This window comes from Variovorax sp. GW821-FHT09A10 (assembly GCF_059418385.1).
This window is the reverse complement of sequence record NZ_JBWKPT010000001.1, coordinates 1,327,506-1,414,933: the sequence shown is the minus strand read 5'-3', so window position 1 is coordinate 1,414,933 and position 87,428 is coordinate 1,327,506. Positions and strand designations below refer to the sequence as shown.

Sequence of the window (87,428 nt, the reverse complement as noted above, 5' to 3'; positions counted from 1 at the left end):
AGGGTAGGGTTTTACGTGGGTCAGTCTTAGACGGAAATTACTGCGTTAGCTGGGTCAATTTTCGGCGGCAATCAACAGGAAACGCTCGCAGATGCAGCAGAACGGTTGCAGGCAGCACCGCACTCATGTTCTTGGCGATGAATTGAACGGCATTGCCGATGCGCGTGAGTAGTTCGTGAAAACCTTTGATCACCAGATTCTGGTATTTGGAAAAGTCCAGTGCCTTGAGCCAAGCAACGGGGTCGCCGTGGCCCATCTTGCGTACGAAGGCCACGATTTCCTGTGCGAGCTTGACCAGGCTCTCTGACTTCTCGGCGGCTCGAATGAGAAGTTTCCCCACGCCTTTGAGAAGTCCGCCCAGAACGGGTATCACCGCCAGAAGACACAGCAGCAGCGAAATCCATTCCCACTTGTTGTCGCGTGCCTTGGAGTCATCGCACAGCCGCAAGGTGATCGCAATGGAATCGCGTGCGGCGGTGATTTCGCCCGCGATGGGGAACATGCTGATGACGGCGTCGGTAATGATCTGTCCGATGGTTCGCTTCTGAGTGAACTCTCCGCCCAGCATTCCGAAATTCCACTTCATGGCTTGCCAGTTGAGATCGGCAGTCGACTTGAGGGAGGACTTGGCGTGCTGCCAAACAAGATCGCCGACCTCCAGTACCGCTTTCTTGGCTTCCGCGGCGGTCATTGGCTGTCTCCGCGTGCTCTGGCCATGGAGGCGTGCATATTGACATCAGTCCAGCCATCCTTGTAAGCCGGACTACTGAGCCCTTCGCGGTCTGATGGCCGCACGGGCCCCAGCGTAGGCAGGCCAAGAAAAAGAGGAATCGCGAGAGATTGAACCGACAGCGTGCGCGAAGCATTCGACATGGGGCGACCTGTGTGACGACAAAAAGTCGCCGCAGTCTTGACGCAATGCCCTGCCAACACTGCAAACAATGGTCATCCCGCACCGAGGGAGCTAAAAAACTATCGAAAAGCGTGAAAAAACGGCACCGCCCGTTCAGCTCATGTCCAGCTTGCGTCCATACACGCTCATGCTCGCCGTCTTCAGCGCCTTCATCATCACCTTCGCGGCCGGCGACAGCAGCCGGTCGGTGCGCGTGATGATGCCGAAGGCGTCCATGTGGCAGGGCATGTCCAGCGGCAGCAGCGATACGATGCCGTGCGCCGCGTAGTAGCGCGCCACGTCGGTCGCCAGCACCGCGACCATGTCGCTTTGCTGCAGCATGCGCGTGATGAACAGCAGCGCCGGGCTCTCGATGATGTTGCCCGGCGGCGCCAGGCCTTCTTCCTGGAACATCAGCTCGAAGCGGTGGCGCAGCACGCTGCCCGCGGGCGGCACGATCCAGCCGGCGCCCACCACGTCGCGCAGCGTGAGCCCGCTCACGCCCAGCAGCGGATGGCCGGGGCGCACCAGCGCGCACACGGGCTCTTCGGTGAGTGCTTCGTAGCGCAGCTGCGACTTGTCGTGCTCGGCGAACAGCCGCGCCACGAGGATGTCGAGCTTGCCCTGCTCGAGCCGCTCGAGCAGCACCGGGCTGGTTTCGATCTCCAGTGACACGCGCAGGTCGGGCTGCTCGCGCTTGACCATCGCCACGGCCGGCGGCATCAGCGTGAGGCCCGGCGCGGTGATGGCGCCCACGTTCACCTGGCCGAGGCGCCCGGCCTTCAGCGCGGTGAGCTCGTCGTGCGCCTGGTTCAGGCTGGCCAGCGCCACGCGGGCGTGGCGGATCATGGTCTCGCCGTACCAGGTCGGGCGCATGCCGCGCGGCAGGCGCTCGAACAGCGGCACCTCGAGCACGTCTTCCAGGTCCTTCAGCAATTTCGACGCGGCGGGCTGCGTCATGTTGAGCACCTGCGCCGCGCGGTGGATGTTGCCTTCCTCGGCCAGCGCCACCAGCAACAGCAGTTGCCGGGTCTTGAGGCGGGCGCGGATGAACCAGTGGTTGTAGGTGTTCATGAAGAGGGTGCGAACGAAGGTCTGACGGGGTTTTCCAGAATCCACCGATTGATATGCATTTTGTCTAAAAAACGATTGGATCGATATCGAAATCGTTTCTAGACTCCCGCCCCAGTCCCATCACAACAGAGACAAGGCAACGCCACGGTGATCCACGGCGAGCTTCGGCAGAGCGTGCGCCAGTACATCAACGGCCGCTGGGAAACCAGCGCGACCACCGGTGTCAGCGTCAATCCATCGGACACCAGCGAAGTGGTGGCCGAGTACGCACGTGCCGACCGGCGCCAGGTCGAATTGGCGATCCGCGCGGCCAGCGAGGCCTTCGTGCACTGGAGCCACAGCACGCCGCAGCGGCGCGCCGACGTGCTCGACCGCATCGGCGCCGAGCTGCTCGCCCGCAAGGACGAGCTGGGCCTGCTGCTGGCGCGCGAGGTCGGCAAGACGCTGCCCGAGGCCGTGGCCGAGGTGGCGCGCGCGGGCCAGATCTTCAAGTTCTTCGCGGGCGAAGCCCTGCGCGGCGGCGGCGGCGAGAACGTGGCCTCGGTGCGCGCCGGCGTGCAGGTCGACGTGACGCGCGAGCCGGTCGGCGTGGTGGGCCTCATCACGCCGTGGAACACGCCCTTCGCGGTGCCGGCCTCCAAGATTGCCGCGGCGCTGGCGCACGGCAACAGCGTGGTCTTCAAGCCGGCCGAGCTGGTGCCGGCCTGCGGCTGGGCGCTCGCCGACATCATCGGCCGCGCCACACTGCCGGCCGGCGTGTTCAACCTCGTGATGGGCAGCGGGCGCGAAGCGGGCCAGGCGCTGGTCGACAGCCCGCTGGTCGATGCGCTGAGCTTCACCGGCTCGGCCGCCAACGGCGAACGCGTGCTGCAGGCCGCCACCACACGGCGCGCCAAGGTGCAGCTGGAGATGGGCGGCAAGAACGCGCTGGTGGTGCTGGCCGACGCCGACCTGGACCGCGCCGTCGACTGCGCGGTGCAGGGCGCCTACTTTTCCAACGGCCAGCGCTGCACGGCGTCGAGCCGCCTCATCGTCGAAGCCGCCGTGCACGACGCCTTCGTGGCGCAGCTGCGCCAGCGCCTGAAGACGCTGAAGATCGGCCACGCGCTGGAGCGCGGCATCGACATCGGCCCCGTGGCCGACGAAGAGCGGCTGGCGCAGAACCTCGCGTGGATCGACATCGCGCGCGAAGAGGGCGCGGAGCACGTGTGGGGCGGCGAGGCACTGCAGCGCGCCACCGCCGGCCACTACATGAGCCCCGCGCTCTTCCTGGCCCAACCCGAACACCGCATCGCGCGCGAAGAGATCTTCGGGCCGCTGGCCTGCGTGCTGCGCGCCGGCGATTACGACGAAGCGCTCGCGCTGTGCAACGACACGCCCTTCGGCCTGTGCGCGGGCCTCTGCACCAACTCGCTGAAGCACGCGATGCACTTCAGGCGCCATGCCGTGGTCGGCATGACGATGGTCAATCTGCCGACCGCGGGGGTGGACTTTCATGTGCCCTTCGGCGGCCGCAAGGGGTCGGGCTACGGGCCGCGCGAACAAGGGCGCCACGCCGCGGAGTTCTACACGACGGTGAAGACCGGCTACATGCTGGCCTGAACTGCAAGCCAACGGTTCTCGAACGGTTTCTTAAAAGCAAGTCAACAGAAGGAGACATCCCATGACCATGAATCGCCGCACCCTCAACACCGCGCTCGCCGCCGCAGCCCTGGGCAGCATGCTGCCCGTGTCCGCCTTCGCGCAGAAGAAACTCGTGCTCGGCTTCGCGCAGGTGGGCGCCGAGAGCGAATGGCGCACGGCCAACACCGAGTCGATCAAGTCCTCGGCCAAGGAGGCGGGCATCGAGCTCAAGTTCTCCGACGCGCAGCAGAAGCAGGAAAACCAGATCAAGGCCATCCGCTCGTACATCGCGCAGAAGGTCGATGTGATCGCGTTCTCGCCCGTGGTCGAGTCGGGCTGGGAAACCGTGCTGCGCGAAGCCAAGGCCGCGAAGATCCCGGTGGTGCTGACCGACCGCTCCGTGAACACCAAGGACGACTCGCTCTACGTGACCTTCATGGGCTCCGACTTCACCGAGGAAGGCCGCAAGGCCGGCCGCTGGCTGGTCGAGAAGATGAAGGACCAGAAGGGCGAGGTGAACATCGTCGAGCTGCAGGGCACCGTGGGCTCGGCCCCGGCCATCGACCGCAAGAAGGGCTTCGAGGAAATCATCAAGGCCGACCCGAAGTTCAAGATCACCCGCTCGCAGACCGGCGACTTCACGCGCGCCAAGGGCAAGGAGGTGATGGAAGCCTTCCTCAAGGCCGAGGGCAAGAAGATCAACGTGCTCTACGCGCACAACGACGACATGGCCATCGGCGCGATCCAGGCGATCGAAGAGGCCGGCATGAAGCCCGCGAAGGACATCACCATCATCTCGATCGACGGGGTGAAAGGCGCCTTCGAAGCCATGATCGCCGGCAAGCTCAACGTGTCGGTCGAATGCAGCCCGCTGCTCGGGCCGCAGCTCATGAGCGCGGTGAAGGACATCAAGGCCGGCAAGACGCTGCCCAAGCGCATCGTCACGGAAGAAGGCATCTTCCCGATGGAAGTCGCGGCCAAAGAGTTTCCCAACCGCAAGTACTGAGGACCGACCGACATGAAACGCAACTTCCTCAAGGCCTCGCTCGCGGGCCTGGCCTTCGCCGTCGTCGGCTTCACGCCGCTGGCCCACGCGCAGGACAAGGGCCTGATCGCCATCTCGATGCCCACCAAGTCGTCGGCGCGCTGGATCGCCGATGGCGCCAACATGGTCAAGTACTTCAAGGACAAGGGCTACAAGACCGACCTGCAGTACGCCGACGACGACATTCCGAACCAGCTCGCGCAGATCGAGAACATGGTGACCAAGGGCTCGAAGGTGCTCGTCATCGCGGCCATCGACGGCACCACGCTGTCCGATGTGCTGCAGAAGGCGGCCGACAAGGACGTGAAGGTCATCGCGTACGACCGGCTCATCAAGGGCTCGAAGAACGTCGACTACTACGCCACCTTCGACAACTTCCAGGTCGGCGTGCTGCAGGCGCAGTCGATCGAGACGGCGCTGGGCCTGAAGAGCGGCAAGGGCCCGTTCAACATCGAGCTGTTCGGCGGCTCGCCCGACGACAACAACGCCTTCTTCTTCTACAACGGCGCGATGTCGGTGTTCGATCCGTACATCAAGAGCGGCAAGCTGGTGGTGCGCAGCAAGCAGATGGGCATGGACAAGGTCGGCACGCTGCGCTGGGACGGCGCGGTGGCGCAGGCGCGCATGGACAACCTGCTGTCGGCCTACTACACCAAGGACCGCGTGGATGCGGTGCTGTCGCCTTACGACGGCCTGTCCATCGGCATCCTGTCGTCGCTCAAGGGCGTGGGTTACGGCTCGGCCTCGCAGCCCATGCCTATCGTGTCGGGGCAAGACGCCGAGGTGCCGTCGGTCAAGTCGATCCTGCGCAAGGAGCAGACCTCCACCGTGTTCAAGGACACGCGCGAGCTGGCCAAGGTGACGGTGGCGATGGTCGACGCCATGCTCTCGGGCAAGACGCCCGAGGTGAACGACACCAAGACCTACAACAACGGCATCAAGGTCGTGCCCTCCTACCTGCTCAAGCCGGTGAGCGTGGACGCCTCGAACTGGAAGGTGGTGCTGATCGACAGCGGCTACTACAAGGAAAGCCAGGTCAAGTGAGCGTGGAAGGCGAACGCACCATCCTCGAGATGCGGGGCATCACCAAGACGTTTCCCGGCGTGAAGGCGCTGAGCAACGTCAACCTGGCGGTGCGTGCCGGGGAGATCCACGCGGTGGTGGGCGAGAACGGCGCGGGCAAGTCGACGCTCATGAAGGTGCTGAGCGGCGTCTACCCGTGCGACTCGTACACCGGCGAGATCCATTTCGAGGGCGAGGTGCGGCGCTTCAAGGGCATCGCCGACAGCGAGAAGCTCGGCATCATCATCATTCACCAGGAGCTGGCGCTGGTGCCGCTGCTGTCGATTGCAGAGAACCTGTTTCTGGGCAACGAGATCGCCAGCGGCGGTGTGATCGACTGGTTCGCCGCGTATGCGAAGACGCGCGAACTGCTTGCCAAGGTGGGGCTGAAGGAATTGCCCACCACGCTGGTGACCGACCTCGGCGTGGGCAAGCAGCAACTGGTCGAAATCGCCAAGGCGCTGGCCAAAGAGGTCAAGCTGCTGATCCTCGACGAGCCCACCGCCAGCCTCAACGAGAACGACAGCGACGCATTGCTGATGCTGCTGCTCGAACTCAAGCGCCAGGGCATCGCGTCGATCCTCATCTCGCACAAGCTCAACGAGATCGCCAAGGTGGCCGACTCGGTCACCGTGCTGCGCGACGGTGCCGCGGTCGAGACCATGGACTGCCGCACGCAGCCGATCAGCGAAGACCGCATCATCCGCGGCATGGTCGGGCGCGACATGGAGCACCGCTACCCGCAGCGCTCGCCGAAGATCGGCGAGACCGTGCTGGAGGTGCGCGACTGGCGCGTGCACCACGCGCTGCATGCCGACCGCGAGCAGATCAAGGGCGTGAACCTGCAGGTGCGCCAGGGCGAGATCGTCGGCATCGCGGGCCTCATGGGCGCGGGGCGCACCGAGCTGGCGATGAGCGTGTTCGGCAAGTCGTACGGCCAGCGCATCAGCGGCTCGGTGCTGATGCACGGTAAGCCGGTGGACGTGAGCACCGTGCGCAAGGCCATCGACCACGGCATCGCCTACGTCACCGAAGACCGCAAGGGCCTCGGGCTGGTGCTGGAGGAAGGCATCCGCAAGAACATCAGCCTCGCGAACCTCGATGCGATTGCCGAACGCTCGGTGATCGACGACGGCCGCGAGTTCAAGGTGGCCAACGACTTCAGGAAGGCATTGAACATCCGCTGTTCGGGCGTCGAGCAGCTGGTGGTCAACCTGTCGGGCGGCAACCAGCAGAAGGTGGTGTTGAGCAAGTGGCTCTTCACCAAGCCGGAACTGCTGATATTGGACGAACCCACGCGCGGCATCGACGTGGGCGCCAAGTACGAGATCTACACCATCATCGACCAGCTCGCGAGCGAGGGCAAAGGCATTCTCATGATTTCTTCCGAACTGCCCGAGCTGCTGGGCATGTGCGACCGCATCTACGTGATGAACGAGGGCCGCTTCGTGGCCGAGTTCACCGCGGCCGAGGCGTCGCAGGAGCGCATCATGCATGCCATCGTGAGCGCAGGGAGTTCCGTTCATGTCCCTGCCTGAAGCCAACGCGGTGCAGGGCGCCGCACCCGTCACCCCGAAGCTCCACGTGGGCTTCCTGAAGAACAACCTGCGCGAATACGGCATGCTGATCTCGCTGGTCGCGATCATGGTGCTGTTCCAGGTGCTGACCGACGGCACGCTGCTGCGGCCGCTGAATCTCACCAACCTGCTGCTGCAGAACAGCTACGTCGTCATCATGGCGCTGGGCATGCTGCTGGTGATCGTGGCGGGGCACATCGACCTGTCGGTGGGTTCGGTCTGCGGCTTCATCGGCGCGCTCGCGGCGGTGCTGATGGTGGAGTACGAATGGCACTTCGTGCCGACCGCCATCGTCAGCATCGCGGCCGGCGCGGTGATTGGCGCGGCGCAGGGCTGGTTCGTCGCGTTCCGCAAGATCCCCTCGTTCATCGTCACGCTCGCGGGCATGCTGGTGTTCAAGGGGCTCACGCTGGCGCTGCTGGCGGGACAGTCGGTGGGGCCGTTTCCGGTCGAGTTCCAGCGCCTGAGTTCGGGCTTCATTCCCGATCCGCTCGGCGGCGACACCTTGCGCACCACCTCGCTGATCGTGGGCGCGCTGGCGGCGGCGGCGCTGGTGTTCTTCAAGCTGCGCGGGCGTGCCAAGCTCAAGGCGCATGGCATGGAGCAGGAGCCCTACGCCTTCTTCCTCGTGAAGAACCTGTTCTTCGCGGCGATCATTCTGTTCTTCAGCTACCTGCTCTCGACTTACAAAGGCCTGCCCAACGTGCTGGTGGTGATGGCGGTGCTGATCGTGGTGTACGACTTCGTCACGAATCGCACGACCATCGGCCGGCGCATCTATGCGCTGGGCGGCAACGAGAAGGCTGCGCGGCTGTCGGGCGTGAAGACGCAGCGGCTCGCGTTCCTCACCTTCGTGAACATGGGTGCGCTGGCGGCGTTGGCGGGCCTGGTGTTCGCGGCGCGCCTGAACACCGCCACGCCCAAGGCGGGCCTGGGCTTCGAGCTCGACGTGATCGCGGCCTGCTTCATCGGCGGCGCCTCGGCCTCGGGCGGCGTGGGCCGCGTGATGGGCGCGGTGATCGGCGCCTTCATCATGGGCGTGATGAACAACGGCATGTCGATCCTGGGCATCGGCATCGACTACCAGCAGGTCATCAAGGGGCTGGTGCTGCTGGCGGCGGTGTTCATCGACGTCTACAACAAGAACAAGTGAACGCATGACCGACCGCGGCGTCACCCCCGTGCTGGAGTTGCGGGGCATCCACAAGCAGTTCGCCGGCATCCCGGTGCTGAACGGCGTGCAGCTCAAGCTCTACCCGGGCGAGATCCACGCGCTGATGGGGCAGAACGGCGCGGGCAAGTCGACGCTCATCAAGGTGCTCACGGGCGTTCTGCCATCGAGCGGCGGCGAGATGTTCCTCGATGGCCAGGCCATCCGGCCCGGCTCGCCGCTGGAGGCGCAGAAGCTCGGCATCAGCACGGTCTACCAGGAGGTGAACCTGTGCCCGAACCTCTCGGTGGCGGAGAACGTGTTCGCCGGGCGCTATCCGCGCTGCGGAGCGATGCAGGGTTTTCGCATCGACTGGGCCGCGGTGAACCGTCGAGCAGAAGAACTGCTGGCGCGCATCGGGCTCGACATCGACGTGACGCGGCTGCTGTCGAGCTATTCGGTCGCGGTGCAGCAGATGGTGGCGATCGCACGGGCGCTCGGCGTGTCGTCGAAGGTGCTGATCCTCGACGAGCCGACGTCGAGCCTCGATGACGATGAAGTCGAGAAGCTGTTCGAGGTGCTGCGTCGGCTGCGCGGCGAGGGCCTTGCCATCGTCTTCGTGACGCACTTCCTGAACCAGATGTACGCGGTGTCCGACCGCATCACCGTGCTGCGCAACGGCAACTGGGTGGGCGAGTGGAAAGCGGCGGACCTCGGCCCGCAAGCCTTGATCGCGGCGATGCTGGGTCGCGAGTTGGCTGCGCAATCGGCACGACCTGCCGCGTTGCCCGCATTCGACGAGGCCGCGCCGGCACTGCTGCAATCCGAAGGACTGGGGCAGGCGGGGCAGTTGCAGGCGACCGATCTGCGCGTGCGTGCCGGCGAGGTCGTCGGCATCGCCGGCCTGCTCGGCGCGGGCCGCACCGAACTCGCGCGCCTGCTGTTCGGACTCGAATCGCCCGACCGTGGCGTGCTGAAGATCGACGGCCGCTCCGTCAGTTTTTCGAATCCGGCCGATGCGATCCGCGAAGGCCTCGCGCTGTGCCCCGAGGAGCGCAAGACGGACGGCATCGTGGCCGAGCTGTCGGTGCGCGAGAACATCGCGCTGGCGCTGCAGGCCCGGCTCGGCACGCGGAAATTTCTCTCGCACGCCGAGCAGACCGCGATGGCAGAGCGCTTTGTCGCTTCGCTGGGCATCAAGACGGCGAGCGTCGAAACCCCCATCGGCCTGCTCTCGGGCGGCAACCAGCAGAAGGCCATGATCGCGCGCTGGCTCGCCACCGAGCCGCGCCTGCTGATCCTGGACGAGCCCACGCGCGGCATCGACGTGGCGGCCAAGCAGGAAATCATGGAAGAGATCCTGCGGCTCGCGCGTGCGGGCATGGCGGTGATCTTCATCTCGTCGGAGATGAGCGAGGTGGTGCGCGTGGCGCATCGCATCGTGGTGCTGCGCGACCGACAGAAGGTGGGTGAGCTACCCGGTGGTTCGACCGAGGACGAGGTCTACGAAATGATTGCCGCCGCATGACGCGCCACGATCTCTCCTCGTGTTTCTCCCTCCCCTTCCGGGGGAGGGTCGGGGTGGGGGCTCGCGGCCTTCACCGCCGCGCAGCATCAGAGGCCGCGTGCCCCCATCCCAGCCTTCCCCCGGAAGGGGAAGGAGCAAGGCAGAAGACATGACGCGCCTTTCATCCCTCATGCAGCATCGGCTCGCCTGGCCGGTCATCACGCTGCTGCTCCTGCTCGCCATCAACACCGCGTTCAACGCGAGCTTCCTGCACCTCGAATGGCGCGATGGGCATCTCTACGGCAGCCTCATCGACATCCTGAACCGCGCGGCGCCGCTGGTGCTGGTCTCGCTCGGCATGACGCTGGTGATCGCCACGCGCGGCATCGACATCTCGGTGGGCGCGGTGGTGGCCATCGCGGCGGCGGTCGCGGCCTGGATGATCGGCGGCTCGGTGTCCAGCGACGTGAGCCACTTCCCGATGCCGCTCGCGATCCTCGCGGCGCTGGCCGTCGCGCTGCTGTGCGGCCTGTGGAACGGCCTCCTGGTCGCCAAGGTCGGCATGCAGCCGATCATCGCGACGCTGATCCTCATGGTGGCGGGGCGCGGCATCGCGCAGCTCATTGCGGACGGGCAGATCATCACGATCTACTACAAGCCCTTCTTCTTCCTCGGCAGCGGCTACCTGCTGGGGCTGCCGTTCTCGCTGTTCATCGTGGCGGCGGTGTTCGCGCTGCTGTACCTGGCGATCACGCGCACGGCGCTCGGCCTGTTCATCCAGGCGGTGGGCATCAACCCGACGGCCGCGCGCGTGGCGGGCATCCAGGCGCGGCGGCTGGTCGTCGGCGCGTATGCGTTCTGCGGCGTGTGCGCGGGCGTGGCGGGCCTGTTGATCAGCTCGAACGTGAAGAGCGCGGACGGCAACAACGCCGGCCAGCTGCTGGAGCTCGATGCGATCCTCGCGGTCACGCTCGGCGGCACGGCGCTCACGGGTGGGCGCTTCAGCCTCGTGGGCAGCGTGATCGGCGCGCTCATCATCCAGACGCTGACCTACGCGATCTATTCGCTGGGCGTGCCGCCGGAGATCAACCTCGTGGTGAAGGCGGTGGTGGTGTTCGTGGTGATGCTGATGCAGTCGCCGGAGTTCCGGGCGGAGGTTCGCACGTTGGTGCAGCGGCCGGTGCATGACGGGGGCAGGGCATGAGTGCGGTGATCGACGCCAACGCGGCATCCTCACCCCAACCCGCTCCCGCAAGCGGGAGAGGGGGCAAGAAGGGGCTCAATCCGAAGTACCTGCCGCTCACCGCGACCATCTCGCTGTTCGTGCTGATGGCGACGCTGGGCTCGGTGTTCTACGACGGCTTCTTCTCGGCGCAGGTGTTCCTCAACCTGCTGATCGACAACGCCTTCCTCATCGTCGTCGCGGTCGGCATGACCTTCGTGATCCTCTCAGGCGGCATCGACCTGTCGGTGGGTTCAGTGATCGCGCTCACCACGATGGTGTCGGCCTCGCTGATCGAGAAGCACGGCTGGAGTCCGGCCGTCGTGATTCCGCTGGTGCTGGCGATGGGCACGGCCTTCGGCGCGTTCATGGGGCTGCTCATCGAGCGCTTCCGGCTGCAGCCCTTCATCGTCACGCTGGCGGGCATGTTCCTCGCGCGGGGGCTGTGCTACCTCATCAGCATCGACTCGATCAGCATCACCAACGCGTTCTATTCGGAGGTCTCGCAGATCCGCATTCCCATTTGGGGCGAGGCCTCGGTCTCGGTCAGCGCGGTGATCGCCATCGCCGTGCTGCTGGCCGCGGTGTTCATCGCGCACTGCACGCCGTTCGGCCGCGCGGTGTACGCCATCGGCGGCAGCGAGCATTCGGCGATGCTCATGGGCCTGCCGGTGCGCCGCACGCTCGTGGGCGTGTACACGCTCTCGGGTTTCTGCTCGGCGCTGGCCGGCGTGATCTTCACCTTCTACATGCTCTCGGGCTACGGCCTGCATGCGCTCGGGCTGGAGCTCGACGCCATCGCGGCGGTGGTGATCGGCGGCACGCTGCTCACGGGCGGCGTGGGCTACGTGGCGGGCACGCTCTTCGGCGTGCTGATGCTCGGGATCATCCAGACGCTGATTTCCTTCGACGGCACGCTGAGCTCGTGGTGGACGCGCATCGTGGTCGGCGCGCTGCTCTTCGTGTTCTGCCTGCTCCAACGCTTCTTCACCTCGCGCGCTCCGCGCCGCTGACCATTTCCCCATGACAAAGAAACTGCGCTCGACCGAATGGTTCGGTTCCGCCGACAAGAACGGCTTCATGTACCGCAGCTGGATGAAGAACCAGGGCATCCCGGACCACGAGTTCGACGGCCGCCCCATCGTCGGCATCTGCAACACCTGGTCGGAACTCACGCCCTGCAACGCGCACTTCCGCAAGATCGCCGAGCACGTCAAGCGCGGCATCTCGGAGGCGGGCGGGTTCCCGGTCGAGTTCCCGGTGTTCTCGAACGGCGAATCGAACCTGCGGCCCACCGCGATGCTCACGCGCAACCTCGCGAGCATGGACGTGGAAGAGGCCATTCGCGGCAACCCGGTCGATGCGGTGGTGTTGCTCACGGGCTGCGACAAGACCACGCCCGCGCTGCTGATGGGCGCGGCCAGCTGCGACATCCCAGCCATCGTGGTCACGGGCGGGCCGATGCTCAACGGCAAGCTCGACGGCAAGGACATCGGCTCGGGCACGGCCGTGTGGCAGCTGCACGAATCGCTGAAGGCGGGCGAGATCAACCTGCACCAGTTCCTCTCGGCCGAGGGCGGCATGTCGCGTTCGGCGGGCACCTGCAACACGATGGGCACGGCCTCCACCATGGCCTGCATGGCCGAGGCGCTGGGCACCTCGCTGCCGCACAACGCGGCGATTCCGGCGGTCGATGCGCGGCGCTATGTGCTCGCGCAGATGTCGGGCGCGCGCGCGGTGCAGATGGCCAAGGACGGGCTCACGCTGTCGAAGATCCTCACGCGCGAAGCCTTCGAGAACGCGATCCGCGTGAACGCGGCCATCGGCGGATCGACCAATGCGGTGATCCACCTGAAGGCGATCGCGGGGCGCATCGGCGTCGATCTCGAACTGGAAGACTGGACGCGCATCGGCAGCCACACGCCGACCATCGTCGACCTCATGCCTTCGGGGCGATTCCTTATGGAAGAGTTCTATTACGCGGGTGGCCTGCCCGCCGTGCTGCGCCGCCTCGGCGAGAACGGGCTGCTGCCGCACCCCGGCGCGCTCACCGTGAACGGCCAGTCGCTCTGGGACAACGTGCGCGAGGCGCCGAGCCTGAACGACGAAGTGATCCGCCCGCTCGACAACCCGCTGATCGCCGACGGCGGCATCCGCATCCTGCGCGGCAACCTGTCGCCCCGCGGCGCGGTGCTCAAGCCCTCGGCCGCCACGCCCGAGCTGCTGAAGCACCGGGGCCGCGCCGTGGTGTTCGAGAACCTGGAGCACTACAAGGCGCGCATCGTCGATGAAGACCTGGACATCGACGCGAGCTGCGTGATGGTGCTGAAGAACTGCGGCCCCAAGGGCTACCCCGGCATGGCCGAGGTCGGCAACATGGGCCTGCCGCCGAAGCTGCTGCGCCAGGGCGTGAAGGACATGGTGCGCATCTCCGACGCGCGCATGAGCGGCACGGCGTACGGCACGGTGGTGCTGCACGTCGCGCCTGAAGCGGCCGACGGCGGGCCGCTCGCGGCGGTGCGCGACGGCGACTGGATCGAGCTCGATTGCGATGCGGGGCGGTTGCACCTGGACGTCAGCGACGAGGAACTGGCGTCGCGCCTCGCGTCGTTGTCTGCATCCGATGCGCAGCCGATGAGCACGCGCGGTGGTGGCTACCAGAAGCTCTACGTCAACCACGTGCTGCAGGCCGACGAAGGCTGCGACTTCGATTTCCTGGTCGGCTGCAGAGGCTCGGCCGTGCCCCGTCACTCCCACTGATCACACGTCATGACCCCCCGATACCGCGGCATCTTCCCGGTGGTGCCCACCACCTTCACCGAACAGGGCGCGCTCGATCTGGAGAGCCAGAAGCGCTGCGTCGATTTCATGATCGACGCGGGCTCCGACGGGCTGTGCATCCTGGCGAATTTCTCCGAGCAGTTCGTGCTGTCCGACGAGGAGCGCGAGGTGCTCACGCGCACCATCCTCGAGCACGTGAAGGGCCGCGTGCCCGTGATCGTGACCACCACGCACTACAGCACCCAGGTCTGCGCCGAGCGCAGCCGCCGCGCGCAGGCGATGGGCGCGGCGATGCTGATGGTGATGCCGCCGTACCACGGCGCGACCTTCCGCGTGCCCGAGCCGCAGATCCACGAGTTCTACGCGCGCCTCTCGGATGCGGTGACGATTCCGATCATGATTCAGGACGCACCCGCCAGCGGCACGGTGCTGTCGGCGCCGTTCCTCGCGCGCATGGCGCAGGAGATCGAGCAGGTCGCGTACTTCAAGATCGAGACGGCCGGCGCCGCGTCGAAGCTGCGCGAGCTGATCCGCCTGGGCGGCGACGCCATCGAAGGACCGTGGGACGGCGAAGAGGCCATCACGCTGATGTCCGACCTCGATGCCGGCGCGACCGGTTCGATGACCGGCGGCGGCTACCCGGACGGCATCCGTCCGATCATCGAAGCGCACCGTGCGGGCGACCGCGACAAGGCTTTCGCGCTGTACCAGCAGTGGCTGCCGCTCATCAACTATGAGAACCGGCAGGCGGGCCTGCTGGCCTGCAAGTCGCTCATGAAGGAGGGCGGCGTGATCGCTTGCGAGGCGCCGCGGCATCCGCTGCCGGCGATGCACCCCGCGACGCGCGCGGGCCTGATCGAGACGGCGAAGCGGCTCGATCCGCTGGTGCTGCGCTGGGGACGATAGCGAGTTTGCTGTCCTCCACGAAATACGGTGTGAGGATCTCCGTCAGCCAGTTCATCACGGCGAGCACGCGCGGCGCGAGCTGGCGCCGGTTGACGTACACCAGCGACACCGGCATCGGGCGCGCGCTGAACGCCGGCATCACCTGCACGAGCGAGCCGGCCGCAAAGCCGCGCAGCAGGCCGGCGATCGGCGCCTGGATCAGCCCGAGGCCCGCGACCGCCGCGGCGTTGTAGGCGTCGGTGCCGTTCACCGTGACGGTGGCGCGCACCGGCTGCATCCGGTAGCGGCCCTGGGCCGCGTCGAAGTACTCCCAGCCCGCGTCGTTCGGCGAAAGGGTCTGCGCGAAATGCACGATGCGGTGCTGCGCGAGGTCGGCGAGCGTCTGCGGCGTGCCGTGCGCCTGCAGGTAGGCGGGACTCGCGGCGTTGGCCATGCGCATGAACCCGAGCGGTCGGGCGACGAGTTCGGAGTCGCCCAGCATCCCCACGCGCAGCACGCAGTCGAAGCCCTCGTTCACGAGGTCGACGCGGCGGTCGGTGGTGCTGATGCCGATCTCCAGCGCGGGATGCCGCGCGAGGAATTCGGGCAGGCGCGGAATGACGAGGTCGCGCGCCACGGTGGCCGGCAGATCGATGCACAGGCGCCCCGTGAGGCCGCCGGTGTTCGCGCGGAACATGGTGGCCAGTTGCTCGCCTTCGGCCAGGTGGTCCTTGCAGCGCTCGAGAAAGCGCGTGCCGTCTTCCGTGAGGCGCACGCTGCGCGTGGTGCGCTGCAGCAGCCGTGTGCCCAGGCGCTCTTCCAGTTGCTGCACGGCCACCGAGACGCGGGCACGGGTCAGGCCGAGCTGGTCGGCGGCGCGGCTGAAGCTCGCGAGTTCGGCCACCCTCGCGAAGATGCGCAGTTCGTCGGTGCTCATGGCGGCGGATTGTTTCGTTTCTGGATAACAGTGTGCGTAGTCTGGCGGAATTTATCTTTCTGCCGGTAATTTTTAAAGTCCTCCCATCGATTCACCGATCAACCACCGAGGACTTTGAAATGACCGCTTCCAGCACCCCCAACGCATCGCGCATCGCACTCATCACCGGCGGCAGCCGTGGCCTGGGCCGCAGCGCCGCGCTGGCGCTCGCCGCCGACGGCGTCGATGTGATCCTGACCTACGTGTCGAACGAAGCCGCCGCACAGGCGGTGGTGTCGCAGATCGAGGCGAAGGGGCGCCGCGCCGTCGCGCTGCAACTCGACGTCGGCGACAGCCAGGCCTTTGCTGCGTTCGCGGAATCAGTGAAGACGGCGCTGGCTGCCACGTGGCGGCGCGAGCGCTTCGACTTCCTGGTGAACAACGCCGGCGTGGGCCTGCATGTGAACTTCGAGGACATGACCGAAGCGCAGTTCGACACGCTCTACAACATCCACTTCAAGGGCACGTACTTCCTCACGCAGAAGCTGCTGCCGCTGATCAACGACGGCGGGCGCATCGTCAACGTGTCGTCGGGGCTGACGCGCTTCGCCATGGAAGGCGCGTCGGCCTATGCCGCGATGAAGGGCGCCGTGGAAGTGCTGACGCGCTACCTCGCCAAGGAACTCGGCAAGCGCGGCATCGCGGCGAACACGATCGCACCGGGTGCGATCGAGACCGACTTCAGCGGGGGCAGGGTGCGCGACAACGCACAGGTGAACGCGATGGTCGCGAGCTTCACCGCGCTCGGACGTGCGGGCCAGCCCGACGACATCGGCGGTGCGATCGCGGGCTTGCTGGGGGAGGGGAGCCGCTGGGTGAATGCCCAGCGCATCGAGGTGTCGGGCGGGATGTTCGCCTGAGCACCGCGTGCCCGGCGAGGGTCAGCTCTTCTCGAGCTCGGTGACTTGCAGCGACAGATCGAACAGCTTGGACTTGCTGGCGTAGTAGCGGTCCAGGCGCCACTCCTTCAGGATGTCCATCGCAAGCTGGAAGCTCTTGTAGTCGAGGCTGTAGAGCGTGATCAACTCGAAGCTGCGTTCGGCTTCGAGCGCCAGCACGAGTTGGGCAAGGATCTTGGCCGATTCGTTGGCCGGGTCCGTTTCGATGAATCGGCGAGCGACCTTGATGGCATTCATGGGAAAGTGTTCCTCGGTTGGCAGGGACCGGGAACTATAGCTAGCACATGCCTGTATTTTGTGACGATTTGATGACAAATGAGGGCATCGCCCGTGAACGCGGCGTCGGTGTTATCACCAACACGCGCTTGCGGGCGAGGCGCTCATCGGCACGTCATTGCATCGGCGCGTTGCGCGGCACCGGCATCGGCATCGGCATGGGGTCGGGCATCCGCGGCGGCAGCGTCGCGGCCGGCACGGGCACCATGACGGTGGAGACCGACTCGCGGATCACGCCGCCGCCCATCACGCTGCCGTCGACATTGCTGCGGATGTTGCCCGCGCTGCCCAGCACGCGGGCCTCGCAGTCGGCGCGCTCGGCCGGCGGCTGCAGGCTGCAGCGGGCCACGGCGTTGGCGCGGTAGTCGGGCGCGGAGGTGAGGCCGCCGCGGGCCGCAGCCTGGCGCGCGGCGCCGGCTTCGCGGATGCAGGCGGCACGGTCCTGCTGGTTGTGGCCGCAGACGGCCACTTCCTGCTGGTAGATGCCGCCGCCACCGTCTCCGCGGGCGGCCGCGGCGATGGTGGAGGTGGCCAGCCCGCTGATCGCGAGCAGGGCGAAGATCATCGAACGCACGTTGTTTGGCATGGTGTGCTCCTTGTGGCGTATCGGGACGAAAGACCGCAAGGGTTGGACCGGCCATGCGCGGTCGAGTTCATGGCCGGGTGCGGTCAGCGCACAGGCTGCGGCGGCAGCGGGGTGACGGTTTCGCGGATCACGCCGCCGCCCATCACGCTGCCTTCGGTGGTGGTGCGCGCACCGCCGCGCATGCGCGCTTCGCAGTCCGCGCGGTCGGCCACGGGTTGTTCGCTGCAGCGTGCCATCGCGTTGGCGTCTTCTCGCGCGGCACCGGGGGTGGTCAGGCCGTTGCGCCCGGCTTCCTGGCGCGCGGCGCCGGCTTCGCGCAGGCAGGCCGCGCGGTCCTGTTGCACGCCGTCACACGTGGCACGTTCTTTTTGCATCCGCGCGTCGCTGCCCGGCGCCTGGGCCGAGGCCAGCGGCGCGCCGGCCATGAAGAAGCCGCCGACCGCCACGAGGGCGGCCGTCGAGAGCGTGGAACGGAAGGTGTGGATCGTCATCGGGGCTCCTGAAGCGGCGCGCCCTGCGAACGAACAAGAAGAGGAAAACAAAAGAACGCAGGGCGCGACCGGTGCCCCAGTGTGGGCCGGCCGGTGGCGCCGGGCTGTGGGACAAGCCGCGCGCCGTGGAGCGGGCCGGACGCGCCCCTGCGTGTGGGACACGTCCGTCAGCGCCAGGAGGGCGGGCCTCCTGCGCTGCGGGGCGGGCGGATCAGCCCTGCGCGATGCGCTGCGCGAGGTGGGCCAGCGCCTCTTCGACCTGGTCGACGAGGATGAGCGACAGGTCACCCGGCTGCAGCCGTGCCAGCGCGGTGTCGATGGCGACGAACTCGCCGCGGATCTCGTCAATCTGGCGCGTGCGCGAGGCGCCCTGCAGGCCCTGGCGCAGCAGCGCCATGACTTCGCCGTCGGCCCGCCCGCGCTGCGCCGCGTCCTGGTACAGGATCACGTCGTCGAAGGCCTGGCCGAGGATCGCGGTCTGGTCGCGGATGTCGGAGTCGCGCCGGTCGCCCGCGCCGCTGATGACCACCGAGCGCTTGTTGGCGGGCATGGTGTCCACGGCCGACACCAGCGCCTTCATGGCGTCGGTGTTGTGGCCGTAGTCGGCGATCACCGTGGCGCCGCGGTAGTCCATGACGTTGAAGCGCCCGGGCACGCCGGCCGCGTCGTTCATGAAGCTCGACAGGCCGCTGCGGATGGTGTCCCAATCGAGGCCCACGGCCCACGCGGCGGCCACCGAGGCCATCACGTTGTCGACCTGGAAGCCGATGGTGCCGCCGCGCGTGATCGGCACGTCGCGCAGCGCGATGCGTTCGCGCCACGAGCCTTCGGCGGCCACCAGCGTGTCCTGGTCGACGTACACGGTGCGCTTGCCTTGCGCGCGGTGCGTGGCCATCACCGGGTGCATGCGGTCGGCGGTGAAGAAGATCACGTTGCCGGGGCAGCCGGCCGCCATGGCGGCGACGTTCACGTCGGCCGCGTTGAGCACCGCGTAGCCGTCGGGCGCCACGTTGCGCACGATCACGCGCTTGAGCACCGCCAGGTCTTCGACCGTGGTGATGTAGTTCAGGCCCAGGTGGTCGCCGCTGCCGATGTTGGTGACCACGGCTACCTCGCAGCGGTCGAAGCCCAGGCCCTCGCGCAGCACGCCGCCGCGGGCCACTTCGAACACGGCCGCATCGACGTCGGGGTGCATCAGTACGTTGCGCGCGCTCTTGGGGCCGCTGCAGTCGCCGCTGTCGGTCTGGCGGCCGTTGACGTACACGCCGTCGGTGTTCGTCATGCCGGTGCGCAGGCCGCTCGAGGCAATGATGTGGTTGATCAGGCGCGCGGTGGTGGTCTTGCCGTTGGTGCCGGTGACGGCCACCACGGGAATGCGGCCGTCGTCGCCGGGGGCGAAGAGCGTGTCCATCACCGCCTCGCCGACCGCGCGGCCACGGCCGAACGAGGGCGAGATGTGCATGCGCAGGCCGGGCGCGGCGTTCACTTCGACCACGCCGCCGTGCTGTTCTTCGAGCGGGCGCAGCACGTTCTCGCAGACCATGTCGACGCCGCAGATGTGCAGGCCGACCATCTGCGCCGCATCGACCGCGCGCGCGGCCACTTCGGGGTGCACGGTGTCGGTCACGTCGGTGGCGGTGCCGCCGGTCGAGAGGTTGGCGTTGTTGCGCAGCACCACGCGCTGGCCCAGCTCGGGCACGCTCTCGGGCGTGAGGCCCTGCGACTCGAGCCGGCCGATGGCGATGTCGTCCAGGCGGATCTTGGTGAGCGAGGTGGCGTGGCCCTCGCCGCGGCGCGGGTCGAGGTTCACGGTGTCGACCAGCTGGCGCACGGTGGAACTGCCGTCGCCGATGACCTGCGGCGGGTCGCGGCGCGCGGCGGCCACGAGGCGGTCGCCCACCACCAGCAGGCGGAAGTCGAAACCGGGCAAAAATTTCTCGACCATCACCTCGCCGTACACGGCGGCCGAATCGTAGGCCGAGTTCAGCTGCTCGCGCGTGGTGATGTTCACTGTCACGCCCTTGCCCTGGTTGCCGTCCTGCGGCTTGACCACGACCGGCAGGCCGATTTCTTCCGCGGCGGCCCAGCCGTCGTCGGCGCTGCTCACGGGGCGGCCCAGCGGCACCGGCACGCCGGCGGCGTTGAGCAGCTGCTTGGTGAGTTCCTTGTCCTGCGCGATCGATTCGGCCACGCCGCTGGTGCTGTCGATCTCGGCGGCCTGGATGCGGCGCTGCTTGGAGCCCCAGCCGAACTGCACCAGGCTGCCGCTGGTGAGGCGGCGGTACGGAATGCCGCGCGCCACGGCGGCGTCGACGATGGAGCCGGTGCTCGGGCCCAGGCGCTCCGACTCGTCGAGGTCGCGCAGCTCGGTGATGGCGGCGTCGGCGTCGAAAGCGGTGTCGGCCAGCGCGGCCTGGATCAGTTCCTCGGCCAGCGCGAGGGCGCGGCGGCCCACGTCTTCCTCGGTGTACTGCACGGTGACCTGGTAGACGCCTTCGTCCGTCGTGGGCGCGGTGTTGCCGAAGTTGACGGCGCAGCCGGCCTGGGCCTGCAGCGCCACGGCGGCGTTCTCGAGCACGTGGGCCAGCGCCAGCGGCTGGCCGAGCACCATCGGGTGCAGCTCGCCGATGGTCGGGAAGCGGGCGCGCAGGCGGGCTTCGAACCCGTCGAGCTTGCCGACGGCGTTCTCGTCGCCTTCGCAGGCCACGACGGCCTCGATGGTGGTGTGGCGGCTCCAGAGATTGGGGCCGCGCAGGGCGCGGATGCGGGTGACTTTCATGGGGCTACGGCACGGGGCGCGCGGTTGCGGTGATCTTGCGGTGTGACCGGGGCGCCGGCCCCGCAGGTGGCGGGGCGGCGCATCGTGTCATGCCAATTGTTGTTGCGGGGAGAGCGGCGAGGCCTGCGACAGCTGCAGCGAGGCCAGGGCCGCCTGCAGGTCGGCTTCGAAGGCCTCGACGCCGGCGCCGATCAGGTTGAGCGGAATGCCCATGGCCCAGCCGGCGGCCACGGCGGCCAGCAGGCTTTCGAGGCTCACGCCGACGTGGGTCGCGCGCCAGATGGTCAGGCGGCCCAGGCCGGGCAGGAACGATTCGCTCGTGCCGTTGGCCAGCACCACGCGGTCCTGGCGCACCAGCACGGCCTTGCCGCCGGCGGCCTGGTGCGCGGACAGCGCGGCGGCTTGCGGGTCGGCCGCATAGAGGATGACCGAGCCGTCGCACAGCGGCGCCAGCGCGGCGATGCGCGGCTCGTCGGCGTTCAGCACGGCCGTGCCTTCGCCCAGCACCACGTCGACCTGGGTGCGCAGCACCTTGACCATCTGGTCGCTCTCGGTGATGTCGTAGTCGGCCAGGGCTTCGCAGCCTTCGAGGTCGGTCACGATGCCGACTTCGCAGCGGTCGTAGGCCAGGCCGTCGCGCAGGATGGTCTCGGCGCCGTTCTCGATCACCACGGCCTCGACGGCGCGGTTCACGAGCAGGCGGTGGCCGGCGTCCCAGTTGGCGCTGTCGCGTGCATCGACGCGGCGGCGTTCGAGGAACAGGCCGTCGCGGCAGGCCAGGCCGGTGTGGCGCCCGCCGAGGTTGATGAGCCAGGCCACCAGCCGTGCGAGCACGGCGGTGTCGCGCGAACCGGCCACGCCCACCACGGGGATGCGGCCGGGCGCGTCGTTCGGGAACAGGTGGTCGCAGATGGCGCGGCCCACGGGGCGCGGCGAGCCGATGGCCGGCTTCAGGTGCATCAGCAGGCCGGGGCCGGCGTTGACCTCGACGATCGCGCCGCCCTGCGGGCCCAGCGGCTTGGAAATATCTTGCGCGACCATGTCGATGCCCGCGATGTCCAGGCCGACCACGCGGGCGGCGAGCACGGCGGCGTGCGCCACCTCGGGGTGCACGAGGTCGGTGCAGTCGTAGGCCATGTTGCCGTTGCGCTGGATCGTGACCACGCGCCCGGCGGCGGGCACCGAGGTGCCGTCCAGGTCCTGGCGCTTGAGCTCCAGCTGGAGCTTGGCGTCGGTGGCCAGCACGATCACGTCGAGCGGGAATTCTTCTTCGGCGCCGCGGCGCGGGTCGCTGTTGAGCTGCTTGTCGATCAGCCCGGCCACGGTGCTGGTGCCGTCGCCGGTCACGGTGATGATCTCGCCGCGCGCGGCCGCCACTACCTCGCCGCCCACCACCAGCAGGCGGTGTTCGTGGCCGCGGATGAAGCGCTCGACCATCACGTCGCTGCCTTCGGGCTCGGCGACCGCGAAGGCGGCCATGACTTCCTCGCGCGTGGTCAGTTCGAGCGACACGCCGCGGCCGTGGTTGGCGTCCGACGGCTTCACGACCACGGGCAGGCCGATGTCCTCGGCGGCTTCCCAGGCTTCTTCGGGCGACTCGACCACCTGGCCGTGCGGCACGGGCACGCCGCAGCTGGCGAGCAGCGACTTGGTCAGTTCCTTGTCGCTGGCGATCGATTCGCCGATGGCGCTGGTGTAGTCGGTTTCTGCGGTCCAGATGCGCTGCTGGTTGGCGCCGTAGCCCAGCTGCACCAGGTTGCCGCTGTTCAGGCGCATGTGCGGAATGCCGCGGTCGGTGGCGGCGGACACGATGGCCGCGGTGCTCGGGCCGAGGTAGCAGTCTTCGACCTTGGCCTTGACGGCCTCGACGGCGGTCTGCACGTCGGCGGCGGTGAACGGGTCGTTGTTGATGGCCGCCATCAGCAGGCGGTGGCCTTCGGCCAGCGCCACCCGGGCGACCTGCTCGTCACGGGCGCGGAACACCATGCGGTACACGCCGTGCTCCGAGGTGCTGCGGGTTTGCCCGAAGCCGGTCGGCATGCCGGCCAGGTTCAGCAGTTCGATCACGACGTGTTCCAGCACGTGGCCCGACCAGGTGCCTTCGGTCAGGCGCTGGATGAAGCCACCGCGCTCGCCCACGCCGCAGTGGTGCTCGATGAGCGCCGGCAGCAGGGTGGTCAGCCGGTCGGTGAAACCGTCGATCTTGTTGGAGGGGAAGTCCTCGAGCTTGCCCAGGTCGAGCCAGACTTCGAGCACCGGACGGTAGGTCCAGAGGTTGGGACCGCGCAAATAGTTGATGCGCAGCAATTGGATGTCGTCGAAACGGGTCATGCAAACGTTCGATGTGCTTTGGCCGAGCACCACGGCGCCTTCAAGCGCTCCCATGGCGATCGGTCAGAATCGGCGCCCGACCAAGGGCGCCATGACGCGGTCCCTGCGGCCCGCGACGGGCAAGAGTCAAATAAACACAATGCAACATCACGATCCAGTCGGCGCCCAGGCGGGCGAAACGGAGGCGGTCTCAGGCGTGCTGAAAAGCCGACTCGCAGGCACTGAAAACGTTTCGGTAACACTTGCGGTTGACCTCGACGACCAACTTCGCTTCGCCACGGGCCTCGTCGCCCTGACCGACCAGCGCCTCATCGCCCTGGAACCCGGTGGTGAGTGGCGTGAGTGGCCACTCACAGAGCAGGCCCTGGAAATGCGTCTTTCCGACCACGCAGGCGTCGGAACCCTCGACCTCATCGGCCCCGCCGGACAGCTCGCCCGCTGGCGCTACACCCTGGCCGGCCAGCCGGCGGCGCTGAAGCTGCTCAAGTTGTTCGGCCAGCGCGCCGCGCCGGCTGTCACGAAGGCGACAGAAGAGGTGCCCGAAGGCCTCGAGGCCGAAGGCACCGACACCGAGCTCCAGACCCCGCCTTCGACCTGGGTGCTGCTGCGCCTGGGCCGCTTCGCCGGGCCGTACCGCAAGCAGCTGATCCTCGGGTTTGTTCTGACCCTCATTTCCACCGCCGCCACGCTGGTGCCGCCGTACCTGACCATCCCGCTGATGGACGACATCCTGATTCCGTTCCAGAACGGGCAGAAGATCGACTCCGGCCGGGTCGGCCTGTACCTGGGCGGCCTGCTGATCGCGGCGCTGGTCGGCTGGGGGCTCGGCTGGGCGCGCACCTACCTGCTGGCGCTGGTGTCCGAGCGCATCGGCGCCGACCTGCGCACCACCACCTATGAGCACCTGCTGACCCTGCCGCTGGACTACTTCGGCGGCAAGCGCACCGGCGACCTCATGGCGCGCATCGGCTCGGAAACCGACCGCATCAACGTCTTTCTGTCGCTGCATGCGCTCGATTTCGCGAACGACGTGCTGATGATCGTCATGACGGCGGTCATCCTGTTCTCGATCAACCCGCTGCTGGCCGTGGTCACGCTGGTGCCGCTGCCCTTCATCGCCTGGATGATCCACGTCGTGCGCGACCGCCTGCGCACCGGCTTCGAGAAGATCGACCGCGTCTGGTCCGAAGTGACCAACGTGCTGGCCGACACCATTCCCGGCATCCGCGTGGTCAAGGCCTTTGCGCAGGAGCGCCGCGAAGCCGAGCGCTTCCGCGTGGCCAACGCCTACAACCTGCAGGTCAACGACAAGCTCAACCGCACGTGGTCGCTGTTCACGCCGACCGTGTCGCTGCTCACCGAAATCGGCCTGCTCGTGGTCTGGGCCTTCGGTATCTGGCAGGTGGCGCGCGGCCACATCACGGTGGGTGTGCTCACCGCGTTCATTGCCTACATCGGCCGCTTCTACACGCGCCTGGATTCGATGAGCCGCATCGTCTCGGTCACGCAGAAGGCCGCCGCCGGCGCCAAGCGCATCTTCGACATCCTGGACCACGTGAGCAACGTGCCCGAGCCGGCGAACCCGGTGAAGGTGGAGCGCGTGCAGGGCCGCATCGAGATGAGCGGGCTGGGCTTTCGCTACGGCTCGCGCGCCGTCATTCACGACCTCGACCTGACCATCGAGCCCGGCGAGATGATCGGCCTCGTGGGCCACAGCGGCTCGGGCAAGAGCACGCTGGTCAACTTGATCTGCCGCTTCTACGACGTGACCGACGGCGCCATCAAGGTCGACGGCACCGACATCCGCCGCTTCGCCGTGGCCGACTACCGCCGCCACGTCGGGCTGGTGCTGCAGGAGCCCTTCCTGTTCTTCGGCACGATCGCGCAGAACATCGCCTACGGCAAGCCCGACGCCACGCGCGAAGAAGTCGTCGCCGCAGCCCGCGCGGCCCACGCGCACGACTTCATCCTGCGCCTGCCGCACGGCTACGACTCGCTGGTGGGCGAGCGCGGCCAGGGCCTGTCGGGCGGCGAGCGCCAGCGCATCAGCATTGCGCGCGCCCTGCTCATCGACCCGCGCATCCTGATCCTCGACGAGGCCACCTCGGCCGTCGACACCGAGACCGAAAAGGAAATCCAGAAGGCGCTCGACAACCTCGTGCAGGGTCGCACCACCATCGCCATCGCCCACCGCCTGTCCACGCTGCGCAAGGCGGACCGCCTCGTGGTCATGGACCGCGGCGAGGTGGTCGAGGTCGGGCCGCACGACGCGCTCATGGCCAAGCAGGGCGCCTACTGGCGCCTGTACCAGGCGCAGCTGCGCCAGGGCGATGAAGACGATGTGAGCGAGGGCGCCGCCGACGAGCGCGCCAACGCCCAGGTGCCGCTGGCCGTGAGCCACGCGGCCCATCCGGCAGGGGACGTGTGATGAGCAGCAGCAACAACAACTTCGAATTGGCCCGCGACACCTTCGGCCGCCTCGTGCTGACCGACGCACAGGGCGAGCGCCACGTGGGCGTGACGCCCGTGCGCGCCTTTCCGCTCAGCGCGCCCAACGAGGGCGTGTCGCTCGTCGGCAGCGAAGGCCGGGAACTCGTGTGGGTCGACCGCGTCGACCAGCTGCCCGCCCCCACGCAGGCGCTGCTGACCGAAGAACTCGCGGTGCGCGACTTTGCGCCGACGCTGCTGAAGCTGCACCGCGTGTCGAGCTTCGGCGTGCCCAGCACCTGGACCGTGAGCACCGACCGCGGCGACACCAGCTTCGTGCTCAAGGCCGAGGAAGACATCCGCCGCCTCGAGGGCGGTGCGCTGCTCATCGCGAGCGCGCACGGCGTGCAGTTCCGCATTCCCGATGCGAAGGTGCTCGACCGCGCCTCGCGCAAGCTGCTCGAGCGCTTCCTTTAGCGCTTCCTTTAACAGCGGTGGGTCAGTCCAGCAGGTCCGAGTAGTCGCCGCGCGCGTAGCTTTCGACCTGCTGCCACGGCAGCACCTTCGGTGCGGCGATGGCCGAGGCGGTCATCACGTTGAGCGAGGTGCCGTGCGCGTCGCGCTGCTCGATCTTGCGCGCATAGCGGCCCGCCACATCCCAGTCGACGCGCAGCGTGCGTTCGCCTTGCGGCAGCTCGTAGCGCTGCACGCCACCGCGCGCCGTGCCGAGCGCCTTCATGCGCGGCAGGCTGGCCGGGTCGATCAGCCAGTAGGCGTTGGCCCACGAGCCGCTGTAGCCGACGTTGCCGTAGTTGGCCGCGTCCACCTCGATCACCTTGCGCTGTTGGCGCAGCACCATGTTCACCTGCACCGTGCCGGCCGCATCGCGGCGCAGCCACAGCGGCGCGGCCGTGTTGTCGGCGTGCGCGTGGCCGATGTGCACCTTGCCTTCGCTGGCCTCGTGGTCGTGGCCGGCGCGCAGCGCGGGCGGCAGCTCGCGCTCGATCCACACCGTGCCGGCGCGGCGCACCATGCGGTCGGCGTAGCGGCTTTCGCGCTGCACGCCGTCCTTGCCGATCGACATCACGTGGTGCGTGATGCGCAGGGTCTGGTCGGGCGCGGCGGCATCATCGCCTGCCGCGCCGGCCACCAGCGGAAGGGCCGCGAGGGCCGCCGCCGCCAGCAGCGTCTTGAACGTCACGGCAGCGTTCACAGGCCCGCCGCTTCCTTGACCTTGTTGAACACCTTGATGTTCTCCACGGTGCCCTTGAAGAGCTTCGCGCCCGCGCCGCCCGCGAACAGCATCACGTCGCCGCCGCCGTGCGTTTCCGAACCCGGCGTGCCCAGGTTGATGCCGACTTCCTGCAGGAAGTTGTCGTCCGTGGTGTCCATCGCGGTCTGGTCGTCGCGCGAGGCGCCGCGCGCCGGCGCGATCCACGGCTTGTTGCTGTCTTCCGGGTTGACCTGGCTGGCGGCCGTCGCGTTGGGCCGTCCGCCATTGCCGAACACCAGCGTGGTGTAGGGCTTGCCGTCTGCCGCCTTCGAGGGCTTGCCGTCGGCGTAGCCGTTGACCTTGCCCAGGATCGGGTTGCCGATCTTCGGGTAGCCGTTGAAGGCGATCGCGTGGTCGTGGTCGGCCGTGACCACCACCAGCGTGTTCTTCAGGCCCGGGTCTTTCTTGTTCATGTAGTCCAGCGCGGTCTGGATGGCCGTGTCGAAGGCCAGCGTGTCTTCCAGCGCGCGCTTGGCGTTGGTGCCGTGCAGCGCGTGGTCGATGCGACCGCCTTCCACCATGAGGAAGAAGCCCTTGTCGTTCTTGCTGAGCACGCCCAGGGCCTTCTCGGTCATTTCCGACAGGCTGGGCTGGTCGAGGTTCTGCTTCACGCGGTCGAGTTCGTAGGCCATTTCGCTCGGCGTGAACAGGCCCAGCAGCTTGCCCGTGGCGCCCGCGTCGACGGCGCGCAGCTTGGTGCCGGTGTCGACGTAGGTGTAGCCCTTGGCCTGCATCGCCGTCACCAGGTTGACGCCGTCGGTGCGCTTGCTGCCTGCCAGGACCGTGGTCGGCAGGTAGTTGCGCTGGCCGCCGCCCAGCAGCACGTCCACGCCGTCGAGCAGCTTGGGGTTGTAGTTGGCGTGGCCCGGCACGCTCTGCTCGGCGATGGTGTTGTAGCCGTTGCGGTTGCAGATGTGCGCGTAGGTGGTGGCCGGCGTGGCATGGCCGACGCGCGTGGTCGACACCGCGCCGACCGCGCGGCCCTTGGCCTTGGCGAGCTCGAGCAGCGTGTCGGCGGCCTGGCCGTTGGTCGGCGGGCAGGTGGTGTTCTCGCCGTTGATGTACTGCTTGCCGGTGCTGTCGACGGCGACCGTGTCGCTGGACATCGAGATCACCTCGTTGCGCATCTTCACGCCGGTCATGTAGGCGGCCATCGAGGGCGCGCTGTCGGTGGTCTGGCCGTCGAGCGAGAAGGTCTTCACGCGCGCCGCATACGGCAGCGACTGCATCGTGAGGTTCGCGCGCTCGGGGCTCACCAGCGAGCCGGGCTTGGCGGCCAGCTGCTTCTCGCCCTTGTAGATGCGCGCGGCGGTCACGGTGACGGGGCCCATGCCGTCGCCGAGGAAGAAGATCACGTTCTTGGCTTCGCCGGCGGCGTGGGCGCCGGTGGCGAGCATGCCGGCGGCGGCGCAGACGAGCGCGGCGGCCAGGCGGGGGGTGCGGAGGGTGCGGTTCATGGTCGTGTGCATGGTTGTGTTCGTCCGTGAGTGGCAGCCGCCCTTCACAGGCCGACCGCCTTCCTGATCAGGCCGAACACGTCGGTGTTGGTGATCACGCCCGAGAAGTTGTCGGCGCCCAGGCCCTGCGCGCCCAGGAACACGTCGGCGCCGCCGTGGGTTTCGGAATCGCTCGCGGGGTCCATCGGCACCACGGCTTCCTGGCGGTAGTCGGGCAGCTCCAGGTCGGCCTCGCTGATGGCGATGTCGCGTGCCGTGCGGTGCGGGCCGTTGCCGAAACCGATGATGGTGTAGGGCATGCCGTTCACGTCCTTGCTGGTCTTGCTGGTGTCGACGTAGTCCTTCACCAGGCCGAGCACGCCGGGCTTGCCCGATTCGGTCTTGCCGGTGCGTGCGGCGTAGCCGTTGAGCTGCAGCGTGTGGTCGTGGTCGGCCGTGACCACCACCAGCGTGTTCTTCAGGCCCGGGTCGATGGCCTGCATCTTCTGCAGCGCCAGCTTGATGGCGTCGTCGAAGGCGCCGGTGTCCTGCAGCGCACGGCGCGCGTTGGTGGCGTGCAGGGCGTGGTCGATGCGCCCGCCTTCCACCATCAGGAAGAAGCCCTTCTTGCGCGCGGCCAGCGCGTCGATGGCCTTGCCCGTCATCTCGGCCAGGCTGGGTTCCTTGGTCGGGTTGCGGTCCAGGTCGTAGGCCATGTGGCTCTTGGTGAAGAGGCCGGCGATCTTGGTGGCGCCGTCGGCCGGCAGCTTGTCGAACTCGGCCCGGCTGGCGGCGAAGCTGTACTTGGCCGTCTTCAGCTCGGCGATCAGGTCGCGCTTGTCGTTGCGCTTGCCGCCGGCTTCCTTGGCCGTGAAGTAGTCGGTGCCGCCGCCGAAGAACACGTCGACGCCGTCGCCCAGCTTGCCGTTGTAGCCGGCGCCGCCCGGCACCAGCGCGGCAGCGATGGTGTTTTCGGCGTCGCGGTGGCACACGTGCGAATACGTGGCGGCGGGCGTGGCGTGCGTGATGCGCGTGGTGGTGACCACGCCGGTGGCGTAGCCCTTGGCCTTGCTCTGCTCGAGCAGCGTGTCGACGGCCTGGCCGTTGCCCGAGGGGCAGGTGCTGTCGAAGTTGAGGTGGTAGGCCTTGCCCGAGGCGTCGGTGGCGCGGGTTTCGGCACTCATCGAGATGACCTCGTTGTTCATCTTCACGCCGGTCATGTAGGCCGACATCGAGGGCGCGCTGTCGGTCACCTGCGCGTCGTTCGAATAGGTGTGGACGAAGGCGGTCTCGGGCAGCGTGTCGATCGTCAGGTCGCCGTCCTCACCGACCTTGTAGATGCGCGCAGCGGTCAGCGTGGTGATGCCCATGCCGTCGCCCAGGAAGAAGAGGATGTTCTTCTGTGCCTGCGCGGCCGGCGGCGTGGTGGGCGGCGGAAGGAACGGCAGCGACGGGCTGTTGTTGTTGCTGCCGCCGCAGGCGGACAGCATCAGTGAAGCGCCCAGCAGCGCCGGGGCGATCAAACGGTGATTCATGCAACGGACTCCCTCGAAGGTCGTGACGTTCGGCGCGCGTGCTGCGCACCGACTCAGGGAGTGCAATCTAGAGACCTCCGGTGACTCGGCCGTGACGATGCGGGCCGGCCGCGAAAGTTCAGTCTTTGTTTGCGCGTGACTGTCTTGCGCGTGTCACGTTGCTGCGCAGGGCCAGCGCGCCCGCACCGGCGGCCACGCCGCTCACGAGCGTGCCCCAGGCCATGTCGATGAACGACAGCGCCAGCGGCCAGTCGCGGATCGTCGCGAGGTTCGTCAGGTCGTAGGTGCCGTAGCAGAAGAGGCCGAACAGGCTGCCGAGCAGTGCGGCGCGCAGCAGGCCCTGCGCTTGCAGGCCTGGCACGATGGCGAAGACCAGCAGGCCGATCGGATAGAGCAGGTAGAACGCCGTCGCCACGCCCAGCCGCGGGTCGGGCGACATCAGCGTGCCCATCGCGTGCTGGTACATGTCCTTGGCGACGACGCCGAGCCAGAGCATGTCCAGGGCCAGAAGGACCGCGAAGGTGGCGGCCCATGCGGCAAGGGATCTGGTGTTCATGCGCGGCATCGTATCCGGGTGTCAGCGCGCTGAATAAAATCAGCCCGCCATGGTCAATCTCTACCTCGTCTCCAGTGCCCTCAACACGAAGATCGGGGTGTTCGACAGCGACCAGCGCCTGGCGCAGACGCTGTACACCCTGGCCAGCATCCGCCTGCAGGACCCGGGCGCCCGCATCTACCTGGTCGAGATGGGCGCCGTGCCTTACAACGAACTCCAGCGCGTCGTGCTGGCGCGGGCGGTCGACCGGGTGCTCGACTTCTCGGGCGACGGCGAGGTGCAGCGGATCGCCGCGGGTTACGACCTCAGCATCGTCAAGAACCTGACCGAGACCCTCTGCCTGGAGGTCATGTTCGGTTTCCTGCGTTCCGAAGGCCTGCTGGCCGACGTGTCGCGCGTCTTCAAGGTCAGCGGTCGCTACCAGCTCACCGAGCGCGCCGACATCGGCCGCTATGCCGACGCCCGTTTCGCGGGCAAGGTGGTGTTCGCCCAGCGGCGCCCGCCGGGCACCGTCACCGCGGTCGTCGGCATTCCGGGGCAGTACATGAGCCGCCTGTGGAGCTTCGACGCCGTGCTGATCGACCACGTCGTGACCGTCTACCAGCAGATCCTGGCGCACATGCTGGCCGTGGTCCATGCCGGGGAGTACATCGACATCGAGCATTGCCTGTGCAAGTTCTTCCCGGCGGAGCAGATCGCCGAGGTCGAGGCCGTCGGCGTGCGCGGCCCCTCCGGCGGCAGCGGCATCCTGCTCGAAGATTGACCGGGCGCGCCGGCCGCTTTCCTTTTTTTCCTATTTCCCGGAGGCTCCATGCCCCTGCACACCACCGCCCTCGTTCTCTTCTCCGGCGGCCAGGACTCGGCCACCTGCCTGGCCGAGGCCCTGTCCAAGTACCAACGTGTCGAAACGCTGGGCTTCGACTACGGTCAGCGCCACCGCGTCGAGCTCGACGTGCGCGGCACCGTGCTCGCGAAGATGCGCGAGCGCTTTCCCGAATGGGCGCCGCGCCTGGGCGAAGACCACGTGCTCACGCTGGCCGCGCTGGCCCAGCTCGGCGGCTCGTCGCTCACCGAGGAAGTCGCCTTTGCCATGCAGGCCGACGGCCTGCCCAACACCTTCGTGCCGGGGCGCAACCTGCTGTTCCTCACGCTCGCGGGCGCGCTGGCCTACCGGCGCGGGCTGCAGGTGATCGTCACCGGCGTCTGCGAAACCGACTTCTCGGGCTACCCCGACTGCCGCGACGACACCATGAAGGCCATGCAGCTCGCGCTGTCGCTCGGCCTGGAGCGCCGCCTCGTGATCGAGACGCCGCTCATGTGGATCGACAAGGCCGAGACCTGGGCGCTGGCCCACCGCCTGGGCGGCCAGCCGCTGGTCGACCTGATCGTCGAAGAAACCCACACCTGCTACCTCGGCGACCGCGAACACCGCCAGGCCTGGGGCTACGGCTGTGGCGAATGCCCGGCCTGCGACCTGCGCAAGAAGGGCTGGGAGCGCTACGCCGCAGCGGGCTGAGCGGCCGTGTTCAAGCGGTAGCGCGCACCACCGTCTCCCGCCGTGCCACCGGTTCGCGGCACCAGCGTCCACCGCTGGTTGTGGAAATCGCCCACGGCCGCGCGGTGCGCAATCGACACCATCGCCCCGCCCGCGGCCTGCACCGTGGCGGCGAGGCGCTTGTACAGCACGCTTTCGGCCTCGGCATCGAGCGCGCTCGTGATCTCGTCGGCGAACAGCCATGCCGGCTTTCTCAGCAGCACGCGGGCTATGGCCAGTCGCTGTTGTTCGCCGCCCGAGAGCTTCTGGCTCCACGCGTCGCTGTCGTCGAGGCGGCTGGCAAGGTCCGGCAGCAGGGCATCGGCGAGCGCCTGGCGCAACTGGTCGTCGCTGTAGTTCGAGGCCGGATTCGGATACGTCAGCGCATCGCGCAGCTTGCCGTCGGGCACGTAGGGGCGCTGCGGCATGAACATCGCGTCGCCGGGCACTTGCACATGCCCGCGCGAGAACGGCCAGATGCCCGCGAAGGAGCGGAACAGCGTCGACTTGCCGCTGCCCGAAGGTCCCTGCAACAGCACGCTGTCGCCGGGCGCCACGGACAGGGCGGCACCGGCAAGCAGCGCCGTGCCGTTGGGCAGGGCCACCCCGAGGTCGTCGGTGTGCAGGACGGCCGCCGTGTCGCGCTGCAGTTCGTTGTCGCGCGTCGCGTGGGCCTTCATGGCGTCGTCGAAGCTGGTCAGGCGATCGGTGGTGGCGCGCCACACGGCCACGCTGTCGTAGTTGTCGACGAACCAGCTCAGCGACTCCTGCACCTTGCCGAAGGCCGAGACGATCTGCATCAGGTGGCCGAGCTGGATCGAGCCGCCGAAATACTGCTGAGCCCCGACGATGAACGGAAAGATCACCGCCGCCTGGCCGAAGAACGAGGTGAAGGTCACCAGGTTCTTCTGCTGCTTGATCAGCAGCAGGTAGTTGCGCAGCACGTCGCCGAAGCGCAGGTTGAGCTGGCCGCTCTCGACCTTCTCGCCATGGTCGAGCGCAATGGCTTCGCTGTACTCGCGCACGCGCACCAGGTGATGGCGGAAGTCGGCCTCGAAGCGCTGTTGCCGGAAGTTCAGCCCGATCAGCGGGCGGCCGATGAAGTGCGTGACCACGGTGCCCACGATCGAATACCCCAGCGCCAGCCAGACCATCGCGCCGACGATCTGGTATGTGGTGCCGCCGGCCGTGAACGAGAAATTGCCCGACAGCGTCCAGAGCAGGCCGATGAAGCTCAGCAGCGTGACCACGGCGTTCAGCAGGCCCATCGAGAGCGACATCGTGGCGCTGGTGAACATCTGCATGTCTTCCTGGATACGCTGGTCGGGGTTGTCCGGCGCGGTGCCGTCCTTGCCGGCGTAGCGCGCCAGTTCCAGGTGATAGAAGGTGCGGTCCGCCATCCAGCGCGACAGGTAGCTGCGCGTCATCCAGGTGCGCCAGCGCAGTTGCAGCAACTGCGTCACATAGAACTTGAGCACCTGCACCGCGATGTTGAAGAAGGCGATCCAGCCGAACACCCGCACCTCGCGCCAGAAGGCGACCACGTCCTTGTTCTGCAGTGCGTCGTAGAAGCGCCCGTACCACTGGTTGCCGAGCACCGCCACATAGACGTAGAAAAGGTTCAGGGCAATGATCCCCAGCAGCATGGCACGTGCCCGCCATTTCTCCTCGGACCGGAAGTAGGGCGCCGCGAGCGTGAAGACGCGGCGCAGGACCTGGATGAACGAGCTGGCGCGCGCCGTGACGGATAAAGACATTCGGGTTTCCTCGCAGGCGCGGGTGCGCCGGTCATCGTGAGGAACCCATCGTAGACAAATGTTTCTTAAACGGAACTGAAATTCCGCCAGAGGTGCCCGATGCACCTGAAATGCCAGAACTGCCCCGGGGCGCAGGTACGCCCGCTCAGCGCAGCATGATCCGCGCAGCGGTCGCCAGGAAGTGCGCCAGCGCCGGCGTCTTGAGCCCTTCGACCTTCGCTTCTTCGTCCCACAGCCGCAGCCGCACCGCGTCGCCCGACCACGGCAGGCCGGCGAAGCGCTGCGCCGCGTCGGCGTCCATCACGCCGCCCTGCAGCGCCAGGCTGCGCACCGAATCGGGCGAGAGCTTCGAGACATAGTCCGGCCGCGTCGCGCACAGGTAGCGCTTGGCGTCCACATGCAGGCGGATCGGCTCGCGCACCGCCACGTCGAAGGCGCCGCGCAGCAGCGGCAGCGCGATGTACTGGTGGCGGTCGTCAATGCCCAGTTCGGTGGGCGAGTGCGACAGCGTCTGGTGCTCGGCGATCAGCAGGTGCCCCAGGTCGTGCAGCAATGCAGCCGTCACGAGCGTGTCGCCGGCGCCGGCCTGTTCGGCCAGCCAGGCGCATTGCAACGCGTGTTCGAGCTGCGACACCGGCTCGCCCGCGTACGCCAGCCCGCCGCGTTCGGCGAACAGGCGGGCGATCTCGGCGAGGTCGAGTGTCATGGGATTGCAAAAGAACGGGTGCGACAGCCTGTACAGGCTCGCGCCGCTCGATGACAGCCGTGTGACGAAAGTGCAAACGCCGCGGCGCGGGTACTGCCATGTGACAAACCTTTGTCACATACCGCTGCGAGCATCGCTGCGTTCACGGCCCCGGCCGTGTTTTCTTTTTGCGTACATCGCCTGTTCTTACCTCGAGGGAATCTCCCATGCTGCATCGTCGTCTGATGTGGGCCGCCGTGCCCGCCGCCTTGTTCTCGCTGGCTTTCGCCGCATCGGCCCAGGGCCGCACCGAGCTGCTGGTCTACACCGCGCTCGAAGCCGACCAGGTGCAGGCCTACAAGGCCGCCTTCGAAAAAGGGAACCCGGCCATCGAACTGAAGTTCGTGCGCGACTCCACCGGCATCGTCACCGCCAAGCTGCTGGCCGAAAAGGCCAACCCGCAGGCCGACGTGGTGTGGGGCCTGGCCGCCACCTCGCTGATGCTGCTGGACAAGGAAGGCATGCTCCAGCCCTACGCCCCCAAGGGCCTGGACGCCATCAAGCCCACCATGCGCGACACGGCCAACCCGCCCAAGTGGGTCGGCATGGACGTGTGGTCGTCGGCGATCTGCTTCAACACCGCCGAAGCCACGAAGAAGAACCTGCCCAAGCCCACCAGCTGGGCCGACCTGACCAACCCGGTCTACAAGGGCCAGATCACCATGCCCAACCCCGCGGCCTCGGGCACCGGCTACCTCATGGTGTCGGGCTGGATCCAGATGATGGGCGAAGACAAGGCCTGGAAGTACATGGACGCTCTGCACCAGAACATCGGCGTGTACAGCCTGTCGGGCAGCAAGCCCTGCCGCCAGGCCGGCGCCGGCGAGTTCGCGCTGGGCATGTCGTTCGAATACCGCGCCAACAAGACCAAGCGCGACGGCGCCCCCATCGACATCGTGCTGCCCAAGGAAGGCCTGGGCTGGGACATGGAAGCCACCGGCATCATGAAGACCAGCAAGAAGCAGGACGCCGCCAAGGCCCTGGCCGACTGGGCCGTGACGAAGCAGGCCAACGAGCTGTACGCGAAGAACTTCGCCGTGCTCGCGCTGCCGGGCATCCAGGAAAAGCTGGAGTTCGTGCCGGGCGACGTCGAGAAGCTGCTGGCCAAGAACGACTTCAACTGGGCCGCTGCGAACCGCGACCGCATCCTGACGGAATGGTCGAAGCGCTACGACGCCAAGGCCGAAAAGAAACCCATGTAATGGGCTCTCCCCCAGTCTTCGCGCACTTCGTGTCGCTACGTCAACCCCCTCACCGGGGGCAACACCAGCGGCCCGGCAAAGCCGGTTCCGCGGTGTTTCTCGACTGGGGCCACTGAACATGACCAGCTTTCTCTCCCTTCGCGGCATCGGCAAGTCCTTTGGCGCCACGCGCGTGCTCGACGGCATCGACCTGGACATCGAGCCCGGCGAGTTCGTCTGCCTGCTCGGTCCTTCGGGCTGCGGCAAGACCACGCTGCTGCGCATCGTGTGCGGCATCGAGCGCGCCGACAGCGGGCAGATCCTGCTCGGCGGCCAGGACATCGCGGGCCTGCCGCCCGCGGCGCGCGGCTTCGGCGTGGTGTTCCAGTCGTATGCGCTGTTCCCCAACCTCACGGCGGCGCAGAACATCGCCTACGGCCTGCACCCCACGGGCGCCCTGGCGCGCGAGATGGCCAAGCGATCGCGCGAGATGCTCGACCTCGTCGGGCTCACCGCGCATGCCGACAAGTACCCCGTGCAGCTCTCGGGCGGCCAGCAGCAGCGCATCGCGCTGGCGCGCGCGCTGGCGCCCAACCCGCGTCTGCTGCTGCTCGACGAGCCGCTCTCCGCGCTCGACGCGCAGGTGCGCGCCACGCTGCGCAGCGAAATCCGCGCGCTGCAAAAGCGCCTGGGCATCGTCACTATCATGGTCACGCACGACCAGGAAGAAGCCCTCTCGATGGCCGACCGTGTGGTGCTGATGCACAACGGCCGCATCGAGCAGGCCGGCACGCCCGACGAGCTGTACCGCAAGCCGCGCACCCGCTTCGTGGCGGGTTTCGTGGGCCGCATGAACATGCTGCCCGCCACCGTGCTGGCCGACGGCAAGGTGCGTGTGCGCGACAGCGAACTGTTCTGCGCACCGGGCAACCTCAGCGTCGGTTCGCAAGCCACCGTGGGCATCCGGCCCGAGCATGTGGTGGTGAAGCGCTTCGGTTCCGAACTCGGCACCAACAGCTTCGCCGCACGCCTGCTCGACACCGAGTTCTTCGGCAACCGCACCTCGGCGCGCCTGGCCTGCGAGCCGCTGGGCATCGAGATCGAGGCCGAGCTGCCCGCCGATGCGCGCAGCGGTGGCGAAGAGCCGCTGGTGCCCAGCAGCATGGTGCACATCCAGCTGCCTTTGAACGCGCTGTCGGTCCTGGCGCAATGAAATGACATCGGGCTCGTCGGTGCCTTGTCGTTGGCAGCGCAGTCCTTCTTCAGGGCGCGCTCCCGCCGACGGGGCACCTTGCTCCGCGAATGTCCCCCGCCCTTCGGGCTCCTCCTTGATTTCGCTGCGCAAGGCACCCCATCGACGTGAGCGTTGCCAGCAGCGGTCGTTGATCGGCTGCGAACGCAGAGCGTGCCCTGGTGCGCAGGGCACTGGGTGCTCCCCGCAGCGAAATCAAGGAGGAGGCCGCAGGCCGGGGGACATTCGCGGAGGGGAGTACCCGGTGTCCTGTGCACACGCCCCGAACAACGACATCAAAAGAACAACAACATGAGCACCCCTTCCGAAGCCCTCGCCCCGATCGCGAGACCGCGCACGATGCACTTCGACCGCGAGCGTTGGCTCACCGGCGCCGCCGTCCTTCTGGTCGTTCTGCTGCTCGTCGTGATCGTCGCGCTCCCCGTCGGCGCGCTGGTCGGCCAGAGCTTCTACGACCGCGCCGGCAGCTTCGTCGGCCTGACCAACTTCGCGCGCTACCTCGAGAGCCCCGCGCTCGTGCAGTCGGCCTTCAACAGCGTGCTGCTCGCGGTGATCAGCGCCGTGCTGTGCACCGCCATCGCCTACGTGTACGCCTACGGCCTCACGCTCTCGTGCATGCCCGCCAAGGGCCTGCTGCGCGCCGTGGCGCTCATGCCGCTGCTGGCGCCCTCGCTGCTGCCGGCCATCAGCCTGATCTACCTGTTCGGCAACCAGGGCCTGTTCAAGGGGCTGCTGGGCGACCTGTCGATCTACGGGCCGCTGGGCATCGTGCTCGGCTCGGTGTTCTGGACGCTGCCGCATGCGCTGCTGATCCTCACCACCGCCATGGCCACCTCGGACGGTCGCCTGTACGAAGCCGCCCAGACCCTGGGCGCCTCGCGCTGGCGCATCTTCCGCACCGTCACGTTGCCCTCGTCGCGCTACGGCCTCATCGTGGCCGCGATGGTCGTGTTCGTGCTCGTCATCACCGACTTCGGCGTGCCCAAGGTCGTGGGTGGCCAGACCGGCGTGCTCGCGACCGACATCTACAAGCAGGTGGTCGGGCAGCAGAACTTCCAGATGGGCGCGGTGGTCGGCCTCGTGCTGCTGATTCCGGCCGTGTTGTCGTTCCTCGTCGAGCGGCGCGTGCGCCGCAAGCAGGCAGCCGCGCTGTCGGCGCGCGCCACGCCGTACCAACCCGAGCCCGTGAAATCACGCGACCGTGCACTGCTCGTGTTCTGCACGCTCACCGCCATCGCCATCGTCGTGATGATCGGCATGGCCGTGTTCGCCTCGCTCGCCAGCTACTGGCCCTACAAGCTCACGCCCTCGCTGAAGAACTACGACTTCAGCAACATGGACGGCGGCGGCTGGGGCAGCTACGGCAACTCGCTGCGCCTGGCGCTGTGCGCGGCCGTGGCGGGCGCGCTCGCCACCTTCGTGTCGGCCTACTTCGTGGAGAAGCCGCGCCACTTCGGCCTGCTGCGCGAGCTGCTGAACCTGCTGGCCAACCTGCCGCTGGCGGTGCCGGGGCTCGTGCTCGGCGTGGGCTACATCTTCTTCTTCAACTCGGCCGCGAACCCGCTGCACGGCCTGTACGGCGGCATGGCGATCCTCGTGATCTGCACCGTGGCGCACTTCTTCTCGGTGGCGCACCTCACCTCGCTCACCGCGCTGCGCCAGCTCGACCGCGAGTACGAGCTGGTGTCCGAATCGATGGGCGTGCCGTTCTGGCGCACGCTGTGGCGCGTGCACCTGCCGGTGGCGCTGCCCACCGTGCTCAACGTGGCCGGCTACTTCTTCGTCAATGCGATGACCACCGTGTCGGCCGTCGTGTTCCTCTATTCGCCGCAGACCACGCTGGCCGCCATCGCCGTGCTCAACATGGACGATGCCGGCGACGTGGCACCCGCCGCCGCCATGGCCTCGCTCATCATGCTCACGGCCGCCGTCGGCCGCGGCCTGTTCGCGCTGGCCGGGCACTGGGCGCTGAAGCGCACGCAAGCCTGGAGACAACGTTGATGAACCCCAGCATGTCCGTCGACAGCTTCGACGTGATCGTGGTCGGCGCCGGCATCGTCGGCCTGGCCCATGCCTACACCGCCGCGCAACGCGGCCTGCGCGTGTGCGTGGTCGAGCGCGATGCGGCGTGCCTGGGCGCCTCGATCCGCAACTTCGGCTTCATCACCGTCACCGGCCAGGCGCCGGGCGACATGTGGCGCCGCGCCATGCATTCGCGCGACGTGTGGCAGGCCATCGCGCCGCAGGCCGGCATCGACATCGTGCACCGCCACCTCTGGCTCGCGGCCTACCGCCCCGAGGCGCATGCCGTGCTCGAAGCCTTCCTGCGCACGCCGATGGCCGAGGCCTGCGCGCTCATCGACGCCGTGGACGCGCAGGAGCGCGCGCCCGGCCTCAACCTCGCGCAGGCGCGCTCGGTGCTGTTCAGCCCGCACGAGCTGCGCGTCGAATCGCGCACCGCCGTCGGCCTGCTCGCGCGCTGGCTGGCCGAGGTGCACGGCGTGGTGTTCCGCTTCGGCGAGACGGTGCACGAGGTCGAAACCCCGCGCGTGCGCACCTCGCGCGGCACCCTGCGCGGCGAGCGCGTGGTGGTCTGCACCAACACCGAATTGCACGGCCTGTTCGCCGGCCGCATCGCCACGCACGACCTCACGCTGTGCCGCCTGCAGATGCTGCGCGTGCAGCCCGAGGCGGGCTTTCGGCTGCCGGGCGCGGTCATGACCGACCTGAGCCTGGTCCGCTACGAGGGCTACAGCAGCTTGCCCGAAGCGGCGGCGCTGCGCGAGCGGCTGATGCAGGAAGAGCGCGCCTCGCTCGACCACGGCATCCACCTTATCGTCGTGCAGAGCGCCGACGGCTCGCTGGTGGTCGGCGATTCGCACCACTACGGCGACGCGCCCGAACCCTTCGCCATCGAGGCGGTCGACCAGCTCATCCTGCGCCACCTGCGCAGCACGCTCAACCTCGAGACCGCGCAGGTCACCGAGCGCTGGACCGGCGTGTACCCGTCGTCCAAGACCACGCCCTGCGTGATCGACGCGCCCGACGACGCCACGCGCGTGGTGCTGGTCACCAGCGGCAGCGGCGCGAGCACGGGCTTCGGCATTGCCGCCGACGTGTTCGACGCGTGGTGAGCGCCGCCACCTTCCTGACCTTTCCTCCCTTTTCGCCATGAACGCCCATCACCATTCCAAGCTGCAAGCCGTCGTCTTCGACTGGGCCGGCACCATCCTCGACTTCGGTTCCTGCGCGCCGATGGGCGCCTTCGTGAAGCTGTTCGCGCAGTTCGGCATCGACATCACCATCGACGAGGCACGCGCCCCGATGGGCATGGCCAAGTGGGACCACATCAAGGCCCTGGGCACGCAGCCGCGCATCGCCGCGCAGTGGGAAGCCAGGCACGGGCATGCCTTCAGCGACGCCGACGTCGACCGCCTGTACGAGGTGTTCACACCGATGAATGCGGCCAGCGTGCGCGACCACACCGACTTCATTCCGGGCGCCCTCGAGGCCGTCCACGCAGCCCGCGAGCGCGGCCTGAAGATCGGCTCCACCACCGGCTACAACCGCCCGATCATGGACGTCGTCACGCCGCTCGCCGCAGCCGGCGGCTACGAGCCCGACAACCTCGTGTGCGCCGGCGACCTCGCGGCGGGGCGCCCGTCGCCGCTCATGATGTACCGCTGCTTCGCCGACCTCGGCGTGTGGCCGCCGCACACCGTCGTCAAGGTCGACGACACCGGCGTGGGCCTGCAGGAAGGCCTCAACGCCGGCACCTGGGCCGTCGGTGTGTCGGTCAGCGGCAACGTCAACGGCCTGACGCTGGCCGAGTGGCAGGCGCTCGACGCCGACAGCCAGCAGGCCCGCCGCGCCCGTGCCACCGCCGAGCTGGAAGCCGCCGGCGCGCACTACGTGATCGACAGCGTGGCCGACCTGCCGAACGTGCTGGAAGACATCGAACGCCGCCTGCAGGCCGGCGAGCGGCCGGAAGTCCTCTTGCGCTGAAGCAGAAAGCTCGTTTTACCGACGGTGGCTGGCGCTGCCGTCCGACTTGACGCGCCACTTCGCGGGCTTAGCATGCGCCGCATGCGAAGCACAGCCTTTGTTCTTCTGCTCTGTCTCGGCCTGCTGACCGCGGCCTGCGACGGCAAGCGCAAGCCCGGCACTCCGATGCCGAAGGCCTTCTTGTCGTCAAGTGTCGTGGTGATGATGGCGCCTGCGCCGTGCGTGGGCTGAGGCTGCCGGGGCGTTCAGCGCACCGGCCGCGGCGAACGTCTCAGGACGGGACGTACGCCAGCACTTCATCGCCCGCTGCATCGAATTCGCCCGTGGGCTTCCAGCCCAGGTGCCGGTAGAACCCGTGCGAGCGCACCTGCGGGTCGGGCGAGCAGCCCAGGAAGAGCCGCTGGAAGCCCAGCCCTTTGAACTCCTCGACCATCAGCGCGAGCAGCGCCTTGCCGATGCCCTGGCCTTCGTACGCAGGCAGCAGCGCCAGCACGCCGATCTCGCCGGTGTCCCGCTCGCCGAAGCAGTAACCGGCCAGCACGCCATCGACGAGGGCCACGTAGCCGGGCAGGGAGCCGTCGGCGATGCCGGCTTGCCAGCTCTCCAAGGTGATGCCGAGCGCCTTCAACTCGTCGACGGAGAACGCGTTCTCTCGCGTGCGGCCGCGCAGGTCGAGGCACGCGGGCGTGTCTTCGGGAATGGCTTGTCTGTAGGTAATTGGCATGCGTCGGGTGCTCGAGGGCGCACGCAGCAGGCGGCGCGGCCTTCCGCGAGAATGCCACACGACGTGCGCCACCCGATGCACGCGTGGAGACAAGAAGAATGAAGACGACCCAAGCGACAACCATCGTCCACCAGCCCGACTCGCGCTACGCCATGGTGCGCCTGGCGCTCACGCTGCTGGTCATGACGGTCGGCAGCAGCGGCATGTACGTGGTGTCGGTCATGCTGCCCGCCGTGCAGGCCGAGTTCGGCGTGGCGCGCGCCGATGCCTCCATGCCCTACACGCTGCTGATGCTGGGCTTCGGTTTCGGCGGCGTGCTCATGGGCAAGCTGGCCGATCGCATCGGCGTGATGAAGCCGCTGCTGATGGGCTCGGTCTTCCTGGCCGCCGGCTACATCGCCACGGGTCTGTCGCAAGGCATCGTGTCCTTCACCGTCGCGCAGGCGCTGCTGGTCGGCCTGCTCGGCAGTTCGGTGGCCTTTGCGCCGCTGGTGGCCGACACCTCGCTGTGGTTCGTCAAGCGGCGCGGCATCGCGGTGGCGGTGTGCGCCAGCGGCAACTACCTCGCGGGCGCGGTGTGGCCGCCCATCGCGCAGCACTTCGTCGAGCAGGTGGGCTGGCGCCAGACCTACATCGGCATGGGCATCTTCTGCGGCGTGACGATGGCGCTGCTCGCGCTGTTCTTCCGCGCACGGCCGCCGGCACTGGCCGAGGTGGCGCCGGTGTCGCACGCCTCGGGCGGCAGCACCCTGGTGCGCGACATGACGCGGCCCTTCGGCCTGAGCATGGGCACGGCGCAGGGCCTGCTGTGCGTGGCGGGCGTGGCCTGCTGCGTGGCCATGGCGATGCCGCAGGTGCACATCGTGGCCTACTGCGGCGACCTGGGCTACGGCCCGGCGCAGGGCGCGATGATGCTGTCGCTGATGCTGGGCTTCGGTATCGTGAGCCGGCTGGTGTCGGGCGCCATCTGCGACCGCATCGGCGGGCTGCGCACGCTGATGCTGGGCGGCGTGTTGCAGTGCGTGGCGCTGCTGCTGTTCCTGCCCTTCGACGGGCTGGTGCCGCTGTACGTGATCTCGGCGCTGTTCGGCCTGTTCCAGGGCGGCATCGTGCCCTCGTACGCGATCATCGTGCGCGAGCACTTCCCGCCGAAGGAAGCCGGTGCGCGCGTGGGCACGGTGCTGATGTTCACGCTGTTCGGCATGGCGCTGGGCGGCTGGATGTCGGGCAAGGTGTTCGACCTGACGGGCAGCTACCACGCGGCCTTTTTGAACGGCATCGGCTGGAACCTGGTGAACGTGAGCATCGCGGCGTTCCTGCTGTTCAGGGTGCGCCGGATGCGGCGGGGTGGGGTGGCGGTGGCGGCCTGAGGCCGCGAAAGATCGCGCCGCCTAGCTTTCGCACCATGTGACCCCTTCGGGCCGCGCGCCGTTGTGGTCGCGGAAATCAACGAGGGCCTGGAGGCACCGTGCGACATCGATGCACCACGCGCGCGGGTACTCGTCGACCTGTCCGTTGCCCAGCGTGAAGGCTTCCACGCCCGGCCGGTGCGTGTCGCCCACCGACCTGAAGCCGCTGTCGCCCGGCTCCCGCAGGTACATGAGCCATGCGCTCTCGCCATTGCGCAGCATGCACATCGAAGGGCCGTCCGGCTGGCAGACCCACAACTCGAACCGGGACGTCGACCGGACCAGGTCGAGTGCCAAGGCCCATGCGCCCGGCGACGCGAGGTCGAGGGAGCGGTCGTCGAGGGTCATCTGAATCACGTGCGTCATCTCGCGGGGGCTTCTCGGGGGCGCCTCGGGGCAGGCGCTTCATCGGTGTGCTGCCTCGCTGCGGGAGGCGGCCCCGCGCATTGTGACCCGCCCGCGCGCACCACTCGCCCACCCGGTACGTAGTTCCCCTCGCGCCCGCGTCAGATTCCGATCAGCTTGCGAAAAGAGCATCGATCCGTCCGGAACTTCCCTCCGGGCGGAGACACGCCCGCGCCCGTTCCACCGGTCGCGGGCGCATTCGAATCACAACATTACGTGAGCGTATGAATGAAAAATAGAAACCTTGTCAGAGGTCTGTTCCTCATGGCGATCGCGCTGGGCTTCGGCCTGACCGCGCTGAGCTATCCCATCGGCGACTTCAGCCGGGCGGGGCCGGGCCTGTTCCCCGTGATGGTGAGCAGCCTGCTGCTGCTGATCGGCGTGGCCACCGTGGTCCGGTCGTTCGTGGTGGCGCCGGTGGCGCTGAACCTGAACTTCAAGAACATCGGCCTCATCCTGTCGAGCCTGTGCGGGTTCGCGCTGATCTCGATGTACGTGAACATGATCGCGGGCATCGTCTTCATGGTGTTCTGTTCGGCCTTCGCGGGCAGCTCCAACTCGTGGGTGCGCAACGTGAAGATCTCGGCGGGCCTGATCGCCATGGCGCTGGCGCTGCAGAAGCTGCTCGGCCTGAACCTGCCGCTTTTCTGAGGTCACGACCATGACGGAAGTTTTGAACAACCTGGCGTTCGGTTTCTCGCACGCCCTGACACTCCACAACCTGATGTACTGCGCCATCGGCTGCACGGTCGGCACGCTGGTCGGCCTGCTGCCGGGCCTGGGCCCGCTGGCCACCATCAGCCTGCTGCTGCCGCTGACGTACTCGATTCCCACCACCGGCGCGCTGATCATGCTGGCCGGCATCTACTACGGTGCGCAGTACGGCGACAGCGTGAGCGCGATCACGATGAAGATCCCGCACGCCAGCAGCATCGTGGCCTGCATCGACGGCTACGCGATGACGCTCAAGGGCCAGACAGGGCTGGCGCTGTTCACGGCCGGCTTCTCCAGCTTCATCGGCGGCACGGTCGCGATCCTGGTGCTGTCGTTCCTGGCGCCGACGCTGGGCGAGGTGGCCTTCCTGTTCGGCCCGGCGGACTACGTCGCGATGATGCTGGTGGGCTTCGTGTGCGTGAGCTTCGTGACCACGGGCAGCCTGCTGAACGGGCTGGCGATGTGCATGATCGGCGTGCTGCTGGGCACCATCGGCACCGACGTGAACAGCGGCATGGCGCGCTTCACGATGGACATGCCGTTCCTGACCGACGGCGTGGGCATCGTGAGCATTGCGCTGGGCTGCTTCGGCATCGCCGAGATCACGAAGAACCTCGACTCGCGCGAGGAGCGCTCGCCCTTCAACGGCAAGATCAACCTCATTCCGACCTGGGCGGAGTTCAAGCGGATCATTCCGAGCGCCTTGCGCGGCAGCGTGGTCGGCTCCATCCTGGGCATCCTGCCCGGCGGCGGCCCGACCATTGCGCAGTTCGCGGCGTATGCGCTGGACAAGAAGGTCAGCAAGTACAAGCACGAGATCGGCACCGGCTGCATCGAAGGCGTGGCCGGCCAGGCCGCAGCCGACGAAGCGGCGGCGCGCACGAGCTTCATTCCGCTCATGAGCATCGGCATTCCCGAGAACGCGGTCATGGCGCTGATGCTGGCGGCCTTCATCATCAAGGGCATCCAGCCGGGCCCGAACATGATCGCCAGCCACCCCGAGCTGTTCTGGGGCCTGGTGGCCAGCATGTGGATCGGCAACGTGTTCCTGCTGGTGCTGAACGTGCCGCTGGTGCGCTACTGGCTCTCGGTGTTCAAGATCCCGTACAGCGTGCTGTTCCCGTCGATTTTGTTCTTCTGCTGCATCGGCACCTACAGCGTGAACAACAACCTGCAGGACGTGTTCATCACCGCCGCGTTCGGCTTCATGGGCTACATGTTCATGCGGCTGGAGCTCGACGCCGCGCCGCTCATGCTGGGCTTCATCCTCGGGCCGATGCTCGAGGAGAACTTCCGCCGCGCGATGCTGCTGAGTCGCGGCAGCTTCGGCACCTTCGTGTCGCGGCCCATCAGCGGCACGCTGCTGGGGCTGATCGCGGTCTTCGTGCTGTGGCAGCTGGTGGCGTTCGTGCTGCAGGCGCGCAAGAAGAACGGGGCGCCGGCACCGGTGGCGCTGGAACCGCAAGAGTAGGTCGACATGCCCGCACAACGCCCGCCCCTTCGGCGGGCGTTGTCGTTTCAGCTCGCTTCTTCTGCCACCAGCCGCCCCAGCGTCTGCAGGGCCTGTTCGCTGTGCGCGTCCCACGCGTGGCCGTAGTTCAGCCGCAAGCAGTTCGAGAACGCACGCGTGGCCGAGAAGATCGGCCCGGGTGCCACGCTGATGCCGCGCTCCAGCGCCAGGCGATGGATCTCCAGCGCATCCACCTGCGCTGGCAATTCCACCCACAGGAAATACCCGCCCAGCGGCCGCGTGGCGCGCGTGCCGGCCGGAAAGTAATGGCCCACGGCCTGCGTGAAGCTGGCCTGCTGCATCGCCAGCGTCTGGCGCAGCTTGCGCAGGTGCTTGTCGAAGCCGCCCTTCTCGAGGTAGTCGGCCAGCGCCAGCTGCGCGGGCACCGAGGTGCTGAGCGTGGTCGTGAGCTTCTGGCGCGCCACCTTGCGCGCGAAGCGCCCGGCCGAGGCCCAGCCGATGCGGTAGCCGGGCGCGAGGCTCTTGGAGAACGACGAGCAGTGCAGCACCAGCCCCTGCGTGTCGAAGGCCTTGGCCGGCGGCGGTCGGCGCTCGCCGAAGTAGAGCTCGGCGTACACGTCGTCCTCGATCAGCGGCAGTTCGTGGCGCGCGAGCAGTTCGACCAGCGCCTTCTTCTTCGCGTCGGGCATCAGGCTGCCCAGCGGGTTCTGGAAGGTGGTCATGAGCCAGCAGGCGGTCGGCTTGTGCGCGGCGATGGCCTGCGCCAGCGCGTCGAGGTCGATGCCTTCGCCGGGGTGCGTCGGCACCTCGATGGCGCGCAGGCCCATGCGCTCGAGCGCCTGCAGCGCGGCATAGAAGGTGGGCGACTCGACGATCACCGCGTCGCCCGGCCGCGTCACGGCCGAGAGGCACAGGTTGAGCGCCTCGAGCGCGCCGTTGGTGACCACGATCTCCTCGGCCGGCACCGGCAGGCCGTCGGCCAGGTAGCGCAGCGCGATCTGCCGGCGCAGGGCGGCGCTGCCGGGCGTGAGGTCGTCCACGGTGCGCCAGGGGTCGAGCGACTTGGCGCTGGCCGCCATGAACTGGCCCAGCCGTGCCAGCGGAAACAGCAGCGGGCTCGGGAAGGCCGAGCCGAAGGGCACGACCTGGCGCGACATGCTGGCTTCGAGGATGTCGAACACCTGGTCGCTCACCTCGAGCGCGCGCGGGCCTTCGGCGGGGCGCGAGGTCAGGGTGGTCTCGGGCGGCGCGTCGCGCAGGCCGCCGCCGGCCACGTAGTAGCCCGAGCGGTCGCGCGCGCGCACCAGCCCGCGCGCCTCCAGCAGGTAGTAGGCTTGGAACACGGTGGAGGCGCTCACGCCGCGGCTGCTGCCCGTGTGGCGCACGGAGGGCAGGCGGTCGCCGGTCTTGAGGGTGCCGTTGCGGATCGAGGCCTCGATGTCCGAGGCCAGGGCTTCGTAGCGTTTCATCGGGGCTTCATCGGTGGGCCGTTGTCATTCGCGGGGACTCTAATCTGATATGGTGAATCGAGCTGGATCTGCATCTGTTTTTTTTGACCCGTTTGCGCGACAGTGGACCCATGTTCAATCTGATGCGCGCGGTGCGCGCCGTACTCTGGAGCTTCATCGGGCTGGGCGGCCGCCGGGCCGACGCCGACAAGCGGACCGCCCAGCTGGGCATCCTGCCGCTGATCGGCGTGGGGCTGTGCATGGCCCTGCTGCTGATCGCGGGCCTGCTGGCCCTGGCGCATTTCGCGGCAGGCACGTGATGAAGGCGTTGCTCCACCGGGCAGCGCTGGCCCTGGCGCTGCTGTTGCCGCTCGCGCCCATCGCCGCGCAAGCTGCCACCACCACCGTGCCCGACACCATCGAGCAGCGCGTGGCCGCCTGCATCGCCTGCCACGGGCGCGAGGGCGCCACCACCAACGCCGGTTTCTTCCCGCGCCTGGCCGGCAAGCCGGCGGGCTACCTGTTCAACCAGCTCGTGAGTTTTCGCGACGGGCGCCGCTTCAACAGCGACATGACCTACATGGTCCAGCACCTGTCGGACGACTACCTGCGCGAGATGGCCGACTACTTCGCCAACCTGTCGCTGCCGTACGCGGCGGTCTCGCCGCAGAGCGACGCCTCGCCCGAGCAGCTGCGGCGCGGCCGGCAGCTGGCGCTCGAAGGCGACGCCGCGCGCCAGATCCCGGCCTGCGTGCAGTGCCACGGCGCCGCGCTCACGGGCGTGCAGCCGGCCATTCCGGGCCTGCTGGGCCTGCCGCGGCTGTATGTGTCGTCGCAGCTGGGCGCCTGGCTCACCAAGGAGCGCCATGCGCCCGCGCCCGACTGCATGGCGCAGATCGGCCAGCGCATGACCACCGCCGACATCAACGCCGTGGCCAGCTGGCTGGCCGTGCAGCCGATGCCGGCCGACACCCGCCCGGTGGCCTCGCTGCCCGCACCGCTGCCCGTGACCTGCGGCGGCATGCCGACCGCAGCGAAACCCTGAGAACCCGATGACCGCGCGATTGAGACATTTCGGCTGGGCCCTGCTGGGCCTGGTCACCCTGGCGGCCGTGTTGGCCGGCGTCGTGCTGGCGCTGAACCTGCGCGGCGAAGACCCGCTGCCCGAACGTGCCGAAGCCTTCGAGGCCACGCCGCAACTCGTCGAGCGCGGGCGCTACCTCGCGCTGGCGGGCAACTGCGCCGGCTGCCACACCACGCGCGGCGGCCAGCCCTATGCGGGCGGCGTGCCGCTCGAAACGCCCTTCGGCACCATCTACGCGACCAACCTCACGCCCGATGCGACGCACGGCATCGGCGGCTGGAGCAGCGCGCATTTCTGGCGTGCCATGCACAACGGCCGCAGCAAGGATGGGCGCCTGCTGTACCCGGCCTTCCCGTACCCGAACTTCACGCAGGTCACGCGCGAAGACTCCGACGCCCTCTACGCCTACCTGCGCAGCGTGGCGCCGGCCGCCACGGAAAACCAGGCGCACCGGCTGCGCTTCCCGTACGACACACAGGCCGCGCTCGCGGTGTGGCGCGCGCTCTCGTTCAAGCCGCAGCCCTTCGTGGCCAACGCGAACAAGCCGGCCGAATGGAACCGCGGCGCCTACCTCGTGGGCGGGCTGGGCCACTGCATCGCCTGCCACGGCAGCCGCAACTCGCTGGGCGCCACAGAAACCAAGCTGGGGCTCTCGGGCGGCCTGATCGCGGTGGAGAACTGGTACGCGCCCTCGCTGGCCGATCCGCACGAAGCCGGCGTGGCCGACTGGCCCGCGGCCGATGTCGTGGCGCTGCTCAAGTCCGGCACCGCCCCGCGCGGCTCGGTGATGGGCCCGATGGCCGACGTCGTGTTCCGCAGCACGCAGTACCTGAGCGACGCCGACCTGGGCGCCATGGCGATCTACCTCAAGGACCTGCCCGAGGCCGTGAAGCAGGACGCCCCCGAAGCAACCAAGGCCCCCGCCGCGCCGGTGCGGCGCGACGCCGGCGCGATGGTGCGCGGCGCGAAGATCTACGACCAGCGCTGCGCCTACTGCCACGGCGACCAGGGCCAGGGCGCGGCCGGCGCCTACCCGCCGCTCGCGGGCAACCGCGCGGTGACGATGGCGCGGCCCACCAACCTGATCCAGGTGGTCGCGCACGGCGGCTTCCTGCCCGCGACGGCCGGCAACCCGCGCCCCTACGGCATGCCGCCGTTCGGGCACGCGCTCGACGCCACCGAGGTGGCCGAGGTGCTCACCTACATCCGCGGGTCGTGGGGCAACAACGCCGCGCCGGTCACGCAGCTGGACACGATGCGGCGCTGAGCAGCGCTCGCTTCAGATGTTCGTGCTCGAAGGAATGCGGCTCGGCAGCAGGTGCTCGTAGGGCCGCGCACGCGCAGTGTTGCGCTGGCGGATGGTGGCTTCGATGCCGACCAGCGCGGTGCGAAAGCGCTCCAGCGGCCCGCCGGGCCCGCCAATCGCCGGGTCGAGCAGCACCGGCAGGTGCGGGAAGACGTTGTCCTTGTACTCGCCCAGGGGCCGGTAGTACACGCCGCCCAGGATGTGGAACAGCAGGATCTGCTCCTGCGCCGCCAGCCGTGACGGCAGCATCTGCGACCAGCTCGCTTCGCTCTGCCCCGCGCTGCCCGTCGGCGCCGGCACGCTGCCCGCGCCCGCGCTGAAGGGCGCATAGGTCATCACCGAATACTGCGGGAAGTTCACGGCCGCATGCTGCGCGCTGGCGTTGAAGATGATCGCGGTCAGCACGTCGGCCAGCTGCGCGCGCGTGGTGATCGGCCGGAAGCCGTGCACCTTGCCGCTGGTTGCGAGCTCGGTGGCCCAGGCCTTGAGCTCGTAATCGCCGGTCACGTCGGCGTCGCTCAGGTAGTAGGTGCCGACGTAGTCGCTCACCCACTGCGCGATGGCGTTCCACACCAGCAGCGCATCGTCGCGGTACGGGTAGTCGGGCAGTGCCGCCGCGTCGTCCACGCCGCGCGTGCGCAGGTCGTTGGGCAGCATCATGCGGTCGTAGAAGTCGTAGGCCAGCCGGTCGCGCCCGCACTGCTGCTGCAGCGTCTCGATGGGCGCGGCCAGGATCACGTCGCCCGTGGTCAGCGGCGCCATGATGATCAGCGTCGCGAACTCGTTGATGAACATCGCGCCCTCCAGGTGCGGCGACAGCAGCCGGCTCAGCGGGTGCGCGGTCGCGAGCTGGCGCTGCGTGGCCATCGCGAAGGCCTCCGACATCAGGTGCGTGCGGCCCAGGTGCACGAACATCTCGTGGTAATTGAAGTCGGCCACCTGCACGGTGGTCTTGGCCGATTGCCAGGCCCAGTAGGCCCCGGCGTCGGTCGTGTCGTCCACGCGCAGAAAGATCGGGTTCAGCGTCGGGTCCTGCCCGCACTGGATGGCCACCGGCACCAGCGAGCGGCCGGTCTTGGGCCGCGCGAACAGCGCGATGGGTGCGTGGATGTAGGCCGTGCCCGTGAGCGGCTTGCTCACCGGGCCCGCCGGCGCCATGTCGCCCAGGCCTTCGTAGTCCAGCAGGTAGAGCCGGCCCGAGGCGGCGGCGTCGGCCAGGCTGTCGCCGGCGCCCATCACCTGGCGGTACTGCGCGTCGCCCAGCGGGAACTTCGTCGGCAGCGCGGTCGCGCGCTGGAGCAGCATCGGGTTGGGCCCGGCCACGCGCATCGCCGCGAACAGGTCGTTGTCGTGCAGCAGCTGCGCGATGGCGGGCTTCTCGATGGTGACGAACAGCGCGTCGTACTGCGCCACCGTCTTCGGCCCGTTCAGCGCGCCCAGCGGGCCTTGCGACAGCAGGTCGTGGTGGATCTGCCTGAGCTGCGTGGCGATGTCGCCCGCCGTGCCCGTGAGCGTGCCCAGCAGGTTCAGCACCGCGGCCGGCAGCGTCGCCAGCCCGCCGTTGGCGGCCAGCAGCTGCTCGAAGCTGGCCTGCAGACCGGCCAGGCGCGTGCGCAGGGTGTCGAGCGACTGCAGGCTGCCCGAGGCCAGCGCGCTGGTGGCGAACGAGGCCGCGAAGTTGGTGACGGCCTCCAGCGCCTTGGCGATGGTCTTGAGCTGGTGCTCCAGCGCCGGCAGTTCGGTCGGTGGCACCACCGCGCCCATCGGCACGCCGGCCAGGTTGATGTGCGATTCGGTCCAGAGGTAGGCCGACTGCCGCCCCAGCAGTTCGAGCCGCCGCAAGGTGGCGCTGATCGGGTCGATCTTCTGCGGCAACGTGGGCCTGGGCACAGGCAGGGCCGCCGAGGCGGTGGAGGTCTTGCCGGCCAGCAGGCCCAGGCCGCCCGCCGAGGCGGACCATTTGAGGATGTCTCTGCGCTTCATCGGAAATTTCCCTGTCGTTATGCATCTGGGGAAGGCCGACGGGGGTGTCCCGCCACGAAATAGAACGCTCGTTCTATTTGGTGGGCGGATTCTGCGGAGGGGCTCTGGCGTTGGCAATGAGGGTTGCTGCCTACCTCGAAGGTGCACATCCGGCGGGGCCGGAATGGGGTCAGGTCGTGGTCAGGCTGTGTGCGGATGGCGCGCCGATTCGTACAGCGTGCGCGCCAGGTCGCGGTGCGTGGCCAGCAGCGGCGCCAGCTCGAAGCCCGTGAAGCGCCCGTCGCGGATGCGGACCACGCCGTCGATCACGCTCAGCGCCGCCGCCACCGGCGTGCAGAACACCAGCGCCGCCACCGGGTCGTGCCAGGCGCCCGCGTGGTCCACGCCGCGCATGTCGAAGGCCACGAGGTCGGCCGACATGCCCGGCGCCAGCGCGCCGATGTCGTCGCGCCCGAGCACGCGGGCGCCGCCGACCGTGGCGATCTCCAGCGCCTCGCGCGCCGTCATGGCGGCGGGGCCGTAGCCCACGCGCTGCAGCAGCAGGGCCTGGCGTGCCTCGCCCAGCATGTGCGCGCCGTCGTTCGATGCGCTGCCGTCCACGCCCAGGCCCACGGACACGCCCGCGCGCCGCATCGCGCCGATGGGCGCGATGCCCGAGGCCAGCCGCATGTTCGAGCACGGGCAGTGCGCCACGCCGGTGCCGGTGCGCCCGAAGAGCGCGATGCCGGCGTCGTCCAGCTTCACGCAGTGCGCGTGCCACACGTCGTGGCCCACCCAGCCCAGGTCTTCGGCGTACTCGGCCGGCGTCATGTCGAACTTCTCGCGCGAGTAGGCGACGTCGTTGTCGTTCTCGGCCAGGTGCGTGTGCAGCGACACGCCGCGTTCGCGCGCCAGCTCGGCCGACAGCCGCATCAGGTCGCGCGACACCGAGAACGGCGAGCAGGGCGCCAGCACGATGCGGCGCATCGAATGGCGCGCGGGGTTGTGCCAGCGGTCGATGAGGCGCTCGCTGTCGCGCAGGATCGCGGCCTCGGTCTCCACCACCTCGTCGGGCGGCAGGCCGCCGGCGCTTCGGCCCACGCTCATGCTGCCGCGCGCCGCGTGAAAGCGCATGCCCATGGCGTCGGCGGCCTCGATCGAGTCGTCGAGCCGCGACCCGTTCGGAAACAGGTAGAGGTGGTCGCTGGTGGTGGTGCAGCCCGAGCGCATCAGCTCGGCCATCGCGGTCTGCGTCGACACGCGGATCATCTCGGGCGTGAGCCGCGCCCACAGCAGGTACAGGTTCGTGAGCCAGCCGAAGAGCTCCGCGTCCTGCGCCTCGGGCACGGCGCGCGTGAGGCTCTGGTACATGTGGTGGTGCGTGTTGACCAGCCCGGGCATCACGACATGGCCGTGCATGTCGATGGCCTCGGCCTGGCCGCTGCGCAGCGCGTCGAGGTACGCCGCCGGCAGCTCGGCCGTGGCGCCCACCCAGGCGACGGCGGGGCCGTCCATCACCACGGCGCCGTCGGCGATCTCGCGCCGGGCGGCGTCCATGGTGACGAGCACGTCGGCGTGGCGCACGATCAGCAGCGGCGGGCGCTGCGGTGAAGAGGACGAAGGGTTCTGGAAAGTCATTCGGTACCGTGCGAAGTGCGCGCCGCCATCGCGAAGGAGCGTTCCTTCGACAGCACGCCGTTGTAGAAAAGATTGAGCAGCACCGCGGCCAGCGTGCCCAGCACGATGCCGCTGTGCGTCAGCGGATGGGTCCAGGCCGGGAAGTGCTGGAAGAAGTTGGGCGACAGCGTGGGAATCAATCCGAGCCCGATGGAAATCGCGATCACATACAGCGCGTGGCGGTTGTGTGCATAGTCGATCGCGCCCAGGATGCGCACGCCCGTGGCCGCCACCATGCCGAACATCACGATGCCCGCGCCGCCGAGCACGAACTGCGGCACCGAGGCCACGATGTGCGCGATCTTCGGAAAGAGCGCCAGCGCGATCAGCATCAGGCCACCGCCCGCCGCCACGTAGCGCGAGCGCACGCCCGTCACCGTGACCAGCCCCACGTTCTGCGAGAACGAGGTGTAGGGGAAGGTGTTGAACACGCCGCCGATGACCGTGCCCAGCCCGTCGGCGCGCAGCCCGCGCGTGAGCGCGTCGGTCGTCACCTTGCGGCCGGTGATCTCGCCCAGCGCGAGGAACATGCCGGTCGATTCGACCAGCGTGATGAGCATCACGATGCACATCGAGGCGATGGCCGTGAACTCGAAGCGCGGCAGGCCGAAGTGGAAGGGTGTGGTCACGGCCATCCAGCTGGCTTCCTCGAGCCCGTCGAAATGCATGCGCCCGAGCGCCAGCGACAGGCCCACGCCGAACACGATGCCCAGCAGCACCGCGATGTTGGCGATGAGGCCCTTGCCGAAGCGCGTGATCGCGATGATCACCGCCAGCACGGCAGCGGCAATCGCCAGGCTCACCGGCTCGCCGTAGGCCGGGTTGGCCACCGCGTGCGCCACGCCGTCGACCATGCGGGTCGCGGTGGGCTGGCCGCCGGCCGCCCAGTTGATGGCCACGCCCATGAGCGACACGCCGATCAGCGTGATGACCGTGCCCGTGACCAGCGGCGGAAACACGCCCAGAACGCGCCCCATGAGCGGCGCGACCAGCATGCCGAACACACCGGCCACGATGGTTGCGCCGTAGATCGCGGGCAGCCCGAGCGAGGGGTCCATGCCGATGGCGATCATCGGCCCGACGGCGGCGAAGGTCACGCCCATCATCACCGGCATGCGGATGCCGAAACGCCAGAAGCCGATGGCCTGCACCAGCGTGGCGATGCCGGCGGCGAACAGGTCGGCGTTGATGAGGAAGGCGATGTCGGCCTTCGAGAGGCCGAGCGCGCCGCCCACGATGAGCGGCACGGCCACCGTGCCCGCGTACATCACGAGCACGTGCTGCAGGCTCAGTGCGCCGCAGCGGGCGAGCGGAAGCTTCTGGTCGACCCCTTCGCCGTCTCCTGCGGGGGTCTTTTTATCGTTCGAGAACATGGGAACCTTTCCTGCCGATGAACCGGCGCGGCAGTCTAGGAGCGATGTCTTTGCCCATGCAAAGTCAATAAATGACGCGCCCTGTGCACAAAAAGTGGACGGTCATCGAAGGGCGAATTTCAGGGCGCCAGCAGGTCGTCCAGGCAGGCCACGACATGGTTCGCAAACAGCTCGGCCGCCGCGCTCGGCGCCTGCGCGGCGCGGGTCTCGAGCGTGAGCGTCTGCGCGCGCAGCGTGGTGTCGCGCAGCGGCACGAAGACCAGGCTGCCGTCGTTGCGCTCCTCGTCGACGTCCAGGCGATTGAGCAGCGTGATGCCGCCGCCGTCGCGCACCAGCCGGCGCATCAGCGCGGTGGAGGTGGTCTCGACCACCGGCGACACGCGGATGGCCGAGCGCTCGAACGCGGCATCGAGGATCGGGCGGATCGACAGCGAAGGCGCGGGCAGGATCAGCGGGTAGCCCACGCACTCCGCCAGCACCGCGGTCGCATGCGCCGTGAGCGGATGGCCCGGCGGCACCACCGCGCCGATCGGCCATTCGCTGCTGAACAGCGTGCGAAAGCCGGCCGTGCCGGGCACGTCGTAGGCCAGCGCCAGGTCGGCATCGCCCTCGGCCACGCTGCGCAGCACGGCCGCGATGGGCAGGCCCAGCAGCTTCAGCTGGATGCCCGGGTGCGCCGCGCGAAAGCGCTGCACCACGGCGGGCAGGAAGGCGTCGGCCAGGCCGGCCGTGGTGGCCAGCGTGACCTCGCCCTGGCGCAGGCCGCGCACGTCCTCGATGCGCTGGCGCACGAGGTCGAACTCGCGCAGCGTGCCGCGCGCATGCGCCAGCACGATCTCGCCCACGGGCGTGAGCTTGAGCGTGTTGTGGATGCGCTCGAACAGCGGCGCGCCCAGCTCTTCCTCGAGGTTGAGGATCTGGCGGTTGACGGCCGTGGGCACCACGTGCAACTGCTCGGCCGCCTTGCGGATCGAGCCCGCGCGAACCACTTCGACGAAGTACCGGATGACCTTGGCGTGCATGAATTCCCCCGCGCCGCTGGCGGGCGCGGGGGGATCATGCCTACGTCTTCAGAGGTCGGGCAAGCCCATCGCCGGATCGCTGACCGTGTGCTTGCCGGTTTCCACGCGGCCGGCGAAGCGGCGGTAGAAGGCCGGGTCGCTGTCGCAGGTGACGGCGAAGTCGTACCACTGGCCGCTGGCGGCGAGCTCCCAGTGCTGTTCGGCCTGGGCGCCGCCGTTCACCGTCGCGTTCCACGGGCCGTCGTCGCGGTAGGCCTTGGCGCGCACCGTGAACTTGCAGGCGGCCTTGCCGTCGTTGCGCATCTGCAGGTAGACGTTGCCGTTGGCGATGTCGTAGCAGACACGCACCTCGGGCGCGGCCACGCCGCCGGCGCGCAGGCGGTTGAGGTCGCCCTTGAAGTGGCGGTGGTAGCCGTTGGGGCCGAGCACCCAGAGGTCGTAGAAGCCGCTGTTGTCGGTGGCCGCGGCCCAGCTGTCGTCGAGCGTCTTGCCGGGCTCGACCATGTAGCGGCGCGGCAGGCGGTCGAGGTTGAGCTTGTCGTACACATGGAACACGGCGGCGGCCTTGCCGGTGTTCGAGAAGACCAGCTTCACGGTGCCGGCGAGGGTGTCGGCCCTGGCGCTCGTGTGCAGCTCGTAGGGCAGGGCGCGCGACGGGCGCGTGCCGGTGGCCTGGCGCGGCAGCTGCGGATCGGTCGGCCGCGGTACCAGCGGCAGCGCCTGCTGGTCGTTGCGCACCTTGTCGGCATCGGTTCGGCTCAACTTGCCTGCGAGTTGGGGCGGGGCCTCGGTGTTCGGCGTGGCGAAGTTGAAGGCGCTCGTGAGGTCGCCGCACACCGCGCGGCGGAACGGCGAGATGTTGGGCTCCTTCACGCCGAAGCGCGTTTCCAGGAATTGCAGCACCGAGGTGTGGTCGAAGGCCTGCGAGCTGACCCAGCCGCCGCGGCTCCAGGGCGAGATCACGTACAGCGGCACGCGCGGGCCGGGGCCGAACACGCGGTTGTCGGGCTTCGGCTGCGAGGTGCTGCCGTCGGGTGCCGGCTGCGTGAAGTACTCGGCCTTCAGGTCGTCGGCGGCGAGCGTGGTCTTGCCGGCCGGCGTCTTGTCGGGATTGAGCGAAGGCGCCGAGGGCGAGGGCATGTGGTCGAAGTAGCCGTCGTTCTCGTCGAAGTTCACCAGCAGCACGGTCTTGCTCCACACCTCGGGCACGGCGGTGAGCGCATCGAGGATTTCCTGGAGGAACCACGCGCCCTGCACCGGGCTGGACGGCCCCGGGTGCTCGCAATAGGCGGAGGGCGCGTTGATCCAGCTCACCTGCGGCAGGCGGCCGGCCTTGATGTCGCGCCGGAACGCGTCCAGGTAGTCCTCGGGCTTGTCGCCGGGCAGCGTGTTGGCGATGCCCTTGTACAGCGGGTTGCCCGGGTTGTCGCTGGCGGCGTCGTAGGCGTGGAAGGGGAGCGTCTGGCCGGTGTTGGAAAACGGCGCCTTGTAGTAGCCGCTGGTCACCGGGTAGGGCGACGCGCGGTTGGCGCGGCGGAACTGGCGGAACGCGCCCAGCATGTTGTCGCCCCATTCGTCGGGCATGTTCTGGTAGCAGATCCAGCTCACGCCGGCGTCTTCGAGGCGCTCGGCGTAGGTCTTCCACGTGTAGCCGGTGTCGACCTTGCTGGGGGTGGCGTCCAGCCAGTCCCACTCGTTGCTGACGAAGGCCACGTTCTGCGCGGTCGGGCCGTTGGTGCCGGTGATGTGGAACGAGCGGTTCGCGTCGGTGCCGGTGTGCATCGCGCAGTGGTACGCGTCGCACAGCGTGAAGGCATCGGCCAGCGCGAACTGGAACGGGATCTCGGCCTGCTTGTGGTAGCCCATGGCCTTGGGCGTCTTGTAGCGCGCCCATTCGTTCATGCGACCGCCGCCCCAGGCCTGCTGGCTGTCGTTCCAGTCGTGCGGCGTGCCGCCGTCGCGCTGCGCGTTGCCCTTGCGGCTGTCGAAGTGGTACGGCAGCACCACGTTGCCGTTGGCATCGCTTTGCTGCCAGACGTTGAGGCCCTTGGGCAGCGGAATGGGGAAGCGGTCGCCGAAGCCACGCACGCCGGCCAGCGTGCCGAAGTAGTGATCGAACGAACGGTTCTCCTGCATCAGGATCACGACGTGCTCGACGTCCTTGATCGTGCCGGTCTTGTTGTTGGCCGGGATGGCCAGTGCGCGCCGGATGCTCGGCGGAAAGGCCGAGAGCGCGAGCGCGGCGGCACCGGTGGTGGCGGTGCCGGTGAGGAAGTGGCGGCGGGAGGTCATGGTGTCACCCTGGCCTCAGGCGGCGGCCGTGCCCATGGCCGGGTCGCTCACCGAATGCCGGCCGGTTTCCACGCGGCCCGCGAAGCGCCGGTAGTAGCTGGTGTCGGCGTCGCAGGTCACTTCGAAGTCGTACCAGGCGCCGCTGGCGGCCAGGTCCCAGTGCTGCTCGGCCGAGGTGCCGCCGGCCACGGTTGCGGTCCACGGGCCGTCGGTGCGGTAGGCCCGGGGGCGCACGGTGAACTTGCAGGCGTTGCGTCCGCCGTTGAGCATCTGCAGGTAGACATTGCCGTTGGCGATGTCGTAGCACACGCGCACTTCGGGGTTGGGCGCATCGCCGGCGCGCAGGCTGTTCAGGTCGCCGCGGAAATGGCGGTGGAAGCCGTTGGGGCCGAGCACCCACAGGTCGTAGAAGCCCGTGTTGTCGAGCATCGCGTTCCAGGTGTCGTCCAGCGTCTTGCCGGCCTCGACCATGTAGCGGCGCGGCAGGCGTTCCAGGTTGAGCTTGTCGTACACATGGAACACGGCGGCGGCCTTGCCGGTGTTGGCGAACAGCAGCCGCACCTTGCCGCTGGTGGCGTCGTTGCGTGCGCTCACGTGCAGCTCGTAGGGCAGGGCGCGCGAAGGGCGCGTGCCGGTGGCCTGGCGCGGCAGCTGGGGCGTGGCGGGCATGGGCACCTGCGCCTGGGCTTCCTGCGCCGCGCGCTTGTCGTTCGCCTGCGTGCGACTCGTGCGGCCGGCCAGCGTCGGCAGCACTTCGTTGTTGGGCGTGGCGAAGTTGAAGGCGCTCGTCAGGTCGCCGCACACCGCGCGACGGAACGGCGAGATGTTCGGCTCCTTCACGCCGAAGCGCGCCTCGATGAAGCGGATCACCGAGGTGTGGTCGAAGGCCTGCGAGTTCACCCAGCCGCCGCGGCTCCAGGGCGAGATCACGTACATCGGCACGCGCACGCCGGGGCCGTAGACGCGGCCGTCGGGCGTGGGTTGCCTGGTGGTGCCCGGCGGCTTGGGGTGCGTGAAGCGTTCGAAGGCAATGTCGGCTTCGGGCAGCGTGGTCTTGCCCGCGGCCGAGCCGTCGGGGTTGAGCGAAGGCGCGGCCGGCGACGGGTAGTGGTCGAAGTAGCCGTCGTTCTCATCGAAGTTGATGATCAGCACGGTCTTGCTCCACACCTCGGGCACGGCGGTGAGGGCATCGAGCGTTTCCTGGATGTACCAGCCGCCTTCCACCGGGCTCGACGGTCCGGGGTGCTCCGAGTAGGTGGCGGGCGCGATGATCCACGACACCTGCGGCAGCTTGCCGTTCTTCACGTCGTTGCGGAAGGCGTTCAGGTACTCGTCCACGTTGGCGCCGGGCATGGTGTTGGCGATGCCCTTGTACAGCGGGTTGCCGACGTCGTCGCTGGCCGGGTCGTAGGCCGGCACCGGGCCGGTGTTCTTGATCGGCTTGCCCGAGGCCTCGCTGGCCTGGCGGTACTGCTTGAAGCCGACCAGCGGGTTGTCGCCGAAGTTGTCGCGCATGTTTTCATACACGATCCAGCTGACGCCGGCGGCCTGCAGGCGCTCGGGGAAGGTCTTCCACTCGTAGCCGGTGGTCGAGGGCGGCGTGTAGCTGTCGTCCCACTCGTTGGTGACCGAGGCCACGTTCGCACCCGTGGGGCCGTTGGTGCCGGTCCAGTGGAACATGCGGTTCGAGTTGGTGCCCGTGTGCATGCTGCAGTGGTAGCCGTCGCACAGCGTGAAGGCGTTGGCCAGCGCGAACTGGTACGGCAGCTCGGCCTGCTCGAGGTAGCCCATGGCCTGGGTGTACGGCGCGGTGCCGGTCTTCTTGTATTTGACCCACTGGTAGGCGCGGCCGCCGTCCCAGGCGTTCTGGCCGTCGTTCCAGTCGTGCGGCGTGCCGGCGACGCGCTGTGCGTTGCCCTTGGTCTGGTCCAGGTGGTAGGGCAGCACGGGCGTGCCCGTCTCGTCGGCCTGCTGCCACACGTTGCGCCCGCCCGGCAGCGGAATGGTGAAGCGATCGCCGAAACCGCGCACGCCCATGAGCGTGCCGAAGTAGTGGTCGAACGAGCGGTTCTCCTGCATCAGGATGACGATGTGCTCGACGTCCTTGATGGTGCCGGTCTTGTTGTTGGCCGGAATGGCCAGCGCGCGGCGGATGCTCGGCGGGAAGGCCGAGAGGGCGAGGGCGGCGGCGCCGGTGGTGGCGGTGCCCGTGAGGAATTTGCGGCGTGAATTCATGGTCTTGTCGGGGGAGGTCATGACGTCGCGTGTCACGGTGCGCAGCGCATTTCGGGCTTCACGCCGGGCTCGGGCTGGGGCTGGGGCTGCGGTTGCGGCGTGATGACGGGCGGAAAGCCGCCGCCGTTGTCGCTGCCGCCGCAGGCGGACAGCGTGCAGGCCAGGAGGAAGGCGGCCAGCAGGCGCGCGGGGAGGGAAGCTTGAAGCAGCATGGGGTGATCCTCTCTTGGTGATGTCGTGGAGATCGGGGTGATCGGAGTAATCAGGGCGCCAGTGCCGACAGCGGCTGGCCCGAGGTGTAGATGGCCGTGAGCTCTTCGGCGGTGAGCGCGCGGTTCCAGATCGCGAAGTCGTTGAAGTCCATCGCGCCGCGCGGCGAGGCCGACCAGCGCTGGTAGTACAGGCCGGTGGCGTCTTCGTTGAGGGCGATGCCCTTGCCCAGGCCACCGAGTGCGGCGACCAGCGCATTCGAGAGCGCGACGCTGCCGGTCTGCGTGCCCTTCACGGGGTCGAACACATAGCCGCTCATGTTCTTGCCGGCCTTGTCGACGACCATCGCCACGTAGGCCCAGCGGCCCGCGCTCAGGAAGTGCTTGCCCTTGATCTCGCCGCGGCCACTGCCGGTGCCGGTGTTGAAGCGCAGCTCGCAGTTGCTGAACAGGCCGAGCGCGAGGCCTGCGTTGTCGCCGGTGTCGTAGTTCTTGTTGGCGATGACCGAGGCGCCGTTGCTCACGCCCTGGCTGCAGGTGGCGTCGGTGCGCAGCCAGAAGCCGAAGGTGAAGGCGGCCACGGCGGGTGCCGTGGTCACGTCGCGCGTCTGCAGCAGCTTGTAGCCGGCCATGCCGCTCGCGTTCTTGATGCGGCTGTCCACGCGCAGCGCCTGCACGCGGTAGGGCGGCAGGAAGTTGTCGTCGGCCACGAGCGAGCCGCCGTCGGCATCCGCGGCCATGGGCACGAGCGTGGCGGTGGCGTTGAGGTCCAGCGCGGGCAGTGCGTCGAGCGGGAACAGATTGACCAGGCCCACCTTCACGTAGGCGATCTGCGCGGAAACCGAGACGTTGGCGCCGCCGGCGGCGACCGTGTACTGGAACGCGTAGAGGCCGTCGGCCGCGGCCTTGACCGGGTCGGTGTAGCGCGTGGCGCCGGCCGGCAGCGTGGCGATCGGCTTGCCGTCGCGCAGCACCTGCACCGGGCCGCCGAGGTCGCCCGCGAGCGTCCACGAGAGTTCGATGCTGCTGCGGTCGGCGCTGGTGCGGGCCGCGAGCTGCTGCACGGCGGTGGTGGCCTGCAGGGTCTGGCCGTTGAGGTTGTAGGCCGCGGTCGCGGGCAGCGCGCCGAGGTGGCGCAGCACCGTGGGCGCGATGTCGGTCGCGGCGGCCGACTGGCGCAGCGCGGTGTCGTCGGCCGGCGAGGCGGCGCCGACGGCGGGCAACGCGGGCAAGGTCTTGTTGCTGGCGATGAAGACGGTCTTGTTGTCGACGTCCTTCAGGCTGGTGACGCCGCCGAAGGCATCGAGGCCGTGGCCGGTCGTGAGGATCACGAGCCAGTCTTCCTTCGCGTCGTTGGCCGTGCGTTGCGCGATGCGCGCGAGCAGCTGGCCGACGGCCGTTGCGGTGTCGGAGACGGCGCGCTGGTAGCTCTCGCTGCGCAGGCCGTTGGCGGCGGCTGCGGCAGGTGCGCTGTACTGCGCCACCAGCAGGTCGTAGCCTGCGCCGATGAGGCGCGTGGTGTTGGCGGTCACGCAGGCGTCGGCGCCGGCGCAGTCGACGGCGGTGTCGAGCGTGCCGGTTTCCGCGAGCAGCAGGTTCGGATACAGCGTGTTGGCGGTGACCGATGCGGTGAGATAGCCCGCGTCTTTCTTTTGCTTCGCGAAGGCGAAGACCGAGGGCGCGAGCTTGGCGTCGATGCGTTGGTCCGCGGTGTCGGCGCGCACTGCGTGGCGGGGCACCCAGGTGCCGGTCAGCAGCGTGGCCCAGCCGGGGCCGTCGGTGGTGGGCTGCTCGCTGAGCGCGCCGTCGGTGCCGCCGGTCCATGCGGGAGCGAGCTGCAGCGATTGCAGCGCGGCCGGAACCTTCTTCTGTGCGATGGCGTCGCGCAATGCTGCATGCGTGAGGCCGTCGATCTCGACGATCAGCGCCTTGGGGCCGCTCTTGCCTTCGTTGGGCGTGCTGCTCGGGGGCGGCGTGGGAGTGCCGCTGATGGGAGGAAAGGCAACGCCTCCGCCGCCTCCACCGCCGCAGGCCGCGAGCGCGGCGGAAATCGCAAGGGGCAACAGCCAGCGCGTGAGGGGCGCGGCGTGCGTAGAAGGAGTCGGACGCATCGGAAAAGCCGTTCGGTTCTTGTTGTCTGTCGAAGGAGGTGAAAGGCCGGCGCGAAAAAAAAGTGCCACGAAGGCACTGCGCACCGGACAGGCGACAAGACTAGGGAGAACCCGTTACTCGGCAGTGAACGAGCGATGACAGTGGGACGAAACGCGTGTGACAACGCGCTGGTCTTTGAGGTTGCGAGTGACGGACGGTGGTGCGTGCACAGGACACCGGGTACTCCCCTGTGCGAATGTCCCCCGGGGCTTCGCCCCTCCTCCTTGATTTCGCTGCGGGGAGCACCCGGTGCCCTGCGCACGAGGGCACGTTGCTGGTGTGCGGCCGGTCAACGACCGCACGGCCCATCGACGTGATCGCGCCCTGAACAACGCGCTAGAAAGCGCTCAGGACTCGTTGCTGATGCCGCTCGACACATGCCCCGCAGGCACATGCCGCGAGGCCGCGTCGACGTGACCGGTCTGGTCGTCGAAGAAGAAGTCGGGCTCGAACTCGCGCAGGAACTCGCCCTTGGGCAGGCCGCCGAGGAACATCGCTTCGTCGACGCGGATGTTCCACTTCATGAGCGTGCGGATCGCGCGCTCGTGCGCCGGTGCGCTGCGCGCCGTGACCAGCGCGGTGCGGATGCGCATCTGTGCATTACCCGCCATCTGCAGACGGTGCAAGGCCATCAGCAGCGGCTTGAACGGGCCTTCGGGCAGGGGCAGGTCGGCCTTGCTGAGTTCGTGCGCCTGGAAGGCGTCGAGGCCCTCGGCCTGGAACACGCGCTCGGCTTCGTCGCTGAACAGCACGGCGTCGCCGTCGAAAGCGATGCGCACTTCGTTCGGCCAGGCATCGCTGGCTTTCACCGATTCGACCAGCACGCGCGCGGCGGGAAAGCCCGCGGCGAGTGCCTCGCGCACGTCTTGTGCGTTGACCGACAGGAACAGGTGCGCGCGCAGCGGGCGCAAATAGCCGAAAGGCGGGCGGCCTTGCGTGAACACGCCGCGCTGCAGTTTGATGTCGGCCGCGGCGCTCGACTTGAAGATGCGCATGCCCGACACCGGGTCGTTGCGCGAGAGGATGACCACCTCGACGCGCTGCACGCCGTCTTCGTTGAAACGCAGCAGCTTGCGGATCAGCGACGACGCGATGCCGGGGGCGGCCGGTTCATCGATGCGATCGAGCTGCAGCTTCATGTAGCCCTCGTTGTCGCCGGCCTCGAAGATCTTGTTTTCTTCTTCGAGGTTGAACAGGGCCCGCGAGGAGATCGCGACCACGAGTTTGTCTTCGAGCGTTACGGGCATGTGAGGGGCTCCCCGTCCGTCGTCACTTGACGAACTGGTTCAGCTGAATGATGGGCAGCATGACGGCCAGCACGATGAGCATCACCACGCCGCCCATGGCGACGATGAGCAGCGGCTCCAGGATGGTGGCCAGGTGCATCGCGCGGCGCTGCACTTCGGCGCCCAGCTGGTTGGCGGCGCGTTGCAGCATCACGGGCAGCGTGCCGGTCTGCTCGCCCAGTCGCGCGAACATCGACACCAGCCCGGGAAAGCGTTTTTTCTGCGCCAGTGCGGACGCCAGCGGCGCGCCTTCGCGCACCAACACCAGCGCGTCGAGCGCGTCGGCGCGCATGGCGCGGTTGCCCAGCGTTTCGGAGGCGGCCTGCAGCGCGCGCAGGATCGGCACGCCGGCCGTGGCCAGCATGGCGAGCGTGCTGGCGAAGCGCGCCGCGTTGTAGCCGCGCGCGAGCTTGCCGACCAGCGGCAGCTTGAGCCAGGCGGCATCGAACTTGAGGCGGAAGGCTTCCTGCGCCAGCGCGACACGCACACCGATGGCCGCGAGCACGATGGCGCCCAGCATCCACCAACCGTAGTTGCGAACGGCCGCGCTCAGCGACAGCATCACGGTGGTGAGGAAGGGCAGCGAGCGCTTGGTGCCCGCGAACACCTGCGCCACCTGCGGCACCACATAGCTCACGAGGAAGATCACGATCACGATCGCCACCAGCGTGACGATGGCCGGGTACAGCGCGGCGCCGATCAGCTTCTGCTGCAGCACCTGGCGCTCTTCAAGGTCGTCGGCCAGGCGTTCGAGCACCAGCCCGAGGTTGCCGCTTTGCTCGCCGGCGCCGATCACGGCGGTGTAGATGGGCGAGAACTCGCGCGGGTGCGCCGACAGCGCGCGCGCAAAGGGCGAGCCCGCGTTGACCTCGGCGCGCAGCGAGGCGACGAGGTTGCGCTGCGGTTCCGATTCGGCTTCGTCGGTGAGGGCCGTGAGCGCGCGTTCCAGCGGCAGGCCGGCGGAGATGAGGCCGGCGAGCTGGCGCGTCCACACGGCGAGGTTCGTCGAGTTGAAGACGCGCTTGCCGCCGCCGAGCCAGCGCGTGAGCGCGTTGCTTCCGGCGCCGCCGCCACCGGCCGCATCGCCGCTGCCGACCGGCTTGACCGACAGCGGAATGAGTGCCTGTGCCCGCAGCAGGCCGCGTGCGGCGCGAGCGGTGTCGGCCTCGAGCACGCCTTCGCGCGACTGGCCGCTGGCATCGATGGCTTCGAAGGAATAGGCGGGCATCGCGGGACGTTACTCGCGGGTGACGCGCAAGAGTTCGGCGCGCGAGGTGATGCCGGCCTGCACCAGCCGTTCGCCGTCTTCGCGCATGGAGCGCAGGCCGCCGCGTGCGCCGGCTTCGAACAGCGCGCTCTCGGCCGCCTTGCCGTGGATGAGTGCCTGCACTTCGTCGTCGGCCACGAGCAGCTCGAAGATGCCGGTGCGGCCCTGGTAGCCGGTCTGGCCGCAGGCCTCGCAGCCCGCGCCGCCGCAGGCCGTGCAGACCTTGCGCACGAGGCGCTGCGCCAGCACGCCGAGCAGCGACGAGCTCAAGAGGAAGGGCTCCACGCCCATGTCGGTGAGGCGCGTGACGGCGCTCACCGAGTCGTTGGTGTGCAGCGTGGCCAGCACGAGGTGGCCGGTGAGCGAGGCCTGGATGGCGATCTGCGCGGTTTCGAAGTCGCGAATTTCGCCGATCATGATCACGTCGGGGTCTTGCCGCAGGATGGCGCGCAGGGCCTTGGCGAAGGTGAGTTCGATCTTCGCGTTGATCTGCGTCTGGCCCACGCCCGGCAGCTCGTACTCGATGGGGTCTTCGACCGTCATGATGTTGCTGCGGCTCGCGTCGAGGCGGGCCAGCGCGGCGTACAGCGTGGTGGTCTTGCCCGAGCCGGTGGGGCCGGTCACGAGGATGATGCCGTGCGGCTGCGCAATGAGCTTTTCGAAGCGCGCCAGCGAATCGCCCTGCATGCCGACCGATTCGAGCGTGAGCTTCGATTCGCTCTTGTCCAGCAGGCGCAGCACGGCGCGTTCGCCGTGTGCGCTGGGCAGCGTCGACACCCGCACGTCGACCGCGCGCGTGCCGATGCGCAGGCTGATGCGTCCGTCCTGCGGCAGCCGCTTCTCGGAGATGTCGAGGTCGGCCATGATCTTCAGGCGCGAGATCAGCGCGGCGTGCAGTGCGCGGTTGGGCTGCACCACTTCGCGCAAGGTGCCGTCGATGCGAAAGCGCACGGACGACGTGCGCTCGTAGGGCTCGATGTGGATGTCGCTGGCGCCGTCGCGCGCGGCCTGCGTGAGCAGCGCGTTGAGCATGCGGATGATGGGCGCGTCGCCGGCGCTGGCCAGCAGGTCTTCGACGGCCGGCAGCTCCTGCATCATGCGCGAGAGGTCGGCGTCGTTCTGCACTTCGCTGACCACCGCGGCGGCGCTCGATTCGCCCTGGGCGTAGGCGGCGCTGATGCGCTGGGCGAGCGGGCCGTCGTCGAGCACCTCGAAGGCCTGCACGCCGTACTTGCGGGTCACTTCACCGACCGCGCTGCGCGCCGGATGGGAAGACATCCACAGCGTGTGGCGGCCGTCGTCCGTGGCTTCGAGCAGCAGTTGCTGGCTGCGTGCGAATGCGTAGGGCAGGGGATAGCGCATGGGTGGCTGGCGTGTGCGGGACGGGGTTCAGGGCGACTCGCGCGAGCTGGTCGGGTCGGAGGTGGGCGGCAGCGCGCCGCGCAGCGGGCTGGGGGCGAGCCGGCGGTTGTCGGTGGCGGGGCGCGGCGGCGGGATCAGCTGCGTGCCTTCCATGCGGGTCTCGCTGGTCCTGCTGCTGTCGTTGCCGTTGAGGCGGTTGATGCGCACCAGCGGCGCCTCGGGCAGCACGGGCGCCGAGTCGACACCGCGCAGCATGATGTTGTCGGTGTTGGGCTGCGTGCGCTGCTGCATGCCGCGGATCTCGTCGTAGCGGTCGTAGGCGAAGGCTTCGGTCGAAGCGCCGTCGCGCATCACGGCGGGGCGCAGGAACATCATGAGGTTGCTCTTGTCGCGCGTGCGCACCTCGTTCTTGAACAGGTTGCCGAGCACGGGGATGTCGCCGGCCACGGGCACCTTTTCGACGGTGTTGCCGTAGTTGTCCGACAGCAGGCCGCCGAGCATCACGAGGCCGCCGTCTTCGACCAGCACGCTCGACTCGATGGAGCGCTTGTTGGTGGTCGGACCGTTGGGGTCCTTCACGGTGTTCTGGTCGACCGTGGAGGTCTCCTGGAAGATGGTCATCTTCACGGTGCCGTTCTCGTTGATGGTCGGGCGCACGCGCAGGGTGAGGCCCACGTCCTTGCGCTCCACCGTGGTGAACGGGTTGATGCCGACCGAGCCCGAGGTGCTGGCGTACTGGCCGGTCACGAAGGGCACGTTCTGGCCGATGACGATCTTGGCTTCTTCGTTGTCCAGCGTCAGCAGGTTGGGCGTGGACAGCACGTTGGCGTCGCCGTCGCTGTTGAAGAAGTTGGCGATGGCGCCCAGGATGTACTGGCCGCCGATCTTGCCGGCAATGCCCAGGTTCAGGCCGGTGGAGGGGCGGATGCCGGCCACGTCGCGCGTGGCCAGTGCTTGCGTCAGCGCCAGGATGTTGGCGCTGGCCAGGCTGGAGTTGGTGCCGATGACGGCGTTGTTGCCCAGCGCGCTTTGCCACTGCACGCCGAAGTTGGCAGCCTTCTTGGCGCTGACTTCGACGATGAGCGCCTCGATCATCACCTGCGCGCGGCGGCCGTCGAGCTTGTCGATCACGGCGCGCATCTGGCGGTACTGCGGCTCGGGCGCGGTGATGATGAGCGAGTTGGTGCTCGGGTCGGCCTGGATCTGGCCGCCGGTGGACGGTTGGTTGGCGTTGTTCAGCGGCGCGTTGGCCGCGGCCGAACCGCCGCCCTGGGTGTTGTTGCCGCCGAAGCCGGCCTGCGTCATCGGCATGCTGGCCGGCGGCACCGACGAGCCGGCGCTGCCCGCGGCCCCGGGCGCACCCGGCACCTGCGACTGCTGCTGGCTTGCGGCCATGGCGGCGCGCAGCGTGGCGGCCAGGCGCACCGCGTCGGCGTTCTTCAGGTAGACCACGTAGATGTTGCCGGCCGCGCCGTTGCTGCTTTCGGCCGGCGCACGGTCGAGCTTCTCGACCAGCGTGCGCACGAGCTGCGCGCGCGCGGGGTTGGCGGCGCGAAGGATCAGCGAGTTGCTGCGCGGGTCGGCCATCAGCGTGGTGCGGAACGAGGCATCGGCCCCGCCCGGTGCGGCGGCGCCCGGCGCACCCGCGCCGCCGCCTTCGACCAGGCGCGTGACCAGCGGCACCATGTCGGTGGCGACCGAATGCTTGAGCTGGATGACCTCGATGTCGGACGCGTTGGGCACGTCGAGCGACGCGATGATGCGCGCCAGCCGGCGCATGTTGTCGGCGTAGTCGGTGATCACGAGCGAGTTGTTGCCCGGGTTCACGTTGATGGTGTTGTTCGGCGGGATCAGCGGGCGCAGCACCGGCAGCAGGCTGTTGGCCGACTCGTAGTTCAGGCGAAAGATCTGCGTGACGATCTGGTTGCCCGCGGCCGAGCTGGCGCCGCTGATGGTGGTGTTGACGGTGCTGGTCTGCAGCTTGGCGTCGGCCTCGGGCACCACCTTGTACAGGCCGTCGGCTTCCACCACCGCGAAGCCCTGCAGGCGCAGCGCGGCGGCAAACTGGTTGAACGCAGCGGCCGGCGCCAACGGGCGGTCGGTGACCAGGTTCATGGTGCCCTTCACGCGCGGATCGACCACCACGTCGCGCCCGGTGACCACGGCCATGGTGCGGGCCACGGCCTCGATGTCGGCGGCGGCAAAGTTCAGCGTGATCGGTTCGCCGCGCCGCGGGGCGTCGCCGGTCTGTGCGTAGGCGGCCGGCAAGACCGGCACGAGAGACGCCGCGATCAGCAGGCGTACCGCGAGCGCGACGAGGCCGGGGCGGGCGCCGGACGAGGACAGAGGCTTCTTCATGGTCGGATCAACCCAGGGTGATGATCGAGCGCGCACCGTCGCGCCGCCCGATGATGTTCAACAAATTGGAAAGTGCGTCTTCGCGGCCCGGTGCCGCGCTGGCTTCGCCGTTGAAGCGCAACGCGGTGCCGCTCCAGCTGCCGCTGCCGTTCAGTTCAAGGCTGCCTTCGCGCGTGCTCAGCAGCAGCGTGGGACGCGTGCCGCCTTCGAGCGAGAGGCGGTAGCTGCCCATCGGCCGCAGGGTCGACAGGGCGGAGGACACATCGGTGGCGTCGAGCGTGGCCTGGCCTTCGATGCGCAAGGCGGGGCCGTCCCACTGCATGGCGAAGGCGCGGGTGTTGAGGTCGAGGGCGCCTTCGAGCTTGAGCGTGTTCCAGGGCGCGCCCAGGCCGGTGAGCAGCGTGGCGGGCCAGCGCGAGCGGGCGTCCTGCCAGGTGAGCTGCAGGCCGTCGGCGCGCGGGCTGGCTTGCAGGCCCAGCGGTTGCGCCGCGCAGCAGGACAGATCGAGGCGTGCCGAGAGGCCGCGCCAGTTCGGCCACATGCGCCAGTTCAAGAGGCCCGGCAGCGAGACGGCCTGCGCGCCGCCGGCGCCGCTGGCGAACACGACGGCGGCGGTGCCGTTCCAGACCGTGCCGCGCGGGTTGACCAGCAGCAGGCGGCCTTGCGTCCAGCCTGAGAGTGCCGATGCCAGCCAGCGCGCCGGTGCGAACAGCACGACCGCGACCAGCACGCCGGTGACGGCGCCGAGCACGGCCCAGCGCCAGCTGCCGCGGCGCGGCTGGAGGTCGGGGACCGGGGGACGTCTCGCCATGCCGTGCGTGCGTGGGGCTGCTTCAGCGCGGGGCGGGCAGCGCCATCACGAGCGTGCCGTCCCAGCGGGGTTGCGGAGGTTGGTCGGGCGTGGCGGGCGCAGGCTTGGCGCCCGGCGGCGGCGGTGCGACGGGCGCGCGCGTCAGGTGCACTTCGCGCGGCACGGCGTGGGCGTTGCCGCGCGCCTGTGCGAGCCATTGCGCCAGGCCCTGGGCCGGCGCACCGCGCAGCGTGACGGTGGCGCCGCCGTCACCACCGGCCGTCATGAGCTGCGCGTTCGTGACGCCGAGGCCGTCGCGCACCGAGCTTTCGAGCGCGCGCAGGGCGTCGTCGCGCGCCAGGCGCGGTTGCGACTGCAGCGCTTTCGCGCGGTTCTGCAAGGTGGCCATCTGCTGGAGCTGGGCGTCGAGCCGTGCGTGTTCGGCCGGTGCCGCGGCCAGCGTGCGCAGCGCGGGGGCGAGCGCGATCCACCAGAGCAAGGCCAGTGCCACCAGCGCGACGGCGCCGATGACGAGGCGGCGCTCGCGCATCCCGAGGACGGCCCAGCGGGCCTTGAGTTGTTCGCTGAAGTTCATCGGTTGGCCTCGGCCTGCACCAGCAGCAGGTCGCCTTCGGTGCGCACCTGGTAGCCGCGTGGCGACAGCGCGGTGGTGATCTGCGTGACCTCCTGCGGCTGCAGCCCGAGGCCGCGCAGGCGCAGCTGGCCGGCGCTGAAGTCGATGGCGCTCGGGGAGCGGCCGGGCGGCAGGGCGGTGGCGATGGCGCCGACCATGGGTTCGAAATCGCTCGGTGCCACATCGCCCACGGCCTGCTGCAGCGCGGCGACTTCGCGGCCCATCTGCAGCGGCGCGTCGACCACGATCTTCACCGAGGGAAAGGTCTGCGTCAGGATGGCGCGCGTGGCCTGGCGCTTGGACTCGAGCGCGTTGCGCTCCTTCCAGGCCCAGGCGTTCAGGCCGATGAGCTGGGTCAGCAGCAGCACCACGATGCCCCAGCGCGCAGCGCGCCATTCGGGCGCGAAACGCAGGGTCTGCAGCACCGAGGCGAACTTCTTGCCGGCGCGCGCGCGGCCCGTCACGGCCAGGTCGAACTGCGCGAGTTCCCAGGGCGTGCGCGTGGCGTGCAGCCAGCGCTGCGGCGCCTGCACGATCGGCACGCGGCGCTGCAGCAGGTGCTCGGCCGCTTCGGCCACGGCGGGCTCGGTGGTGATGACGGCGGTGTCCAGCGGCAGGCCGTTCGACAGGGCCAGGCCCGCGCCGGCCAGCGGCAGCGAGACCACGCCGTCGCCGTCGCAGACCGTGAGCTGCGGCGCCTCGGGCTCGCCCGTGACCTGCAGCAGCGGCGGCGCGTCGGCCGGCTGCGGCGTGAATTCGGGAACGATGCGCACGACGCGCCGGCCGGCGGCTTCGAGCCCCTGCACGACGCTGCGCAACCAGATGCGGTTGCAGGCCGCGACCCACACCGGTTCGCCGGCCTTGGCGTCGGGCGCGAGCGCGAAGTGCAGGGCTTCCGGGTCGTCGAGCAGGTGCTCTTCGAGCAGGCCGTCGAGCACGGCGCGCAGCTTCGAGGTGCTGCCCATGCTGCCCTTGGGCAAGGTGACACGGTGCCACGAGAGCGCCGCGGACGGAATGCCGAGCGTGACCTCGGGGCCCGACGGCAGCAGTGCCAGCAGCGCACGGCCCTGGTCGCGCAGGGCGATGCCGTCCTCACCGGCCTGGGCCCAGTCGTACTCACCCGCGGCATCGGCCGGAGGGAGGGGGGCAAGGAGCAGCAGCGGGGTCATGTGGGGGGTGTCGGAAAAGCCGGTGATTGTAGGAGGGTGGCTTACAAGTTGTTGCTATTGTTTGAATAGCATACCTTGCAGAGACTACGTGCGTTTGACGGTGTTTTGATCAGAGAAAAGGAAAGCGGCGTCAGGGTTTTGCCGGGGGCAGGGTGGCGCCCGCGCCACGGGTGCGCCAGACGGTGGTCACAGCCAGGCCTTTGCGAAAGAGCAGCGAGTGCTCTTCCACCCAGGTGCGGTCCAGCCGCAGCCGGCCGTACACCTCGAAATACTGCGTGCCCACGCCGTGCTGGGCCGCGTTGAAGCGCGAGCCGCCGCTGGGCAGGCCGGCGTTGGCTTCCTCGATGTTCTTGAAGAAGGAGCGGGTGCGCCGCTCCACCAGCTGGCGCGCGCTGGCGATGCCCAGCGATTCGACGCTCGCGCTGATGGCTTCGGCGCTGGCCGTGTTGAGGTTGAGCGTGGTGCGCTCCGGCAGGATCGTCACGTAGGGCTCGAGCGCGGCGGCGGTGGCGGGCGAGAGGCCGAGCCACACCAGCTGCGCGACTTCCTGCGGCATCAGGGGGGCGGCGCCGGTGTCGGCGCTGGCTTCGCTGCTGCCGCCACCGCCGCTACCGCCTGAGGCGGCGTCGGTGCTGCCGGTGTGCAGCGCGCTCGCGAGCCGCGCGGTCATCTGGGTCAGCTCGCCGGCCGGCAGGCCCAGCAGGTTGAAGAGGCGCGTGAAGGCGGCGACGCTGGCCGGCACCGGCTTGCCGGCGTCCACCAGCGACAGCACGTTCAGCTTGGACTGCGCGTCGACGATGCGGCCCGACAGGAAGGCGTCGGGCAGGCCTTCGAGGTTGTCGCTCGCCACGTTCTTCTCGGCCGACAGGAAGCTGGTGAGGCGAGCCTCTTCGAGCGGCACGGCCCACGGCTCGCCGAGGTGGTCGGGGCCGCCGGCGCGGCCGTCTTCGCCGAGGATCAGGCGCGACCAGTCGAGCGCGCCGATCAGCACCCAGGCCGCCTGCACGCGCGCGCGCTCGGCGCCTTCGACTTCGGCCGAGCGCCACTGCTGCCAGAGCGCGGCGGCGGAGAAGGTGGCGACCAGCATCACGGTCAGCATGGCGGCGAGCAGCGCGGCGCCGCGCTGGCGGCGTGCGCTGGCCACGCGATGGCGTTGCGGTGCGGTCATGAGCGCGGTCCCCCGAGCGTCGGGCGCACCCAGTCGCGCGTGAGCGTGCCCGAGAGCCCGTCGCCGGGCGGCAGGGTCAGGACGAGCCGCACGCCGTCGGGCATCGCGATGAGCGCGCCGGCCGGGTTGGAGGGGTTCGCCGCCGCCACGGGCAGCGGCTCCGCCGGCACCCAGGCGTTGTTGCGGAAGTACGCGAGCTGCCAGCTGTTGACCGGCATCAACGCGACATCCGTGGCGCCGCCGGTGGGTGCGGCGCCGTCCTGTGCCCAGGCGGCTGCGAGGTTCCAGGCCTGCACCCATTCGCCGCGCGTGGCGAAGGGCGCCGACTGCCAGCGCCGCCAGCGCGTGCCGTCGGCGCCTGGGCGCAGTGTCCAGGCGACGACCTGCACGGTCGGCGTGCTGGTGTCGCTGCCGCGGCGCGTCATGCGCAGCACGCGGCCGTCCCAGTCGATCGGGCGGGTCTGCGCGAGCAGGGTGATGGCGTCGAGGTCAGCGCTCCACTGCGCGAGCGTGGCCTGCAGCGTGAGCACCGCGTCGGCGCGCTGCTGGTTCTGCGTGGTGGCGCGCGACATGCTGTCCAGGCCGCGCCAGCTCACGAGCGCGAGCAGCGCCATCACCGCGATGGCGACCAGCAGCTCGATCAGTGTGAAGCCGCGCGCGCGCGAAGGCTTCGTCATCAGACGCGCCCCACCACGGTCGACACGCGCAGCAGCGGTGCGCTGCCTTCGTCGCGCACCTGCACGTCGACGCGCCGGAAATTCGGGTTGAGCGTGGGCACGGTCGTGGTCGTCACCAGGAAGGTGAGACCGGCCTGCAGGCAGATCGAGCCCGAGTCGCCGACGGCCGGCATCTGCCGCGACAGGCGCGCCTTGGCGAGTTCGTTTTCGGCGCACAGGCCGGCCAGCACGAGGTCGGACTGGCGCTGCGCATTGCGCGTGAGCGACATCGTGGCCTGCGAGCCCGCCGCGAGCGCGAGCGCGACGATGCCGAGTGCGATCAGCACCTCGATCAGCGTGAAGCCGCGGTGGCGTGCGGTGCGCCGCAGCCGTTGTCTCATGGCACGGCGAACACGGTGAAGGGCCGCAGCCCGTCGGTGGCAACGCGCAGCATGCGCGCGGGCGGGCCTTCGCTGTGCAGCATGACCTGCTGCGCCGGAATGATGGGGTCGGGCCCGAGCTGCAGCGCCGCCACCGGCGTGCCGCCGCCCAGCAGGGGCTGGGCCGTGATGCCGGCGTGGGTCCAGCCGGTGGGGAGGGCGTCGGCCGGCAGGCCGTCGAACACGAAGCCGCCGCCTTCGACGAGGCGCCAGCGCACCATGACGCCGCTGGCACGCGACTGGGCGCGGGCCGATTCGAGCAGGGCGGCGAGGCGGTCGGCCTCGCGGTCGAGCGCGGCGGCGTTGCTGTCGCGCATTGCGAAGCTGACGCCGGCGGTTGCGATGGCGATGATCGCGATCACCACGATCAGCTCCAGCAATGTGAAGCCGCGCGCCGCGCGAGGCATTGGCAGCACCACGCGGCCGGGGGTGATGCGCTTACTGCCAGCTGCCGATGTCGGCATTCTTGCCCTCGCCGCCGCTCTGTCCGTCGGCGCCGAAGGAGAGCACGTCGATTTCGCCCTTGATGCCGGGGTTCATGTACTGGTACGGATGGCCCCAGGGGTCGTTGGGCAGCTTCTCGACGTAGGGCTTCCAGTTGGGTGCGGCCGGGCCGGCGGTGGGGCGGGTCAGCAGCGCCTGCAGGCCCTGCTCGGCGGTCGGGTAGCGCTGGTTGTCGAGGCGGTAGAGCTTGAGTGCCTGCATCAGGTTGTTGATGTCGGTGCGGGCGGCGGTGACGCGGGCGTCGTCGGCGCGCTCGATCACGTTCGGCACGATCAGCGCAGCGAGCACGCCGATGATGACAAGCACCACCATGAGTTCGATCAGCGTGAAGCCGCGTTGTGCGGTGCGGGAGACGGAACGAAGGAGTTTGTTCATAGCTTGCGGGGACATGAGGCGGTAAGCGCGCTGCATGATAATCCGCGGCCATGACAAGTCCTTACTCCGCAGCCCGCTGGCATGCCCCACTTGCAACGACGGGGCTTTGGGCGTTGGCCGCGGGCGCCGCGGTGTTCTGGGCGCTGCGGCTGGCCTCGCCGGCCGACGCCGTGGCCGCCGCTGCCACGATGCCGCGCGCACCGGTCGCGGCCGATGCCGAGGCGGTGGCCCGGTTGCTGGGCGTGGTCACGGTGACGTCGAACGCGCCCGTGGCGCCGGAGGCTGCGAGCCGCTTCGCGCTGTCGGGCGTGGTGGCGGACCCGTCGAACCAGGGCGCGGCGCTGATCTCGATCGACGGCAAGCCGCCGCGGCCGTTCCGCGTCGGCTCGAAGGTCGGTGAGAGCTATGTGCTGCAGTCGGTGGGTGTGCGCGCGGCGACGCTCGGTGCCCAGCGCGACGGGCCGGCGGCGTTCACGCTGCAGCTGCCGGTGCGTGCGCCGCTGAGCATGGGGCTTCCGACGCCGCCTGGCGGTCTGCCCACGATGCAGTCACCTGCGCCAGCCGGGCCGTTGCCGGCCACGATGCCGGCGGTGGTGATGCCGCCTCAGCAGCCCCCGGCACTGGCGGGCGCCGCGATGGAGCCGCCGCCGCAGGCGCAGACCCCTGCGCAGTAAGCGCAGCGGTCTCTTTCTCTTTTCTTCAGGCCTGGAGGAACAGGCGGTAGGCCGGGTTGGCCGTTTCCTCGACGCAGGGATAGCCCAGCGTTTCGAGGAAGCTGTCGAAGGCCGCCGACTCTTCGGCCGGCACCTGCAGGCCCACGAGGATGCGTCCGTAGTCGGCGCCCTGGTTGCGGTAATGGAACAGGCTGATGTTCCAGTTCGGCCGCATCAGGCTCAGGAACTTGAGCAGCGCACCCGGACGCTCGGGGAACACGAAGCGCAGCAGGCGCTCGTCGTGCGCCAGCCCCGTGCGGCCGCCGACCAGGTGGCGCAGGTGCTCCTTGGCGAGCTCGTCGTGCGTGAGGTCGAGCGCGTCGAAGCCGTGTTCGATGAAGACCTTCGCGATGGTGGCCGACTCGCCGCGTGCCGAGGTCGTGAGGCCGACGAACACGTGGGCCTTGGCGGCATCGCTGATGCGGTAGTTGAACTCGGTCACGTTGCGCGGCGCAACGCCGGCCGGCAACTCGCTGATGAGTTCGCAGAAACGGCGGAAGCTGCCGCGCTCTTCGGGGATGGTCACGGCGAACAGCGCCTCGCGCTCCTCGCCGACCTCGGCCCGCTCGGCCACGAAGCGCAGCCGGTCGAAGTTCATGTTCGCGCCGCACAGGATCGCCGCGTAGGTCTCGCCTTGGCGGCCATGCTCGGCGGCGTACTGCTTGATGGCCGCCACGGCCAGCGCACCGGCCGGCTCGACGATGCTGCGCGTGTCGACGAAGACGTCCTTGATGGCGGCGCACACCGCATCGGTGTCGACCGAGATGTAGCTGTCGACCAGGTTCTGCGCGATGCGGAAGGTTTCCTCGCCGACCAGCTTGACGGCCGTGCCGTCGGAGAACAGGCCCACGTCGGGCAGGTTCACGCGCTGGTGCGCGGCGACCGATTGCATCATCGCGTCGGAGTCGTTCATCTGGACGCCGATCACCTTGATCTCGGGCCGCACGGCCTTGATGTAGTTGGCCACGCCGGAGATCAAACCACCGCCGCCGATCGCCACGAACACCGCGTCGAGCGGGCCCTGGTGCTGGCGCAGGATCTCCATCGCAATGGTGCCCTGGCCTGCGATGACATCGGGATCGTCGAACGGGTGGACGAAGGTCAGGTTCTGTTGCGCCTGCAATTCGAGCGCGTGCAGGTAGGCGTCGGAATAGCTGTCGCCGTGCAACACGATCTCGCCGCCGAAACCACGCACCGCATCGATCTTCAATTGCGGCGTGGTCACGGGCATCACGATCACTGCGCGCGTGCCGAGCTTGCGCGCACCGAGCGCAACGCCTTGCGCGTGATTGCCGGCCGATGCGCAAATCACACCGCTCGCCAATTGCGCTTTGCTCAGGTGCGCCATCTTGTTATAGGCACCGCGCAGTTTGAAACTGAATACGGGTTGCTGGTCCTCGCGCTTGAGCAATACGGTATTGCCGAGCCGCTCGCTGAGCGCGCGCGCCTTCTCCAACGCAGACTCGACAGCCACGTCGTAGACCCGCGCATTGAGGATTTTTCTGAGATAGTCGGCGGGCGTTAAGGCCGCAGTAACGGGTGCATTGCGCAAGATCTTTTCCAGGGAGTTTTCATTTGCTAACCATCAATCATAAGAGGCATCGGTATTGCATGCGGGGAATGGCATGGACACAAATGTCATAAACCTATTCCGCAAGGCTCCTGCTGCAAATGATTCCGGTTTTTTTGCGCGCACCTATCCCGCGATTCATACGCCCGCTAATTCGCTAACAGTTGGGCAGAATTTGTTATCAGTTTCTGTCAGTGACCTTTCGAAAGGACTGATGCAGGCCGAGGCCGCGCGCGTGCAACGCGGCGAAATCGGACGGCCCACATGGCAGGTCATGGGCAACAGATTGCGTGCGCACATCGTTCCGTTGCTGGGCGATGTGCCGGCGGCTGTGTTCGCGACCGCAGACGTGCAGCGCCTGATCGATCACCTCGGCGAACAAGGTTTCACCAGCACGACGATCGCGCAGTACCTTGTGCTGCTGCGCAAGGTGGTCATGCATGGCGTGCACGTCGGTGCATTGCGCGAGGCCCCCGTGTTCCCGAAGGTCAAGGTGCGCAGCCAGCCGCGCGGCAGCTTCAGCGTGGCGGAGTACCGTGCGCTGATTGCGGCGGCGCGCAGCGTGCGCGGCCATTCGCACCCGGTGCTGGACCGGCTGACGGCCGGCGAACGTTTCTGGATCGCTCGCGAATTGCTCGTCATGCCCGACGAGCTGCCCTGGCTGATCCGCTGGATGGTCAACACCTTCGTGCGTCCCAGCGACATCAAGCTCATGAAGCACAAGCACATCGAGGTGGTGCGAGGCAAGCATGTCTACCTGCGGATGAATCTGCCGGAGACCAAGCGGCACAGCCAGCCCATCGTGAGCCTGCGACCTGCCGTTCGTGTCTATGAATGCCTGCGCACGTACCGCGAGACGCATGGCTTCGGCGGGGCGGAAGACTACATCTTCATGCCGCACCTGAAGAACCGCGAGCACGCGCTGGCGGTTCTCAATTTCTTCTTTCACTGGGTGCTCGAAAAGACGGGGCTCGAAAAGGGGCCGCTGGGTCAATCGAGAACGCTGTACTGCCTGCGCCATACCGCCATCACGTTGCGGCTCCTGTATGGGCAGGGGATCGACATGCTGACCTTGGCGCGCAACGCACGCACGAGCGTCAACATGGTCGAACGTTTCTACGCATCGGTGTTGAGCGGAGAAATGAATGTGGGGCTGCTGCAGAGCAGGCGTGGCCGGGTGAGTTGAAGAAGGACAAAAAGCCGCCCGGCTTGAACCGGGCGGCTTGAGGGTCTCTTGATTCAAACTGGCGTGGGCCAGCATGAGAATCGAGCCGCGATCGATCAGAAGGCGTGACGGATGCCGAAGTCGTAGCCGGTCGAGGTCTTCGGGGTGAAGCCACCCGTGGTCACGAACGACGGGCCGCCAACGGTCAGACCTGCACCGTTCTTGTTGCTCACGCGAGCAACGGTGGCGTACAGGGCTGTGCGCTTCGACAGGTTGTGCACGTAGCCGATCGCCAGCTTGTTGGCCTTCTTGTCGGCGGGCAGCACTTCCCACGGGGTGCGGGCAACCAGGTTCTCGTCGTACTTGACGCTCGAGTACGAAGCGCGGATCAGGCCGGCACCGACCGGCACGGTCACGCCGAGCAGATAGCCGGTCAGGTCGATGTCTGGACGGCCACCGAGGTACGGTTCGACTTCGTAGTCGACCTTGTTCTTGGCGCGCGACAGTTCACCGAACAGCTTCACCGGACCGAAGTCGTACGAAGCGCCCAGGTTCAGCGTGTTGACCTTGGTGGTCGTGCCGACGTAGAACTGGTCGCCCACGGTGCTGCTCCCGTAACCCAGCGCAACGTCCAGCGGGCCGTTGGCGTAGCCGAAGCGGCCACCGATGTAACGGCCGGTGCGCGACGTGTTGTCCGTGGAAGGCGTAGCCAGGCCAGGGCTGTACTTGGTCTTCTCGCTGAAGCCGTACATCACTTGACCGTAGAAACCACCCAGGTTCGGCGGCAGGAAGTAGCCGATGCTGTTGCCGGCGCGCGCATAGGTGCTGCCACCGGCATCGGGGAGTTGCGGAACGTTCTTGAGGGCATCGGGGAGCTTCTTGCCGTCGGCGTAGCCGGTGAAGCTGCCGAACGCGCCGTTGGCGGTGTTGACCAGGTTGGTGCCCACGCCGTTGGTGCCGAACGGATCGAACACGGTGTCATTCCAGAAGGTCGGGGTGTAGTCGCGGCCGAGGCGGACTTCACCGAAACCGCCTGAGAGGCTCACGGTCGAACGGCGCGTGAATGTCGACACGCCGGTCTGACCATCGTCGTTGCTGATCGGCGCTTCGAGCCAGAAGCTGGCGGCCAGGCCACCACCGAGGTCTTCCGTGCCACGGAAGCCCAGGCGGCTGGAGTTGTAGCCCGAGTGGGCCAGTTCGCGGCGGCTTGCCTTGACGCTGCCGCGGTTCACGTAGAACGGGTTGTAGATGGGGAAGCCCAGCTTGTCGTACGTGACGCCGTTGCCCAGGTCACGCGAGGTGGACGAGTAGCCGCTGATCGACGCGTCGACCACACCAAACAGCGTGACGGACGACTGAGCCGAGGCAACACCGGCAACAGCCAGGGCAGCCAGAGCAGCTGCCCTTTCAGGGGGGCGGCTAGAGTGGCGCCGTCATGGGACGCACAAAGAAAAAAGCCCCGAGTTTTGCAACTCGGGGCTAAATCCACCAATTGGAAGGGTGGAGGAGACAACTGGGTGCACACCATGAAGTGCGCAGCAATGAAATAGAGTATACCCACCCTTTGTTGCGATGCAACAAGCAGGCGATGCTTTTCCCACACACAAACCGATGTTGGCGTGCACTTTTGCGCACCAATTCATCCCAATTGGAGCTGAAACACCATGGAATGCACAGTAAGTTGGACCGGTGACGCAGGCACCCGATCGGCCATGGGCTTCGTGGCCGAGACTGGCAGCGGCCACGTCCTGATGATGGACGGCGCCCCGGACGCAGCCAAGCCCGAGAACGGCGGCCAGAACCTGGCGGCGCGGCCGATGGAAACCGTGCTTGCGGGCACGGGCGGGTGCACGGCCTACGACGTGGTGCTCATATTGAAAAGGGGGCGCCATCGCGTCGAACGCTGCAGTGTGAAGCTGACCAGCGAGCGCGCCGAAAAGGACCCCAAGGTCTTCACGAAGATCCACATGCACTTCACCGTGGCGGGCAAGGGCATTCCGGCCACCGCCGTGGAGCGGGCGATCGCGCTGAGCCACGAAACCTACTGCTCCGCCAGCATCATGTTGGCGAAGACGGCGGAAATCACGACCAGCTTCGACCTGATCGAGACCTGAAACGCCGGGTGGCGGCGCGCTGGGCCTTAAATCCGGTGCGCGACGGTCGTCATGACCCGGGACGCCAGGCGCATCAGGGCCTTGGCGGGGGCCGGCAGTTCCGCGGCGCCCGCGTCGACGGCTTGCGTGGCATGGCGGGCTTCATCGATCTTCATCTGCTCGACCACGGCGCGGGAGGCGTGATCGGTCGGCGGCAGGCGGTCCAGGTGGCTTTCAAGGTGCGCTTCCACCTGCCGTTCGGTTTCGGCGACAAAGCCGAGGCTCAGGGGATCGCCCAGGCGTCCGGCAACCAGTCCGAGCCCGAAGGCTCCTGCATACCAGAGCGGGTTCAGGAGGGACGGTCGGGCACCCAGGTCGTCCAGCCGTTGCCGGGTCCAGGCCAGGTGATCGGTTTCTTCATGCGCGGCTTCCAGGAAGTGCGCACGCAGCGCCGGGTCCCGCGCCACGGCGGCCTGGGCGGTGTACAGCGCCTGGGCGCACACCTCGCCGACATGGTTCACGCGCATCAGCGCCCCGGCTTCGCGGCGCTCCGACTCGCTCAATTCACCTTGCGGCTGGATCGCGGGCGGAAGCGCCCGGGTGGCGTGAGATCGAGCAAAAAGCGTGCGCAAAGCCGCATCGGCGGCAGTCAGGGCGGGGTCGAGCAGGGCAGTCATGGCTCTATTTGAACGCACCTGTCCAGCGATGCAAGGAGGGCACATTTCGTTTCATATCGTGGCAAAACCACCTGTCTAAGTCCTTTGTTGCACGACTGCAACGAAACACACGGGGCTTCCAAGATTTAGGGCGATTTGTTTTGCCCTGCCGCAGCGGCTCTGGTGCAATAGCATCAACTTCCCAAAAGGAGGTTGGCCCGGGGTCCGGTGGGAGCACTAAGTGCCAGTCACGGTGAGCCCTTCGCACCGGAGCCCTATGTTTAACCTTGGAGAAACTTGCAATGAAAAAATCTCTAGTTGCTCTGGCTGCCCTGGCTGTTGCCGGTGTTGCCTCGGCTCAGTCGTCCGTCACGCTGTTTGGTGTGGTCGACGCGTCGATCAGCGGCTACTCGTCCACCTCGCGTGACCTGAACGGTGCCACCTTCCTGAACCCGTTCTACCTGAACAAGGGCAGCGTCAAGGCCAGCAGCCGTCAACTGGCTAACTCGGGCTACAACTCCAGCCGTCTGGGCTTCCGTGGTACGGAAGACCTCGGTGGTGGCCTGGCCGCCAGCTTCTGGCTCGAAGCTCCGATCAAGAACGATGACGGCTCTGAAGGTGTTGCAACGTTCGCACGTCGCTCGACCGTGAGCCTGTCGGGTGGTTTCGGTGAAATCCGCCTGGGTCGTGACTACACCCCGACGTTCTGGAACGACACCGTGTTCGATCCGTTCGGCACCAACGGCGTTGGCACCAACCTGATCTCGACGGCCAATGGCTCGTTCGGCGGCTTCGGTTCGCCCGCAGCTTCGGTTGGTTCGATCAGCAACGTCGGCGCGAACAACTACGTGCGCGCCAGCAACACGATCGGCTACTTCCTGCCGCCGAACCTGGGTGGTTTCTACGGTCAAGTGATGTACGGCTTCAGCGAGAAGACCAAGTACAGCCCTGGCCTGGCAACGCCTGATGTGGCTAACAGCCAGCGTCAAGGTCGTTACGTCGGCGGTCGCTTCGGCTACGCCAACGGCCCCCTGGACGTGGCTCTGGCTTACGGCAGCAGCACCGTGGGTGACAACTACTACCCCGGCACGACCGACAAGGTCAACACGCTGAACCTGGGCGCTTCGTACGACTTCGGTCCCGTGAAGCTGTTCGGTGAACTGTCGCGCGCCAAGAACAAGCGTGACTACGAAGTCACCCCGTTCGCTGGCGGCCGTGCTGACACGGACCTGACCGGTTACCTGCTCGGCGTGACCGTGCCGGTCGGTGCTGGCCTGATCCGCGCTTCGTACTCGGCAGTCAAGTACGACCTGAACCAGCCTGACGTGCTGTTCCAGCCGCGTCTGGCTGACCCGAAGGCCAACAAGCTGGCCATCGGCTACGTGCACAACCTGTCGAAGCGCACGGCTCTGTACGCTACCGTTGCTCGCGTGAGCAACAAGAACGGTGCTTCGCTGACCGTCGGCGGCCCGTCGTTCGTGACCACGGGTGGCTTCACCCCGAAGACCTCGACCGGCTACGACTTCGGTATCCGTCACGCTTTCTAATTTGATGCTGGCGTAAGCCAGCTTCGAATCGAAAGACTCAAAAGCCACCCGGCGCAAGCCGGGTGGCTTTTTTCATTGGGGCGCGCCTGTTCTCACTCGTAAAAATTGCGCCTCCACCCCCGGGGAACCCCCGTGCGGGCACGCTGTTTGCACTGCTAGCATGCCGCGATCACTCTTGTTGCTGAATGACTGCCTTTGTACTGCGCCGCCTGATCCAGGCCGTGATCGTCATGATCGCGGTTGCGTTCATTGCCTTCCTCCTCTTTCAATATGTCGGCGACCCGGTCGTGTTCCTGCTGGGACAAGACGCCAAGCCCGACCAGATCCGTGAAATGCGCGCCGCATTGGGGCTCGACCGACCCTTCTTCGTGCAGTTCTGGCACTTCCTCGTCAATGCGGCGCAAGGCGAGTTCGGGCTGAGCCTGCGCCAGGGCGCCAAGGTGTCGCGCTTGATCGGCGAGCGCTTCCCGGCCACGCTCGAGCTCGCGCTCGTGGCCGCGGCCCTGGCCCTGTTCGTCGGCATCCCGATGGGCGTGTACACCGCCCTGCGCCGTGGCACCTTCATGAGCCAGGTGTTCATGACCGTGTCGCTGCTCGGCGTGTCGCTGCCCACCTTCCTGATCGGCATCCTGCTGATCCTCGTCTTCGCCGTGACGCTGGGCTGGTTCCCGAGCTTCGGGCGCGGCGATACCGTGCAGTTCGGCTGGTGGACCAGCGGCCTGTTCAAGGCCGATGGCTGGCACCACATCATCCTGCCGGCGGTGACGCTGGCGATCTTCCAGCTCACGCTGATCATGCGGCTGGTGCGCGCCGAGATGCTCGAGGTGCTGCGCACCGACTACATCAAGTTCGCACGCGCACGGGGCTTGTCGAACCGCGCGATCCACTTCGGCCACGCCCTCAAGAACACGCTGGTGCCGGTCATGACCATCACCGGCCTGCAGCTCGGTGGCCTGATCGCCTTCGCGATCATCACGGAGTCGGTGTTCCAGTGGCCCGGCATGGGGCTGCTCTTCATCCAGGCCGTGACCTTCGCGGACATCCCCGTGATGGCCGCCTACCTGTGCCTGATCGCGTTGATCTTCGTGGTGATCAATCTCGTGGTCGACCTGTTGTACTTCGTGGTCGATCCCCGGCTGCGCGTGGGCAAGGCGGGAGGCCATTGAGGTGAGCGCCCCAACAGCTGCCACCGCGCCGCGCCTGCAGGCCTCTGGCCGGGCCTTCGCGCACATCGCCAGCTTCTACCCCGAGATCACGGCCTTTCGCCGCGACCTGCACGCCCACCCCGAGCTCGGCTTCGAAGAGGTCTACACGGCGGGCCGCGTGCGCGAGGCGCTGCGCGCCTGCGGCGTGGACGAGATCCACGAAGGCATCGGCAAGACCGGCGTCGTCGGCGTCATCCGCGGCAAGTCGACGGCCAGCGGCCGCATGATCGGCCTGCGCGCCGACATGGACGCGCTGCCCATGCGCGAGGACAACGACTTCGGCTGGCGCTCCGCCAACGACGGCCTGATGCACGGCTGCGGCCACGACGGCCACACCGCCATGCTCGTCGGCGCCGCGCGCTACCTGGCCGAGACGCGCGACTTCGACGGCACCGCCGTGCTGATCTTCCAGCCCGGCGAAGAAGGCTTTGCCGGTGCGCGCGTGATGATCGAAGACGGCCTGTTCGACCGCTTTCCGGTGAACGCCGTCTATGCGATGCACAACTGGCCCGCGATGCCCGCTGGCACCGTCGGCATCAACCGCGGCGCCATGATGGCCGCGGCCGACCGCGTGACGATCGAGATCAAGGGCAAGGGCGGCCATGGCGCGCACGCCTACCAGACCATCGATCCTGTCGTGGTGGCCGCGCACATCATCACCGCGGCGCAGACCATCGTGTCGCGCAGCGTGCGCCCCATCGACGCGGCCGTCGTCAGCATCTGCGCCGTGCAGGCCGGCGACCTCGGCGCGATGAGCGTGATCCCGGGCGAGGCCACGCTGGTCGGCACCGTGCGCACCTTCAGCGCGCGCGTGCAGGCGCAGGTCGAGCAGCGACTGAGCGAGCTGTGCACGGCCATTGCCGCCGGCTTTGGCGCGACCGCGACGATCAAGTACGAGCGCATCTATCCGGCCACCATCAACACCGCCCCCGAAGCGATGTTCGCGGCCGACGTGGCCGAATCGCTGGTTGGCGCGAAGAACGTCGACCGCAACATGGAGCCCAGCATGGGCGCCGAAGATTTCTCTTTCATGCTGCAGAAGAAGGCCGGTGCCTACCTGCGCATCGGCCAGGACGCCCGCAGCGGCGCCTTCCTGCACAACAGCCGCTACGACTTCAATGACGAGATCCTGCCGCTGGGCGCCGCACTGCATGCGGGCCTGATCGAGCAGGGCATGCCGCTGGCTGCTACCCGCAGCCTGCAGCCAGGGAAAGCCGCCGCCACCGCGGCGCCGTGATGTGTTCGATTTCAACCCGAGGAGTGTTCCCATGAGTTTCAAGAAGCAAGCGGCTGCGGTCGCTGTCCTGTGCGCTCTGAGCGCCGTCAGCATGGTCGCCAGTGCGCAGACCATCCGCATCGCGAACCAGGGCGATGCCCTGTCGCTCGACCCGCACTCGCTCAACGAGTCGCTGCAACTGAGCGTCACCGCCAACGTCTATGAAACTCTCGTGGGCCGCAACAAGGACCTGAGCCTGGCACCGCTGCTGGCCACCAGCTGGAAGCAGACCTCGCCGAACGTGTGGCGCTTCGAACTGCGCAAAGGCGTGGTGTTCCATGACGGCACGCCGTTCAGCGCCGACGACGTGGTGTTCAGCTTTGCGCGTGCGCAGGGCGACGGCTCCGACATGAAGGCCACGCTCAGCGAGATCAAGGCCGTGCGCAAGGTCGGCGATCTCGCCGTCGAAATCGAAACCAACGGCCCCTTCCCGATCCTGCCCGACGTGATCTCGCTCACCATGATCATGAGCAAGAAGTGGTGCGAGGAAAACCAGGCCACCAAGCCCGTCGACCGCCGCAAGGGCATCGAGAACACCGCCTCGTTCAAGGCCAACGGCACCGGCCCGTTCCGCGTGCGCGAACGCCAGCCCAACGTGCGCACCGTGTTCACGCGCAACGGCACCTACTGGGGCAAGATCGACGGCAACGCGCAGGAGATCGTGTTCACGCCCATCGCCAACCCCGCGACCCGCGTGGCCGCGCTGGTCTCCGGCGAAGTCGACGTGATGGAGCCCGTGCCCGTGCAGGACATCGCGCGCATCAACGCCGCGCCCAACGCCCGCGTCATCACCGGCCCCGAGATGCGCACCATCTTCCTGGGCATGGACCAGAAGCGCGATGAGCTGCAGTACTCGAACGTGAAGGGCAAGAACCCGTTCAAGGACAAGCGCGTGCGCCAGGCCTTCTATCAGGCCATCGACATCGCCGGCATCCAGCGCACCGTGATGCGCGGCGCCTCCAAGCCCACCGCGCTGCTCGTCGGCCCGGGCATCAACGGCTGGACCGCCGAGCAGGACAAGCGCTTGCCCTTCGACGTCGATGCCGCCAAGAAGCTGCTGACCGAAGCCGGCTACCCCAACGGCTTCGAAGTCTCGATGAACTGCCCGAACGACCGCTACGTCAACGACGGCCAGATCTGCCAGAGCGTTGCCGCCAACCTGGCCAAGATCGGCGTCAAGATCAACCTCGTGGCCGAGACCAAGGGCACCTACTTCCCGAAGATCCTGCGCCGCGACACCAGCTTCTACATGCTGGGCTGGACCCCGACCACCTACGACTCGCACAACGCGCTGAGCTCGCTCACCTCGTGCCCCGACGACAAGGGCACGGGCCAGTTCAACCTGGGCGCCTACTGCAACCCGAAGCTCGACGAGCTGACCAAGAAGATCCAGTCCGAGTCGGACAAGGCCAAGCGCAACGAGATGATCAAGGAAGCCTTCAAGGTCCACACCGAGGACATCGGCCACCTGCCGCTGCATCAGCAGTCGCTGGCCTGGGGCGTGAGCAAGAAGGTCGAGCTGGTGCAACTGGCCGACAACTTCATGTACTTCAAGTGGATGAGCATCAAGTAAGTCGACCGTGGGCCGCTGCCTGAGCGGCCCGACCATGGGCCCGCTTCTTGCGGGCCCATTCTTTTTTGCCTCACGATGAAAAATAACCCCCACGCGGCCCGGCGATGAAAAGAACCCTTGCCCGCTGGCTCGACAGCGATGTCGGCTACAGCTTCCGAACCTCGCCGGTGGCGATCGCCGCTGCCGTCATTGCGCTGGTGTGCGTCTTCTGTTCGGTGTTCGCCGGATGGGTGTCGCCGCACAACCCCTTCGACCTCGCCACGCTCGAACTCGGCGATGCCCGGCTGCCGCCGGCCTGGAGCGCCGACGGCTCCACCAAATACATCCTCGGCACCGACGACCAGGGCCGAGACATTCTGTCGGCCGTGATCTACGGCGCCCGCATCTCGCTGATCGTCGGCGTGGTGTCGGTGGTGCTGTCCGTCGTCGTCGGCGTGGTGCTCGGCCTGCTGGCCGGCTTCTTCGGCGGCTGGCTCGACTCCTTCCTCATGCGCGTGTGCGACGTGATGCTGTCGTTCCCGCCCATCCTCGTAGCGCTGCTCATCGCCGGCGTCGGCCGCGCGCTCTTTCCGAGCGCGCACGAATCGCTGGCCTTCGGCGTACTGATCATTTCGATTTCGCTCACGGGCTGGGTGCAGTACGCGCGCACCGTGCGCGGCTCCACGCTGGTGGAGCGCAACAAGGAGTACGTGCAGGCCGCGCGCGTCACCGGCGTGGCGCCGCTGCGCATCATGCTGCGCCACGTGCTGCCCAACGTGATGGGGCCGGTGATGGTGCTGGCCACCATCCAGGTCGCGACCGCGATCATCACCGAGGCCACGCTCTCGTTCCTGGGTGTCGGCGTGCCGCCGACCTCGCCCTCGCTGGGCACGCTCATCAGCATCGGCAACCAGTACCTGTTCTCGGGCGAATGGTGGATCACGGTGTTCCCGGGCCTGATGCTGGTGCTGATCGCTCTCAGCGTGAACCTGCTCGGCGACTGGCTGCGCGACGCGCTGAACCCGCGCTTGCGCTGAACAGAAAAGGAGAACGCCCCCATGACGCTGCTCCAGGTCAAAGACCTCGTCGTCGAATTTCCGAACCGCCGCGGCACGCTGCGCGCGCTCGACCGCATCTCCTTCGACATCGCGCCCGGTGAAATCCTCGGCGTGGTGGGCGAATCGGGTGCAGGCAAGTCGCTCACCGGCGCGGCCATCATCGGCCTGCTCGAACCGCCGGGCCGCGTGGCCGGCGGCGAGATCCTGCTCGAGGGCCAGCGCATCGACAACCTCGGTTTCGATGC

Annotated in this window: 74 protein-coding genes and 1 pseudogene (1 of these 75 only partly in view); 35 read left to right on the top strand and 40 right to left on the bottom strand. The window is 68.2% G+C overall.

From position 1 onward, the window contains the following. Positions 1-37: 37 nt before the first annotated feature. Positions 38-691: a hypothetical protein gene (locus AC07Q9_RS06710; RefSeq protein WP_495308193.1), complete on the bottom strand. Its 654-nt coding sequence runs from the start codon at positions 689-691 to the stop codon at positions 38-40. Between the two features lie 315 nt (positions 692-1,006). Continuing rightward, the gene (locus tag AC07Q9_RS06705) at positions 1,007-1,966 is read right to left on the bottom strand and encodes a LysR family transcriptional regulator (protein ID WP_495308192.1); all 960 of its coding nucleotides are present in this window, start codon (positions 1,964-1,966) and stop codon (positions 1,007-1,009) included. 147 nt (positions 1,967-2,113) lie between these two features. Between AC07Q9_RS06705 and AC07Q9_RS06700 the strand changes: the two genes are divergently transcribed. The 10 genes from AC07Q9_RS06700 (at position 2,114) to AC07Q9_RS06655 (ending at position 14,839) form a co-directional block, all read left to right on the top strand. Next, positions 2,114-3,568: an aldehyde dehydrogenase family protein gene (locus AC07Q9_RS06700; protein WP_495308190.1), complete on the top strand. Its 1,455-nt coding sequence runs from the start codon at positions 2,114-2,116 to the stop codon at positions 3,566-3,568. Positions 3,569-3,629: 61 nt separating this feature from the next. After that, positions 3,630-4,595: an ABC transporter substrate-binding protein gene (locus AC07Q9_RS06695; protein WP_489059170.1), complete on the top strand. Its 966-nt coding sequence runs from the start codon at positions 3,630-3,632 to the stop codon at positions 4,593-4,595. Positions 4,596-4,607: 12 nt separating this feature from the next. After that, positions 4,608-5,678: a multiple monosaccharide ABC transporter substrate-binding protein gene (chvE, locus tag AC07Q9_RS06690; RefSeq protein ID WP_495308187.1), complete on the top strand. Its 1,071-nt coding sequence runs from the start codon at positions 4,608-4,610 to the stop codon at positions 5,676-5,678. Between the two features lie 29 nt (positions 5,679-5,707). Beyond that, the gene (gene mmsA, locus AC07Q9_RS06685; RefSeq protein WP_495308241.1) at positions 5,708-7,234 is read left to right on the top strand and encodes a multiple monosaccharide ABC transporter ATP-binding protein; all 1,527 of its coding nucleotides are present in this window, start codon (positions 5,708-5,710) and stop codon (positions 7,232-7,234) included. Next, positions 7,221-8,426 carry a multiple monosaccharide ABC transporter permease gene (mmsB, locus tag AC07Q9_RS06680; protein ID WP_495308185.1) on the top strand — a complete coding sequence of 402 codons (1,206 nt, stop codon included), beginning with the start codon at positions 7,221-7,223 and terminating at the stop codon, positions 8,424-8,426. The genes mmsA and mmsB overlap by 14 nt, the downstream gene beginning before the upstream one ends. A gap of 4 nt (positions 8,427-8,430) precedes the next feature. Beyond that, a complete protein-coding gene (locus AC07Q9_RS06675; protein ID WP_495308183.1) occupies positions 8,431-9,951 on the top strand; it encodes a sugar ABC transporter ATP-binding protein in 1,521 nt (506 codons plus the stop codon). 148 nt (positions 9,952-10,099) lie between these two features. After that, positions 10,100-11,134, top strand: coding sequence for an ABC transporter permease (locus AC07Q9_RS06670; protein ID WP_495308181.1), 1,035 nt, complete (start codon positions 10,100-10,102; stop codon positions 11,132-11,134). After that, positions 11,131-12,165 (top strand): galactofuranose ABC transporter, permease protein YjfF, encoded by a 1,035-nt coding sequence (yjfF, locus tag AC07Q9_RS06665; protein WP_495308180.1) that lies wholly within the window; start codon positions 11,131-11,133, stop codon positions 12,163-12,165. Before AC07Q9_RS06670 ends, yjfF begins: the two co-directional genes overlap by 4 nt. 10 nt (positions 12,166-12,175) lie before the next feature. Further along, entirely contained in the window at positions 12,176-13,912 is a 1,737-nt protein-coding gene (locus AC07Q9_RS06660; RefSeq protein ID WP_495308177.1) for an IlvD/Edd family dehydratase, read from the top strand. 9 nt (positions 13,913-13,921) lie between these two features. Beyond that, positions 13,922-14,839 (top strand): dihydrodipicolinate synthase family protein, encoded by a 918-nt coding sequence (locus tag AC07Q9_RS06655; RefSeq protein ID WP_495308175.1) that lies wholly within the window; start codon positions 13,922-13,924, stop codon positions 14,837-14,839. Between the two features lie 49 nt (positions 14,840-14,888). Here AC07Q9_RS06655 and AC07Q9_RS06650 read toward each other — a convergent pair. Next, a pseudogene (locus tag AC07Q9_RS06650) lies at positions 14,889-15,755 on the bottom strand (LysR family transcriptional regulator); the annotation flags it as partial. Between the two features lie 119 nt (positions 15,756-15,874). On the opposite strand from AC07Q9_RS06650, the gene AC07Q9_RS06645 reads away from it, so the two are divergent. Beyond that, positions 15,875-16,654: an SDR family NAD(P)-dependent oxidoreductase gene (locus AC07Q9_RS06645; protein ID WP_495308173.1), complete on the top strand. Its 780-nt coding sequence runs from the start codon at positions 15,875-15,877 to the stop codon at positions 16,652-16,654. 21 nt (positions 16,655-16,675) lie between these two features. On the opposite strand, the gene AC07Q9_RS06640 is transcribed toward AC07Q9_RS06645, so the two are convergent. The 5 genes from AC07Q9_RS06640 to AC07Q9_RS06620 form a co-directional block, all read right to left on the bottom strand. Beyond that, complete coding sequence (locus AC07Q9_RS06640) at positions 16,676-16,930, bottom strand: hypothetical protein (protein ID WP_492679407.1); 255 nt, start codon at positions 16,928-16,930, stop codon at positions 16,676-16,678. Positions 16,931-17,084: 154 nt separating this feature from the next. Then, positions 17,085-17,555, bottom strand: coding sequence for a hypothetical protein (locus AC07Q9_RS06635; RefSeq protein WP_495308171.1), 471 nt, complete (start codon positions 17,553-17,555; stop codon positions 17,085-17,087). Positions 17,556-17,638: 83 nt separating this feature from the next. Further along, entirely contained in the window at positions 17,639-18,046 is a 408-nt protein-coding gene (locus tag AC07Q9_RS06630; protein ID WP_495308169.1) for a hypothetical protein, read from the bottom strand. Positions 18,047-18,257: 211 nt separating this feature from the next. Further along, complete coding sequence (gene cphA / locus AC07Q9_RS06625) at positions 18,258-20,825, bottom strand: cyanophycin synthetase (protein WP_495308167.1); 2,568 nt, start codon at positions 20,823-20,825, stop codon at positions 18,258-18,260. A gap of 87 nt (positions 20,826-20,912) precedes the next feature. Then, complete coding sequence (locus AC07Q9_RS06620) at positions 20,913-23,156, bottom strand: cyanophycin synthetase (protein WP_495308165.1); 2,244 nt, start codon at positions 23,154-23,156, stop codon at positions 20,913-20,915. A gap of 139 nt (positions 23,157-23,295) precedes the next feature. Between AC07Q9_RS06620 and AC07Q9_RS06615 the strand changes: the two genes are divergently transcribed. Together AC07Q9_RS06615 and AC07Q9_RS06610 are read left to right on the top strand one after the other, a co-directional pair. After that, positions 23,296-25,584 carry a cyanophycin metabolism-associated ABC transporter gene (locus AC07Q9_RS06615; protein WP_495308163.1) on the top strand — a complete coding sequence of 763 codons (2,289 nt, stop codon included), beginning with the start codon at positions 23,296-23,298 and terminating at the stop codon, positions 25,582-25,584. Continuing rightward, on the top strand, positions 25,584-26,060 hold the full coding sequence (locus tag AC07Q9_RS06610; protein WP_495301660.1) for a cyanophycin metabolism-associated DUF1854 family protein: 477 nt from the start codon (positions 25,584-25,586) through the stop codon (positions 26,058-26,060). Before AC07Q9_RS06615 ends, AC07Q9_RS06610 begins: the two co-directional genes overlap by 1 nt. Positions 26,061-26,082: 22 nt before the next feature. On the opposite strand, the gene AC07Q9_RS06605 is transcribed toward AC07Q9_RS06610, so the two are convergent. From AC07Q9_RS06605 to AC07Q9_RS06590, 4 genes are all read right to left on the bottom strand, one after another. Continuing rightward, positions 26,083-26,796: a hypothetical protein gene (locus AC07Q9_RS06605; protein ID WP_495308161.1), complete on the bottom strand. Its 714-nt coding sequence runs from the start codon at positions 26,794-26,796 to the stop codon at positions 26,083-26,085. Further along, complete coding sequence (locus tag AC07Q9_RS06600; RefSeq protein ID WP_495308160.1) at positions 26,793-28,325, bottom strand: alkaline phosphatase; 1,533 nt, start codon at positions 28,323-28,325, stop codon at positions 26,793-26,795. The genes AC07Q9_RS06605 and AC07Q9_RS06600 overlap by 4 nt, the downstream gene beginning before the upstream one ends. Positions 28,326-28,357: 32 nt before the next feature. Next, a complete protein-coding gene (locus AC07Q9_RS06595; protein WP_495308157.1) occupies positions 28,358-29,827 on the bottom strand; it encodes an alkaline phosphatase in 1,470 nt (489 codons plus the stop codon). Positions 29,828-29,945: 118 nt separating this feature from the next. Continuing rightward, the gene (locus tag AC07Q9_RS06590; RefSeq protein ID WP_495308156.1) at positions 29,946-30,383 is read right to left on the bottom strand and encodes a DUF2177 family protein; all 438 of its coding nucleotides are present in this window, start codon (positions 30,381-30,383) and stop codon (positions 29,946-29,948) included. A 49-nt stretch (positions 30,384-30,432) separates the two neighbouring features. Here AC07Q9_RS06590 and AC07Q9_RS06585 point away from each other — a divergent pair, with 49 nt between their 5' ends. Beyond that, positions 30,433-31,146: a hypothetical protein gene (locus tag AC07Q9_RS06585; RefSeq protein WP_495308154.1), complete on the top strand. Its 714-nt coding sequence runs from the start codon at positions 30,433-30,435 to the stop codon at positions 31,144-31,146. 48 nt (positions 31,147-31,194) lie between these two features. Continuing rightward, entirely contained in the window at positions 31,195-31,899 is a 705-nt protein-coding gene (gene queC / locus AC07Q9_RS06580) for a 7-cyano-7-deazaguanine synthase QueC (protein WP_492734547.1), read from the top strand. Here the strand turns inward: queC and AC07Q9_RS06575 are convergent. Both AC07Q9_RS06575 and AC07Q9_RS06570 read right to left on the bottom strand, forming a co-directional pair. Next, a complete protein-coding gene (locus tag AC07Q9_RS06575; RefSeq protein ID WP_495308152.1) occupies positions 31,881-33,674 on the bottom strand; it encodes an ABC transporter ATP-binding protein/permease in 1,794 nt (597 codons plus the stop codon). The two genes, queC and AC07Q9_RS06575, sit on opposite strands and share 19 nt — an antisense overlap. A 145-nt stretch (positions 33,675-33,819) precedes the next feature. Then, a complete protein-coding gene (locus AC07Q9_RS06570; RefSeq protein WP_495308150.1) occupies positions 33,820-34,380 on the bottom strand; it encodes a phosphonate degradation HD-domain oxygenase in 561 nt (186 codons plus the stop codon). A 206-nt stretch (positions 34,381-34,586) separates the two neighbouring features. Between AC07Q9_RS06570 and AC07Q9_RS06565 the strand changes: the two genes are divergently transcribed. From AC07Q9_RS06565 to phnX, 5 genes are all read left to right on the top strand, one after another. Beyond that, positions 34,587-35,621 (top strand): putative 2-aminoethylphosphonate ABC transporter substrate-binding protein, encoded by a 1,035-nt coding sequence (locus AC07Q9_RS06565; RefSeq protein WP_495308148.1) that lies wholly within the window; start codon positions 34,587-34,589, stop codon positions 35,619-35,621. Between the two features lie 118 nt (positions 35,622-35,739). After that, on the top strand, positions 35,740-36,813 hold the full coding sequence (locus AC07Q9_RS06560) for an ABC transporter ATP-binding protein (RefSeq protein WP_492679435.1): 1,074 nt from the start codon (positions 35,740-35,742) through the stop codon (positions 36,811-36,813). 330 nt (positions 36,814-37,143) lie between these two features. Then, complete coding sequence (locus AC07Q9_RS06555; protein WP_495308146.1) at positions 37,144-38,853, top strand: putative 2-aminoethylphosphonate ABC transporter permease subunit; 1,710 nt, start codon at positions 37,144-37,146, stop codon at positions 38,851-38,853. Further along, a complete protein-coding gene (locus tag AC07Q9_RS06550) occupies positions 38,853-39,986 on the top strand; it encodes a TIGR03364 family FAD-dependent oxidoreductase (RefSeq protein ID WP_495308144.1) in 1,134 nt (377 codons plus the stop codon). The genes AC07Q9_RS06555 and AC07Q9_RS06550 overlap by 1 nt, the downstream gene beginning before the upstream one ends. A gap of 37 nt (positions 39,987-40,023) precedes the next feature. Beyond that, positions 40,024-40,857, top strand: a complete 834-nt coding sequence (gene phnX / locus AC07Q9_RS06545; protein WP_495308142.1) for a phosphonoacetaldehyde hydrolase — start codon at positions 40,024-40,026, stop codon at positions 40,855-40,857. Positions 40,858-41,128: 271 nt separating this feature from the next. On the opposite strand, the gene AC07Q9_RS06540 is transcribed toward phnX, so the two are convergent. Next, positions 41,129-41,581: a GNAT family N-acetyltransferase gene (locus tag AC07Q9_RS06540; RefSeq protein WP_495308140.1), complete on the bottom strand. Its 453-nt coding sequence runs from the start codon at positions 41,579-41,581 to the stop codon at positions 41,129-41,131. A gap of 98 nt (positions 41,582-41,679) precedes the next feature. Here AC07Q9_RS06540 and AC07Q9_RS06535 point away from each other — a divergent pair, with 98 nt between their 5' ends. Continuing rightward, on the top strand, positions 41,680-42,951 hold the full coding sequence (locus AC07Q9_RS06535; protein WP_495308138.1) for an MFS transporter: 1,272 nt from the start codon (positions 41,680-41,682) through the stop codon (positions 42,949-42,951). A gap of 21 nt (positions 42,952-42,972) precedes the next feature. Here AC07Q9_RS06535 and AC07Q9_RS06530 read toward each other — a convergent pair whose 3' ends face one another. Further along, positions 42,973-43,356 carry an Imm1 family immunity protein gene (locus tag AC07Q9_RS06530; RefSeq protein WP_495308136.1) on the bottom strand — a complete coding sequence of 128 codons (384 nt, stop codon included), beginning with the start codon at positions 43,354-43,356 and terminating at the stop codon, positions 42,973-42,975. A 267-nt stretch (positions 43,357-43,623) separates the two neighbouring features. Here AC07Q9_RS06530 and AC07Q9_RS06525 point away from each other — a divergent pair, with 267 nt between their 5' ends. Both AC07Q9_RS06525 and AC07Q9_RS06520 read left to right on the top strand, forming a co-directional pair. Then, positions 43,624-44,046, top strand: a complete 423-nt coding sequence (locus AC07Q9_RS06525; protein ID WP_489059118.1) for a tripartite tricarboxylate transporter TctB family protein — start codon at positions 43,624-43,626, stop codon at positions 44,044-44,046. A gap of 10 nt (positions 44,047-44,056) precedes the next feature. Continuing rightward, positions 44,057-45,580, top strand: a complete 1,524-nt coding sequence (locus tag AC07Q9_RS06520; RefSeq protein ID WP_492679449.1) for a tripartite tricarboxylate transporter permease — start codon at positions 44,057-44,059, stop codon at positions 45,578-45,580. 47 nt (positions 45,581-45,627) lie between these two features. On the opposite strand, the gene AC07Q9_RS06515 is transcribed toward AC07Q9_RS06520, so the two are convergent. Continuing rightward, positions 45,628-47,049, bottom strand: coding sequence for an aminotransferase-like domain-containing protein (locus tag AC07Q9_RS06515; protein ID WP_495308134.1), 1,422 nt, complete (start codon positions 47,047-47,049; stop codon positions 45,628-45,630). A gap of 110 nt (positions 47,050-47,159) precedes the next feature. On the opposite strand from AC07Q9_RS06515, the gene AC07Q9_RS06510 reads away from it, so the two are divergent. The 3 genes from AC07Q9_RS06510 to AC07Q9_RS06500 are packed head-to-tail and all read left to right on the top strand — an operon-like array spanning position 47,160 to position 49,379. After that, positions 47,160-47,348: a DUF2970 domain-containing protein gene (locus tag AC07Q9_RS06510; protein ID WP_056573062.1), complete on the top strand. Its 189-nt coding sequence runs from the start codon at positions 47,160-47,162 to the stop codon at positions 47,346-47,348. Further along, the gene (locus tag AC07Q9_RS06505; protein ID WP_495308132.1) at positions 47,348-48,073 is read left to right on the top strand and encodes a c-type cytochrome; all 726 of its coding nucleotides are present in this window, start codon (positions 47,348-47,350) and stop codon (positions 48,071-48,073) included. Before AC07Q9_RS06510 ends, AC07Q9_RS06505 begins: the two co-directional genes overlap by 1 nt. A 7-nt stretch (positions 48,074-48,080) precedes the next feature. After that, positions 48,081-49,379, top strand: a complete 1,299-nt coding sequence (locus tag AC07Q9_RS06500; RefSeq protein WP_495308131.1) for a c-type cytochrome — start codon at positions 48,081-48,083, stop codon at positions 49,377-49,379. A 12-nt stretch (positions 49,380-49,391) separates the two neighbouring features. On the opposite strand, the gene AC07Q9_RS06495 is transcribed toward AC07Q9_RS06500, so the two are convergent. The 20 genes from AC07Q9_RS06495 to gspG form a co-directional block, all read right to left on the bottom strand. Continuing rightward, positions 49,392-51,401, bottom strand: coding sequence for a lipoxygenase family protein (locus AC07Q9_RS06495; RefSeq protein WP_495308129.1), 2,010 nt, complete (start codon positions 51,399-51,401; stop codon positions 49,392-49,394). A gap of 180 nt (positions 51,402-51,581) precedes the next feature. Further along, a complete protein-coding gene (locus tag AC07Q9_RS06490) occupies positions 51,582-53,018 on the bottom strand; it encodes an 8-oxoguanine deaminase (protein ID WP_495308128.1) in 1,437 nt (478 codons plus the stop codon). Further along, positions 53,015-54,430 carry a nucleobase:cation symporter-2 family protein gene (locus tag AC07Q9_RS06485; RefSeq protein ID WP_495308126.1) on the bottom strand — a complete coding sequence of 472 codons (1,416 nt, stop codon included), beginning with the start codon at positions 54,428-54,430 and terminating at the stop codon, positions 53,015-53,017. The genes AC07Q9_RS06490 and AC07Q9_RS06485 overlap by 4 nt, the downstream gene beginning before the upstream one ends. 119 nt (positions 54,431-54,549) lie before the next feature. Then, positions 54,550-55,452 (bottom strand): LysR substrate-binding domain-containing protein, encoded by a 903-nt coding sequence (locus AC07Q9_RS06480; protein ID WP_495308125.1) that lies wholly within the window; start codon positions 55,450-55,452, stop codon positions 54,550-54,552. Between the two features lie 48 nt (positions 55,453-55,500). Then, positions 55,501-57,744 carry a phosphocholine-specific phospholipase C gene (locus tag AC07Q9_RS06475; protein WP_495308123.1) on the bottom strand — a complete coding sequence of 748 codons (2,244 nt, stop codon included), beginning with the start codon at positions 57,742-57,744 and terminating at the stop codon, positions 55,501-55,503. A 15-nt stretch (positions 57,745-57,759) separates the two neighbouring features. After that, positions 57,760-59,979 carry a phosphocholine-specific phospholipase C gene (locus AC07Q9_RS06470; protein ID WP_495308239.1) on the bottom strand — a complete coding sequence of 740 codons (2,220 nt, stop codon included), beginning with the start codon at positions 59,977-59,979 and terminating at the stop codon, positions 57,760-57,762. A gap of 32 nt (positions 59,980-60,011) precedes the next feature. Further along, on the bottom strand, positions 60,012-60,191 hold the full coding sequence (locus AC07Q9_RS06465) for a hypothetical protein (protein WP_495308120.1): 180 nt from the start codon (positions 60,189-60,191) through the stop codon (positions 60,012-60,014). Between the two features lie 50 nt (positions 60,192-60,241). Further along, complete coding sequence (locus tag AC07Q9_RS06460) at positions 60,242-62,299, bottom strand: LamG-like jellyroll fold domain-containing protein (protein ID WP_495308117.1); 2,058 nt, start codon at positions 62,297-62,299, stop codon at positions 60,242-60,244. A 387-nt stretch (positions 62,300-62,686) separates the two neighbouring features. Continuing rightward, entirely contained in the window at positions 62,687-63,586 is a 900-nt protein-coding gene (locus AC07Q9_RS06455; protein WP_099795206.1) for a 5'-nucleotidase, read from the bottom strand. Positions 63,587-63,608: 22 nt separating this feature from the next. Then, positions 63,609-64,853, bottom strand: coding sequence for a type II secretion system inner membrane protein GspF (gene gspF, locus AC07Q9_RS06450; protein WP_495308115.1), 1,245 nt, complete (start codon positions 64,851-64,853; stop codon positions 63,609-63,611). Positions 64,854-64,862: 9 nt separating this feature from the next. Next, on the bottom strand, positions 64,863-66,254 hold the full coding sequence (locus AC07Q9_RS06445) for a GspE/PulE family protein (RefSeq protein WP_062472610.1): 1,392 nt from the start codon (positions 66,252-66,254) through the stop codon (positions 64,863-64,865). 27 nt (positions 66,255-66,281) lie between these two features. After that, the gene (gspD, locus tag AC07Q9_RS06440; RefSeq protein ID WP_495308114.1) at positions 66,282-68,612 is read right to left on the bottom strand and encodes a type II secretion system secretin GspD; all 2,331 of its coding nucleotides are present in this window, start codon (positions 68,610-68,612) and stop codon (positions 66,282-66,284) included. Positions 68,613-68,619: 7 nt separating this feature from the next. Next, positions 68,620-69,423: a type II secretion system protein N gene (gene gspN / locus AC07Q9_RS06435; protein ID WP_153280522.1), complete on the bottom strand. Its 804-nt coding sequence runs from the start codon at positions 69,421-69,423 to the stop codon at positions 68,620-68,622. Positions 69,424-69,445: 22 nt separating this feature from the next. After that, the gene (locus AC07Q9_RS06430; protein WP_495308112.1) at positions 69,446-69,997 is read right to left on the bottom strand and encodes a type II secretion system protein M; all 552 of its coding nucleotides are present in this window, start codon (positions 69,995-69,997) and stop codon (positions 69,446-69,448) included. Further along, positions 69,994-71,205: a type II secretion system protein GspL gene (gene gspL / locus AC07Q9_RS06425; RefSeq protein WP_495308109.1), complete on the bottom strand. Its 1,212-nt coding sequence runs from the start codon at positions 71,203-71,205 to the stop codon at positions 69,994-69,996. The genes AC07Q9_RS06430 and gspL overlap by 4 nt, the downstream gene beginning before the upstream one ends. Before the next feature lie 130 nt (positions 71,206-71,335). Continuing rightward, the gene (gspK, locus tag AC07Q9_RS06420; RefSeq protein WP_495308107.1) at positions 71,336-72,373 is read right to left on the bottom strand and encodes a type II secretion system minor pseudopilin GspK; all 1,038 of its coding nucleotides are present in this window, start codon (positions 72,371-72,373) and stop codon (positions 71,336-71,338) included. Next, on the bottom strand, positions 72,370-73,050 hold the full coding sequence (locus tag AC07Q9_RS06415) for a PulJ/GspJ family protein (protein WP_159273966.1): 681 nt from the start codon (positions 73,048-73,050) through the stop codon (positions 72,370-72,372). The genes gspK and AC07Q9_RS06415 overlap by 4 nt, the downstream gene beginning before the upstream one ends. After that, positions 73,050-73,430: a type II secretion system minor pseudopilin GspI gene (gene gspI, locus AC07Q9_RS06410; RefSeq protein ID WP_489059089.1), complete on the bottom strand. Its 381-nt coding sequence runs from the start codon at positions 73,428-73,430 to the stop codon at positions 73,050-73,052. The genes AC07Q9_RS06415 and gspI overlap by 1 nt, the downstream gene beginning before the upstream one ends. Further along, on the bottom strand, positions 73,427-73,933 hold the full coding sequence (locus AC07Q9_RS06405; protein WP_495308105.1) for a prepilin-type N-terminal cleavage/methylation domain-containing protein: 507 nt from the start codon (positions 73,931-73,933) through the stop codon (positions 73,427-73,429). The genes gspI and AC07Q9_RS06405 overlap by 4 nt, the downstream gene beginning before the upstream one ends. Next, positions 73,908-74,348 (bottom strand): type II secretion system major pseudopilin GspG, encoded by a 441-nt coding sequence (gspG, locus tag AC07Q9_RS06400; protein ID WP_307695495.1) that lies wholly within the window; start codon positions 74,346-74,348, stop codon positions 73,908-73,910. Before gspG ends, AC07Q9_RS06405 begins: the two co-directional genes overlap by 26 nt. Positions 74,349-74,398: 50 nt before the next feature. Here gspG and AC07Q9_RS06395 point away from each other — a divergent pair, with 50 nt between their 5' ends. Further along, the gene (locus AC07Q9_RS06395) at positions 74,399-75,022 is read left to right on the top strand and encodes a type II secretion system protein N (protein ID WP_495308102.1); all 624 of its coding nucleotides are present in this window, start codon (positions 74,399-74,401) and stop codon (positions 75,020-75,022) included. Positions 75,023-75,047: 25 nt separating this feature from the next. On the opposite strand, the gene ilvA is transcribed toward AC07Q9_RS06395, so the two are convergent. Continuing rightward, the gene (gene ilvA, locus AC07Q9_RS06390; protein WP_495308100.1) at positions 75,048-76,613 is read right to left on the bottom strand and encodes a threonine ammonia-lyase, biosynthetic; all 1,566 of its coding nucleotides are present in this window, start codon (positions 76,611-76,613) and stop codon (positions 75,048-75,050) included. Positions 76,614-76,686: 73 nt separating this feature from the next. Between ilvA and AC07Q9_RS06385 the strand changes: the two genes are divergently transcribed. Then, a complete protein-coding gene (locus AC07Q9_RS06385) occupies positions 76,687-77,817 on the top strand; it encodes a site-specific integrase (protein WP_495308098.1) in 1,131 nt (376 codons plus the stop codon). A gap of 95 nt (positions 77,818-77,912) precedes the next feature. Here the strand turns inward: AC07Q9_RS06385 and AC07Q9_RS06380 are convergent, their stop codons facing one another. Beyond that, entirely contained in the window at positions 77,913-79,190 is a 1,278-nt protein-coding gene (locus tag AC07Q9_RS06380; RefSeq protein ID WP_495308238.1) for a porin, read from the bottom strand. 270 nt (positions 79,191-79,460) lie between these two features. Here AC07Q9_RS06380 and AC07Q9_RS06375 point away from each other — a divergent pair, with 270 nt between their 5' ends. Continuing rightward, a complete protein-coding gene (locus tag AC07Q9_RS06375) occupies positions 79,461-79,910 on the top strand; it encodes an OsmC family protein (protein ID WP_062472691.1) in 450 nt (149 codons plus the stop codon). 26 nt (positions 79,911-79,936) lie between these two features. Here the strand turns inward: AC07Q9_RS06375 and coq7 are convergent, their stop codons facing one another. Continuing rightward, a complete protein-coding gene (coq7, locus tag AC07Q9_RS06370) occupies positions 79,937-80,566 on the bottom strand; it encodes a 2-polyprenyl-3-methyl-6-methoxy-1,4-benzoquinone monooxygenase (protein WP_489059080.1) in 630 nt (209 codons plus the stop codon). A 281-nt stretch (positions 80,567-80,847) separates the two neighbouring features. Here coq7 and AC07Q9_RS06365 point away from each other — a divergent pair, with 281 nt between their 5' ends. The 6 genes from AC07Q9_RS06365 to AC07Q9_RS06340 all read left to right on the top strand — a co-directional run. Next, the gene (locus tag AC07Q9_RS06365; protein WP_495308095.1) at positions 80,848-82,092 is read left to right on the top strand and encodes a porin; all 1,245 of its coding nucleotides are present in this window, start codon (positions 80,848-80,850) and stop codon (positions 82,090-82,092) included. Positions 82,093-82,277: 185 nt separating this feature from the next. Continuing rightward, complete coding sequence (locus tag AC07Q9_RS06360; protein WP_056573001.1) at positions 82,278-83,258, top strand: ABC transporter permease; 981 nt, start codon at positions 82,278-82,280, stop codon at positions 83,256-83,258. A 1-nt stretch (position 83,259) separates the two neighbouring features. Further along, positions 83,260-84,534: a M20 aminoacylase family protein gene (locus AC07Q9_RS06355; RefSeq protein ID WP_495308093.1), complete on the top strand. Its 1,275-nt coding sequence runs from the start codon at positions 83,260-83,262 to the stop codon at positions 84,532-84,534. Between the two features lie 31 nt (positions 84,535-84,565). Beyond that, positions 84,566-86,146 carry an ABC transporter substrate-binding protein gene (locus AC07Q9_RS06350; RefSeq protein ID WP_495308091.1) on the top strand — a complete coding sequence of 527 codons (1,581 nt, stop codon included), beginning with the start codon at positions 84,566-84,568 and terminating at the stop codon, positions 86,144-86,146. Between the two features lie 104 nt (positions 86,147-86,250). Next, positions 86,251-87,162: an ABC transporter permease gene (locus AC07Q9_RS06345; protein WP_492679499.1), complete on the top strand. Its 912-nt coding sequence runs from the start codon at positions 86,251-86,253 to the stop codon at positions 87,160-87,162. A 21-nt stretch (positions 87,163-87,183) separates the two neighbouring features. After that, positions 87,184-87,428, top strand: the start of a protein-coding gene (locus tag AC07Q9_RS06340) for an ABC transporter ATP-binding protein (RefSeq protein ID WP_495301699.1). The gene runs 826 nt beyond the window's last position; the window shows 245 of its 1,071 coding nt (coding positions 1-245); its start codon is at positions 87,184-87,186; the stop codon falls past the right edge of the window.

Excerpts from the sequence above, each read along its gene's own strand:
- AC07Q9_RS06710 (WP_495308193.1), bottom strand. The coding sequence starts at position 691 with ATGACCGCCGCGGAAGCCAAGAAAGCGGTACTGGAGGTCGGCGATCTT.
- AC07Q9_RS06705 (WP_495308192.1), bottom strand. The coding sequence starts at position 1,966 with ATGAACACCTACAACCACTGGTTCATCCGCGCCCGCCTCAAGACCCGG.
- AC07Q9_RS06695 (WP_489059170.1), top strand. The coding sequence starts at position 3,630 with ATGACCATGAATCGCCGCACCCTCAACACCGCGCTCGCCGCCGCAGCC.
- chvE (WP_495308187.1), top strand. The coding sequence starts at position 4,608 with ATGAAACGCAACTTCCTCAAGGCCTCGCTCGCGGGCCTGGCCTTCGCC.
- mmsA (WP_495308241.1), top strand. The coding sequence starts at position 5,708 with ATGCGGGGCATCACCAAGACGTTTCCCGGCGTGAAGGCGCTGAGCAAC.
- mmsB (WP_495308185.1), top strand. The coding sequence starts at position 7,221 with ATGTCCCTGCCTGAAGCCAACGCGGTGCAGGGCGCCGCACCCGTCACC.
- AC07Q9_RS06675 (WP_495308183.1), top strand. The coding sequence starts at position 8,431 with ATGACCGACCGCGGCGTCACCCCCGTGCTGGAGTTGCGGGGCATCCAC.
- AC07Q9_RS06670 (WP_495308181.1), top strand. The coding sequence starts at position 10,100 with ATGACGCGCCTTTCATCCCTCATGCAGCATCGGCTCGCCTGGCCGGTC.
- yjfF (WP_495308180.1), top strand. The coding sequence starts at position 11,131 with ATGAGTGCGGTGATCGACGCCAACGCGGCATCCTCACCCCAACCCGCT.
- AC07Q9_RS06660 (WP_495308177.1), top strand. The coding sequence starts at position 12,176 with ATGACAAAGAAACTGCGCTCGACCGAATGGTTCGGTTCCGCCGACAAG.
- AC07Q9_RS06655 (WP_495308175.1), top strand. The coding sequence starts at position 13,922 with ATGACCCCCCGATACCGCGGCATCTTCCCGGTGGTGCCCACCACCTTC.
- AC07Q9_RS06645 (WP_495308173.1), top strand. The coding sequence starts at position 15,875 with ATGACCGCTTCCAGCACCCCCAACGCATCGCGCATCGCACTCATCACC.
- AC07Q9_RS06640 (WP_492679407.1), bottom strand. The coding sequence starts at position 16,930 with ATGAATGCCATCAAGGTCGCTCGCCGATTCATCGAAACGGACCCGGCC.
- AC07Q9_RS06635 (WP_495308171.1), bottom strand. The coding sequence starts at position 17,555 with ATGCCAAACAACGTGCGTTCGATGATCTTCGCCCTGCTCGCGATCAGC.
- AC07Q9_RS06630 (WP_495308169.1), bottom strand. The coding sequence starts at position 18,046 with ATGACGATCCACACCTTCCGTTCCACGCTCTCGACGGCCGCCCTCGTG.
- cphA (WP_495308167.1), bottom strand. The coding sequence starts at position 20,825 with ATGAAAGTCACCCGCATCCGCGCCCTGCGCGGCCCCAATCTCTGGAGC.
- AC07Q9_RS06620 (WP_495308165.1), bottom strand. The coding sequence starts at position 23,156 with ATGACCCGTTTCGACGACATCCAATTGCTGCGCATCAACTATTTGCGC.
- AC07Q9_RS06615 (WP_495308163.1), top strand. The coding sequence starts at position 23,296 with ATGCAACATCACGATCCAGTCGGCGCCCAGGCGGGCGAAACGGAGGCG.
- AC07Q9_RS06610 (WP_495301660.1), top strand. The coding sequence starts at position 25,584 with ATGAGCAGCAGCAACAACAACTTCGAATTGGCCCGCGACACCTTCGGC.
- AC07Q9_RS06600 (WP_495308160.1), bottom strand. The coding sequence starts at position 28,325 with ATGCACACGACCATGAACCGCACCCTCCGCACCCCCCGCCTGGCCGCC.
- AC07Q9_RS06595 (WP_495308157.1), bottom strand. The coding sequence starts at position 29,827 with ATGAATCACCGTTTGATCGCCCCGGCGCTGCTGGGCGCTTCACTGATG.
- AC07Q9_RS06590 (WP_495308156.1), bottom strand. The coding sequence starts at position 30,383 with ATGAACACCAGATCCCTTGCCGCATGGGCCGCCACCTTCGCGGTCCTT.
- AC07Q9_RS06585 (WP_495308154.1), top strand. The coding sequence starts at position 30,433 with ATGGTCAATCTCTACCTCGTCTCCAGTGCCCTCAACACGAAGATCGGG.
- queC (WP_492734547.1), top strand. The coding sequence starts at position 31,195 with ATGCCCCTGCACACCACCGCCCTCGTTCTCTTCTCCGGCGGCCAGGAC.
- AC07Q9_RS06575 (WP_495308152.1), bottom strand. The coding sequence starts at position 33,674 with ATGTCTTTATCCGTCACGGCGCGCGCCAGCTCGTTCATCCAGGTCCTG.
- AC07Q9_RS06570 (WP_495308150.1), bottom strand. The coding sequence starts at position 34,380 with ATGACACTCGACCTCGCCGAGATCGCCCGCCTGTTCGCCGAACGCGGC.
- AC07Q9_RS06565 (WP_495308148.1), top strand. The coding sequence starts at position 34,587 with ATGCTGCATCGTCGTCTGATGTGGGCCGCCGTGCCCGCCGCCTTGTTC.
- AC07Q9_RS06560 (WP_492679435.1), top strand. The coding sequence starts at position 35,740 with ATGACCAGCTTTCTCTCCCTTCGCGGCATCGGCAAGTCCTTTGGCGCC.
- AC07Q9_RS06555 (WP_495308146.1), top strand. The coding sequence starts at position 37,144 with ATGAGCACCCCTTCCGAAGCCCTCGCCCCGATCGCGAGACCGCGCACG.
- AC07Q9_RS06550 (WP_495308144.1), top strand. The coding sequence starts at position 38,853 with ATGAACCCCAGCATGTCCGTCGACAGCTTCGACGTGATCGTGGTCGGC.
- phnX (WP_495308142.1), top strand. The coding sequence starts at position 40,024 with ATGAACGCCCATCACCATTCCAAGCTGCAAGCCGTCGTCTTCGACTGG.
- AC07Q9_RS06540 (WP_495308140.1), bottom strand. The coding sequence starts at position 41,581 with ATGCCAATTACCTACAGACAAGCCATTCCCGAAGACACGCCCGCGTGC.
- AC07Q9_RS06535 (WP_495308138.1), top strand. The coding sequence starts at position 41,680 with ATGAAGACGACCCAAGCGACAACCATCGTCCACCAGCCCGACTCGCGC.
- AC07Q9_RS06530 (WP_495308136.1), bottom strand. The coding sequence starts at position 43,356 with ATGACGCACGTGATTCAGATGACCCTCGACGACCGCTCCCTCGACCTC.
- AC07Q9_RS06525 (WP_489059118.1), top strand. The coding sequence starts at position 43,624 with ATGAAAAATAGAAACCTTGTCAGAGGTCTGTTCCTCATGGCGATCGCG.
- AC07Q9_RS06520 (WP_492679449.1), top strand. The coding sequence starts at position 44,057 with ATGACGGAAGTTTTGAACAACCTGGCGTTCGGTTTCTCGCACGCCCTG.
- AC07Q9_RS06515 (WP_495308134.1), bottom strand. The coding sequence starts at position 47,049 with ATGAAACGCTACGAAGCCCTGGCCTCGGACATCGAGGCCTCGATCCGC.
- AC07Q9_RS06510 (WP_056573062.1), top strand. The coding sequence starts at position 47,160 with ATGTTCAATCTGATGCGCGCGGTGCGCGCCGTACTCTGGAGCTTCATC.
- AC07Q9_RS06505 (WP_495308132.1), top strand. The coding sequence starts at position 47,348 with ATGAAGGCGTTGCTCCACCGGGCAGCGCTGGCCCTGGCGCTGCTGTTG.
- AC07Q9_RS06500 (WP_495308131.1), top strand. The coding sequence starts at position 48,081 with ATGACCGCGCGATTGAGACATTTCGGCTGGGCCCTGCTGGGCCTGGTC.
- AC07Q9_RS06495 (WP_495308129.1), bottom strand. The coding sequence starts at position 51,401 with ATGAAGCGCAGAGACATCCTCAAATGGTCCGCCTCGGCGGGCGGCCTG.
- AC07Q9_RS06490 (WP_495308128.1), bottom strand. The coding sequence starts at position 53,018 with ATGACTTTCCAGAACCCTTCGTCCTCTTCACCGCAGCGCCCGCCGCTG.
- AC07Q9_RS06485 (WP_495308126.1), bottom strand. The coding sequence starts at position 54,430 with ATGTTCTCGAACGATAAAAAGACCCCCGCAGGAGACGGCGAAGGGGTC.
- AC07Q9_RS06480 (WP_495308125.1), bottom strand. The coding sequence starts at position 55,452 with ATGCACGCCAAGGTCATCCGGTACTTCGTCGAAGTGGTTCGCGCGGGC.
- AC07Q9_RS06475 (WP_495308123.1), bottom strand. The coding sequence starts at position 57,744 with ATGACCTCCCGCCGCCACTTCCTCACCGGCACCGCCACCACCGGTGCC.
- AC07Q9_RS06470 (WP_495308239.1), bottom strand. The coding sequence starts at position 59,979 with ATGAATTCACGCCGCAAATTCCTCACGGGCACCGCCACCACCGGCGCC.
- AC07Q9_RS06465 (WP_495308120.1), bottom strand. The coding sequence starts at position 60,191 with ATGCTGCTTCAAGCTTCCCTCCCCGCGCGCCTGCTGGCCGCCTTCCTC.
- AC07Q9_RS06460 (WP_495308117.1), bottom strand. The coding sequence starts at position 62,299 with ATGCGTCCGACTCCTTCTACGCACGCCGCGCCCCTCACGCGCTGGCTG.
- AC07Q9_RS06455 (WP_099795206.1), bottom strand. The coding sequence starts at position 63,586 with ATGCCCGTAACGCTCGAAGACAAACTCGTGGTCGCGATCTCCTCGCGG.
- gspF (WP_495308115.1), bottom strand. The coding sequence starts at position 64,853 with ATGCCCGCCTATTCCTTCGAAGCCATCGATGCCAGCGGCCAGTCGCGC.
- AC07Q9_RS06445 (WP_062472610.1), bottom strand. The coding sequence starts at position 66,254 with ATGCGCTATCCCCTGCCCTACGCATTCGCACGCAGCCAGCAACTGCTG.
- gspD (WP_495308114.1), bottom strand. The coding sequence starts at position 68,612 with ATGAAGAAGCCTCTGTCCTCGTCCGGCGCCCGCCCCGGCCTCGTCGCG.
- gspN (WP_153280522.1), bottom strand. The coding sequence starts at position 69,423 with ATGGCGAGACGTCCCCCGGTCCCCGACCTCCAGCCGCGCCGCGGCAGC.
- AC07Q9_RS06430 (WP_495308112.1), bottom strand. The coding sequence starts at position 69,997 with ATGAACTTCAGCGAACAACTCAAGGCCCGCTGGGCCGTCCTCGGGATG.
- gspL (WP_495308109.1), bottom strand. The coding sequence starts at position 71,205 with ATGACCCCGCTGCTGCTCCTTGCCCCCCTCCCTCCGGCCGATGCCGCG.
- gspK (WP_495308107.1), bottom strand. The coding sequence starts at position 72,373 with ATGACCGCACCGCAACGCCATCGCGTGGCCAGCGCACGCCGCCAGCGC.
- AC07Q9_RS06415 (WP_159273966.1), bottom strand. The coding sequence starts at position 73,050 with ATGACGAAGCCTTCGCGCGCGCGCGGCTTCACACTGATCGAGCTGCTG.
- gspI (WP_489059089.1), bottom strand. The coding sequence starts at position 73,430 with ATGAGACAACGGCTGCGGCGCACCGCACGCCACCGCGGCTTCACGCTG.
- AC07Q9_RS06405 (WP_495308105.1), bottom strand. The coding sequence starts at position 73,933 with ATGCCGACATCGGCAGCTGGCAGTAAGCGCATCACCCCCGGCCGCGTG.
- gspG (WP_307695495.1), bottom strand. The coding sequence starts at position 74,348 with ATGAACAAACTCCTTCGTTCCGTCTCCCGCACCGCACAACGCGGCTTC.
- AC07Q9_RS06395 (WP_495308102.1), top strand. The coding sequence starts at position 74,399 with ATGACAAGTCCTTACTCCGCAGCCCGCTGGCATGCCCCACTTGCAACG.
- AC07Q9_RS06385 (WP_495308098.1), top strand. The coding sequence starts at position 76,687 with ATGGACACAAATGTCATAAACCTATTCCGCAAGGCTCCTGCTGCAAAT.
- AC07Q9_RS06375 (WP_062472691.1), top strand. The coding sequence starts at position 79,461 with ATGGAATGCACAGTAAGTTGGACCGGTGACGCAGGCACCCGATCGGCC.
- coq7 (WP_489059080.1), bottom strand. The coding sequence starts at position 80,566 with ATGACTGCCCTGCTCGACCCCGCCCTGACTGCCGCCGATGCGGCTTTG.
- AC07Q9_RS06365 (WP_495308095.1), top strand. The coding sequence starts at position 80,848 with ATGAAAAAATCTCTAGTTGCTCTGGCTGCCCTGGCTGTTGCCGGTGTT.
- AC07Q9_RS06360 (WP_056573001.1), top strand. The coding sequence starts at position 82,278 with ATGACTGCCTTTGTACTGCGCCGCCTGATCCAGGCCGTGATCGTCATG.
- AC07Q9_RS06350 (WP_495308091.1), top strand. The coding sequence starts at position 84,566 with ATGAGTTTCAAGAAGCAAGCGGCTGCGGTCGCTGTCCTGTGCGCTCTG.
- AC07Q9_RS06345 (WP_492679499.1), top strand. The coding sequence starts at position 86,251 with ATGAAAAGAACCCTTGCCCGCTGGCTCGACAGCGATGTCGGCTACAGC.